Source organism: Companilactobacillus crustorum JCM 15951 (assembly GCF_001434585.1).
GTDB lineage: Bacteria > Bacillota > Bacilli > Lactobacillales > Lactobacillaceae > Companilactobacillus > Companilactobacillus crustorum.
The window spans coordinates 1-98,118 of the sequence record NZ_AZDB01000005.1; the positions used below are offsets into that span (position 1 = coordinate 1).

The 98,118-nt window shown below is 34.6% G+C and carries 92 protein-coding genes, 1 other RNA gene and 1 pseudogene; 69 read left to right on the forward strand and 25 right to left on the reverse strand.

Translation table 11 applies throughout. The features are described from left to right. Positions 1-52: 52 nt before the first annotated feature. Positions 53-232: a hypothetical protein gene (locus FD26_RS02340; protein ID WP_057866834.1), complete on the reverse strand. Its 180-nt coding sequence runs from the start codon at positions 230-232 to the stop codon at positions 53-55. Positions 233-388: 156 nt separating this feature from the next. On the opposite strand from FD26_RS02340, the gene FD26_RS11185 reads away from it, so the two are divergent. After that, positions 389-526: a hypothetical protein gene (locus FD26_RS11185; protein WP_186809287.1), complete on the forward strand. Its 138-nt coding sequence runs from the start codon at positions 389-391 to the stop codon at positions 524-526. A 54-nt stretch (positions 527-580) separates the two neighbouring features. Here FD26_RS11185 and FD26_RS02345 read toward each other — a convergent pair whose 3' ends face one another. Beyond that, the gene (locus FD26_RS02345) at positions 581-1,090 is read right to left on the reverse strand and encodes an aminoacyl-tRNA deacylase (protein ID WP_057866835.1); all 510 of its coding nucleotides are present in this window, start codon (positions 1,088-1,090) and stop codon (positions 581-583) included. 169 nt (positions 1,091-1,259) lie between these two features. Between FD26_RS02345 and FD26_RS11190 the strand changes: the two genes are divergently transcribed. The 9 genes from FD26_RS11190 to FD26_RS02385 all read left to right on the forward strand — a co-directional run bounded on the left by FD26_RS11190 (position 1,260) and on the right by FD26_RS02385 (position 7,908). Continuing rightward, positions 1,260-1,433 carry a hypothetical protein gene (locus tag FD26_RS11190; protein WP_186809288.1) on the forward strand — a complete coding sequence of 58 codons (174 nt, stop codon included), beginning with the start codon at positions 1,260-1,262 and terminating at the stop codon, positions 1,431-1,433. 104 nt (positions 1,434-1,537) lie between these two features. After that, positions 1,538-1,939: a hypothetical protein gene (locus tag FD26_RS02350; RefSeq protein ID WP_057866836.1), complete on the forward strand. Its 402-nt coding sequence runs from the start codon at positions 1,538-1,540 to the stop codon at positions 1,937-1,939. Between the two features lie 64 nt (positions 1,940-2,003). Further along, on the forward strand, positions 2,004-2,921 hold the full coding sequence (prmA, locus tag FD26_RS02355) for a 50S ribosomal protein L11 methyltransferase (protein WP_057866837.1): 918 nt from the start codon (positions 2,004-2,006) through the stop codon (positions 2,919-2,921). Further along, positions 2,902-3,651 (forward strand): RsmE family RNA methyltransferase, encoded by a 750-nt coding sequence (locus FD26_RS02360; RefSeq protein WP_057866838.1) that lies wholly within the window; start codon positions 2,902-2,904, stop codon positions 3,649-3,651. The genes prmA and FD26_RS02360 overlap by 20 nt, the downstream gene beginning before the upstream one ends. Positions 3,652-3,661: 10 nt before the next feature. Continuing rightward, the gene (locus FD26_RS02365) at positions 3,662-4,000 is read left to right on the forward strand and encodes a hypothetical protein (protein WP_057866839.1); all 339 of its coding nucleotides are present in this window, start codon (positions 3,662-3,664) and stop codon (positions 3,998-4,000) included. 92 nt (positions 4,001-4,092) lie between these two features. Then, entirely contained in the window at positions 4,093-6,324 is a 2,232-nt protein-coding gene (locus FD26_RS02370; protein WP_057866840.1) for a RelA/SpoT family protein, read from the forward strand. Next, the gene (gene dtd / locus FD26_RS02375) at positions 6,325-6,762 is read left to right on the forward strand and encodes a D-aminoacyl-tRNA deacylase (RefSeq protein ID WP_057866841.1); all 438 of its coding nucleotides are present in this window, start codon (positions 6,325-6,327) and stop codon (positions 6,760-6,762) included. A gap of 7 nt (positions 6,763-6,769) precedes the next feature. After that, positions 6,770-7,393: an HAD-IA family hydrolase gene (locus FD26_RS02380; RefSeq protein WP_057866842.1), complete on the forward strand. Its 624-nt coding sequence runs from the start codon at positions 6,770-6,772 to the stop codon at positions 7,391-7,393. A 107-nt stretch (positions 7,394-7,500) separates the two neighbouring features. Next, complete coding sequence (locus FD26_RS02385) at positions 7,501-7,908, forward strand: hypothetical protein (protein ID WP_057866843.1); 408 nt, start codon at positions 7,501-7,503, stop codon at positions 7,906-7,908. 4 nt (positions 7,909-7,912) lie between these two features. On the opposite strand, the gene FD26_RS10840 is transcribed toward FD26_RS02385, so the two are convergent. Continuing rightward, positions 7,913-8,443 carry a histidine phosphatase family protein gene (locus FD26_RS10840; RefSeq protein WP_075887654.1) on the reverse strand — a complete coding sequence of 177 codons (531 nt, stop codon included), beginning with the start codon at positions 8,441-8,443 and terminating at the stop codon, positions 7,913-7,915. 88 nt (positions 8,444-8,531) lie between these two features. Beyond that, positions 8,532-9,836, reverse strand: a complete 1,305-nt coding sequence (locus tag FD26_RS02395; RefSeq protein WP_057866844.1) for an N-acetylmuramoyl-L-alanine amidase family protein — start codon at positions 9,834-9,836, stop codon at positions 8,532-8,534. Positions 9,837-10,157: 321 nt separating this feature from the next. Between FD26_RS02395 and hisS the strand changes: the two genes are divergently transcribed. The 6 genes from hisS to FD26_RS02425 all read left to right on the forward strand — a co-directional run bounded on the left by hisS (position 10,158) and on the right by FD26_RS02425 (position 16,311). Then, complete coding sequence (gene hisS / locus FD26_RS02400) at positions 10,158-11,429, forward strand: histidine--tRNA ligase (protein WP_057866845.1); 1,272 nt, start codon at positions 10,158-10,160, stop codon at positions 11,427-11,429. A 2-nt stretch (positions 11,430-11,431) separates the two neighbouring features. Then, a complete protein-coding gene (aspS, locus tag FD26_RS02405; protein WP_057866846.1) occupies positions 11,432-13,201 on the forward strand; it encodes an aspartate--tRNA ligase in 1,770 nt (589 codons plus the stop codon). Positions 13,202-13,413: 212 nt separating this feature from the next. Next, positions 13,414-13,857 carry a peptide-methionine (R)-S-oxide reductase MsrB gene (gene msrB / locus FD26_RS02410; RefSeq protein ID WP_057866847.1) on the forward strand — a complete coding sequence of 148 codons (444 nt, stop codon included), beginning with the start codon at positions 13,414-13,416 and terminating at the stop codon, positions 13,855-13,857. Further along, positions 13,858-14,376, forward strand: a complete 519-nt coding sequence (msrA, locus tag FD26_RS02415) for a peptide-methionine (S)-S-oxide reductase MsrA (protein ID WP_057866848.1) — start codon at positions 13,858-13,860, stop codon at positions 14,374-14,376. 67 nt (positions 14,377-14,443) lie between these two features. Further along, positions 14,444-15,322 carry a YitT family protein gene (locus FD26_RS02420; RefSeq protein ID WP_057866849.1) on the forward strand — a complete coding sequence of 293 codons (879 nt, stop codon included), beginning with the start codon at positions 14,444-14,446 and terminating at the stop codon, positions 15,320-15,322. A 95-nt stretch (positions 15,323-15,417) separates the two neighbouring features. Further along, positions 15,418-16,311: a deoxyribonuclease IV gene (locus tag FD26_RS02425; RefSeq protein WP_057866850.1), complete on the forward strand. Its 894-nt coding sequence runs from the start codon at positions 15,418-15,420 to the stop codon at positions 16,309-16,311. Between the two features lie 50 nt (positions 16,312-16,361). Here FD26_RS02425 and FD26_RS02430 read toward each other — a convergent pair whose 3' ends face one another. Next, positions 16,362-17,183: a pyruvate, water dikinase regulatory protein gene (locus FD26_RS02430; RefSeq protein WP_057866851.1), complete on the reverse strand. Its 822-nt coding sequence runs from the start codon at positions 17,181-17,183 to the stop codon at positions 16,362-16,364. A gap of 122 nt (positions 17,184-17,305) precedes the next feature. On the opposite strand from FD26_RS02430, the gene rpsU reads away from it, so the two are divergent. The 16 genes from rpsU (at position 17,306) to pepT (ending at position 33,840) form a co-directional block, all read left to right on the forward strand. Continuing rightward, positions 17,306-17,488, forward strand: coding sequence for a 30S ribosomal protein S21 (gene rpsU / locus FD26_RS02435; RefSeq protein ID WP_010019742.1), 183 nt, complete (start codon positions 17,306-17,308; stop codon positions 17,486-17,488). Between the two features lie 103 nt (positions 17,489-17,591). Then, positions 17,592-18,569: a PhoH family protein gene (locus tag FD26_RS02440; RefSeq protein WP_057866852.1), complete on the forward strand. Its 978-nt coding sequence runs from the start codon at positions 17,592-17,594 to the stop codon at positions 18,567-18,569. Between the two features lie 15 nt (positions 18,570-18,584). Continuing rightward, entirely contained in the window at positions 18,585-19,055 is a 471-nt protein-coding gene (ybeY, locus tag FD26_RS02445; protein ID WP_057866853.1) for an rRNA maturation RNase YbeY, read from the forward strand. A 112-nt stretch (positions 19,056-19,167) separates the two neighbouring features. Then, positions 19,168-19,653, forward strand: a complete 486-nt coding sequence (locus FD26_RS02450) for a PH domain-containing protein (protein WP_057866854.1) — start codon at positions 19,168-19,170, stop codon at positions 19,651-19,653. After that, positions 19,643-21,067: a PH domain-containing protein gene (locus FD26_RS02455; RefSeq protein WP_057866855.1), complete on the forward strand. Its 1,425-nt coding sequence runs from the start codon at positions 19,643-19,645 to the stop codon at positions 21,065-21,067. Before FD26_RS02450 ends, FD26_RS02455 begins: the two co-directional genes overlap by 11 nt. Positions 21,068-21,286: 219 nt before the next feature. Next, positions 21,287-21,595 (forward strand): cytidine deaminase, encoded by a 309-nt coding sequence (locus FD26_RS10845; protein WP_338080436.1) that lies wholly within the window; start codon positions 21,287-21,289, stop codon positions 21,593-21,595. Between the two features lie 2 nt (positions 21,596-21,597). Continuing rightward, positions 21,598-22,512, forward strand: a complete 915-nt coding sequence (era, locus tag FD26_RS02460; protein ID WP_057866856.1) for a GTPase Era — start codon at positions 21,598-21,600, stop codon at positions 22,510-22,512. Next, positions 22,512-23,270, forward strand: a complete 759-nt coding sequence (gene recO, locus FD26_RS02465; protein WP_057866857.1) for a DNA repair protein RecO — start codon at positions 22,512-22,514, stop codon at positions 23,268-23,270. The genes era and recO overlap by 1 nt, the downstream gene beginning before the upstream one ends. 224 nt (positions 23,271-23,494) lie before the next feature. Further along, positions 23,495-24,403 carry a glycine--tRNA ligase subunit alpha gene (gene glyQ, locus FD26_RS02470; protein ID WP_057866858.1) on the forward strand — a complete coding sequence of 303 codons (909 nt, stop codon included), beginning with the start codon at positions 23,495-23,497 and terminating at the stop codon, positions 24,401-24,403. Beyond that, positions 24,396-26,456, forward strand: a complete 2,061-nt coding sequence (gene glyS, locus FD26_RS02475; protein ID WP_057866859.1) for a glycine--tRNA ligase subunit beta — start codon at positions 24,396-24,398, stop codon at positions 26,454-26,456. The genes glyQ and glyS overlap by 8 nt, the downstream gene beginning before the upstream one ends. Positions 26,457-26,746: 290 nt before the next feature. Further along, the gene (dnaG, locus tag FD26_RS02480) at positions 26,747-28,570 is read left to right on the forward strand and encodes a DNA primase (RefSeq protein ID WP_057866860.1); all 1,824 of its coding nucleotides are present in this window, start codon (positions 26,747-26,749) and stop codon (positions 28,568-28,570) included. Between the two features lie 23 nt (positions 28,571-28,593). Beyond that, positions 28,594-29,712: an RNA polymerase sigma factor RpoD gene (gene rpoD / locus FD26_RS02485; RefSeq protein ID WP_057866861.1), complete on the forward strand. Its 1,119-nt coding sequence runs from the start codon at positions 28,594-28,596 to the stop codon at positions 29,710-29,712. A 184-nt stretch (positions 29,713-29,896) separates the two neighbouring features. Further along, entirely contained in the window at positions 29,897-31,093 is a 1,197-nt protein-coding gene (locus tag FD26_RS02490) for an SAM-dependent methyltransferase (RefSeq protein ID WP_057866862.1), read from the forward strand. Positions 31,094-31,101: 8 nt separating this feature from the next. Further along, on the forward strand, positions 31,102-31,791 hold the full coding sequence (locus tag FD26_RS02495) for a tRNA (adenine(22)-N(1))-methyltransferase (protein WP_057866863.1): 690 nt from the start codon (positions 31,102-31,104) through the stop codon (positions 31,789-31,791). Next, positions 31,791-32,582: a Nif3-like dinuclear metal center hexameric protein gene (locus FD26_RS02500; RefSeq protein ID WP_057866864.1), complete on the forward strand. Its 792-nt coding sequence runs from the start codon at positions 31,791-31,793 to the stop codon at positions 32,580-32,582. The genes FD26_RS02495 and FD26_RS02500 overlap by 1 nt, the downstream gene beginning before the upstream one ends. Positions 32,583-32,595: 13 nt before the next feature. Continuing rightward, positions 32,596-33,840: a peptidase T gene (pepT, locus tag FD26_RS02505; RefSeq protein ID WP_057866865.1), complete on the forward strand. Its 1,245-nt coding sequence runs from the start codon at positions 32,596-32,598 to the stop codon at positions 33,838-33,840. A 179-nt stretch (positions 33,841-34,019) separates the two neighbouring features. Here the strand turns inward: pepT and FD26_RS02510 are convergent, their stop codons facing one another. Beyond that, the gene (locus FD26_RS02510) at positions 34,020-34,493 is read right to left on the reverse strand and encodes a hypothetical protein (RefSeq protein WP_057866866.1); all 474 of its coding nucleotides are present in this window, start codon (positions 34,491-34,493) and stop codon (positions 34,020-34,022) included. Between the two features lie 246 nt (positions 34,494-34,739). Here FD26_RS02510 and FD26_RS02515 point away from each other — a divergent pair, with 246 nt between their 5' ends. The 4 genes from FD26_RS02515 to FD26_RS02530 all read left to right on the forward strand — a co-directional run bounded on the left by FD26_RS02515 (position 34,740) and on the right by FD26_RS02530 (position 37,897). Beyond that, positions 34,740-35,387 (forward strand): recombinase family protein, encoded by a 648-nt coding sequence (locus tag FD26_RS02515; RefSeq protein ID WP_057866867.1) that lies wholly within the window; start codon positions 34,740-34,742, stop codon positions 35,385-35,387. A gap of 231 nt (positions 35,388-35,618) precedes the next feature. Further along, a complete protein-coding gene (locus FD26_RS02520; RefSeq protein ID WP_057866868.1) occupies positions 35,619-36,074 on the forward strand; it encodes a hypothetical protein in 456 nt (151 codons plus the stop codon). A gap of 229 nt (positions 36,075-36,303) precedes the next feature. Further along, positions 36,304-36,492 carry a 2-hydroxymuconate tautomerase gene (locus tag FD26_RS02525; protein ID WP_057866869.1) on the forward strand — a complete coding sequence of 63 codons (189 nt, stop codon included), beginning with the start codon at positions 36,304-36,306 and terminating at the stop codon, positions 36,490-36,492. Positions 36,493-36,697: 205 nt separating this feature from the next. Next, a complete protein-coding gene (locus FD26_RS02530) occupies positions 36,698-37,897 on the forward strand; it encodes a DUF2075 domain-containing protein (protein WP_057866870.1) in 1,200 nt (399 codons plus the stop codon). A 117-nt stretch (positions 37,898-38,014) separates the two neighbouring features. Here the strand turns inward: FD26_RS02530 and FD26_RS02535 are convergent, their stop codons facing one another. Both FD26_RS02535 and lepB read right to left on the reverse strand, forming a co-directional pair. Further along, complete coding sequence (locus tag FD26_RS02535; RefSeq protein ID WP_057866871.1) at positions 38,015-38,200, reverse strand: LBP_cg2779 family protein; 186 nt, start codon at positions 38,198-38,200, stop codon at positions 38,015-38,017. Between the two features lie 36 nt (positions 38,201-38,236). Beyond that, complete coding sequence (gene lepB / locus FD26_RS02540; protein WP_057866872.1) at positions 38,237-38,902, reverse strand: signal peptidase I; 666 nt, start codon at positions 38,900-38,902, stop codon at positions 38,237-38,239. 216 nt (positions 38,903-39,118) lie between these two features. Between lepB and FD26_RS02545 the strand changes: the two genes are divergently transcribed. From FD26_RS02545 to FD26_RS02555, 3 genes are all read left to right on the forward strand, one after another. Then, positions 39,119-39,880 carry a hypothetical protein gene (locus tag FD26_RS02545; RefSeq protein ID WP_057866873.1) on the forward strand — a complete coding sequence of 254 codons (762 nt, stop codon included), beginning with the start codon at positions 39,119-39,121 and terminating at the stop codon, positions 39,878-39,880. Positions 39,881-39,978: 98 nt separating this feature from the next. Further along, positions 39,979-40,953, forward strand: a complete 975-nt coding sequence (locus FD26_RS02550; RefSeq protein ID WP_057866874.1) for a hypothetical protein — start codon at positions 39,979-39,981, stop codon at positions 40,951-40,953. Positions 40,954-40,957: 4 nt separating this feature from the next. Continuing rightward, a complete protein-coding gene (locus tag FD26_RS02555; RefSeq protein WP_057866875.1) occupies positions 40,958-42,310 on the forward strand; it encodes an RsmB/NOP family class I SAM-dependent RNA methyltransferase in 1,353 nt (450 codons plus the stop codon). On the opposite strand, the gene fni is transcribed toward FD26_RS02555, so the two are convergent. Genes fni through mvk form a run of 4 tightly spaced genes read right to left on the reverse strand, consistent with a single transcriptional unit; the run spans position 42,307 to position 46,358 of the window. Then, positions 42,307-43,353 (reverse strand): type 2 isopentenyl-diphosphate Delta-isomerase, encoded by a 1,047-nt coding sequence (gene fni, locus FD26_RS02560; RefSeq protein ID WP_057866876.1) that lies wholly within the window; start codon positions 43,351-43,353, stop codon positions 42,307-42,309. The genes FD26_RS02555 and fni overlap by 4 nt on opposite strands. After that, positions 43,346-44,425 carry a phosphomevalonate kinase gene (locus FD26_RS02565; protein ID WP_075887671.1) on the reverse strand — a complete coding sequence of 360 codons (1,080 nt, stop codon included), beginning with the start codon at positions 44,423-44,425 and terminating at the stop codon, positions 43,346-43,348. Before FD26_RS02565 ends, fni begins: the two co-directional genes overlap by 8 nt. A 24-nt stretch (positions 44,426-44,449) precedes the next feature. Further along, positions 44,450-45,415, reverse strand: a complete 966-nt coding sequence (gene mvaD / locus FD26_RS02570; RefSeq protein WP_057866878.1) for a diphosphomevalonate decarboxylase — start codon at positions 45,413-45,415, stop codon at positions 44,450-44,452. Next, entirely contained in the window at positions 45,408-46,358 is a 951-nt protein-coding gene (gene mvk, locus FD26_RS02575) for a mevalonate kinase (RefSeq protein WP_103429308.1), read from the reverse strand. The genes mvaD and mvk overlap by 8 nt, the downstream gene beginning before the upstream one ends. Before the next feature lie 103 nt (positions 46,359-46,461). On the opposite strand from mvk, the gene FD26_RS02580 reads away from it, so the two are divergent. The 6 genes from FD26_RS02580 to FD26_RS02605 all read left to right on the forward strand — a co-directional run bounded on the left by FD26_RS02580 (position 46,462) and on the right by FD26_RS02605 (position 58,270). Next, on the forward strand, positions 46,462-49,965 hold the full coding sequence (locus FD26_RS02580; protein ID WP_057866879.1) for a PD-(D/E)XK nuclease family protein: 3,504 nt from the start codon (positions 46,462-46,464) through the stop codon (positions 49,963-49,965). Further along, entirely contained in the window at positions 49,958-53,578 is a 3,621-nt protein-coding gene (gene addA, locus FD26_RS02585) for a helicase-exonuclease AddAB subunit AddA (protein ID WP_057866880.1), read from the forward strand. The genes FD26_RS02580 and addA overlap by 8 nt, the downstream gene beginning before the upstream one ends. A 10-nt stretch (positions 53,579-53,588) precedes the next feature. Beyond that, positions 53,589-56,408: a helicase C-terminal domain-containing protein gene (locus tag FD26_RS02590; protein WP_235526711.1), complete on the forward strand. Its 2,820-nt coding sequence runs from the start codon at positions 53,589-53,591 to the stop codon at positions 56,406-56,408. 47 nt (positions 56,409-56,455) lie between these two features. Further along, a complete protein-coding gene (locus FD26_RS02595) occupies positions 56,456-56,935 on the forward strand; it encodes a hypothetical protein (protein WP_057866882.1) in 480 nt (159 codons plus the stop codon). Positions 56,936-56,999: 64 nt separating this feature from the next. Beyond that, complete coding sequence (locus tag FD26_RS02600) at positions 57,000-57,623, forward strand: DnaD domain protein (protein WP_057866883.1); 624 nt, start codon at positions 57,000-57,002, stop codon at positions 57,621-57,623. Next, a complete protein-coding gene (locus FD26_RS02605; protein ID WP_057866884.1) occupies positions 57,623-58,270 on the forward strand; it encodes an endonuclease III domain-containing protein in 648 nt (215 codons plus the stop codon). The genes FD26_RS02600 and FD26_RS02605 overlap by 1 nt, the downstream gene beginning before the upstream one ends. A 724-nt stretch (positions 58,271-58,994) precedes the next feature. On the opposite strand, the gene FD26_RS02610 is transcribed toward FD26_RS02605, so the two are convergent. Both FD26_RS02610 and recU read right to left on the reverse strand, forming a co-directional pair. Next, entirely contained in the window at positions 58,995-61,445 is a 2,451-nt protein-coding gene (locus FD26_RS02610; RefSeq protein ID WP_057866885.1) for a transglycosylase domain-containing protein, read from the reverse strand. Further along, a complete protein-coding gene (recU, locus tag FD26_RS02615) occupies positions 61,442-62,065 on the reverse strand; it encodes a Holliday junction resolvase RecU (RefSeq protein WP_057866886.1) in 624 nt (207 codons plus the stop codon). Before recU ends, FD26_RS02610 begins: the two co-directional genes overlap by 4 nt. Before the next feature lie 67 nt (positions 62,066-62,132). Here recU and FD26_RS02620 point away from each other — a divergent pair, with 67 nt between their 5' ends. The 4 genes and pseudogenes from FD26_RS02620 (at position 62,133) to FD26_RS02630 (ending at position 64,960) form a co-directional block, all read left to right on the forward strand. After that, the gene (locus FD26_RS02620; protein WP_057866887.1) at positions 62,133-62,684 is read left to right on the forward strand and encodes an SLOG family protein; all 552 of its coding nucleotides are present in this window, start codon (positions 62,133-62,135) and stop codon (positions 62,682-62,684) included. A 53-nt stretch (positions 62,685-62,737) separates the two neighbouring features. Further along, positions 62,738-63,148 (forward strand): annotated as a pseudogene (gpsB, locus tag FD26_RS11450) (cell division regulator GpsB); the annotation flags it as partial. Between the two features lie 264 nt (positions 63,149-63,412). Next, an RNA gene (rnpB, locus tag FD26_RS10855) (RNase P RNA component class B) lies at positions 63,413-63,774 on the forward strand. 70 nt (positions 63,775-63,844) lie between these two features. Then, positions 63,845-64,960, forward strand: coding sequence for a THUMP domain-containing class I SAM-dependent RNA methyltransferase (locus FD26_RS02630; RefSeq protein ID WP_057866888.1), 1,116 nt, complete (start codon positions 63,845-63,847; stop codon positions 64,958-64,960). Here the strand turns inward: FD26_RS02630 and FD26_RS02635 are convergent. The 3 genes from FD26_RS02635 to FD26_RS02645 form a co-directional block, all read right to left on the reverse strand. After that, the gene (locus FD26_RS02635; RefSeq protein WP_057866889.1) at positions 64,957-65,898 is read right to left on the reverse strand and encodes a magnesium transporter CorA family protein; all 942 of its coding nucleotides are present in this window, start codon (positions 65,896-65,898) and stop codon (positions 64,957-64,959) included. The two genes, FD26_RS02630 and FD26_RS02635, sit on opposite strands and share 4 nt — an antisense overlap. A gap of 91 nt (positions 65,899-65,989) precedes the next feature. Continuing rightward, positions 65,990-67,003, reverse strand: a complete 1,014-nt coding sequence (locus FD26_RS02640) for a lipoate--protein ligase (protein WP_057866890.1) — start codon at positions 67,001-67,003, stop codon at positions 65,990-65,992. 57 nt (positions 67,004-67,060) lie between these two features. Continuing rightward, positions 67,061-67,480 (reverse strand): reverse transcriptase-like protein, encoded by a 420-nt coding sequence (locus FD26_RS02645; protein ID WP_057866891.1) that lies wholly within the window; start codon positions 67,478-67,480, stop codon positions 67,061-67,063. 27 nt (positions 67,481-67,507) lie between these two features. On the opposite strand from FD26_RS02645, the gene FD26_RS02650 reads away from it, so the two are divergent. The 7 genes from FD26_RS02650 (at position 67,508) to FD26_RS02680 (ending at position 75,069) form a co-directional block, all read left to right on the forward strand. Beyond that, the gene (locus FD26_RS02650; RefSeq protein ID WP_057866892.1) at positions 67,508-67,906 is read left to right on the forward strand and encodes an EbsA family protein; all 399 of its coding nucleotides are present in this window, start codon (positions 67,508-67,510) and stop codon (positions 67,904-67,906) included. Further along, positions 67,890-69,575 carry a formate--tetrahydrofolate ligase gene (locus FD26_RS02655; RefSeq protein WP_057866893.1) on the forward strand — a complete coding sequence of 562 codons (1,686 nt, stop codon included), beginning with the start codon at positions 67,890-67,892 and terminating at the stop codon, positions 69,573-69,575. The genes FD26_RS02650 and FD26_RS02655 overlap by 17 nt, the downstream gene beginning before the upstream one ends. Continuing rightward, a complete protein-coding gene (gene lspA, locus FD26_RS02660) occupies positions 69,575-70,036 on the forward strand; it encodes a signal peptidase II (RefSeq protein ID WP_057866894.1) in 462 nt (153 codons plus the stop codon). Before FD26_RS02655 ends, lspA begins: the two co-directional genes overlap by 1 nt. Beyond that, on the forward strand, positions 70,032-70,934 hold the full coding sequence (locus FD26_RS02665; RefSeq protein WP_057866919.1) for an RluA family pseudouridine synthase: 903 nt from the start codon (positions 70,032-70,034) through the stop codon (positions 70,932-70,934). Before lspA ends, FD26_RS02665 begins: the two co-directional genes overlap by 5 nt. Before the next feature lie 102 nt (positions 70,935-71,036). Next, entirely contained in the window at positions 71,037-71,564 is a 528-nt protein-coding gene (gene pyrR, locus FD26_RS02670) for a bifunctional pyr operon transcriptional regulator/uracil phosphoribosyltransferase PyrR (RefSeq protein WP_057866895.1), read from the forward strand. Between the two features lie 23 nt (positions 71,565-71,587). Then, positions 71,588-72,676: a carbamoyl phosphate synthase small subunit gene (locus FD26_RS02675; protein ID WP_057866896.1), complete on the forward strand. Its 1,089-nt coding sequence runs from the start codon at positions 71,588-71,590 to the stop codon at positions 72,674-72,676. Further along, positions 72,667-75,069: an ATP-binding protein gene (locus tag FD26_RS02680; protein ID WP_057866897.1), complete on the forward strand. Its 2,403-nt coding sequence runs from the start codon at positions 72,667-72,669 to the stop codon at positions 75,067-75,069. The genes FD26_RS02675 and FD26_RS02680 overlap by 10 nt, the downstream gene beginning before the upstream one ends. Before the next feature lie 68 nt (positions 75,070-75,137). Here FD26_RS02680 and FD26_RS02685 read toward each other — a convergent pair whose 3' ends face one another. Continuing rightward, a complete protein-coding gene (locus FD26_RS02685; protein WP_057866898.1) occupies positions 75,138-76,802 on the reverse strand; it encodes an Rqc2 family fibronectin-binding protein in 1,665 nt (554 codons plus the stop codon). 136 nt (positions 76,803-76,938) lie between these two features. Here FD26_RS02685 and FD26_RS02690 point away from each other — a divergent pair, with 136 nt between their 5' ends. The 4 genes from FD26_RS02690 (at position 76,939) to FD26_RS02705 (ending at position 81,494) form a co-directional block, all read left to right on the forward strand. Beyond that, on the forward strand, positions 76,939-77,805 hold the full coding sequence (locus FD26_RS02690) for a DegV family protein (RefSeq protein ID WP_057866920.1): 867 nt from the start codon (positions 76,939-76,941) through the stop codon (positions 77,803-77,805). 132 nt (positions 77,806-77,937) lie between these two features. Further along, positions 77,938-79,182: a CAP domain-containing protein gene (locus tag FD26_RS02695; RefSeq protein WP_057866899.1), complete on the forward strand. Its 1,245-nt coding sequence runs from the start codon at positions 77,938-77,940 to the stop codon at positions 79,180-79,182. 381 nt (positions 79,183-79,563) lie between these two features. Continuing rightward, entirely contained in the window at positions 79,564-80,796 is a 1,233-nt protein-coding gene (locus tag FD26_RS02700; protein WP_057866900.1) for an oxalate decarboxylase family bicupin, read from the forward strand. Next, positions 80,796-81,494 (forward strand): FAD-dependent oxidoreductase, encoded by a 699-nt coding sequence (locus FD26_RS02705; protein ID WP_057866901.1) that lies wholly within the window; start codon positions 80,796-80,798, stop codon positions 81,492-81,494. The genes FD26_RS02700 and FD26_RS02705 overlap by 1 nt, the downstream gene beginning before the upstream one ends. Here FD26_RS02705 and FD26_RS11015 read toward each other — a convergent pair. Continuing rightward, positions 81,402-81,932 (reverse strand): hypothetical protein, encoded by a 531-nt coding sequence (locus FD26_RS11015; RefSeq protein ID WP_082623055.1) that lies wholly within the window; start codon positions 81,930-81,932, stop codon positions 81,402-81,404. The two genes, FD26_RS02705 and FD26_RS11015, sit on opposite strands and share 93 nt — an antisense overlap. 517 nt (positions 81,933-82,449) lie before the next feature. Here FD26_RS11015 and FD26_RS02715 point away from each other — a divergent pair. Then, positions 82,450-84,423, forward strand: a complete 1,974-nt coding sequence (locus FD26_RS02715; protein ID WP_057866903.1) for a BspA family leucine-rich repeat surface protein — start codon at positions 82,450-82,452, stop codon at positions 84,421-84,423. A gap of 392 nt (positions 84,424-84,815) precedes the next feature. Here the strand turns inward: FD26_RS02715 and FD26_RS02720 are convergent, their stop codons facing one another. From FD26_RS02720 to FD26_RS02745, 6 genes are all read right to left on the reverse strand, one after another. Continuing rightward, a complete protein-coding gene (locus FD26_RS02720; RefSeq protein WP_057866904.1) occupies positions 84,816-85,676 on the reverse strand; it encodes a metallophosphoesterase family protein in 861 nt (286 codons plus the stop codon). Between the two features lie 373 nt (positions 85,677-86,049). Continuing rightward, positions 86,050-87,840, reverse strand: coding sequence for a DNA helicase RecQ (recQ, locus tag FD26_RS02725; RefSeq protein WP_057866905.1), 1,791 nt, complete (start codon positions 87,838-87,840; stop codon positions 86,050-86,052). 58 nt (positions 87,841-87,898) lie between these two features. Next, positions 87,899-88,543, reverse strand: a complete 645-nt coding sequence (locus FD26_RS02730) for a TetR/AcrR family transcriptional regulator (protein WP_057866906.1) — start codon at positions 88,541-88,543, stop codon at positions 87,899-87,901. A 4-nt stretch (positions 88,544-88,547) separates the two neighbouring features. Beyond that, positions 88,548-89,642 carry an ABC transporter permease gene (locus FD26_RS02735; protein WP_057866907.1) on the reverse strand — a complete coding sequence of 365 codons (1,095 nt, stop codon included), beginning with the start codon at positions 89,640-89,642 and terminating at the stop codon, positions 88,548-88,550. Further along, positions 89,620-90,363 carry an ABC transporter ATP-binding protein gene (locus tag FD26_RS02740; RefSeq protein WP_057866908.1) on the reverse strand — a complete coding sequence of 248 codons (744 nt, stop codon included), beginning with the start codon at positions 90,361-90,363 and terminating at the stop codon, positions 89,620-89,622. The genes FD26_RS02735 and FD26_RS02740 overlap by 23 nt, the downstream gene beginning before the upstream one ends. Positions 90,364-90,460: 97 nt before the next feature. Further along, positions 90,461-90,958, reverse strand: coding sequence for a methylated-DNA--[protein]-cysteine S-methyltransferase (locus FD26_RS02745; RefSeq protein WP_057866909.1), 498 nt, complete (start codon positions 90,956-90,958; stop codon positions 90,461-90,463). Between the two features lie 116 nt (positions 90,959-91,074). On the opposite strand from FD26_RS02745, the gene FD26_RS02750 reads away from it, so the two are divergent. The 8 genes from FD26_RS02750 to FD26_RS02785 all read left to right on the forward strand — a co-directional run bounded on the left by FD26_RS02750 (position 91,075) and on the right by FD26_RS02785 (position 98,065). After that, complete coding sequence (locus FD26_RS02750) at positions 91,075-91,629, forward strand: bifunctional transcriptional activator/DNA repair enzyme AdaA (protein WP_057866910.1); 555 nt, start codon at positions 91,075-91,077, stop codon at positions 91,627-91,629. Between the two features lie 117 nt (positions 91,630-91,746). Further along, positions 91,747-92,784 carry a MupG family TIM beta-alpha barrel fold protein gene (locus FD26_RS02755; RefSeq protein WP_057866911.1) on the forward strand — a complete coding sequence of 346 codons (1,038 nt, stop codon included), beginning with the start codon at positions 91,747-91,749 and terminating at the stop codon, positions 92,782-92,784. A gap of 5 nt (positions 92,785-92,789) precedes the next feature. Next, positions 92,790-93,686, forward strand: coding sequence for an N-acetylmuramic acid 6-phosphate etherase (murQ, locus tag FD26_RS02760; protein WP_057866912.1), 897 nt, complete (start codon positions 92,790-92,792; stop codon positions 93,684-93,686). A 3-nt stretch (positions 93,687-93,689) separates the two neighbouring features. Continuing rightward, positions 93,690-95,162: a PTS transporter subunit EIIC gene (locus tag FD26_RS02765; protein WP_057866913.1), complete on the forward strand. Its 1,473-nt coding sequence runs from the start codon at positions 93,690-93,692 to the stop codon at positions 95,160-95,162. 4 nt (positions 95,163-95,166) lie between these two features. Beyond that, positions 95,167-96,024 carry a MurR/RpiR family transcriptional regulator gene (locus FD26_RS02770; protein WP_057866914.1) on the forward strand — a complete coding sequence of 286 codons (858 nt, stop codon included), beginning with the start codon at positions 95,167-95,169 and terminating at the stop codon, positions 96,022-96,024. A 1-nt stretch (position 96,025) separates the two neighbouring features. Continuing rightward, positions 96,026-96,505, forward strand: coding sequence for a PTS sugar transporter subunit IIA (locus FD26_RS02775; protein WP_057866915.1), 480 nt, complete (start codon positions 96,026-96,028; stop codon positions 96,503-96,505). A 93-nt stretch (positions 96,506-96,598) separates the two neighbouring features. After that, complete coding sequence (locus FD26_RS02780) at positions 96,599-97,426, forward strand: phage integrase N-terminal SAM-like domain-containing protein (RefSeq protein ID WP_057866916.1); 828 nt, start codon at positions 96,599-96,601, stop codon at positions 97,424-97,426. Positions 97,427-97,438: 12 nt separating this feature from the next. Further along, positions 97,439-98,065 (forward strand): LOG family protein, encoded by a 627-nt coding sequence (locus FD26_RS02785; RefSeq protein ID WP_057866917.1) that lies wholly within the window; start codon positions 97,439-97,441, stop codon positions 98,063-98,065. Positions 98,066-98,118: the final 53 nt, after the last annotated feature.

Below are 98,118 nucleotides of genomic sequence, written 5' to 3' on the forward strand. Positions count from 1 at the left end.
GCCATCAACTTGATTTGACGAACAGCCCATTGTTTTTGCTTTTTAATATACTTTAATTTACTTTTTTACGTCCCTCAGGAGTGAATTTGTTATTTTGATGTCTCCGATACAAATAATAAATTCCACCAACAATCGCAAGAATTACGATTAGTGGAAGTATTATATGAATGAAGATTGAGAATAATAGAAGGGCGATAAAGAAGCCCAAAACATATTTCCAAATATTGTTCATTTAGTTCTCCTTTTCTATGTGTGACTTAAATTCTATTCATAATCACGATAAAGTCAAGAGAAAGACACTTTGGTTGACTTTACTTGGCGAAGCTAATACTATAATCACAGTCGCTACCTCTCAGAGACACGGAACAATAAAGGAGGCGTGAATAATATGAAATATAGAATTCTTTTAGATCTTAACGATCAATTATTCACAGCAGTTGATGTTAATGATAGCAATAACTTTGGTAACGGTACAACCATCGAAAAAGCTATCAGCAACTTAAAGAACAACAATAAAGCTGCTTAATGTAAAGATATAATTTGCTTCAATGACAATTCAGTCATTGGAGCTTTTTTATATCTACTCAGGATTATCTACAGCAAAGTCCCCGAAGCTAGCATTAACGGCTTTAGCTAAATCGTGTGGTTCAACTAAAATTGATTGTCCAATTTTACCAGCAGAAACAATGATTTTTTCTGATTCGTCAGCTTCCTTGGCAAAATAAATCGGATAGTTATGAAGTGAATGAATTCCAACAGGACTGTTAGCTCCATGTTCGAAACCACTGGTTTTGACTAGATCCTTCAATGGAACCATACCGACTTTTTTGTTTCCAGAAAGCTTAGCCAACATTTTGTAGCTTAAATGTTTGTCTAAAGGTAGCATTCCCACCAATGGACCAGTTTTATTACCAGTTAAAACTAGTGTTTTATAAATCTTATAGCCGTTGCGAGTGCTCTTATCGGTTACTAATTCTTGCGTATCGCCATCAGTTTCAGTTTCGAAAGTCATAGGCTCATATGCAACTTTTTCTTTATCTAGTATTTTTTCAACTAGGGTCTTTTGAATCTTTTTCTTTTTTTTACTCATATATGTCACCAATCCCCAAAACTTTAAATCTTACTTAGTATATAATAACAAAGCTAATATTTTTTAAAAGCAAAGACTATGCGCAATAATTTATTTTTATTTTATAGGGTTATTATTCGGTAGTTGTTATATAATATTTAGCGATACAACAGGATAAGGAGCGATTACTATGAGTTTTTTCAAAAAATATCAAGAAGATCCTGCCAAGAATGATTTTAGTAAAATTTCTCAAGAAATTAAGAATAGTCCCGAAAAATTATCTGAGGCTCAAAAATTATTTAAGGACAATGAATCCCTAAGAAAAAAAGTGGTCGATAAAAAAGAACAACCTGAAAATAAATAGGTTGTTCTTTTTTTTATATTCGATATAAATTTAAACTAATGCTTTACAAATAAATTCATATGGTATAGTGTAAAAAAAAGGAATGAGAAATGAGGTGTATTGTTATGACAACAAAAACAAGTAAATATCGTATATTGGAAACTAACGTATTATTAGAGAGATTCGTAACATATAATGAGGTTTTTACGGAATATCTCAAAACGATTAAGTTAATTGAGCGAGGGGAAGCTCTTAGATATGAAACTTATTCACGTTGGATTGACAATTATTTGACAAATATCAAGAGCTTTATCAAACTTTGTAATTCGTATCTTTCCAAATATAATTTGGAGAATAGTACAATTGCTGAAAAATTAAATAACTATTTCATGGATTTGATTGATATGGTTAATTACATGGACGTAGATCATAATCTAGTTGATCATTCAAGTATTGAAAAAGCTCAATCAAAGATTAGAGCTCGCCAAGAGGAATTTTTACAAGCATTGAATATTTTAGTTAAATAAGACGGTAACGTCTTTTTTTTATGTGGTTTTTTTAGTAATCTTATTATAAATGGAGGAACGTTTAATGATTTGGAAAAAAATAACGGTCGCAATCCCAAATGATTTCGATCCTGAGATCATCTCTGATGCTTTTATGCGTGTAGGTGCTAATGGTACAGAAATGGTTGATGATGAAGATAACAGCGTCAAAACAAAGATTAATTCCTATTTTGATGAAAATAACTATAATGAAAAAATATTAACTGATTTAAAAACACAATTGAATAAGTTGCCCGAGTTTGGCTTTGATATGACAGGTGTTGAAGTTTCAGTCAGTGCATTAGATGACAGCAGTTGGGAAAATGAATGGAAACAATATTATCATCCAGTAAAAATCAGTCGCTATTTAACTGTCGTTCCCAATTGGGTCGATTATCAACCTAAGTATTCTGATGAGCATATCATTGTGATGGATCCAGGTAAATCTTTTGGCACTGGAACGCATCCAACGACATATTCATGTATGCAAGCTTTAGAATTAATTCTTGGCGATGCAAAATCATTATATGATGTAGGTACTGGTTCAGGAATTCTTTCAATTCAAGCTCGTCAATTGGGTGTGAAGGATATTCAAGCGTTTGATCTTGATCCTGAAGCAGTCAGAGCAGCTAAGGAAAATATTCAATTGAATCCAGGTTGTGAGGATATTGAAGTATTTGAAAATTCATTATTAGATGGAGTAGATGGTAAAGTTGACGTAATCGTTGCTAATATTTTGGCTGACGTGATTTTACAATTCATTCCTGATATTGATGCTCATTTAAATAAAGATGGTTTTGTTGTATTATCTGGTATTATTAATGAAAAAGAAGCACTGATTACGCAAAAAATGGCCGAGATTGGTTTTGTCGTTTTGGAAGCTTTCCACTTAAAAGGCTGGTCAACGTTAATTTGTAGAAGAAAAGAAGAATTTGAGGCAGAAGATGGAGCAATACTTCGTTAATAAAGTAATTGAAAAGAATAATTTTATAATTGATGATCCTGAAACTTATCGTCATGTTGCAAAAGTTTTGCGTCATAAAAAAGGTGATGTAATTTATTTAGTCGATGAAACTGAGACCCTTTTTGAAGCTACAATTGAAAAAATTGATGCAGATGAAAGGCAAATTTCAACCAATGTAAGCAAATCAACTTTTCCAAGCACTGAATTACCAGTTGCAGTGACGATTGCTTGCTCATTGTCTAAAAAAGATAAAATTGAATGGATTACCCAGAAATCAACAGAGTTGGGTGCTAAAACAATTATCTTTTTCGATTCAAAATATTCGATTATGAATTGGAAATCTAATGTAATTGAAAAGAAAGTTGCTCGTTTGCAGGAAATTGCCAAAAATGCAGCACAACAATCAAAAAGACGAATCATTCCTAAAGTTGTCTATGTCAATAAATTAAAAGATTTGGTCAATTATAAAGCCGAAACTAACTTGATAGCGTATGAAGAATCAGCTAAACAAGGCGAAATCAGTCTTTTAGCTCAAACATTGAATCAAGAACCTAAATCATTGCTCTGCGCTTTTGGACCAGAAGGTGGATTTTCACCCGATGAAGTAGATTATTTGAATCAAGCTGACTTTTTGTCAGTCGGTTTAGGACCAAGGATCATGCGGGCAGAAACAGCTCCCATGTACTTCCTATCAGTGATATCATATAAGTACGAACTAACTGTAAAATGAGGAATAGATCGTGAAAAATATTTGGAATAAAATTGAAAAATCAAAGACGACTTACATTGCCTTAATCTCCATAGTTTTGGTATTTATCATGCCAATCTTGTTTAATCTCTTTCATTTGGGACGAACAAATCGTATTATCTGGCTATTTTTTATTATTAATGTTTTCTTTGCCGGGTTTATCGGTTGGTTTTCAAGAAAATACAGTTTATCATTTTATAATTTAGTTATTTTTCCTGTAATATTTGTCATAAGCGTCTTCGTCAAATATGGTCGCTATGGGTACTTCCTAGCAGGGATTTACTTAGTTTTAAGTATTCTAATTTATTTCTTATTTGAAAAGGAAAAGTAATTGTAATTTGATGATAAAGCCATCATAATAATATGTAATTAAATAAAAAGCACTCGTTGAGTGCTTTTTATTGTAACGGGGTGAATATTTCTATGAAAAAAAATAAAGATTATACGCCAGAAGAAGTTTTAGATATCTGTCGAGGCTACATGAATGAGGAACACGTTGAGTTTGTCAATAAATCCTATAATTTTGCAGCTTATGTTCATAAAGAACAAAAACGTGCTACTGGTGAACCATATATTATTCATCCAACACAAGTAGCACAGATTCTCGCTTCGTTACGTATGGATCCCTACACAGTAGCAGCTGGCTATCTACATGATGTAGTAGAAGATACCAATGTTACTTTAGGGGATGTTAGAGAATTATTTGGAGATCAAGTAGCTACCATTGTTGATGGCGTTACTAAGATTAGTAAGTATAAATATCATTCTCATCAGGAGCTTTTAGCTGAAAATCACCGTAAAATGTTGTTGGCAACTGCTAAAGATTTGCGTGTCATTATGGTTAAATTGGCAGATCGTTTGCATAATATGAGAACTTTGAAAGCTTTACGCCCAGATAAACAAAGACGCATTGCTAATGAAACTTTAGAGATCTATGCTCCTTTGGCTGACCGTTTAGGTATTAGTAAGATCAAGTGGGAGCTTGAGGATCTATCATTGCATTACATTAATCCTCAACAATATTATCGAATTGTTCATTTGATGAATAGCAAGCGTGATCAGCGTGAAGCCTATATTGCTGAAGCAATTGACTATATTAAGACGAGTGTTGATGCATTGGGTATTAAATATGATATCTATGGTCGTCCTAAGCATATTTATTCTATCTATAAGAAAATGCGAGACAAACATAAGCAATTTTCAGAATTGTATGATTTGCTTGCTATTAGAATTGTTGTTAACTCCGTAAAGGATTGTTACGCCGTTTTGGGATCAATTCACTCCAAGTGGAAACCTATTCCGGGACGTTTTAAGGATTACATTGCTGTTCCTAAAGCTAATGGCTATCAATCACTTCATACGACAATTATAGGACCGGGTGGACAGCCTCTTGAAGTTCAGATTAGAACTTTTGAAATGCATCAAGTTGCTGAATATGGTGTTGCTGCTCACTGGGCTTATAAGGAAGGTAATTTTGAAGGAGTTCATTTAGACGATGATGAACAAAAAATTGATATTTTCCGAGAGATATTAGAATTGCAGGAAAATTCTGACAATGCTTCTGATTTTATGAAGTCGGTTAAAGGTGAGATTTTTAACGATCGAGTCTATGTCTTTACTCCTGAAGGTGAGGTTATTGAATTGCCTAAGGGTGCTGTCACTCTAGATTTTGCTTATCAAGTTCATACTGAGGTTGGTAACCATTCTATTGGTGCCAAGATAAATGGCAAAATGGTACCTTTGAATTATCAATTGAAGAATGGCGATATTGTAGAAATGTTGACCAACTCCAATTCCAAACCAAGTCGTGATTGGGTCAATGTTGTATATACGGCTAGAGCTCGTAATAAAATTAAGCGTTATTTTAGAACTAAGGATCGTGAAGAAAATATTGTTCTCGGCCGAGAGTCTATTGAAAATGAGTTGAAGAATCGCTCGCTTTCTAGCAAGAAATATTTGGATAAGAAGCATCTAGAGTTGGCAATGAAGATATTCAACTACACTGATCCGGATGAATTATTTAATGCAGTTGGTTATGGAGAGCTTTCGCCAATTAACGTGGTTCACAAATTAGTTAGTGAAGATCCTGATCGGAAGAAAGAAGCCGAGAAAAAAGAGCTCGAAGATCAAGTTATTTCTAATACAGATGAACAGCCAGCTCAGCCTCAATCTGAAAATGCCAAGCTCAAGAAGGAACGGAATAACGCTAATTCTAGTATTTCTGTTCAAGGAATCGATAATTTATTGATTCGTTTAGCTAAGTGTTGCAGTCCAATTCCTGGGGATGAGATTGTCGGCTATATTACTAAGGGACGTGGCTTAACGATTCATCGAGCTGATTGTCCTAATGTCCAAAGTGAAGAGGCTAAGAAACGTTTTATCGATGTCAGTTGGGATAATGTAACCAAAGAGAAACGTTACACGGCTGAATTGGATGTTTATGCTTTCAATCGTAATGGTTTAATCAATGAGGTTTTACAAGTTATCAATTCTAATACTAATACTTTGAATAATGTGATTGGTCGTCTGGATAAAGAGAAAATGGCGATTATTCATGTAAGTATTGGCGTGAATAACAAGGAACATTTGGACAGTATTATTTCAAAATTGAAGAATATCCCAAATATCTATGAAATTAAAAGGACGGTAGCATAGATGAAAGTTGTAATACAACGAGTATCTAATGCGAAGGTTGCTGTAGACGAAAAAATCCTTGGTCAAATTGATCAGGGATTTTGTTTATTGGTGGCCTTTGCAGATGAAGATACTGAAGAAACACTGGAATATATGGCTCGTAAAATTATCAATATGCGCATATTTTCTGATTCTGATGATAAAATGAATTTATCAATTAAGGATGTCAATGGTCAGATTTTATCAATTTCGCAATTTACATTGTATGCTGATACTAAACATGGCAATCGACCAAGTTTTACAGGAGCAGGTAATTACGAGGCTTCCAGCAAAAAATATGATCACTTCAATGATTTGTTACGGGGATATGGTTTGAACGTTGAGACTGGCGAATTTGGGGCTGATATGCAAGTATCTTTAACTAATGATGGACCAGTAACTATTTTAATGGAGAGATAAAATAAATATGAAAAGTATTGTTTGGGATTTTGATGATACTATTGCCAATAGTTATCCTGGGATTGTCTCCGCTACCCAAAAGTCATTACGGGAAAACTTTGACATTAGTCTATCGAAAGATACAATTTTTAAAGAAGCTAAGAAAACATCAGTTAGAAAATTTGTCACTGAATTACTAAAAGATCAAGATGATGTTAAGCAGGCAGTGAAGATTTTTTATACTACTTATTTCAGATATGAAAAAGAGTATCATGACAAAATAACTTTGATACCACATATAAAAAATGTGCTAGATTATTATGATAAGAATCATAGTATGCAGTTCATAGTGACGCATCGTGATCAGTCAATTTATAATTTGACAAAGTCATTAGGAATTGAACACTATTTTAAAGAAATCATTAGTGTTGCGGACGGATTTAAGAGAAAACCCAATCCTGAAATGCTTAATTATTTGATGGATAAATACGATCTTAAAAAAGAAGATCTATGGGTTATTGGCGATCGTCAAATTGATGTTGAGTTTGGTAAAAGCGTTGGGGCACATACAATTCTTTTGAATGATCAAAAGGTTGATTTTGCACGTGATTATCAAGTTAGCGATTTGTTAGAGATTGAAAAAATAATTTAAACAAAAAAGTTGATGATAGTATGATAAAAGTCATCAACTTTTTTAATTGATTGTCATGTCCTAGATTTTAGGATATTCTAGAAGAATCTTATTTAACGGAGAAGAGCATGGAAAATAAACTCGAAAAATTAACCTATGATCAAGTAGTTGCTATACACTTAGCAATTGAAGATAGCGAAGAAATAACCTTTAGTGAAAAAAGATTACAAAGCAATATAGAATTTCTTAATCAATTTGATCAAGTAAATATCTATTTAACACATTTATTCTGTACAATAATTTGTGATGATATCTTTGCTAAATATAACACCGAAACTGCTATTGCGGCGATGGATTTCTTTTTGCGTCGTAATGGTTATTGTTTGGATTTAGCCAATCAAGAAGAGCATGATACAATTATGGGATTAGTTCAGACAATTAAAGAGACTCGTGAATTGAAGAAGACTGAAATAAATTACATACAATCGCGTTTAGCCGATTGCATTCATCCATATGATGGAGCGGTCGAGGATTAAGTATCTATTTATAATTGAGTCGATAAATTCCACAATAAGGAATTTGAGTTTTCATATTAATATTCATCATTCGTCGAATGACTTGTCCGTGAGTAACACAGCCAATTGTGTCATAGCGGTCCTTGTATTTGTCTAAGACAGATTCAACGCGATGGATAACCTCATCGGCAGTTTCATAGTTAAGATCAGAATTATGAGTATTATGTAGATAATCTTCATAAGCAGCCTTAACCATAGGATAACCAGTCAATTTACGACCTGTTTTGTCAGGACGCCACTCATGTAAAAGCAGTTCTACTGTTACTGGTATTTGGGGATGATAACGAACAATTTCTAGAGCTGTTTCCATAGTTCTAGTGTAGGGAGAAACAAGGAGTAATTGCATATTATTAAATAAGGGATTTTTGGCTGCTTTATCAGCAATATCAATTCCTCTTGGCGTTAGACGAGTTAAGTCACGACCATAACCAACATAGCCGGCTTGATCAACTTGGGTAAAGTCTGGTTCTGAATGGCGAATTAGATAAACTTTCATATCAATTACCTCCATAAAATTAAATTAACTATACCAAAAAAAGCCTTTAATTAATTAATCTGTAACGATTAATAATTAAAAGCTTTATTTATTTGAAGTATTGTTTAAGACCGTTAGTAATATCTTTAGCAACTTGTTCTTTATAAGTATCGGAATTGATGTACTTGTAATCGGTCTTAGAATTGATATAGCCTAACTCGACTAGAACGGAAGGCTGACTGTTGTAGTGTAAGACGTAGAGATCTTTTTGTTCGGTTCCACGATTGCCAACGGACAAACTCTTCAGCTGACTATTAAGATCATCGGCAAGTTGCCCATCTTTGTTTTTATTGTAATAGTAAGTTGTTACACCAGAACCGGCATTAGCTTGAGCACTAGAATCAAAATGAAGACTGATAAAGGCGTCGGCTTGGATCTTACTTGATAATCTGGCACGATCGCCAAGTGATTTACTGTCATCGCCAGAACGTGTTAAGACTACTCGAGCTCCAGTTTGTTCAAGATCCTTCTTGATAGCTTTGGCGTAGGCAAGGGTAAAGTTCTTTTCATAGGTATTCTTTTTAGATTCAGCACCAGAGTCATCGCCACCATGTCCAGGGTCAATAACAATCGTAGCCTCTGAAATGTTAGTAGCTGCCGATTTAACAGCACTTTTGGTCCCGGAAATGGTTACGACCCAACTGGCAATATAACCAACCGAACCGTCAGAGTCCCGGACTTTATACCATTTTCCGTCTTTGCTCAAATAGTCAAATTGTTTACCAACCTTGGCGGTTTTGACTATTCGGCTGTCTTGATCAGGATCGATCCGTAACTTGGCGCTTGGCTGAGTTACAGTAACTTTCTTTATATCATCATCAGATGAAGTATTTGAAGTGCTGGTAGATCCAGAGGTCTCTTGAGTACCTTGAATGAAATTAGATTTAACCCAACCAGCAGTACCATTATAAAGAATCTGAGTCCAACCCTGATCCTGATACATGATAGTAACCTTTTGGGATTGCTCAATTGTACCAAGAACATTGCTGCTAGAATCAGCACTCTTGAAGACAGTTGTATTTGGTACTTTAACAATGCCTACTTTATTAGCAGTTGAACTGACATCGGTATTGTCAATCAACCAACTGGCAATCCAGCCAATTTTGTCTCCGGATAATCTTACTTGATACCATTTGTTTTTTTCAGCCAAGATGGCTAACTTGTCACCTTTTTTGACTTGACCCATATTAGCGTAAGCCAGGCCAGGTCCAACACGGACATTGACAGAATCAGATTGGACGATTACTGCATTTGCACTAGCTAAAGCAACCGTTGACCAACTTGATAGGCCAAGTAATAACAAAATGGCAAAAAGAATCCGGTTTTTAATAAAAAATTTAATGATGTTTTTCATTTAACTGATTCCTCATTTGTCTAATTACTGACATTCTATATGTATATATTACTTAATAAAGCGTAAACATGAAAGAATAGAATGCTATTTTCCTGAGAAAACTTGACTTTTTTGTTTATTTTGGATAGTTTATAAATATATTACAAATCAAATGAGGTTGTTTTACAGAGAATCTGGCTGCTGAGAACAGATAACAACAATTTGTGTGACGTTTCTTTTCGTTCGGCAGGCGTTAACTGCAGCAAAAAAACTAGGTGGTACCGTGCGGAATGCACCCTTGTCTTATTTAGACAAGGGTGTTTTTTATTTAAGGAGGATTTTATGCGTTATCAAAAACCAAAAGGGACAATGGATATTTTGCCCGGAGAATCAAAAAAGTGGCAATATGTTGAATCCATAGCCAAAGATACTTTTAATAAGTACCGTTTTTCTGAAATAAGAACACCAATCTTTGAATCATACGAGGTCTTTGAAAGATCTTCAGGTGATACATCTGATATTGTTTCAAAGGAAATGTATGATTTTCATGACAAAGGTGATCGTCATCTTGCATTAAGACCAGAAGGAACAGCTGGTGTTGTTCGAGCTTATGTTGAGAATAAACTTTATGGACCTGAGCATATCAAGCCATATAAGGTTTGGTACAAGGGACCAATGTTTAGATATGAACGTCCTCAATCAGGTCGTCAACGTCAATTCCATCAAATCGGAGTTGAAGCTTTTGGCTCTGATTCACCAGAATTAGATGCTGAAATTATTTCTGTTGGTTTGGAATTTTTGAATCGTTTGGGGATTAAGAACCTTAAGGTGGCTTTGAATACTTTAGGTGATCCAGAATCACGTGCTGCTTATCATAAAGCCTTGGTTGATTACTTTACACCGTTCAAAGATCAATTGAGCGATGATTCTAAAGTTCGTTTGGAAAAGAATCCTTTAAGAATTCTTGATAGTAAAGATAATGACGATAAAAAAATCGTTGCTAATGCACCTTCTATTTTGGATTATTTGAATGATTACTCCAGAGAACGTTTTGAATACTTAAAGCAATTGTTGGATGATCTTGATATCAATTATGAAGTTGATTCAACAATGGTTCGAGGTCTTGATTACTATAATCATACGATTTTTGAATTTATGGTAACTGATCCAGCTTTTGACAATAAAGAAATTACTGTCTTAGCCGGTGGTAGATACAATGGCTTAGTTGAAGAACTAGGTGGTCCAGAAACACCAGGTATTGGTTTTGGACTTGGTGTTGAGCGTTTGATGCTGCTATTAAAAGATGAAGATCTTCCAAATCAAGATGATCTTGATATTTATCTGGTAACAATTGGCGACAAGGCTGAACGTGCTTCAGTTAAAATTCTTTCTAGCTTGCGTAGAGCTGGTTTCACTGCAGATAAAGATTATCTACAAAGAAAAATTAAAGCTCAATTCAAGACAGCTAATAATTTAAATGCTAAATACACGGTAACTATTGGTGATACAGAGTTGGAAAATGATACAGCTAATGTAAAGAATATGGCAACTGGGGAACAAGTTAGCGTATCATTGGAAAACTTAGCCGAAGAATTGAAAAAAATCGAGGGGTAAACATGGAAGAAAGAACAGATTATTGTGGCAATATTACTGAAAAGTATGTTGGTAAAAAAGTTTCTTTAGATGGATGGGTTCAACGCCGTCGAGACTTAGGTGGATTAGTTTTCGTCGATCTAAGAGATTATAAAGGAATTATTCAATTAGTATTTAATACTGATCATCAAGATGTTTTAGATATCGCTGAAACATTGAGATCAGAATATGTTATCAATGTTATTGGTACAGTTAGATTACGTGGCGAAGGTGCTACAAATGATGAAATGACAACTGGTAAAGTAGAAGTTGTCGTTGAAAAAGTTGAAATTCTCAATAAATCATTGACACCACCATTTAAAATTAAAGATGATATTGATTCATCTGAAGAAACTAAATTAAAGTATCGCTATCTTGATTTACGTCGTCCTGAGATGCAAAAGGCCATCAGAACACGTGCTCAAATTAAACATTCAGTTAATGAATATTTGTATGAGAACGGCTTTATTGATATTGAAACACCAAACTTAACACCATCTACACCAGAAGGTGCTCGTGATTATCTTGTTCCTTCACGTGTTTATCCTGGTCGTTTCTTTGCTCTTCCACAATCACCACAATTGTTTAAGCAATTATTGATGGTTGGTGGATTTGATCGTTATTTCCAATTGGCACATTGTTTCCGTGATGAAGATCTTCGTGGAGATCGTCAACCAGAATTTACTCAAATTGATATTGAAACTTCATTCATGAACAAGAAAGAAATTCAAACTGTTACTGAAGGACTTATTGCCCGTGTTATGAAAGATGAAAAGGGAATCGAAGTTAAAACACCATTCCCAAGAATTGACTGGGATGAATCAATGGCTCGTTATGGTTCTGATAAACCAGATGTTCGTTTTGGCATGGAACTTCAAGACTTATCTGAAATCTTCAAAGATTCAGAATTCAAAGTTTTCAAGGGTGCTATTGATGATGGCGGTCAAGTTAAAGCTATCGTTGTTAAGGGCGGAGCCGATAAGTATTCACGTAAGAATATTGAGGCTTATCAAGAATACATCAAACGTTTCGGTGCTAAGGGTCTTGCTTGGACTAAGTTCAATGACAATGAATTAGCCGGTGGCGTTGCTAAATTTATCAAGTCACAAGAAGCTGCTTTGGTTGAAAAACTTGGTCTTGAAAATGATGACTTGTTGCTTTTTGTTGCTTCTAATAAGAAGATTGTAGCTGACTCATTGGGTTATTTGAGAAAAGCTATCGCTAAGGAACAACACTTGTATGATCCAAATGAATTTGCTTTCATCTGGGTTGTTAACTGGCCATTGTTCGAGTATGACGAAGGAATCCAACGCTGGACTGCTGCCCATCATCCATTCACAATGCCAAATGAAGAAGATGTTCATTATCTAAATGATGGTGAAGATCCTCATAAAGCCTACGCCCAAAGTTACGATATCGTTCTAAACGGTTACGAACTCGGTGGTGGTTCAATCCGTATTCATGATTACAAGATTCAAGAGAAGATGCTCAAGGCTTTGAACTTTACTAAAGAAAAAGCTTATGAACAATTTGGTTTCCTATTGGATGCTTTGCAATACGGTTGTCCTCCACATGGTGGTTTGGCAATTGGCTTGGATAGATTTGCTATGTTGCTTTCAGGCAAAGATAATATCCGTGACGTGATTGCATTCCCTAAGAATTCAAATGCTACGGAACCAATGACACATGCTCCACTTGAAGTTTCTGAACAACAATTGGACGATCTTGGAATTGAAGTAAGCAAAAAAGATTAATTTTATATAAGAAGGTCGATAACATGGACAAAGTGTCTTGTCTAAGTTATCGACTTTTTTGTATTTTAAATTAAAAAAAGATTAGAAAATAATTTAAATTGTGCAAAACTTAACATTCTAATTAATTGAGGCTCTAAGTTTGTGAGCAGAGTGGTAGAATTAATATTCAGAAAGTTTATACTAAAACATATAAATCGAGAAGGAGTGATTTTATGTCAAACGAGTATAAGAAGGATTTGGATGATTTGTCAGAAACACAATACGAAGTGACTCAACATGCTGCCACAGAGCGTCCTTTTAGTGGAAAGTACGATAATTTCTACAAAAAGGGTATTTATGTTGATATCGCAAGCGGTGAACCATTATTTTCTTCAGCTAAGAAATACGATGCCGGTTGTGGCTGGCCTTCATTTAGTGAACCAATTGCTAAACTGAAAGAAAAGCGTGATACACGTTTGTTGCAAGAACGAACTGAAGTTAGAAGTGGCGCAGCCGATTCGCACTTAGGACATGTCTTTACTGATGGTCCAGAAGAATTGGGCGGTTTAAGATATTGCATTAATTCTGCTGCACTTAAGTTCATTCCATATGAGGAAATGGATGAGAAGGGCTATTCGGATTACAAAAAATTTGTTGAAGATGGGGATGCTGAATAGATGAAAAAAGAAACTGCAATTTTTGCTGGTGGCTGTTTTTGGTGCATGGTTAAACCTTTTGACGAGCAACCTGGTATTATTTCAGTAGTATCAGGCTATTGTGGTGGGCATGTTGCTAATCCTACTTATGAGCAGGTCTGTACAGAGACAACAGGTCATGCTGAATCTGTTGAAATAACTTATGATGCCGACATTATTTCTTATAAAGATTTAGTAGAGATTTATTGGCAGATTGCTGACCCAACAGATGCTATGGGTCAATTTCAGGATCGTGGCGACAGCTATCGTCCTATTATTTTCTATACAAATGAGGAGCAAAAAGAAATCGCTGAAGCTTCTAAGAAAGCCTTGGCCGAATCTGGAATATTCGATCAACCAATCGTAACAAAGATTCAGCCTGCAACAACTTTTTATCCAGCTGAAGACTACCACCAAGATTTCTATAAAAAGAATCCTCTGCGCTTTGAAATGGAAGAAAGTGGCGGACGAGCCGAATTTATTAAAAAACATCGTAAATAACCTGAAAAAATTTCTAATTGTGATAATATTGTTTAGGTAACTTAAGACAATTAGGAGAAATTTTAATATGGGTGAATTAGATAAGCTGATCGAACGGCATCAGAACTTATCCAAAATTTCAATAGCGTTTCTATATTCAATTGCTGTGTCAATTGCGGTTAATATGTTCTGGACGCCAGGGGGCATTTATGGTTCCGGTGTAACTGGTGCAGCGCAATTGATTTCAACAATTTCACATCGTTGGATGCCATTTAATATTTCAACTGCCATTATGTACTTTGCATTAAACGCTCCGTTGTTTGTACTTTCGTGGCGAAAAATCGATCATAGATTCACCATTTTTACCGTTATTGCAGTTGCTTTAGCCAGTATGATGATGCATTTATTACCTCCAGTAAAAATTACTGCTGATCCGTTAGTTTGTGCCATTTTTGGTGCGGTAGCGAATGGTTTTGGTACCGGAATGGCGTTGAGAAATGGTATTTCCACTGGTGGTATTGATATTTTAGGGATTATCTTGCGGAAAAAGACTGGTAAAAGTGTCGGAACAATTAATATTATCTTTAATATTTTTATTGTTTCCTGTGCTGGTTTGTTATTCGGTTGGGTTCATGCTTTGTATAGTGCGGTCAGTATCTTTATCAATGGTCAGGTTATTGATATGATTTATAACAAGGATCAAAAGCTACAAGTTATGATCGTAACATCGAAGCCTAAGAATGTTATTACGCAGATTCAAAACGAAATGAGACGTGGAATTACTATTGTTCATGATGCCGAAGGAGCTTATAAACATGAAGAGAAGACAATTCTCTTTACTGTTATCTCTCGTTCTGAATTGAATGATTTGGAAACGGCGATGGCTTTGTCTGATCCACATGCTTTCGTGAGTGTTACGGATACGGTCAAAGTTATGGGACGATTTTATCAGGCTCATATTTATTAAAATTATCAGGCGAAACCACTTGGTTTCGCTTTTTTTATACATTAAATTTCTATGCTATAATTTTCAAAGCAGTTAATAGATACGGAGGGATTAAGATGATAATCGGTTCACATGTGGCTATGAAAGCACCAAATATGTTAGCTGGTTCGGCCAAGGAAGCACACAGCTATAATGCTAATGCGATGATGATTTTTACAGGCGCACCACAGAATACACGTCGTAAAGATGTTTCAGAAATGAATATTGAAGAGGGTCATAGACTATTAAAGCTATATGGCATTGACCATATAATTGGTCATGCCCCTTATATCGTTAATCTCGGCAATACCGTTAAGCCAGATAAGTTGCCTTTTGGTATTTCTTTCATGCACGATGAAATCAAACGTTCAGATGCTTTAGGTATTGAAGCACTAAGTTTTCATCCAGGAGCTCATTTGCGTCAAGGCTCAGAAGTTGCACTTAAACAAATCGGTCAAGCCCTAAATGAAGCAATTGATCCTGATCAAAAAGTATCTATCGCGATTGAAACTATGGCAGGCAAGGGAACTGAAGTTGGAATTACTTTTGAACAAATTGCTGAAATCTTTGATAACTGTCAACAAAATGATAAATTATCAGTTACGATGGATACGTGTCACATGAGCGACGCTGGCTATGATGTTAAAAATGATTTTGATGGTGTTTTGAATCAATTTGATCATATAGTCGGTTTAGATAAATTATCAGTGATTCATTTGAATGATTCTAAAAATGAGATGGGATCACATAAAGATCGTCATGAAAATATTGGCTTTGGCACAATTGGCTTTGAAGCTTTGAATTATGTAGCCAACCATCCACAGCTTGAAAATGTTCCTAAAATTATGGAGACGCCTTACGTTAAGAAAGATGAAAATGATAAAAAAGGTGTGGCACCTTACAAATTAGAAATTGAGATGTTACGTAGTCAAAAATTCGATCCAGAAATGAAAGAAAAATTGATTAAATAAAAAAATATAGGATCTAATGATTTTTATGTCATTAGGTCCTATATTTTTAATTAACCGCGTTGATAGCCGTTGAAATTAAGCTTTTCCATAATAATAGCGGCCGTTTCTTCAATTGAACGATCAGCAACATTGATAACTGGACAACCTAATTCACTGTATATTTGGTTAGAGTAATCAAGTTCCTTTTTAATTTCATCCTCATCAGAGTACGTTGTATTGGGATCAAGTCCGTAAGCAATCATTCTCTGACGACGAATTTTTAGTAAAACATTCATATCATTAGTAAGTCCAATGATTTTTTTCTTGTCAACGTCCCATAATTGCTCTGGGAGATTAGTTGTTGGACCTAATGGTAAATTAGCCACCTTGATATTTTTATTTGCTAGATAGAGCGACAGAGGTGTTTTTGAAGTTCTAGAAATACCGAGTAAGACCAAATCGGCTTCTAAGAGACCTTTAGGATTTTGACCATCGTCATTAGTGATGGTAAACTCCATAGCAGAAATCATATCGAAGTAATTTTTATCCAATTCATGAAGCAAGCCTTTTTTGCGTAAGGGAGTTTGATTAGTCATTTGTGAAAAAGTCCCAATGATGGGATTGAGAATATCATAATAGGTAATCCCGTTGTTTTGACAAAATTCATTGATGACCTGACATATTTCTTTTGAGACAATTGTGTGTAAAATGACTGCATTTTTGCTTTTTGCGAGTTCAAGAACACTTTTTAGCTGATTATCGTTTTTTATAAAAGGGTATTTTGTATAAGTGGTATTCATTTCTGGAAATTGTATGAATGCTGCTCTAGCAACTCTCAGAGCAGTTTCTCCAACACCATCTGATAGGACAAAGACGTTTAAATCTTGTTTCATATTAAATTCCTCCAAAAAAATGTAAAAAAATATTTGAACATTAGCTTCTTTTTGTTATAATAACATATGAACTGCAAGAGCAATAGACAGTTACGTTAGAAATCGGAAGGAGGGATTATCATATGGCAAAAACCGTCGTTCGTGAAAACGAGTCGCTTGATGATGCTCTTCGTCGATTCAAACGTTCCGTTTCAAAGAGTGGTACTCTTCAAGAATATAGAAAACGTGAGTTTTACGAAAAGCCAAGTGTCAAGAGAAAGTTGAAGTCTGAGGCTGCTCGTAAGCGCAATAAGAAACGTCGTTAATAGATAGTTTCTAAAGGTTAAAACATTTATGTTTTAACCTTTTTTTTGTCAAAAAAATCCCTCACTGTGCTATCATTCGTAGTAACAGGAGGTTTATTGTTTATTGACAGAAAAAGTTGAACCAATTAAGAAAAGCATTCAAATCAAAAATCCTCAAAATGCTGTTAGCCTTTTTGGTGTTAATGACAGTAATTTACAATTAATTGAAGAAGGACTTGATGTCCAAATTCATGCATTTGGTGATCGCTTAGATGTGACTGGGGTTGAAGATAACGTCAACCAAGCCATGACATTATTGAAAAAATTAATGGAATTAATTCAAACGGGAATCAGTTTAGGAGCCGCCGATATTGTCAGTGGCCTGAAAATGGTTGAAAAGGGTACCTTAGATTACTTTGGTGATTTATACAAAGATGAATTGATCAAAGATTTTAGTGGTAAACCTGTTCGGGTTAGAAACTTTGGACAAAGACAGTATATTAATGCTATCAACCACAATGATATTACTTTTGGAATCGGACCAGCTGGTACAGGTAAAACCTATTTAGCAGTAGTCATGGCTGTAGCAGCCTTAAAGCAAGGCAAGGTTCAAAGAATCGTTTTGACACGTCCTGCTGTTGAAGCGGGTGAAAGCTTAGGCTTCTTACCTGGCGATTTAAAGGAAAAGGTTGATCCATATATGCGTCCTATCTATGACGCTTTATACGCTATAATGGGTTCAGATCACACTAGTCGTTTATTGGAACGTGGCGTGATTGAAGTAGCTCCTTTAGCGTATATGAGAGGTAGAACGCTTGATGAAGCTTTTGTCATTCTTGATGAGGCACAAAATACAACTAGAGAACAAATGAAGATGTTTTTAACTCGTTTAGGCTTTGGTTCTAAAATGATTGTTAATGGTGATATTTCTCAAATTGATTTACCAGGGCATACTAGAAGTGGTTTGGTTCAGGCACAGTCAATTTTGACTAATTTGCCACATGTAGAATTTGTTAACTTTAGTTCAGCTGATGTCGTTAGACATCCAGTTGTTGCTGAAATTATCGATGCATATGAGGATTCAGATAAAAAAGAAAAATAATTACTGGGGATTATTATGGACTTAGAAATTTATAATGATGATAATTTAATTGATGACAAAAGGGAAAATTGGGTAAAAGATATTGTTCAATTTACTTTTAATAAGTTAGATTTGAAAGACAATACACAACTATCAATTCATTTTGTTACCAAAGATAAGATTCATGAGATTAATAAAGAGTATCGAGATACTGATCGAGCTACTGACGTAATCAGTTTTGCAATCAATGATGGTGAAGATTCATTGGATTACTTGGAAGCACAAATTCCTGATTTGCCAGTCGATCTCGGCGACTTATTTATCAGTGTTGAAATAGTTGATGAACATGCTAAGGATTACGAACATTCATTTGATCGTGAATTGGGTTATACAATTGTTCACGGTATTTTGCATTTAAATGGTTATGATCATATTAAGCCAGAAGATGAGAAAGTTATGATTGGTCTACAAGAGAAGATTCTCAGTGCTTATGGACTTGAAAAATAAAAGGATCCTCAATGACATTTTTAATGTCGTTGAGGATTTTTTTGTATCACTATGACCTATCTCTTTTTTTGTGAAGATGATAAGCTTAAAAAATTAAGAAGGGAAGAATGAAATGGATAAAGTGAAAAAGCTGCCAAAAGATATTGAAGTGATTTGGCGCTTGAATGCGTTGTTAGATTGTACAATTTTGTTGGCAATAACTTTGATAATATTTATTGGTAAAACATTTGTTTCAAAAGGAATGCAACCTTTTTTACTAATTGTAGGTTTGGTATTTCTGGGATTGACTATTTTGATTCCACTAATCGAAGTAATGTTAGTCAATTATCATTGGAACTATTGGACTTATTACATTGATGCTCAGCAAGTTGAACTACGTCATGGCTTCTTTTTTAGAAAGCAAATTATTATTCCGATTGCCCGAATTCAAAATGTTACCTTGAAACAAGGCCCTATATTAAGATTGAAAAATCTACAAAAGATTGTAATTGAAACGGCAGCTGGGGGTAATGATATTTCTGGAATCAAAAACGATGAGGCCGATAATCTTAAGGAACTTATTATGAAATTAGCACGGGAGGCCCAAAATGACCTCTAAACCAAAGCGATTGCATCCAATATCGTTGTTAATTTTTACTTATGAATCAATAAAGCAAATTATTTTCCCATTGATTATTTTTATATTAGGATTTAGCCGAATTTCTTCAATTGCTTGGTTGATAGTAATTGTTGTTGCATTAGTAATAATTAATTTAATTTGGGATATTATGGATTATTTTATGTTCACATATCAAATTTTAGAAAGTGAAGTCGTCATTAGGTCAGGAGTATTGGTTAAGAAAGTTAATCATGTCCCATTTGACCGAATCCAAAATATCACAACGAATCAGTGGTTCTTTTTAAAGCCTTTTGGTCTAGAAGAATTAGAAATTGAGACCGCGGGACAATCAAACAAAGCTGAAGTTGAGCTAAAAGCTGTTCCTGATACTCTAAAAAAAGAAATTGATTTGTTGAGATATAAAAAAGGTACAACGATAAATAACGCTCAGACTGAAGAAAATGTTTATACAATATCTTGGCCTGATCTTTGGAAATTTTCTCTTACGTCACCGGCATATTTTAGTGCATTATTAGCAGTTTTGGCATTATACGGAAAAGTAAAAGATGCTATCAAGCAGAATGTTTATCAGAATATAGCTGATAGAATGACACATCTAGGATTCTTAATACTGATAATTGTGAGTTTAATAGTGTTATTTGTCTTTTATCTAGGATCAGTCGCAATTCTAATTTTAAAATATTATCATTTTCAGCTACTTGAAAATGATGGTCGATTACAAATAACACGCGGTTTATTTCAAATTAGAAAAACTGTTATTTCGATAAAAAGAATTCAAACTGTTATCGTAAAACAACCACTGTTAAGAACCTTTTTAGGGATTAGTACGATACAGTTGGTGATAATTTCCAATTCTAAGGAGGGCGAAACTGAAAAAGATATTGTTATTATGCCAGTAATAGCTACTAAAAAAGTTGGAGAATTTTTGCAACAATTTTTACCACAAATACCAGTTAAAGAGATAGAACCTAAATTAAATAAGTGGACATACTATTATGAACTGCGTAATGCTACCCTTTGGGCAATACCGACTTTAGGTTGCTTGATATGGATTGGTTATTCCAATTTTTGGTTCATTATTATGATAATTATTTTAGGATTATTTTTGTTGTTTGTTCCAGCATTTTTATCGGCGAAACGTTCCAAAGTTCAGTATGTTAATAAAGAATTTTTAATGCTTCAGAATAATAAATTTATGATCAAACAAGTAATTTATATACCTAAATCTAGAATTCAATATATTGAGAAGCGTTCTAGTATTTGGTTAGAGCAAAAAAGTATTGCTAGTCTATTAATTTATATTCGTTCTGGAAATAGTAAACGAACCTTTAATGTTAATTATCAAGCTGAGGAAGATATTTCTGAAATTATAACCTGGTACAGCGAAAAGTAAGTATTTTGACCCTTTGTATCTAAATTAGAAATATATCTGGTTTTTTCTTTGTCTTTTGCTTTGATGATTAAGGAATCTCTTGTATTATAGATATTGATTAAGAAACAAAAAAGGAGACTAAACCTAGTGGAATTAAATGAGAAGCAATTGTTTGAAATAGCAGATGAGGCTATGAAAAATGCCTATGCTCCTTACTCAAACTATTGAGTTGGTGCTGCCATTGTTTGTGATAACGATAAAACGTATTCAGGTGTTAATATTGAAAATGCCTCATATGGTTTAACTAATTGTGCCGAAAGAACAGCTATTTTTAAAGCTGTTTCAGAAGGTGTCAAGCACGTTTCAAAGATTATTGTTACCAATGGTACAGATGAATTATCTAAGCCCTGTGGGGCTTGTCGTCAGGTAATGAGTGAGTTTATGGGACCAGATGATATTGTGTATTTAGCTAATCAACACAATGATTTCAAAGAATTTACTTTTAAAGAAATTTTGCCACTAGCATTTAGTGATAAGGACATGGATTAATTATGGATAATAAAGACTTTCGCTCAGGATTCGTAGCAATTATTGGACGTCCTAATGTTGGTAAATCAACATTTATGAATCGAATCGTTAAAGAACAAATTGCTATCACATCACCAAAAGCACAAACAACACGTAACAAAATTCAAGGTATTTATACTGATGACAATCGTCAGATTATTTTCTTGGATACACCAGGTATTCACAAACCTCATAATGATTTGGATCAATACATGGATAAGGCAGCTATTTCAGCTTTAAAAGAAGTTGATGCCGTTCTCTTTATGACTGAGGCTGGCGAGCAAGCTGGACCTGGAGACAAATTTATCATTGAAGAATTAAAGAAAGTAAAAGCTCCAGTTTTCTTAGTTCTAAATAAAATTGATTTGATCAATCCTGATGAAATGGCACCTCAGATTGATGAATATAAAGATTTAATGGACTTTGCGGAGATTATTCCTATTTCAGCAACAAATGGTAACAATATTGATGATCTGTTTGACACTTTGACTAAGCATTTACCAGTGGGTCCACAATATTATGATGCAGATCAAATTACAGATCATCCAGAGTACTTTATCGTTGGAGAATTGATTCGTGAGAAGATCTTGGAAGATACTCGTGATGAAATTCCTCATTCAGTTGCTGTAGTTGTTGAATCGATGAAAGAACGTAGTGCGGCTGGTAAATTACAGGTAGAAGCTTATATCTACGTTGAACGTGACAGTCAAAAACCAATTGTCATTGGTCGAGGTGGTTCAATGTTGAAGAATATCGGTATTGGTTCACGAATCAAGATTGAACATTTACTTGGCGAAAAGATCAATTTGAAGCTTTGGGTTCGTGTAAAGAAAAATTGGCGTGATGATCCAGCCTTTTTGGCTAGTGCTGGCTACTCAGTAAAGGATCTAAATAATTAATGGTTCAAGCACCAACTAATTTTTTTGGAATTGTCGTTAGACGTCAGCGTTATAAAGAACAGGATGCTTTGGTAACCATCTTGACCCGAGAATATGGTTTCAAAACCTTTTTAGTTCGGGGAACTCAGACAGCTAAATCAAAGATATCAGGCTCGGTTATTACTTTTTCTTATGGTGAATATGCCGGTGTAGTCAAAAACGACGGTCTATCATATTTAAATTCTGCTAGTAATATCAAACAATTTAATGAAATTGTGCAGGATATTGAATTGAACGCTTATGCAACATTTTTATTTGATTTGTATCATGAAGCTTTTGTTGATGATCCAGTACCAGATCAATGGTATCGAAAGTTGTTCAAGGCTTTGTTATATATTGAAAATGGCTACGATGCACAGATAATAGTTAATATTATGCAGATGCAATTGTTGAATGCTTTTGGGGTTGCTCCTAATATGGATGCTTGCGTAGTGGGTGGCGAGACTGAAGGAGTTTTTGACTTTTCAGTTTTATTAGGAGGGTTACTCTGTTCAAAGCATTTTGATAACGATATTCATCGGCTTCACATTCCAAAAAAGATTATTTATTTTCTTAGATTATTTAGTAAAATTGATTTGGACCAAGTTGGAAAAATTGAAGTTAAAGAGAGCAATAAGGATTTAATACAACATGCTATTGATGCTATTTATTTAGGAACCGTTGGTTATTATCCTAAAAGCAAAACTTTCATTGATAAGATGAAACGCTGGCGTCTTTAGTTGATTGACATTCGGTATAAAAATGGTTATATTGATAAATGTTGAAACAGCGACGAAGGACAGTGAAAGCTTCGATTAGATTTATGGCGTACAATTTATTTGAATATAAAAGAGCAGGACTTTGTCCTGAATTAGGGTGGAACCGCGAATACTCGTCCCTTGCAGAAAGTGCCTAAGTGTACACTGCAAGGGATTTTTTTGTGTTCGACCCGAAGGGAGAAAAAATGGTTAAGAAGTTAAATATCCAAAATATGATTCTTACACTTCAAAAGTTTTGGGGTGATAAAGGTTGTATGTTAATGCAAGCCTATGATACAGAGAAGGGTGCCGGAACAATGAGTCCTTATACGTTCTTGCGGGCGATTGGACCAGAGCCTTGGAATGCGGCATACGTTGAACCTTCAAGACGTCCAGCCGATGGTCGTTATGGAGAAAATCCTAATCGTTTGTATCAACATCATCAATTTCAAGTAGTTATGAAGCCAGCTCCAGAAAATATTCAAGAATATTATTTGGATTCATTGCGTGCTTTAGGTATTGAACCATTAGAACATGATATTCGTTTCGTTGAAGATAATTGGGAGAATCCTTCAATGGGTTGTGCCGGTGTTGGTTGGGAAGTTTGGCTAGATGGTATGGAAGTATCACAATTTACTTACTTCCAACAAGTCGGTGGACTTCAATGTCATCCAACAACTAGTGAAATTACTTATGGTGTGGAACGTTTAGCATCATATATTCAAGATGTAAACTCAGTTTATGATCTTGAATGGGGTGATGGCGTTCTTTATGGCGATATTTTCAAAGAACCAGAATATGAACATTCAAAATATTCATTCGAAGAAAGCAATCAAGATATGTTGTTTAAGTTTTTTGATGAGTATGAAGCTGAAGCTAATCGTTTGATGGACTTAGGACTAGTACATCCAGCCTATGATTATATTTTGAAATGTTCACATACATTTAACTTGCTTGATGCTCGTGGTGCCGTATCAGTTACTGAGCGTGCTGCATTCTTATCACGAATCAGAAAGATGGCTCATAAAGTTGCTAAAGCCTTCGTTGAAGAAAGAAAGAAACGTGGTTTCCCACTTTTAGCAAATAGCCAAGCAAAGGAGAAAGAAAATGACTAAAAATTATTTATTAGAAATTGGTTTGGAAGAAATGCCAGCCCATGTTGTAACGAAGAGTGTCAATCAATTCGCTCAAAAAGCTGAAAAGTTCCTTAAAGAAAATCGTATTTCTTTTGATTCAGTTGAAAAGTTTTCAACTCCTAGACGTTTAACTATTTTCGTTAAAGGTATTGCAGAAAAGCAAACTGATATTGATGTTAAGGCCAAAGGTCCATCTAAGAAAATTGCTCAAGATGCTGATGGCAATTGGACTAAAGCTGCTCAAGGTTTTGCCCGTGGACAAGGGATGACTCCCGATGATATCTTCTTTGAAGAATTAAAAGGTGTTGAATATGCTTATATTCAAAAACATGAAGATGGTCAAAAAGTTGAAGATGTTTTGAGCCATATGGATGAAGTTATTAAGTCAATCACATTCCCTACAAGAATGCGTTGGGGTTCATATGATTTTGAATATATCAGACCAATTCACTGGTTAGTTTCATTACTAGATAATGAAGAAGTGCCAGTGAAAATTCTTGATATTACTTCTGGCCGTATGACACGTGGTCATCGTTTCTTAGGTGAAGATATTGAGATTGATGATGCTAAAAATTATGTTGAAAAATTAAAGTCACAATTTGTGATTGTTGATGCTAAAGCACGTAAACAAATTATTGCTGACCAAATTGATAAGATTGCTCAAGATAATAATTGGGATATTGACGTTGATCCAGACTTACTAGAGGAAGTTAATAACTTGGTTGAATATCCAACAACATTTTATGGCTCATTTGATAAAAAGTACTTGGAAATTCCTGATGAAGTCTTGATTACTTCTATGAAAGATAATCAAAGATATTTCTATGTTCGTGATCAAGCTGGAAAACTTGCTCCATACTTTATTGGTGTAAGAAATGGTAATTCTGAGCATATTGAAAATGTAATCCGTGGTAATGAAAAAGTTCTTGTTGCTCGTTTGGAAGATGCTGATTTCTTCTTTAAGGAAGATCAAAAGAAGACAATTGCTGATTATGTTGAAAAACTAAAATCAGTTAACTTCCACGTTAAGATTGGTACTATGTATGAAAAAATGGCTCGAGTTCATCAAATTGCAGAACATTTAGCTGAATTGTTCCAATTAGATGCTACTGAGACCAAAGACTTACTTCGTGCCAGCGATATTTATAAGTTTGATCTAGTAACCAATATGGTAGATGAATTTTCTGAATTGCAAGGTGTTATGGGCGAGAAGTATGCTGAGATCATGGGTGAAACAGAAGCAGTTGCACATGCTATCCGTGAACATTACATGCCTATCTCCGCGGAAGGCGAATTGCCAGCAAGTAAAGTTGGAGCAGCTTTGGCCATTGCTGATAAATTGGATTCATTGATTACATTCTATGCAGTCGATTTGATTCCTAGTGGTTCAAATGATCCATATGCACTACGTCGTCAGGCATATGGTATTGTAAGAATTCTTGATCAATATCAATGGTCATTGAACTTGAATGATCTTCAAGACTATTTGAAGGCTAATTTAAAAGTTCCTGCTAAACTAGATTTAGCTAAGAATGAAAAAGCTGTAAATGATTTTATGATTGACCGTGTACGTCAATTGTTGAAACAAAAGAGTATTAGAAATGATATTATCGATGCTGTAGCTGCTGGATCAAATGTAGATCCAATTGCAATGATCGATGTTGCTGAAGTTCTTCAAAAGCATATTCAAGATGATGATTTCAAAGTTGTCATGGAAGCTCTTGGTCGTATTGCTAACTTATCTAAGAAAGCTAAATTCGGTTATTCAGATGATTTGACAGTTGATGAAACATTATTTGAAAACCCTTCAGAATCACAGTTGAAGAGCCAAGTTGAACAAATTAGTGATGCTAATGCTGAAGATCTCTTCAAACAATTATCTGCATTACGTCCTGTAATTGACTCATATTTCGATGAAAATATGATCATGGCTAAGGATGAAAAAGTTAAGAATAATCGTTTGACACAATTAGTTATTGCTAATAATTTGATTGCTAATTTGGGTGATCTTTCAAAAATTGTTACTAAATAAGCATCGTATTTAGGTTTTCAAAAAAGTACCTAATGGCTGGGAAAGTCATTAGGTACTTTTTGAATTATTAGGCTTTTTATTAATTGGAGATAATTATAGTTAAATAACGTGACTTTTATATAGGACCGTGTATAATAAGATATTGACAAGTGACCAGTGGTCCCAGTTTGCACTTTTTGTGGGAGCACTTTTTTATTTTAGGTCGCTGGTGGATTGATTCAGCATGTTTGTTTTCCAGAAATAGATGTGTTATATTTCTGTATCTATAAACATATGAGGAGGTGACAGCTATGGCAACGAGAATTCCTCAGGAATTCATAGATGAAGTTACCTCGAAGACCAATATTGTTGATGTAATTAGCAAGTATGTACAGCTAAAGAAGTCCGGTAAAAATCTGTTTGGACTTTGCCCGTTTCATGAAGAGCGAACCCCTTCGTTTTCTGTTGCAGAGGACAAGCAGATTTTTCACTGTTTTAGTTGTGGTCGTGGTGGAAATGTTTTTAAGTTTATTATGGAAATGGAAAGTAAGACTTTTCCAGAAGCTGTAATTGAAGTAGCTCAAATGGGCAACATTCCCGTTCCTGATCAATATGAAGCTAAAAACACACAATATCAAAATTCCGACAGTCAAACATTGTTAAAAATGTATTCAGATGCGGCTAAGCTTTACAGTCATATTTTGATGAAGACTGAGAATGGTACTCCAGCGTTAAAGTATCTCAAGAATCGTGATCTTTCAGATGACTTGATTCAAACTTTTGACATTGGTTATGCTCCAAACAATAACAATCTATTGTTACAGTTCTTCAAGGATCGAAATATCAGCGATGATATTTTAAGAAAGTCAGGATTGTTTGCTGAAAATCAAGAGGGTGAATTATTTGATCGTTTTCGTGATCGAGTGATGATTCCTATTACTGATGAATCAGGAAATATCATTGCTTTTTCTGGTCGAATTTTAGATAAAAATGCTTCAACAGCTAAATATTTAAATAGTCCAGAGACGGAGATTTTCAACAAAGGTAAAACTTTATTTAACCTTAATAATGCTAAAAAAGAAATTCGCGAAAAGGGCAATGTGATTCTTTTTGAAGGATTTATGGATGTTATTAGTGCCTATAAGGCCGGTGTTACTAATGGTGTAGCCTCCATGGGAACAAGTTTAACCGACCAGCAGCTATATGTTTTAAGTCGTTTAACTAATCAAATCAATGTCTGTTACGATGGCGATGATCCTGGTGTCGAAGCCACTTATCGAGCATTGACACAGTTAACTGATGAACGGTTTAGTTATGGGGTAATTAGTATTCCCGACAAAAAGGATCCTGATGAATACGTCAGAACTGAAGGGGCACAAAAGTTTCAAAGTTTGGCCAATAATGGCGTTCAAACGCCAATCTCCTTTATTCTGAATTATTTTAAACGTAACTACAACTTAAATAACGAGCATGATCAGTTAGAATTTTTGAATCAGTCATTACATGAAATAGTTAAGCTACAATCGCCAGTTGAAATTGATATGTACGTTGGCAAGGTTGCTGAAGAAATGAATGTTTCGAAAGAAGCAATCAACAAAGAATTAGACGCTTTACGACGTCAAATCGAAATTCAAAAACCAGCCAACAATTATAAAGATGTTCAACAAAAGGCTTTAGAAAAAGTTACTTCAAGTGTTAGGCCCAAATCTAATCGATTAGAGAAATCAGAGCGTTATTTATTATATTGGGCCATTAATTTTCCTGAAGTTAGAATAAACTTAAAAGGCGATGGTTTTAAATTTATTCATCAAGATTATCAACGGATTTTTGAAGCTCTGTTATCTTATATAGAAGAGGAAAAAATTGACGATGAAGTTAATATATCCGATTTTATGAATGTTTTGGAAGATAATGATAAAAATCTTTTGGCAGAATTAGAAATGATGAATATGCCTGAGGATTATAACGATCAAGAAATTGATGATTATATTACCAATATTAAGAATTCTAGTTTGGAATCTCAGCTTAATGAGATTAATGAACAATTAAAGAAAGCGGCGATGGTAGGTGACAATAAATTGCAGCTAGAGTTAACTAAGCAATTGATTGATGTTCGAAGAATCCTTAGCAATTAAGCATACTGGAGGAATAAATATATATGGCAACTACTAAAAAACCAGCAGTATCAAAAGAATTAAAAACTGCTACAAAGAAACTTATCAAAGATCTTAAAAAGACTGGTAAGATTACTGAAGATGATCTTCAAGAAAAGATTATCAAGCCTTATAAACTTAAAGGCGATGCTTTGACTAACTTTGTTAGTGAACTTGAAGATGTCGGTATCGGTGTTGTGGACGATAAGGGCAATCCAAGTAAATTAGCACTTCTTAAAGAAAAGAAAGAAGCAAAGAAGACTAAGAAGAACGATACAACTCCTCCAACTGATATCAAAGTTAATGATCCAGTTAGAATGTATCTGAAGGAAATTGGTCGTGTTCCTTTGCTTAATGCCCAACAAGAAGTTGATCTTGCTTTGAAGATTGAACAAGGTGATGAAGAAGCTAAGCAAAAATTAGCTGAAGCTAACTTGCGTTTGGTTGTTTCTATTGCTAAGAGATATGTTGGTCGTGGAATGCAATTCTTGGATCTTATTCAAGAAGGTAATATGGGACTAATGAAGGCGGTTGAAAAGTTTGATTATCGTCTAGGATTTAAGTTCTCTACTTATGCAACCTGGTGGATCAGACAGGCCATTACGCGTGCTATTGCCGATCAAGCCAGAACTATTCGTATCCCAGTACATATGGTTGAAACAATCAATAAGTTGATCAGAATTCAACGTCAATTGCTTCAAGATTTAGGTCGTGAACCACTTCCTGAAGAAATTGGTGCTGAAATGGATATGCCTACTGGCAAAGTTCGTGATATTTTGAAGATTGCTCAAGAGCCAGTTTCATTGGAAACACCTATTGGTGAAGAGGATGACTCGCATCTTGGTGATTTCATCGAAGATTCAGATGCTACAAGTCCTGAAGATCACGCTTCATATGAACTATTGAAGGAACAATTGGAAAATGTTTTGGACACTTTGACAGATCGAGAAGAAAACGTGCTTCGTCTTCGTTTCGGTTTGGATGATGGACGTACTAGAACACTTGAAGAAGTTGGTAAAGTCTTTGGCGTTACTCGTGAGAGAATCCGTCAGATTGAAGCCAAGGCTTTGAGAAAGCTACGTCACCCTTCAAGATCTAAACAATTAAAAGATTTTCTTGAATAGATGAAAATAAGGATTGCCATTTGGTGGTCCTTTTTATTTTGTTCTTGAATTTAAATATCATGCTAGATAAATTTTATGGAAACAAGACATTTTTATAAATATGTTTCTGAAAATTAAGGTTTTTAGTTTATATTTTTCTGTTTTTTGATTTACAATTAATATATCTATTTTTTTGGAGGATGTTATGTTAGATAAAAAGATTTACGACGAAATATTTTCACGTTCATTTACTATTCCGATCAAGGTTATCTTTTGGGATGGAAAAGAAAAGACTTATGGACCAGAAGGAAAGTCTGATATAACTATTAAGTTTAATGACAAAGTTCCTATTTCTGACGTTGTAAAACATGCTACGCTTACTTTAGGTGAAGCATATATGGATAAAAAAATTGAAATTGAAGGTTCAATTCAAAAATTAATTACTTCTGCTTATACACAATCAGACAGTTTCATGTCTAGTTTAAAATTAAAAAAATATATTCCTAAGTTCAATCATTCTGAAGAAGGAAATAAAAAGGAAATTCAAGAGCATTACGATATTGGTAATGATTTTTACAAGCTATGGCTTGATAAGACTATGACTTACTCATGTGCTTATTTCAGAACTCCAGAAGATACTTTGGAGCAAGCTCAAATGAATAAGGTTCATCATATTCTTAATAAATTAAATACTAAACCTGGCGAAACAATTCTTGATATTGGCTGTGGCTGGGGAACAATGATGTTCACTGCAGCTAAGGAGTATGGTCTTAAAGCTAAAGGTGTTACTCTTAGTCAAGAACAATATGACTATGTAAACCAAAAGATTCAAGATGAGAATTTAGGCGACCAAATGGAAGTTATGTTGGAAGATTATCGTGAAGTTAGCGAAAAATTCGATCATGTTGTTTCCGTTGGTATGTTCGAACACGTTGGTAAAGATAATTTACCAGGATATTTCAAGACTGTAAAAGATGTCTTGAAACCAGATGGCAATGCTTTGATTCATGGTATTACAGGACAACATTATGGTGTTGGTGTTGATGCTTGGCTAGTTAAATATATCTTCCCAGGTGGCTATATTCCTGATGTTAAGGAAAATGTTGGACATATTTTGGATGCTGGATTACAAATTGACGATCTTGAACCATTGCGTCGTCATTATCAAAAGACTGTTGAAATTTGGGATCGTAATTTTAACAAAGTTGAAGATAAGGTTAACGAAATGTATGGCGAAAGATTTGTTCGAATGTGGGATTTGTATCTTCAAGCCTGTGCTGCTTCATTTGAAAGTGGCAATATCGATGTTATCCAATTCTTATTGACTAATGGAGCTAGTGGTACAGCAATGCCAATGACACGTGAATACATGACAGACTTAGATAAAAAGACTGCAGAATAGAGGATAAAGTGACTTTACTTTCAAAGAGATTACAAGCTGTTTACCAAATGGTTGATACGAATACCAGAGTGGCTGATATTGGATCAGATCATGCCTATTTGCCAGTTGAATTAATTGAACAAGGTATAGCGTCTTATGCGATAGCTGGAGAAGTCGCACCAGGTCCTATGTCACGTTCTAAAAAAGACGTAGATAAATTTGGCCTTAGTGGCAAAATTGATGTCCGTTTGGGCGATGGCTTAGCCGTTATTAAAGAAAATGACCACATTCAAACAGTCGTAATAGCTGGAATGGGTGGTATTTTAATTCAAGATATTCTCACTCGTGCAACTGTGGAACAATTGTCGCATGTTCAGACACTAATCTTACAGCCTAATATTGGTGAACCCTTGGTGCGTCATTGGTTAGTTGAAAATAATTTTAAGATTGTTGACGAAGATATTGTGGCAGAAGATAATCATGTTTATGAAATTATTAAGGCTCAAAAGACTGATGCAGCAATTTCTTTAAGTGAACCAGAATTTTTAATGGGACCAATTTTAATACAGAAAAAAACACCAACTTTTGTCGCTAAATGGCAACATAAATTACAGGGCTACCATAAAGCTGTGACTAATATGAAACGTGCTAAACAAATTGATCAGGCAAAAATTGATGTAATGAACCAATATATTAAATATATTGAGGAGATACTCTAATGGTTAAAGTTCAAGATATTATTAATAGAATTGAAGAATTTGCTCCATTATCAATTAAGATGGATGGCGATCCAACAGGTTTTCAATTGGGAGATCGTCAACAGACTGTACAACGGGTTATGACAACTTTGGATGTACGTCCTAATGTTGTGGCTGAAGCAATCGATAAAAAAGTCGATTTGATCGTAGCGCATCATCCAGTGATGTTTCGTGCAGCTCATAATTTAGATTTATCTTCACCGCAAAATAAAATGTATCGTGATCTTTTGTCGCATAATATTTCGGTATATGCTAGTCATACTAATTTAGATAAAGCACATAATGGAATGAACGATTGGTTAATGGAAGAGCTTGGCTTGCAGAATGCTCGCTTCTTGGACGAAGACGACGATTATTCGATTGGTCGGATGGGCGAACTAGAAAAACCAATGGAATTGGTCGATTTTGCTAAGATGGTTCGAGATGCTTATCATGTTAAAAATTTACGCTTTGTTAAGTCCGATTTAGGACAAAAAGTTAAAAAGGTTGCCATTATTGGTGGCGATGCTGGTAAGTTTTATCCCGAAGTCTTAAAAGCTGGCGCTGATACCTTTATTACTGGGGATGTTTATTATCATACGGCTCATGATATGATGGCTAATGGTTTAAATGTAGTTGATCCAGGGCATCATATTGAAGCTGTTTTTATAGAAAGAATGGCAAGTATCTTAAATGATTGGAAAAAATCTAATAAACTGGAATTAGATATAGTACAATCAGAGGTAGATACAGAACCATATAACTTTTTATAGGGAGCGGATAAAAATGGCATTAAAATATGAAAAATTAATTCCTCGTTTTTTAGGGTATGTAAAACAAAATACTCGTTCAGATGAATATTCATACACAATTCCTTCAACTGAAAGACAAACAGTCTTTTTGAAGAAATTAGCTGATGAATTGAATGAAATTGGTTTGAAAGATGTTAAAATCCGAAAAGTTGATTCATATTTGACTGCAGAATTGCCCTCAAATCTTGATCATGATGTTCCAGTGTTAGGCTTGATTTCACATATTGATACGGCAGATTTTAATTCAGAAAATATTCAGCCTCAAATCGTAGAAAATTATGATGGCAAAAGTATTATTAAATTAGATGCTGCTGGTAAGTATGTTTTGGATCCAGTTGTTTTCCCATCACTAAAGAATTATGAAGGTCAAACATTAATTACAACGAATGGTGAGACACTTTTAGGTTCAGATGATAAATCTGGTGTATCCGAAATTATTACGACTATGGAATATTTGATCAGTCATCCAGAGATCAAGCACGGCAAGATTAAAATTGGTTTAGGACCTGATGAAGAAATTGGTACAGGTGCTAAGAATTTTGATGTTAAAGATTTTGGTTCTGATTTTGCTTATACCGTTGATGGTGGTCCAGTTGGACAGTTGGAGTATGAGACATTCAGTGCTGCTGGTTTAAAAGTTCATATTACAGGTAAAGATGTCCATCCTTCAGGTGCTAAGGGAATTATGGTCAACTCAATGTTGATTGCTAGTGAGTTTCAAAGCATGTTACCAGCTGACGAAGTACCTGAAAAAACTGAAGGACGAGAAGGATTCTTCTTGTTATGTGATGAGCAGGGAACAATCGATCATACTGATATGTCATATATTATCCGTGATTTCGAACGTGATGGTTTGGAAGCTCGTAAAAATAAAGTTACTGAAATCGTTAAGAAATTAAATGACAAGTATGGTGCAGATACAGTTAAGATTGATATGGGTGATCAGTATTACAACATGTATGAGATTATGAAGGATCATATGGAAGTAGTTCATATTGCTGAGAAAGCTATGAAAAACCTTGGTATTGAGCCTGATGAAGCTCCTGTTCGTGGTGGTACAGATGGTTCAACCATTTCATTTATGGGCTTGCCTACACCAAACTTATTTGCTGGTGGCGAGAATATGCATGGACGCTTTGAATATGTTTCTGAACAGGCCATGGAAAAAGCTGTTGATGTAATTCTTGAAATCATTAAATTAAATAGCGAAAATAAATAGGTTATTATTGAATAGTAAAAAAACAGTGTCGTGACCAGAAATGGCTGCCGCACTGTTTTTTTTGTGAAAAAAATTAAGTTATTCTATGTAATACATTTTAAACGATTCTTATTAAATTAATTGCTTTACGAAAACATAAATATCAAAACTAAAACTTCGACCAATTAACCCGAAGTTTTTTATAATTGAGAAATAATTTCACTAGCAATAGTTGCTGCTGATTTAGCAGAGTTATCATACTTAATTGTTGAAAGTAACTGATATTTTAAAAGATTCGCAATTGAGTTTTGAAACTCGTCGTCGTTTTTATTTTCATTAGTGAAATTCTGTAGGGAAGGAATGATAGATACCGGGGTTACTTTAACATCTTTTAAATCTAATCCTGCAAGAATTTCGTCAATGATCTTTTGTTGATCTAATTTCCAATAGAATATAATATTTTTTAATTCTGAATTCTTGATGAAGGAGTTTAGTAAGAATATAATATTATCCATTACCATTTTTTGACTATTATTATTGGTAAAGGGCAGGTTTGTTTGCCCACACCAGTCTCCATCGAGAATAACGGCGTTGTTTAATTGTTGCATTAATAATTTAGAAACAGTTACTTTATCGGATCTTTCAGTTCCACCAATCAAAATTAGGTTTTTCATTATTACCTCCAAAATATCATATGCATTTATTATAGTACGAAACGAAGGTCACTTTTTAATTGATTGTTTAATTCAGGGAAGAATGGTTTAATCTATGAATTAAATAACTTTTCAATATTCTTATTATTTTAAATAAATCTTCTTTTAAATTGATGATTTTATATTTTCTTACAATCTATGTACCATTTTGATTAGAAAATGATCATAATAGTCCATTGTATGTTTAATATTATAAGGAGTGTTTTTTTGGCAAATACAACAAAGAAAAAAAAGATCAATATCGGATATATTAGAGTATCTACTGCCGAAGATCGTCAAAAGCTGGGATATGAGGCGCAAAAAAGAATTCTGAATGATTATGCAATAGATTATTTATATGGGGAAAAGATTAGTGGTCGAAAGGATGATCGTCCAGAGTTCAATAAGGCGATTAAAAGAGCAAAATCATTAGCTAAAAAGGGATATACAGTAACATTTATTGTCGTTAAATTAGATCGTATTTCTAGAAAAATGTCTTCATTATTATTAATTTTAGAAGATTTAAAAAAATATAATATCTCTTTTAAATCAGTTAATGAAAATATTGCAACTGATACCGCTACAGGAATACTAATGATGCAATTATTAGCTATGTTCAGTGAATTTGAAGTTAACACTTTGCGTACTAGAACTCGAGAAGCTTTAAAACAAGCAAAAATTGATGGCAAAGTTTTGGGACGTCCTAAAATAAATGAAAATATTAGAGATAAAATAGCTCTTATGTACCGTAATCCTGATTTATCAGTGCATGATGTTGCAATTAAGTGTAATGTCTCGGAGAGAACAGTGTACCGCATTGCTAAAGAAGGCAATTTAACGCGACAATATTCAAAAGGTACTTCATTTTTGAATTAAACTGATGTTATACTATTTATATAAAAATAATGATAATTCATGCCAATAACGAACGTTTTTGGCGGTTAATATTAATAAGGAAATAATACATATAAAGTGTTGATATAATAGTTTTTTTCTATTATGTCGGCACTTTTTTTTGTTATGTCTTATTCGTTCGTTATTGTCATAGATATTGTTATGTAATCTAGAGGGATTTTTTAGAAAGTATTTATAGGGAAGACCGAAAAAATGACAAATTTGAAACAAACAAAACCACTTTTATTTGCAGAAATAAAGAAGGTCAACACTCAAAAGGCATTATTAGAAATTAATGAAGTGTTAATGCCCAAACAGCAAGAATGGTTTTCTAAGGCATATTCAGATTATTTAGCTTTAATTGCTGATTCGAAATCGCAAATGAATCTTTTTGAATCCCAAGAGCCCTTTGATACTGAGGTTTTAAGTAAATTGATAATCTTTGCTGATTCTATTGAAATACAGGGAAATCGGTACATCGATTTTTTGTTGAATTTAGCTTTATACAAGCGTGTATTTGAGCAAAATTTAATCCCTGAAACGGAACTGATCGGTTATTCTGAAGAGATCGAGGCTTATTATTTGAAGGCTGAGAATATTGAATTTTCTCGGAAGATGAAAAGCTTTTTGGCAGAGGCAAAGCAATTGAAAATCAAGGGCTTTTATTAATTTGAAACTTTAGATGTCTTTTGAAGGTTTGTTGAGAGAATTTTAAGAAAAAATTCTAAAAATAGTGATGGAATTAATCATGCAGCATCAATTATAGAAGGTGAAAAATTATATAGTAGGTATTTTGAGGTTTATGACAAAGATTTGGCTACGGTTTATCGAAATTAAGCACCTGGAAGATAATTTATTGATATAATAGGACTATCTTAATTATTGAGGAGAGTTAATTATGCCATTAGTACATATCGATTTAATTGCTGGACGTTCAGAAGAACAACTAAGAGGAATGGTTAAGGATGTAACGGAAGCCATTGTAAAGAACACTGGAGCACCTTCAGAACATGTTCATGTTGTTTTGAATGAAATGGAAAAAGAACATTATGCCGTTGGTGGTGTTTTAAAGAGCGACGAAAAATAAAAAAAGATACCTCAAAATAGAGGTATTTTTTTATGCATTAAAAACCATTGCACACAACTTGTATTAATTTTTGTTATGTAACCTTAATTAAATAAAAATATATGTTTTACGAAAACATAAAAATAAAAAAAACAAAACCATTGACCAAGAAACTCATTTCGTCCACACTAGATGATAGTTTATTTATAATTATCGAAGGTGAATTATGTTAGAATCAGTTTTTCCAAATAAGGCACTTACTAAAGAACAAGAACAAATATTTAACAAAATTCTATTTTTCAATAAACAGGGATTAGATGCTTCTAATAAGAATATTTTTCAGTTAAATGGGGATGCTGGCACGGGTAAAAGTGTTATCCTAACCAAATTGTTTTTAAAATTGGAACAAGCCGCTAAATCTAATCATACTGACAATTATTTTTTAGTTAATCATCCTGAATTACTAAAGGTTTATCAGGAAAATGCGGGTCAATTTTCTGAACTAAGAAAAAATCGTTTTTTACGTCCAACTAGTTTTATTAATCGTATGCATAAGCAACATAGAAATGCCGATACTGTGGTAATTGATGAGGCACATTTACTTTTAAGCGAGAGCGATAATTACAATAACTTTATACAGAATAATCAATTAGAAGAAATCGTAAAACTTAGCAAAGTGGTTATTTTAGTATTTGATGAACGTCAGGTGTTGAAGCTTAAAAGCTATTGGTCACAAAAACTTTTAGATACAATTGTTAGAAAATCAGATGCTAATTACCAACGAGCAACTTTGCATACGCAGATGCGAATGCAAGCACCAAAGCAAGTTCTTAAGTGGGATGATGATCTGACGGATCAATTAAAACTCGATAATTTATCAAGGGCTACTACTAATTTTTTATCGTTTCAGTCTGACTATGATTTTAGAATTTATTCGGATGCCGAAAAAATGTATCAAGATTTAAAATCCAAAAATGACCAAATAGGCGAGTCTAGAATAGTGGCTACAGCAGATTATCCGTCTACTTTAGATGGACAAAAACATTATGTTACTGAGGGGAAGTTTCATTTGCCTTGGGATCAATATAACTATTCTCAGACGACATGGGCTCAAAAACCTGAAACAATTAATGAAATTGGTTCAATTTATACGGTCCAAGGTTTTGATTTAAATTACGTAGCAGTAATAATTGGTCCTTCTATTTCATATAATGGTTCAGGAAAAATAAAGATAGATATTTCAAAATATGAAGATCGTGAAGCTTTTAAGAATCGACACGAAAAAGACATTCTAAACTTAAATGAGTCTAAACAAAAAATTATTTTGAATTCAATCAATGTTCTACTTAAAAGGGGAATTAAAGGGTGCTTTGTTTATTTTCATGATGAGAGAATATTTAATTATTTAAATAAAACTATCCAATGACAAAAAACGTACAAAATAGACCCTGATGACTATAAAAAGTTGTCAGAGTCTATTTTTTATTAAAAAAACGATAACCTACGAGGGTTATCGTCAATGGGGTAAACTACAAATACTGCTTTATTGATGCAATTTGATATATTCTTGAACTGTCTTAATTTCATCTGCTGTAGGTTCGTAATCACCTGATTTAAGATTGTGAACACGTTCAACTGAGAGATGACTCTCGAAAGCAAACTGTGTATCTGTCATATCTTTATTTTTTTCATACTGAATTATCATTTCAGCAATATTTGGTTTATCCATGAAAATACCTCCAATAAATTATCTAAAACACTAATTTTAAAAGACTGTCCATTTATTTAATGGCCAGTAACGCCACTTAACTTCACCGATAACGCTCTTCTTGTTAATAAAGCCAATAATACGGCTATCCTTTGAAACTGTTCGATGGTCTCCCATTACGAAGTATGTTTCAGCAGGGACCTTATTGGTCTTCTTAATTTTGTTTAGGTAAGAACTGCTATAACGTTGTTGCCATTCAGGCGAGTTCTTAGCTAGTGAACTTAAAGTAAAGTTATAAGTATAACTGTATGGTTTACCTGCATACAAGCTAGTATCAGGCTCCTTAACTTTGTTGCCAGCTTTAAGGAAGTCCTCTTTTAACATTTTACCATTAACATAGATTTTGTTATTCTTAGAAACAACTGTATCACCGGGTAATCCGATAATTCTCTTAATATAAAATGATCCTGGTTCATCAGGAGCTTTCAAAACGATTACATCGCCACGTGTAAGATTTGAATGTCTCGTAGCAATTACTTTATCTCCGTTTTCAAAGGTCGGCTGCATTGAAGGTCCAGAAACTTTGTCATTTGAGAGAATAAACTTAAACCCTAAGAAAAATACCGCATAGATGGCAATTGTCAGTGCAATAGTTTGCAACCAAAATTTCCAACCGCTTTCTTCTTCCTTTTGAGGCCGTTGTCTTCTATTATTTTCTGCCATAATTCACCTCGTACATGTACTAACTAGGATATTACACTTTTTCGTAATTATTGGAAATAATTGTGGTATTTTCATCATAAAAATTTAATTTAATATTAATAAAGGACAAACGTTACTGGCATTAAGTACTATGGCTTTATGTTTAACCAGATCTCTAGTAATATAATTGACGAATTGAATTTAATTTTATCGGTAAATTATGTCTGGGGGCAAAGAATGAATTATATAGATGGATTACGTCAAGATACGAGTGTTTTACCTAATGGAATGGTTTTTAATGCACGTATCAAATTTATGGAAAATATTGTTAAGGCACTAAATAACAATCAATTGCCAAAGTATCATTTTCCCCAATTGCAATTAAGTGAAAAAGAAATAACAACTTATATGGAGCACAATATCAACCTAGATGAAATTGAATTTCAAACTATGTCTGCTCGATTAGAAAAGTTTGATCATGATTTGGGAGAATTTCGAAGTTATTTACAGACACGATTTGGCTATTGGGCAACTATTACTGAAGACTTTGTAGAAGCGATAAAAAACAATTTCCCTAACCAAACTTTTTTAGAGTTAATGGCAGGAAATGGCTATCTTTCCAAAGGATTGCGTGATTTTGACATTAAAACCTACTGTACGGACGACTTGAGTTGGTCTAAGTACAATCAGACTGGAAAGATAAAAATTACTGATGTCGAATCTTTAGAGGCTATTTCGGCTTTAGAAAAGTATGGTTCACAAGTCGATAATGTTATTTTAGCTTGGGGTCCAGATAGGGAAGATATTGATTATCGCGTTTTACAAAAAATACGCCAATTAGATGTCAATTTCCTAGTGATTGGTGAAAAATATGGTGCAACGAATAGTCGTGAGTTTTGGGATAGTGCAAAATTGCAAGAGGATTCTAGAATTCAACGAATTAATCAATCTTATTCAAATTATGATTTAGTTAAAGATCAACTCTATTTAGTTAAGTAAAAGGACAAGGCTGAAACAAATAAAAATGTTTCAGCCTTGTCTTAGTCTTTAGTGTAAAATGATATATCAGTAAGACAAATTTAATAGGTGATTTCTTTATGAAAAAAATTATTTCGAGTATTGTTATCTTTTTGATAGTCCTCTTGACTGGGGTAGCAATCTCTAAAAGCGATTCGATTAAATATAATAATACTATGAACCGTTTAGGTATGAGTGAAGAAGCAGTTGTATTGCATACTCATTCTAAAAAGAATTTAGTTACGGCTGTTCAGGAATTAAATGCCAAAAAGAAAGTTGCTGGATATCAGTTGATATTCTTTGAAAAGAGCAATAGTGATATTGGCTATATCTATAGTCATGGAAAAACAAATAAACTCCCTATTACTTCAGGACGTTACTTCTCGAAGGATGACTTTATTTCGCAAATTCCTTTTGCGGTTCAGGGCAAAACTTCAAATATTGAAGCTTATAAACCCCAAAGTCAATCTTATATCAAAGTAGACAATCGTTATATCTCAGTGATTGGAAATGTTGGCTTTGATGGGGCAGATATTTTAAATTCGCAGACTTTAGTCTCATTGTCGCCTAATCAGCCTAAATCCAGGTATCACTTGAATCAAGTAACAACGGTGCTAGATGGTCATGCAGTTACTAATAAAGAGAGCTTAAGCAAGATCAAACACGTATTGCATGCTAGTTCAATGCACAAGTATGTCCCTCAAACAGATGATTTTACTAATGTTGAGACAACCAATAACGGTGAAATGTATCTTGTTGGAATTGTTCTGTTATTCTTCTTAATTATGGCCGTTGATTTTTATATTTTAATACCATTGAAATATGATTTATCACGTTCGCATTTGACTGGAGATTTAAAAAATAATTATCGTAATGGCTTAATGCTTCGCTATTTGATTTATACGTTAGTGCCATTCGCTATTGGTTTTGCCGCAGTCAATTGGAGAATTGTCATTATTAGTCATAGTACTTTTAATCTTTTTATGACAATTTCAGTTGTCATGACGATCCTTATTGGATTATCGCAAATATTCTTTGTTAAACGGAGTGAGTAATTTAATGAAAGTCGATTTAAGTCAAGACTTTAAAACAAAATATCGTAATTTAATGGGAGACCGAGCAGATAAATTATTTGCTGCTATTCAAGAGGATAGTCAGGAAGCTTTTCGTTTGAATCCCCTAAAGGCTAATTTTCAAAATGTTTCTTATTCTTTGGAACGACCAATCGAGTACAGTCCTATTGGCTATTATGGCGAGATTAATGGTAATTCAATAGATCACTTGTCGGGTTACGTTTATAGTCAAGAACCTAGTGCAATGTATGTCACAGAAATTTTAGATCCGCAAGAAAACGATAAAATCCTTGATTTGTGTGCTGCTCCTGGTAGTAAAACAACGTATATTGCTTCAAAAATGGCTTCACAGGGACTTTTGGTCAGTAATGAGATAAATGCTAAGCGTGCAAAGGTATTGTCTTCTAACATTGAAAGAATGGGTATCACTAATACAATAGTTACGAATAATTCACCTAAAGACTTCGAAAAGAAGTTGGGGCAGTACTTTGATAAAATTTTAGTCGATGCACCATGTTCTGGGGAAGGAATGTTTCGAAAAGATCCTGATTCAGTTCAATATTGGTCCTTAGATTACGTTGAGCAATGTGCCAATCGTCAGCGTCATATCCTGGATTCAGCGTATAAATTGTTGAATAATGGTGGAACGTTTGTCTATTCAACTTGCACCTTTTCACCAGAGGAAAATGAACAGAATATCGACTGGTTTTTAGATAAATATCCTGATATGCATTTGGTACTTGTTAAAAAATACGCTGGTATGGAAGATGGCCGTCCAGAATGGGGTAATAATAATTCTGAATTAACCAAAGCTTTGAGAATGTTTCCAGATCAGTTCAATGGCGAAGGTCATTTCATGTGCAAAATGGTAAAAGATGGTGAACCAGCTGCAATTAAGGAACGTCAAATTAATAATGGTATCAAAAAAGACGACACAAAATTTGTTCAAAAGTTTGCTAAAGCTAATCTGAAAACCTTATCTGAAAATAATTGGCTAAAAATCAATGACTTTTTATATCAAGCTGCTAGTTTAGATAGTCGCTTTAAGGGCTTGCATATTTTAAGAAATGGTCTCAAATTAGGCGAATTCAAAAAAAATAGGTTTGAACCCGATATCGCTTGGATATTGGCTATCAAACCTGATGAATTAAATACTGTTTTTGAACTAGATCAAACTCAATTTGAAAAATACTTACATGGTGAGTCTGTTATTTTAACGTCTAAACCGGACTTCGACAATAAATGGATAGGACTAGCATATCAAGACAAACTTTTCAGTTGGGGTCGTTATAGCAATCAGCAAATAAAAAACGTCTATCCCAAGGGATTAAGACGTTAGAGTTTTAAATTACGCTGTTTAATATAGTTTACCAAGCTTTCATCTAAAACGATGGGAGCTTTTTTGATGTCATTAATATTTTTAGCTCCAATAGCAGCCATAATTAGTTGCAATTGTTGAATAAATTTCTCGAAGAAAGTTTCGGTTTCACTCAAGGAGCTTTTTTGCAGATGATGAAGAACTAAGCCGGACATTCCGACAGAGCTTGCTCCTAAACGAAGGGCCTTGATCACATCCATTGGGGTTCTGATGCCACCAGAAGCCAAAATGGTCATTTTGTTTTGATAAGGGCGAGATTCTAGAAGCGATTCTACAGTCGAAAGTGACAACTGATCTAAATAAGATAAGTCTAAATCATGATTGCGAGCACTTTCAATTTGCGCAAAATTAGTTCCTCCAAAACCAGAAATATCAACATAACGTACTCCCGCTTGATATAATTGACGCAAATTGATCTGAGAAATACCGAAACCAACTTCTTTAACAATAACTGGAACTGAAACATTTTTGACGATATCTTTTATATTGTCCAACCACATAAATTCTTGATCGCCTTCAGGCATGGCCAATTCTTGAAGAGCATTTAGATGGATCTGCAAAGCATTAGCTTTTATAAGATTTACTGCTTGTTGAGATTGTTGAGCGTTAGCCTTGGCAGAAACATTTGCAATAACGAATCCCTTTGGATTATTGCTTCGTAAAGTAGTGAAGGAAGCCTTCGTTTCTTCTGGCAAACGGAAATAAACACCCATTGAACCACTAGAAACGGGAATATTTAGTTTCTGAGCCAATTGAGCCAATTCGGTGTTAAAACGATCGGACTGTCTAGAGCCACCAGTAATGGCATTAAAATAGATTGGCAAAGCAACTTTAGTTCCTAAAAAATCAGTAGTTAAATCAATGTCATTTAATCTTAATTCTGGTAGGGCATCATGAAGTAAACGAATTTTGTCAAAATTTGCAAATGATTCGTCAGTAAAAAACTTTTCTGCTAAAAAAAGATGTTCAACTTTGCGTTGAATTTGTGGATCTTGTTTAGGCATGGGCGATTGTTTCTCCAATTTTCAAAGTTAAAGGGGTAATCCCGACTTGTTGCCATTCTTTCTTTAATTCTGCAATATTAAGATTTTTATCGCTTAAAACAATACCGCAGTCGCCGCCACCAGCACCAGAAGTTTTGGCAGAGCCACCTAGTTTTTCAGCGATATCGCAAAGCTTAGTTAATAATTCTGTTTCAATATGAACATCGCTAAATTCAGCTAGATCTGAAAGTAGTTCTCGATATTCACTAAAGACTTTTTTTATAAGGACTGAATTATTATCTTTAAAACCAGTAATTAAATGTTCAACATTTTTACGACTGGCACGTAAGAAATTCTGATACTTTTCGACCTTTTGAGCCTTTGTCAAAGCAATTCGATCAACTAAAATTGATGTCGAGGCAGGAGAGCCTGTCCAACCAACCGTTAATTCTAAGTCTTTTGGCAACTGTAAACTTTGAATCTTTAATTCTGGCCAATTGAGTGCCAAAATTTCAGTGATACTATGATTTCTGATCATGTTAAAGATCCAGTTACGGTCAGGAGAATAGTAGGCGACAATACCACCAAACGCACTGGCAGCAATATCTCCTAAACTACCATTCCCTTGAACGGATAAATGAGAAATGGCTGATATTTTATAAATATCCATGGCAGATAAACCTAAGTGATAGAAATCGCCTAAAGTTTTAACAACAGCAACGGTTACGGCTGCTGAAGATCCTAAACCATATTTCTTGCCATCTTTTGAATCTAACTCACTAGTAACTAATAAATCGTAGTAATTTAATTTAACGTCTCGTTCTAGAGCGTACTTTTCTACGAATTGAATGGCTGCAAGAATATATTGTAATTGACTTTCAGAATCATCAAAGACTAATTCTGTTCCTTGACGATTCCAATGGATCAATTCCTTATTGAGATTTTTCGACTGAATTGTTCCACCATTTTGCGTCTTATTAATTGTGACCGTTACATATTTATTAACGGAAGTAAGAACAGCGGGAAAGCCAGTTTCAACAACAGCATATTCTCCAGCTAAATATAATTTTCCAGGTGCTTTTCCTGTAGACAAAATATCATACCTTTCAATTTATAATCAGATGTATTGGATGCCAGAGCCGATATTGGCAACGACGGTTGTTACATTTGATAATTGTTGTTTAATGCATGTTTGAACCTTTGGCAGTGATTCTTTCGTACATATTATTTTAACATTAGGACCGGCATCAATTGTAGCATACGCTAGAATACCCTTTTGACGCATTTCTTTGATCAATTGGATAATTTGAATTGTTTCTGGTTCAAAATATGTAAACGAAGGATCAGCCGAAAGAGTCAAAGCATGCATCGACATTGCGTTGTGTTCGGAAATTTCACCAATTTTTTGAACATCTTTTTGAGCAATTGCTTGCTTAATTTCTTCTATCTCTGAAGCTACTAGTGTAACCCAATTAGAATAAAAAGGGGAGCTTTTTACGCTATTTTCCATTCCAGTGGTGGAAGAAATCTTTTTAGTGCTTTTGTTTATTACGACCGACAATAACGATAAATCAATTTCTGGGTGTTCGTCAATGGGCACAGCAAAAGAGGATTCGTTATCAGTTCCAGCCTCCCATTCTACAAAGCCACCGTAGATGGAACGACTAGCTGATCCCGAACCGTTTCGAGCCAAAATTGATAATTCACGTCGGGTTAAATTTAATTGCTTAGTTTCATTGATAGCTGCAGCTAAAGCAGCAAAACCAGATGCTGAAGAAGCAAAACCGGCTGAAGTAGGAACGTGGTTGATGCTATTAATTTGAAAATGATCTTTAAATGAATAAAATTTTCGAACTGTATCTAGATAATTCAAAATTCGCTTATTCTGAGAATCATTAAGCAACTGCTCATTTAGATATACAACATCATGATCTTCATTAATAATAGTAGCTGTAGTATCCGTATAAAAACGATCCAGGGTCAATGACAAACTATTTGTATAAGGCAATTTAAGTTGTTTGTTTTTTTTACCCCAATATTTAATTAAAGCAATATTAGTATAAGCCCGTGCTGTTCTAGTCAAAATCTGAATCCTCCGAATAGATTGATAGTGGTTGAATCCATGTCTGTTGTGCTCCTGCTTTGGTTAAAGCCTTTTGAATCATTTGCGCATTTTTTAAATTACGAGCCAAACAGATAATACAGCCGCCACGACCTCCGCCAGTAATTTTACTGCCAAGAGAGCCAGCATGATTAGCGGCGTCTATTAGTTTATCAGTCTTAGGAATTGCAAGGTTTAATTTGGTCAAAACCTCATTAGCTAAAGTAAACACTAGCCCTAATTGTTTTAGATTTCCCTGAACTAAATAGTTGCTAGCTTTTGAAGCGTAATCGCCTAATTGTTTTAAGTAAGCACCAGTTTTAGCTTGGTCGCTTTCATACATTTTTCTAACATCAGCGACGGTTTCTTTTGTTTTACCTTTGACACCAGAATCGGCGATAACAATGAAGCCGTCTGAATTGAAAGTAAAGTGACTGGGAGCTTCATTGCTACCGAATTGAATAGGGTATTCTGAACTGACAGTTAAAGCGTCTAAGCCACTTGCTTTGCCATGAGTAATTGTTTCTGATTTATTAACGTAATTGATCAATGTCTGATGATCTAATTCGTGTTTAAAAAAATCAAAGAAGGCTCGAGTTATGGCAGCGGCAATGGCAGCTGATGAGCCCATGCCTCGTTCAATTGGCAGACCACTATCGATACTGATAGTATATTTCACATTTTGTAGATTCAATTCTTTATCTAATAGATCAATTAAATATTTCACGCCAGATAAAGCATCTGGGATTTGATCGATTTTTCCAGCATAGTACTTGGAAATTAAAGAATTTTCATGACTCTGTTTCATTTTGACAATCACGGGCGTACTAAGTAGGGGGATAGCAAAAGCTGGGTAGCCATAAACTACTGCATGTTCTCCCATAATAATAGTTTTTCCATGACTTTTTCCGATTCCTTTAAGCACAATGCTCACCTCAATTTCTCTAAGTCTTTATTTTATACATCTATTGAGATGATTTCCACTTTACGACAACTAACTATGATAAAATTTTTGCGGGTGAATAAAAATGACATTAAATTTTGTATTAGGAAAGAACCAATTTGATCATCATAAAAAGATGATGGAACTATTCCATGAGGACTTAAAGAAAGACCCCCAAGGACAATTTTTCTTTCTAGTACCAAACCATATTAAATTTGAATCAGAAGTAAATATTCTTAAATCATTTGAAAAAGATAATGACTCCTTGATCGCCACGAATAATGTACAAACTTTTTCCTTTTCACGATTAGCATGGTACTTTTTGCGTGACAGTAGCGATTATAATTTAGAAACCTTAACACAAACTAAATCAGCCATGTTATTGAAAGAAATTATTCAAAAAAACCAGTCTCATTTGAAGATCTTTTCAGGAATGATCAATAAACCTGGCTTCTTAGATCAAATGATTTCTCAGTTTGATGAATTTTTAAACGGTCAAGTCCAGCCTGATGATATTGAAGCAGTATTGAATACCAATGGCCAAGATGTTTTTGCCGATAAAATCAAAGAACTTAATTTAATTTATAGTGCCTATTTGGAACAAATTCAAAATTATAATACTAATGATTTTCAATTGAATTCTTTGGCAGATTTTCTCAATAAAAAAATCAAAACTAATCAATATCATTTTTATATTGAAGGTTTTTCATCATTTACGGCTACGGAATTAAATTTAGTTAAAGCAATGATCATGAATTGTTTTGATTTAAATGTTTCTTTAGTTCTGGAACAACCAGCTTTGAAGGCTAACGATGATACAGAATTCTTTTATCGTTCAACAGCTACTTATCAGCAACTGCATGATTTTGCTAAGAGTCAAAAAATTATTACTCGTAACTATTTTGCACAGGATTTACGAGTCAGTGAAGATTTAGTTAAATTAGAAGATTATTGGATTCAATCGAGTGGGGTTGAACCAATCACAAAAAGCATTCTAGATAATAATCGTACGATTCAAATTTGGAAATGTACGGATAAGCAAACTGAAGTATCGGCGGTTAGTTCCTACATTCGTCAGATGGTGGCGCGTCAAGGCTATCGTTATAAAGATTTTTTGATTCTGGCACGTAATCTTTCAGAATACAGTTCGTTTATCGAATCATTTATGGAAAATAATGAAGTTCCATACTTTATAGATTTGCAAAAGAAGATGGCCAATCATCCCTTCAAGCGTTTATTGGATTTATTATTTGATGTATATAACAAGGGAATGCAAGAGGATGATGTCATCAGTTTGCTACGGACTGAACTATTGATTCCTGATGATTTCAAAGATGATCTAGCTAGTTTTCGAGAGGCAGTTGATTTAACTGAAAATTATGTTTTGGCTAATGGGATTGGCAAGAAAAGTTGGCTGGGTAAAAAATTTCAGCCAACGGTTAAATTGGACGATAAAGTAGATCAGATCAAGATTCATGAATATCAGCAAATTAATATTATTAAGTCCTATGTAAAGAATTTATATGGACAGTTGGATAAATTTTTAAATGGCAGCCATAATTCTCTGGATAGTGCCAGTTTCTTATATGACTTTTTAACAAGAAATCATGTTTTTGAAATTCTTTTAACTTGGCAAAAACAAGCTACAGAACAAAAGAATTTAACTTTAGCTAACCAGCCGGAACAGATTGTCAGTTTGTTCAATCAAATTTTGGATGAATATATTACCGTTTTTGGAGAAAAAGAATTTGATGCGGCAGATTTTATTAGTATCCTAGATGCTGCTTTTGAAAATGCTACTTATTCTCAAATTCCTTCAACACTTGATGCAGTAAGTATTTCTGAAATTGGGATGATTCAGCCGAATAATCGAAAGATTACTCTTATTTTAGGGGCTACTACAGCAAATATGCCTGGAACGACTGTTTCTAATAATTTAGTTACTGATGATGAACGAGGTTTTTTAAATGAAAATTTAACTGATGGCAAATATTTAAAAGAGTCAGATGAAGTAGTTAATAATTCTGAGCCATTTTTGCATGATATTACTTTTACTTCTAGTACTGAACGATTAATTTTTACCTATCCTAATTTATCTGAAGATAATAAACCTCAAGATTTATCTAATTATGTTAAAAGAATCCAGGAACATTTTGGTTTAACGATTGAAGACAAACTTTTAAATCCCAATAGTGACGATCCAGACACTAATCACGTATTAAATTATATCGGCTCGAAAGCTTCAACTTTAAATTATTTGATCAGAGCATCTAGAGCGGCTTTAGATAAAAATGTTGGTCTTTCCAGTGCTTGGCAATATGTTCGTCAGCAATTAATAAATAAGCGACCAGAGAAAACTGATTTTGCTTTAAGTTCATTAGTTTATCAAAATAAGCCAATAGATTTGAAGCCAGAAACAGTTGATGCGTTGTATGGCAAAAATATTAATGTTTCAATTTCACAACTAGAAACCTTTTATATGAATGAATACGAGTATTTTCTAAAATACGGCTTACGCTTATATCCACGCCAATTGTTTGAAATAACGCCTGCACAGACCGGTTCGATTTTTCATGCGGTTTTAGATGGATTAGTGAAATACCTTAATAAGACAGGAAAAGAATTGACCAATTTTGAAGATACTGAAATCTCCCAGTTAATAGCTGATCTGTTTGAGGAACAAGCTAGTCTACCAGAAAATAAAATTTTTAAATCATCTGCAAGAATGCTTTATATTTCGGATAAGTTGAAGAGTACTTTAGTTCAATTAGTTAAAAATATGAAAATTCAATATAAACGTAATCGTTTTGTTCCTAAGCGTTCGGAAGTCACTTTTGGCAGAATCAATAATCAGCAAGATTTACCAGGATTATCATATCCGATTCCAGGGGATCATTTGATTAATGTTCGTGGGAAAATCGATCGAATTGATGAAATGAATTTAAGCGACGAAGATCTGGCATACCTAGCAATTATTGATTATAAATCTAGTGAACGGAGATTTAATTTTTCGCAATTCTTAGATGGAATTACTATGCAAATGCCGACTTATATCCAAAGTTTGAGTGATAATTTGGAAATGTTTAAACCAGCCGATAAAGAAGTAAAAATTGGTGGAGCTTTGTATGAACATATTGTTAATCCTTTTATTCGTTTAACAAAAAAGAATACGCCGGTAGAGCAGCAGATTCTTAGCAAATTTAAATTACAAGGGATTTTACTGGATGATGAGGATTTGCTGAATAATTTTGATACGGAAGCTAGAACAACTAAGCAAACGCGTGCTTCACGTTCGCCGGTGGTAAGTTTTGGTAAAAATGATGTGATTTCTGATGAGGATTTGTTTAAAATCCTGAATTATAATCGACATTTGATCACTCAAGCTGGTGAAAAAATTTATTCCGGAAAGTTAGCTTTAAATCCATATCTTTATCAAAAGATTACCGGATTGCAATATAGCGATTATCGTCCAATTTTTGAATTTGATGCTATGCTTCCAGAAAATGAATACCACGACATAATTAACTACAACAAAGAAGATGTCTTAGAAAAGATTGGTGAAATATTAGAGGAGGAAAATAATGACTAAGTGGACTGAAGATCAGGAAAAAGCCATCAACCATCGAGGACATGATATTTTAGTTTCTGCTGCTGCAGGTTCAGGTAAAACTACAATCTTAATTGAAAGAATTTTGCAGGAGTTAAAAAGCGATGAAGATATTGATAACTTATTAGTAGCCACCTTTACCGATGCAGCTGCTCAGGAAATGAAAGATCGCCTTTTGCTAGCTTTAAAAGAGGCAGTTAATACTGCTACTGTTCCTGAACAGAAGAAAAAATTGCAAAAACAGATTTTCAGAGTTCCCATGGCTAATATCAGTACTTTACATGCCTTTTGCCTAAGCGTTATTAAAAAATTCTATTATGTTATTGATTTAGATCCTAATTTTCGCTTGCTGAGCGATGATACAGAAAAGTCAATTATCCAAGAACAGGCTTATGATAACGTTCGTGACGGTTATTACAGTAAAGATGATCCCGATTTTATTAGACTGACCGATAACTTTACTAATGATCGATCTGATGATGGTCTTAAAGATATTATCTTTAAACTCTACGACTTCGCTATTACAAACGGCGATACTAAATTGTGGCTAGATAATTTGATTAAAGCTTATCAATTCACAGGCACTTTTTCAGACTCACAATTTTATCAAACAGAATTTTTGCCTCAAATTAAACGTCGTTTAGAGGAAATGACGGAAAATGTTCAGCAAGGAATGGATATAGCTTTGCAAGATGAATTAGCTAGTTCATATCTTGATGTGTTTAAAGAAATTTCTGAAAAATTGGCGAAAATGAATGACTCTTTAATTGGTCAAAATTATGATGATATCAGAAATCATTTGATGAATTTTAAGCTAGAAGCTAAAAAAGTCACTCTAAAAAAGGCTGATAAAGAAGGAAAAGATACTTCTTTCTTAGACGATGCCAGTGAAATACGTAAGACTTTCAAAGCACAGTTGGATAGCTTAATAGAAGATTATTTATTAAAACCTGAAACTGAAGTTGACGCCTCGCTGAAGGAAGCTCAAAAACTAATTGCTAAGCTAGTTGAGGTTGAATATAAGTTTATTGATAAATTTCAAAGTTTGAAAACTAATAGTCATGTGCTCGATTTCAATGATTTGGAACATCGAGCGGTAGATATCCTTGAAGGCGAAGTCGATGGTCGAAAAATTGCTCAAGAATATTATCAACATAAGTTTCATGAGTTAATGATTGACGAGTATCAAGATGTCAATGCTATGCAGGACAAAATCATTGACCTTTTATCGTGTGAAACGAATCATCGCTTCATGGTGGGAGATATTAAGCAGTCAATCTATGGCTTTAGGCAGGCTGCTCCACGGTTATTTACCGAAAAATACGAAGCTTTTCAAAAAGATGATAATCCTAATGAGCTGATTCAATTATCAAAAAATTTCCGTTCATCAAAAGATGTTGATGATTTTGTTAATCAGATTTTTACCAGAATTTTTGATAAACGGATCGGCGATATTGATTATGATGATAATTCTAAATTGATTACGGGAACTGATTTTCCTGATACCGTTGATACAACGAATGAATTTGATGTTTATATCGGCGACGATGAAGAAGAAATTTCTAAACGTCAAACATTGATTGGTGCAGCAGCGGAAAAAATTCAATCTTTGATGGACAATAATTTTCAAATTTATGACAGTAAGATCAAAACAAACGATAAGTCCAAAAAAATACGTCCGTTAAAATATTCGGATATTGCAATTTTGGCAAGAACGCGTGATAACAATACTGATATAATCTCTTATTTTTCTAAGGTCAATATTCCGGTTATGGTTACTGACGCTCAAAATTATTTTCAAACAACCGAATTGCAGATTATGATGTCGATGCTTAATATCGTCGATAATCCTTATCAAGATATTCCATTAGTTGCGGTTTTGAGGTCACCGATCGTGGGGATGAATGAGGAAGAATTAGCTGAGATTCGTTTGGTTGATAAGCGTAATACTTATTACACGGCATTAAATGAATATCTCAATTCTGAAAGTGCCAATGAACATATCAAAAATAAGCTCAAGTCATTTCTTTTACAGTTAGAAAGTTATCGAGATTTTGCTAATAAAAATAGCTTGGCTCGTTTAATTTGGAAAATTTATCAAGAAACTGGCATTTTGGAATATGTTTCAGGGATGCCTGGAGGAAAACAGCGAGCCGCTAATCTACATGCTCTTTATCAACGTGCCAGTGCTTATGAAGAGAATAATTACAAAGGCTTGCATCAATTTATTAGCTTTATTCAGCGAATGCAAGATCTTGACAAAGATCTTTCGCAACCTAATAGTATTGAAGCTAATGATGATACAGTCAAAGTTATGACAGTCCATGGTTCTAAGGGATTGGAATTTCCAATTGTAATTTATTTAGATATGGCAAAAGAATTTAATCTGATGGATGTTAATGCCAATACAGTTTTCGATGCTCAAAAGGGTATCGGGATTACGCTAGCTGACACTGACTCACGAGTAAAATATCGGACCATTCAACGAGGAATCATTAGTTATCAGAAGAAAATATCGACTGTTTCCGAAGAGATGCGTTTGTTGTATGTAGCTTTAACTAGAGCTCGTCAGAAACTTATTATGCTAGGTTTTACTAAAAAAGAAGCTGACATTTATAAAGCTTGGGGCAACATTGAAATGCATCATGGTTTAATCAACGAGTCATCGCGGATGAAAGCTAATAGTTTTCAAAATTTAGTAGGAATTAGTACTTTAGCTGAAACTGATCAACCTGAGGCTTTTAATGATGACTGTCAGTTGAAATTCCAAATGATTCCAGCAACAACGGATAATATAAATCAAACGCAAACTGAACAAAAGAGTTTAGAAGATGTGGAACCTAGCGATCTCTTCAAAAAATCAGTCAATGATATTTTGGATTTGAAGTATAAATATCAAGATTCAGTTGAAACTACGGCTTACCAATCTGTTTCGGAAATCAAAGGGTTATTTGCAGACCCAGACGATGAAAATATGGCAGAAGATTTAATTTCTGACAAGGCTCGCTATAATCTTGGTTCCTTTGCTAAGCCACAATTTTTAACCAAAACTAAAAAAATCACCAATGCTGAAATAGGTAGTGCCACTCATTTAGTTTTACAAAAGATTAAGATTGATCAGACTCCAAAGTTATCAGATTTTCAAGATCTCATTACACAAATGGTTAATGAGAAACTTTTAACGTCGGAATTAGCCGAAAAAATTGATTGTCAAAGTTTGGTTAATTTTTATCAGAGCAGTCTGGGTCAAATGATTGTCAATAATCATGAACAGGTAAGTCGGGAATTTCCTTGTTCTATCTTAATGCCAGCTCAAAAGTTATTTAAAACTTCCGCAAAAGACTATTCCACTACCGATAAAATATTAGTTCATGGTATTATTGATGGTGTGATTGAATTAGAACACGGAATAATTATTTTTGATTACAAAACTGATCATGCAACAAGTCAAAATTTAACTGAATTGATTGCAAAATATTCCGGACAAGTTAATTTATATGCAGAAGCTATTTCTGTAATTAAAAACAAACCCGTCGTGGGTAAATATCTTTATTTCTTGAAGATTAACCAAGCAGTTGATTTACAGGAAAATTAAAAGGTGAGAGGTGAATGATTTGAAAAACACTTACGCTGTTGTTGATTTGGAGACGACCAATTCTAATTGGCATGACAACGGGCGTATAATTCAATTCGGCTGTGCCCTTATCGAAAATGGTGAAATTACACATATCTATGATCAAAAGATCAATCCTAAAGTGCCGATTCCTGCAAGAATCACTGCATTAACTGGTCTAAGTGATGAAGATGTTAAAGATTCGCCTACATTTGAAGAAGTTGCACCTGATATCTTTAAACTTTTAAAAAATCGAGTTTTTATTGCACATAATGTGAATTTTGATTTGACCTTTTTAAATCGTGAACTTAAACGTATCGGAATGAATCAACTCAATGTCAAAGCTATCGATACTGTTGAATTATCGCAGATACTTTTTCCAACCATTAGTAGTTATAAATTACAAGATCTAACCCGTTATTTAAGCATTGAACACAAGAATCCGCATAGTGCTAACAGTGACGCACATGTTACTGCCGAGCTATTCTTGATTATTCTCAAACGAGTACAGCAGTTGCCATTGGAAACTTTACGTTCTTTAGCAAAGTTTGGTAAGAATACTCTTAGAGAAACTGATTTGGTTTTTAAAACAATTCTCGATGAACGTGAAACTAAGGCTCGTACGGAAGTTTTACCAGCTTATTTATATGAGCGAAATGGTTTGATTTTACGCAAGAAAGATTATCACGTCAGTGAGCAAATTGACCATTCGACTAAATATCCTTTAACGCGCGAAGCTAAAAAAGAACTGTTAGACGGCATCTTGGACTATCGCGTTAATCAATCTAATTTAATGGATAATATCTATAAAACTAGTCAGCATCGCGATAAAATCAAGAAATGGAATCTAATTGAAGCACCAACTGGAGCAGGTAAAACTTTGGGTTACCTATTGCCATTGTCCTATTTAGTTAATAGCGATCAGAAGTTAGTGATTGCGACAACGACGAAAGTTCTGCAACAACAAATTGTTGAACAGTCAATTCCACTTTTGAATCAGGTAACTAATAATAATTATCATGCTGAAATTGTTAAAAGCAGCTATAACTTTATTGATTTAGATCGTTTCTATGAAGCTTTGGATAATTATCGTCTGCACAGTCATACTGCTATTCTAAAAATGAAGATTTTGGTTTGGCTAACTATGACGACAACTGGAGATTTAAGTGAATTGCATTTAACGAACTACAATAGTCCGCTCTTTAGTATTATCAGACATCGTGGTGAATCTAAGGAAAATACTATTTTTAGCAGTGATGATTTTTGGTTATATCAACAAAACCGTTACTTAGAATCAAAAATTTTGGTAACCAATCAATCATTCTTATCAAGACATTTAGATAGTCCCTTCTGGGGTGGAAATTCATACTTGATCATTGATGAGGCCAATCATTTTGCAGGTAGTTTAAGGGATGCTAGTTCGCCAACAATTGACTTTTTACAGTTGAATGAATATGTCAAAAAAATCAGTGACATCCTTTATCAAAATCGTGTAACCTTGCGTTATGCGTTTACTGAAGTGACCACGCAACTGTGGAATTATCAAGATCTCCAGACTATGGAAACTCACTTCCAGGCCGTGGACGAGTTAATGGAACGTTTGGAATATAATATATTTGGTAATTATGTCCGTAATAAGGTTCGATTCAAAGATCGAGAAAATTTTGTTTCTATTTTAGACAGCAGCAATAAATTTGGTAAAGATAATGAAGCGTTAACAGAACTACTATCTGATTTAATTGTGGAGTTGTCATTGATATCTAATCGAGTTGAAACATTATTTGATCAATATAATTTTCAAAAGAATTTCATTTCTGTAGAATTATCGAAAGTTATTTCTAATTTGACGATTGAAAATTCTAAGTTAGAAACGGTTTTAAAAAACTTAGATGAATTATTGCAGGCATTGCAAACTTCTGATAAAAAATTTGGTATACAGCTTGAGATGCGTGATTATTACGATCCAAAAACATTGAAGATAAGTTGGCGTCAATATGATATCCAAAATCTAATTGAAGCCACGACTGAACGTTTTAGTCAGATATTTGCAATTGGAGCTGCGATTACTATTCAAAAGGATTTTTCACATTTTATTTTGGATACGCAGTTGAGTGAAAAGCAGATCAACCAGATGGTGATTTTGCCTGATGCCAATAGTATCTCGAAAAACAGTAAAATTTATTTGCCATCGAACCTGCCTGATATTCAAACGCTGAATAGTGAAGAGTATTTTGATATGGTAACTAAATATATCGTCGATATTTTAGATCATTTGGATCATCAGACAATGATTCTATTCAATTCCTTGAATACGTTAAGTAAAGTTTACGAGCGTTTAATGAATACAGATGTTAAGGAAAAATGGGAGATTCTTGCTCAAGGAGTAACTGGTTCAAATGAAAAGATCAAGAAACGCTTTGCAATTGGTCGGCGATCAGTTCTCCTAGGGGCCAATTCTTTTTGGGAGGGTGTTGATTTTCCCAAGAAGGTCTTGGAAATTCTGATTGTAACAAGAATTCCGTTCGAATCTCCAGAACAGCCTGATGTCAAAATTAAACAAGATATTTTGAAGCAACAAGATATGAATGTCTTTAAAGTTGATTCTTTGCCCAATGCTATTTTGCAATTGCGTCAAGGTTTAGGTCGACTGATCAGAACTCCTAATGATCGCGGAGTGATTTTATTATTGGATAATCGTATACTTACTAAGAGCTACGGTAAAACTATTTTGGAATCGTTGCCTAAGGGGTTACCGGTGATCAATGAAGACATGGATTTAATTAAAAAAGATATAAATGAGTTTTTGAATTGAGCAAATTATTGCTATACTATTTTTGTTAGTTAAAAAAAGGACATATTATGAATAGAAGTACAAAAATTTTATTGACCATTTCTCTAATCGCGTTAGCAATAGTTTCGGCGTTAACTTATTTGAATCTCTCTTTTGCACCATATTCAAGTGCCAAGTCGCAAGCTAATGATATTGCTAAGGATAAGGCTGGAATCGTTCAGCCAGATTATTTCGGCAATTACACACGTCAAAAGCAATATTATTCAGTGGGTGGCTTAACTAAAGGGCAAAAGTATCGTTATATTATTATTAATGCTAAAAGTGGTAAAACTGAGGTAATTAATAAAAACAACGCCCCAGTTCGTCAAACAGTTATCGATAATGTTGCTCAAAAGTACAATGCAAAAAAAATCTTGCATATCAATTTAGGTCTCTACAAGAACAAACCTACTTGGGAAGTTGCTTTTCAAAAGAAAAATGGCAGTATCGGTTATAATTTAATTGATTTTCGAACTGGCAAGAGCATTCAAATCATCAATAATATTTAAAAATTTTAAAAAAAGTCGAGACAATTAGTTTCTCGGGCTTTTTTTATTTATTGGAGCAAGTAATATGAACAATGAATTATTTAATACCTTTGTCGATAGTGGTAGTACTAGCATAAACAACCTAATTTTAAAGAACTATCATAAGTTAGGAATGACTGAAAAAGATTTGATTGTCTATTTGGCTTTGTCAATGTATGCTCAAAAGGGCAATACATTTCCAATGGCAAAAGATTTGGCTAATGATACAGGTATGGACGAAGCAAGTATTTATACAATTATTCAAGGCTTAATCAAATTGGGGATTATTGAGTTAAAAACGGTAATGGATCACCATCAACAGCGTGATATTTATTCGCTAACACCAATTTTTCATCGTATTAAAAATCTATTGACTCAAGAAAAACAGGCTAATACTAAGAATAAATTGATGTCTGATACAGAAGAGCTATTTAAAAAAATTGAAGTAGAATTCGGACGTCCATTGTCGCCAATTGAGCAAGAACAGATTCATCAATGGATCGAAGATGACCATTACAGTATTGAGTTAATAGATTTATCATTACGAGAGGCTGTATTGAATCAGGTTTATTCGTTAAAATACATGGATCGAATTTTAATTAGTTGGGAAAAGAGTAATATTAAGTCAGCGGAGCAACTCCAAGAACGTCGAAAGAAGTTGGGATATTAATGTTAAAGGATGAACAAATAGTTTGGGCCATTCATCAAATGGAAGATGACATGGGTCCCGTAGGGCCATCACTAGATTCAAGAACGCCATTTCAATATCTGATATCGGTTATTTTGAGCGCTCAGGCCACGGATGTGTCAGTTAATAAAGTTACACCTGTTTTATTTGCTAAGTATCCAGAGCCTAAAGATTTAATGAATGCGGATATTCAAGATGTGGAACAGATTATTAAAAGTGTAGGGTTATTTCACAATAAGGCTAAAAATATCATTAAAACAGCTCGTGTAGTTCATGAAGAATTAAATGACGTTGTACCTGAAACTCGTAAGGGAATTATGGCCTTGCCAGGTGCTGGACGAAAGACAGCCAATGTTGTATTGAGTGATGTCTTTGGAAAAAATACCTTTGCAGTTGATACTCATGTCTCGGCAATTTCTAAACGACTTCATTTTGTCGATTCTAAGGCCAACCCGCTTCAAGTTGAGAAAAAAATTGTCAGTGTACTTGATCCAAAAGAACTACATCAAGCTCATCATACTATGATCGAATATGGTCGTAAGTATTCTATGAAGTTAGATCCGGCTAAAGAAACAAATGCTTTAATTATTGAATGCGACCGATTAAATGCGGCTAATGATGATAAATAAAGGGGCAACAGTGAGTTATTTTTATGGTTCTTACTCGAGTTTGGGTATAGCATGAGTATTTTTAAATTCCCGTCCTCCGCAAAAATTGGGAATGCTGTTGGAACGCTATGGGCCGGTTTGAAACTAATTATTTTACACTTCGTGCAAAATAATTGATTTCCAAACTCGGCCTCATTGTAACCGGCAAAGCCGCTAACAATGATCTCATAGCTGAACGCATTCCCAATTTTTGCTCCGGACTGACTCCTACTTTATTCATTAATTATTATAAATTTTAAATAACAAATAAAAACGGCCATTATTAAGGAATCCAAGCATAATTGTATGTTTGGAATACCTAATTGTGGCCGTTTTTTTATTTACTATTTAATATTTTGCTCAATAATATTATAACCAAGGTCTTGATCGGTAGTAAAAAATCTGTGGGCCCTCAGTGGTGATATTGTACTTAGCTTGCGTAGCAAGGTTAGTACAAGACCGAGCTTAGAGATCCATAATTACGCACGGAGTGGGGGATTATTAGCTCTAAGTCGCGTCCACCACGTTCCAGTGGCCCATAGATTTTTTGCGGACGATGGCATACTTCAATCACATCAGTTAGTATACTCACCCTATAATCAAACTTGAGAAAGAACCATTTTTATTCTCGGTATATAAAAAAAGTTCCAAGCAAAGAGTTTAATCTTTACTTGGAACTAATTGTAGATTGATTTATCTAAAGTTATTAATTAGCACTTTCGGTGGAAGAAGAACCATTGGTTGTAGCACCACCGCCGGTTGAACCTTCAGAATTGCCAGTACCAGAGCTTGTTCCACTGTCAGAACCACTGCCACTGTTATCGGAAGTACCGCCATTAGAATTACCAGTATTTCCAGTATTAGTGCTGCCACCGTTATTGGTATTCGACGACGAATTACCAGTATTGCCTGTAGATCCACTATTGTTATTATTGGCAGTATTACTTGAACTATTGGAATTGCTATTAGTGTTTTGACTTGAATTGCTTCCTGTACCTGTTTCAGTATTGCCAGATGAGCTTGTACTATTGTTTTCGTCATCTGATTCTGAAGAGCTGCTAGAAGAATGTCGGTTCGTAGTTACTTGATTACTGCTTGAACCAGAAGCACTGCTTGAACTGTAATCAGAGCTCTTGTAAGGATTTGATGGGGCATACCCCTTAACAAATAATTCTCTGGTGTATGATGACGAACTAGCACTTGGTGAAGCTACTACTGGAGTTGTGGAACTAGAGTTACTAATCATCATAGCTACAACTGAACTAGGTTTCTTCCAGTTAGGATTACTATTGTTTTGACTAGCGAGATAACTCATTTCAGCCTTGTAGATCTTTCCGGCTACACTTTGATAGGTAGAAGAGACACCACTCTGATTTGTATCATAACCAGTCCAAACACTAATTGAATAGTTTTTTGTATAACCGTTATACCATGAATCTTTAGCCGTACCACTTAAAGCGGGATTACTTGCAATAGCCTCGCTGGCATAATTAGTAGTACCGGTCTTACCAGCCTGATGCAAGCCTGAAATATTAGCGTAAGTAGCGTAGCTTTGCGGAACACCTTTAAGTACATCAGTGATCATGTATGCAGTTGATTCTTTCATCACACGCTTGCCAGATTTATCATAGTTATGGGTGATACCATCAGCCGTTTCGATTTTAGAAACATAGTAAGGCTTGTAATAAGTTCCACCGTTTGAAAAGGCAGCGTATGCTGAAGCACCCTGCAATGAGGAAACTCCGCTACCAATACCAGCTTGTAAACCTTCATCTTCTTTAACATCGATACCTAGTTTTTTAGCAAAGCCTCGAGCTTTATCAAAACCAGTTGCCTGAAGCGCTTTGACGGCTGGAATATTACGTGAGTTTACAAGAGCTTTACGCAAACTCATTTGTCCCTCATATTGTTCGTCCCAATCTTTCAAGGCAATGTTAGTACCAGGATATGTGTAAGCCGAATCATCTAATTGATGATAGGTTGACCAATTTAGGTATTCAATAGCAGGTCCGTAATCAAGAATTGGTTTCATCGTGGAACCATTGCTACGTGAGGTTTGGACAGCTCGGTTTAAGCCAAACTGAACGTAGCCTAGGTTTCTACCGCCAATCATTGCAACAACTTTACCATTATTAGGATTAACGATCGTAGCTCCAACTTGCATTTTAGAATCTGGGAACTGTACATAATTAGAGGTATTGACGATGTTATATAGACGTTTTTGAGCATCATAATCCATATTGACTGTAATCTTTAGGTTGTCACGGTAAGGATCAAAGCCCCGTTTTTTAACTTCAGTAATAGCTTCCTTAATGTAAGGATCAGCAATAATACGTTTTGTATTACTGCTATTAGTTACTTTCTTATAAGGCTGCAAGCCAGTACTGATTGGCGTATTCATTGCTTCAGTAGCCTGAGCTTTAGTGATCTTATTATTGTCATACATCGCTTGAATAACTAAATCACGACGTTGTTTAGATTCGGTAGGGTGGGTATAAGGATCATAATTGCTAGGTGCATTAGGCAGACCGGCTAGCATTGCCATTTCGGGTAATGTTAATTGTTTTAAGGTCTTGCCATAATAATATTTGGCACCAGTTTCCATACCATAAATCCCATTATTTAAATAAACTTTATTGATATAAAATTCAAGAATCTGTTGTTTAGAAAACTTTTGGCTAACCCTCATTGCTAGCCAAGCTTCTTGCATTTTTCGTTTAAAAGTTTGATCTTTGGTCTCCGTAGAGAAAACTGTTAACTTAACTAATTGTTGGGTTAAGGTACTGCCACCTTGGAGAGTTCCGCGAGTAACATTATTAACCGCTGATTTAGCAATTCTTACAGGATCGATTCCTAAGGGTTCATTATAGAAATTTTTATCCTCAATTGAAACCACAGCATCTTCCATTTCCTGTGGTACTTTATCAATCGTAACGTAATTTCGTTTGTTATCCCCAAGTGAAGCAATTTGCTTTCCAGATGAGTCAACAATCGTTGATGAACCTCCGCTTTGTAAGTTCTCCTGGCTAATAGCCGGGGCACTAAAAGCGTAATATACGAAGATGAATAAAAATATTCCTATTAGGACGGCAAGAATTGCCATAAACCATTTAAAGATATTCTTAAAGGTAAGTATATTGGTATCTTTATTATTCATTTTTTCTCCTTCCCGCTTTCTATTAATTGTTGAACTGCATTAATATAAGGTAAGGTAGGGTCGTAATTAGCCTTAATTTCAATCGAACAAGTGATAATGTCATTTAGCTGAATCGACTTTGCTCCCTTTTCTTGTGCATCCCAATGCTTAAATAGATCGTCAGCAGGCATTATAAAATAGCGTTTTAAAGTTACGTATTTTATAATAACAAAACAGATGCCACCTTGCTTTTGACACATTCTCAGATGGTCAATCTGATGTTGATGAAAGTTCTTTAAGGGAAAGGTGTTTTTATTCTTTGTTTCCTTAGCTTCGAAATCAACATAATAACCATTATAAACGCCATTGTAATCTGTAGTTGAAGCTTGCCTAAAATAGGCTTCTTTAATCACAGCTCGACTTCTTTTAGGATAATCGACCTTTACAATTTGGATTGGCGTTGGTTTTTTGTAAATAACAGCAATTTCGTGACTACGATAATACTTATTGCTTTCATTTATTTCTTCCTCCAAAGTCATACCACGATCACCAAAAATAAGTTTCTTTTTAGCGCTTGAAGTAGAGAGTGAAGGCTTTGATGGACTATTGAAAATTCGGCCATCAGGGTAGTTTATTTTCAAAATATCAACTCCTACTGTGCAAATTATACCATGATGGGAAAGATATTAATTATTGAGGGGGTTCTTTATGATTAAAAATTTATGGGTCACAGGGTACCGCTCATATGAGCTAGGTATTTTTAAAGATAATGACCCAAAAGCTAAAGTAATTCAAGATTTTTTTACTCAAAGTATTACTAATTATGCTGAAGATGGTACTGAATGGATCATTACAGGAGCTCAAATGGGTACCGAACAAATTATTGGTAAAGCAGTACAAGAAGTTCAGAAAAAAGACTATAATATTAAACATGCAGTGATGTTGCCGTTTGCTGAGTTTGGTAATAAGTGGAATGAAAATAATCAAGCATTATTAAATGTTTTTTTAAGAAACGCTGACTATGTCAACAAAATTTCTAATTTGAGTTATCATAGTCCTAGGCAACTGCGAGTCTGGCAGGATTTCATGCTTGCACATACCGATGGGGCATTAGTTTTTTACGATCCTGAAAGCGGCGGCAAGCCTAAATATGATTATGAAGCTATCAAAAAGTATCAAGATAGTGGCAATGACTATCAGTTAGAGTTAATTGATTTTGATTCTATGCAGGATTTTGCTAATATGTTATATGATAGTTAAAGTTATAAGATAAATCGACAATAATTAACACTGGGGTGTTTAACATGAACGGAATGAATCAACAACAAAGTAATGGGAACGGTAATAACGATCTTTCTTTAAATTACCAACCTAATGATATCCTACAAAAGGAATTTAAAACTAAGATGCGTGGGTATGATCCTACAGAAGTTGATCAATTCTTAGATGGTATAATTAAGGATTACGAAACATTTAATAATGAAATCGGACAATTAAAGTCCGAAAATGAGCGTTTAATGCAAGCTCGTAACGCTGGTGCTGGCAATACTAGTCAAAATTTTCAACAACCAAGACAACAAAGTAATCGAATGAGACCTCAAGCAAAGACTTCAACAAGCGCTACAGCTGAGACTTCAACAAATTACGATATTTTAAGACGTATTTCTAATCTTGAAAAACGTGTCTTTGGTCATGACTTTGCAAATGGTTTACCTGAAAATAACGATTCTAAGCAATTTGCTTCAGCAGTTGTTCCTAATAATATGAGTAATAATCATGGCGGTGTTGAAAGCGGCCATACAGAAATCAATCCAGGTATGAATCAACAAAGACCAATGAATAATAATGGTTTTAACAATACTAATAACAATTTCCAACAAAATCGTCCTATGAATAATGGTGCTAACCAAAATCAAAATAATTTTAATGGAAATTTAAATAATAGTAACAATTATAATCAATTTTAGTGTATACTATTCAAGTCGGTAAATTACGAGTAATCGCGGTCTAGTTATCTAGGCTGAGGAAGGTCCACGCCCGCGCGAGCTGAGACGCTTGCAGTGTTTGTGCTTGGCCCAATAAGCCAAGGTACCATTTTATGGTAACGGCAGCGAAAATGCTAAGGTCCTATGACTATGTGTGAATAGCTTGAAAGTGCCACAGAGACGTATTATTGTGAGAAATTGCAATGGTGGAACGAGGTAAACCCCGCAAGCGGGCAACCCAAACTTTGGTAGGGGCGCTTCATAACGAGAAATGAATCTACTGTGAAGGCTTAATTGTAGATAGATGATTACTAACTGTGTTGAGATTGCCAGCTCAACACATGAACAGAACGTGGCCTATAGGAGTTTATCGAGGCAGAGGGACGACTTGTTCGTCCTTTTTTTATACAAAAAATTATAACTAAGAGGGGCAATATGAAATTAATTGCGACTATGTCAAGCGGCTTTGAATCTGTAACCGCAAAAGAACTACAAAATTTGGGATACGATACAAAGACCGAGAACGGTAAAGTCTATTTTGATGGTGAATATGAAGATATTGCTAAAGCCAATCTGTGGTTACGCAGTGCTGATCGTATAAAAATATTGATTGGTACATTTAAAGCAACCACTTTTGAGGAACTATTCGATAAAGTTTATGCTATCGATTGGGATAATTGGCTTCCATTGAACGCAGCTTTTCCAATTAAAGCTCGAACAGTTAAATCACAGCTTCATTCAGAACGTGATATTCAAGCAATCACCAAAAAAGCCATTGTTAATAAAATGGCTGATGTCTTTATGCGTCGTGGACGTTTACCTGAGACTGGAGCAAAATTTCAAATTGAAACTAGAATCCATAAGGATGTTGTAGAAGTTACGCTTGATACAACCGGAGAATCGCTTTATAAACGTGGATACCGTGTTGAACACGGTGCTGCTCCTTTGAAGGAAAATTTTGCTGCAGCAATGATTTTGTTGACTGTTTGGCATCCAGAGGAAGATCCTTTTATGGATCCTACGACAGGTTCAGGAACTATTGCTATTGAAGCAGCTCGCTTGGCAAAAAATATTGCTCCTGGTATCAAACGTCACTTCTTATTTGAAAATTTTGATTGGTTCGATGATAAGATCTTAGCTAATTTAAAAGAAGAGGCAGAGGCCGGCGTTAAGGATATCGATCTAGATATTTTTGCCAGCGATATTGATGGTTCTATGATCGATGTTGCAAAGCTAAATGCTCATGATGCTGGTGTTTTGCATGATATTCGTTTTAAGCAAGTTGCCGTTAAGGATCTCAAAATTGAAGGTCAATATGGAACTATCATAACTAATCCACCATACGGTCAACGAATGAGCGATATGGAAAATGTCCGTAAACTATATAAAGAAATGGGGGAAGTCTTTGCGACCGCTCCCACATGGAATAAATATATTTTAACTAGTGATACAGAGTTTGAAAAGTACTATGGTCAACTAGCAACTAAAAAACGTAAACTTTACAATGGTTCTTTAAGAACCGATCTTTATCAATATTGGGCTAAACACTAAAGGCTATGCCGGCGGTGCAAGTCCCATAGAATACCTAAAATAATAACAGCTGTGATGATTAATGAAAAAACCCAAGACCATTGTTGGTCAGCCACGGGGAGTTTCATATTCATCCCGTAAAATCCAGATACGATCGTGGGAATACTGAGAACAATAGTGTATATTGTCAGTACTTTCATGGTCGTATTTGTTCTGTTATTAAGAATATTATTGTAAGTATTGGAAATTCTGTCGATGATATCAGAACTCAAATCAGCTTGATTTTTAATTTGTTCAATTTCAATCAAAGAATCATGCAAGTGTTCGCGTGTTATTTTGGTAATATGCAAACTTTGATTGCCTGAAGCAACTAGTTCTAATTGTTTAACAACGGTAAAGTCGCCGTTAATGGCAGTATTCAAATAAGTTGTTAAATCTTCTAAATCGGCCAAGTCCAAGATTAAGCTTTCGGAAGAATGATGTTTTCTAATCAACTTTTGAATTTTGTTACGTTTAGAGTCTATTTCACTGACTTTATTGCTATAATCACTAGAGATTCGATCGAAGGCGTAAAAAATATACTCCCAAGCTTCATTTTTAGCCTCGTTGCTTAAATGGTTTTTAGCAGATAGAATATAATCTTTTACATAATTAGTGGCGTCATTTGTAAAGAGAAATAATTGTTTATCTTTAATAGCAAACGAAATAGGCAAGCCTCGTTGAGAAAGGTCATTTACCTGATCGTTTTCATTTTGGATGTTATAGACAATGAGATGAGTATTATTAATATCATCGTACTCAAAACGAGCCCGCTCATTTTCATCGTCAGCATAATCGAGAATTTCGTTAGTTAATTCGTATTTTTCAATTAAATCTTTTCTATCTGTATCGTTTAAATCTCTTGTTGAGTGAACGTCGATTAAACGGATATCGTGGTTTAATATTATTTCATTAATCATCTTTTATCTCCTCATTAAAGATAATGATACCAAAAATAAAAAATGGGTCGAGGATTTATTTTCCTCGGCCTATTTTTTGCGGAAATTAATTTTATGGAGTGAAAAGTTTACCTAAATCTTCTTTTGGAATACCTTTAAAGTAATCATCTAAATTAAATTGATTTAAGACTTTTAATATTTCGTCACGATCAAATTTAACATTTAATAATTTCTGTTTAATATCATTAACATCTTTCATACCAAAGAAATCACCGTATATTTCAACGTTTTCGACTTTGCCATTTTCAATGTTGTAACGAATATCGACTGTTCCCATATCAAAGTGTTTTCTTTGTTTTGCTGTGAAAGCAGGGGACTTGCCATAGACCCAATCCCAATTATAATAATATTGTTCTTTGATTTTATCGATTTCTTTTTGATCTGCGGCACTAACGATATATTCACGATCTTTAATTTCATCTAAAGTTTGGGCATGGAATAATTCCAATAATAATTTGTCTCGGAATTGTTCAGTTGTTAAATCTTGATATTCAGGGGCCAAGTATGGACGTAGATTCGTCACGCGACTTCTGATAGATTTGATACCCTTAGAAGCAATTTTATCTTTTTGAACGTGTAAAGCTTTGGTTAAAACATCTAGGTCAACATCTAATGACAAGGTTCCATGAGAGAATGTTTTGCCATTGCGTGAATACATAGCATTTCCGGAGAACTTCTTCCCATCAACTAGTAAATCATTACGTCCAGAGACTTCAGCTGTTGTAGCACCCATCTGATGCAGGGCATTAATGATAGGTTGCGTAAAGGATTTGAAATCGCCGAAGTTCTTATCATCTGAATCGACAACAAAACTAAAACATAAATTACCAAGATCTTGGTAAACGGCACCACCACCAGAAACTCGACGTGTGACTGTTATGTTGTGATCCTTGATATAGTCACTGTTGATCTCTTCAATTGTGTTTTGATTGCGACCAACGATGATACATGGTTTTTCAATATAAAAAAGTACCAATGGTTCATCAAATTTTACATTATTCATTAAATATTGTTCAGTAGCCAAATTGTCACGAATATCGCGATCTTTCATTACAACGTAATACATAAGGAAAGCCCCCTTGTTAGATTGAAAACGTGTTTATCGTAGCATATTTTAAACAATTCAGAAACTATTTATCATCATGTCGACATGTCGACGAATATTTAGCATTTTTTGATGTACTAAGGAATGTGCTTCACGATTATCCTTGTCAGCAATATGTTTAGCAAAGTAACTAGGAAAAGATGTTAGTTCTGTTAAAATATCATCTAATATCGGCTGGTAGTGCTTAGAGTATTGTTTGTCGATACTGTCGATGACAATTTGGCTATCAGAGTGGATTAAAATTATTTCATTATTCCAGTTTTCCTCTATAATTTTCTTTAAAGCTAATTTTAATGCAAGAAATTCTAGATAGTGGTTATCAGGATTATTATGGACAAGAGCTTCTTTATAAATATTGTCATTAATCCTTATTACATAAGCCACGACACCAAGATTTAAATTAGTATTTAACCCGGCATCGGTGTACAATTTAATCATATTATTTAGAACCTTTCAGGAGATATTATGTCAAAGAAACATTTCGTTCAACCAACTGGCGCATGGGGAATCATTATGTGGTCAATTGCTTTTAGCCTTATTTGTTTAGGCATTATTTTACAGCTGGAAATCATGGCGTTCAGTTTTATTCCGTTTTTGATTTGGATCATTGATGCAGTCTACGTCTTTTATATTATAACCAATTCTTGGGTTAGGATTACAGATGACCAGGTTATCATCAAGGAACCATACTATAAAACACGGACTTTTAAGCATTCCGAAGTGAATATAAAGGCAAATAATAAGTGGACGATGGAATTCGATTTTAATAATCGTGATTTCTTCCCATTTAAAGTCACTTCTACAAAGGGAATTTTAAATATAATAAAAAAAGAAGCAGGTGAAAGCAATGTCATTTCCAAGTGATATCGAAATTGCTCAAATAAATGAGCATGACAATATGAAAAATATTAACGAAATTGCTAATAAGATTGGTTTAACACCAGATGATATTGAACCATATGGACATTACAAAGCTAAATTTTCTGGTCGTAGTATTAATAAAACGATGGAAGAAAAGGATGATGGCAAGTTAATTCTTGTTACATCGATCAATCCAACTCCCGCAGGAGAAGGTAAGTCGACTGTTGCCATTGGACTAGCTGATTCTTTACAGTCATTAGGTAAGAAAACAGTTTTGGCCTTACGTGAGCCATCATTAGGTCCTGTTATGGGGATGAAAGGTGGTGCTACTGGCGGTGGATTTGCTCAAGTAGTGCCAATGGAAGATATTAATCTTCATTTCACGGGTGATATGCACGCTTTAACTAGTGCTGTAAATACTTTGGCAGCTTTAATTGACAACCACGTCCATCAAGGCAACGCTTTAAACATCGATCCTCGTCGTATCATGTGGAAGAGAGCTTTAGATATCAATGATCGAGCTTTAAGAAATATTGTTATTGGTTTAGGCGGTCCATTTAATTCTGTACCACGTGAAGATCATTTTGAAATCACAGTTGCCAGTGAACTAATGGCAGTTTTATGTTTAGCTCAAGATATTGACGATTTAAAAGAACGAATTTCAAATATTCTTATTGCCTATACCTATGATAAGAAACCTATTTTTGTACGTGATCTTCGAGTCGAAGGTGCTATTACAGTTCTTTTAAAGGATGCTTTGAAACCTAACCTTGTTCAAACTTTAGAGAATACGCCAGCAATTATTCATGGTGGTCCTTTTGCTAATATTGCTCACGGATGCAACAGCATTTTGGCTACTAAATTAGCAATGAAGCTAGGCGATTATGCTGTAACTGAAGCCGGTTTTGGTGCTGATTTAGGTGGAGAAAAATTCTTAGATATTGTGACTCCTAGATTGAATCACGCTCCTAATGCTATCGTAATTGTAGCTACAGTTCGTGCATTGAAATATAATGGTGGTCAAACTCTAGCCGATATTCAAAATGAAGATTTGAATGCTTTGAATTTAGGTTTTAAGAATTTGAAACGTCATATTCATAATATGCGTTACTATCATATTCCTGTAGTTGTTGCCATTAATAAATTTGCAACGGATACTGACAATGAAATAAAACTTTTAACAAGTCTTTGCGATGAAGTAGGCGTTGATGTCCAATTAGCTGAAATTCATCATAATGGTAGCAAAGGTGGTCAAGCTTTGGCTAAAGCTGTTATCAAGGCAACTGAAAAAGATGCTAACTACACACGTCTTTATGAAGATGAAGAGACAACTGAAGCTAAGATTGCTACTATTGCCTCCGAAATTTATGGTGCTAATAATGTTGAGTACAGCAGCAAGGCTCGTAAGCAATTGCAAGTTTTGAAAGACAATGCTTGGGATGATTTGCCAATTTGTATTGCTAAAACACAATATTCATTAAGTGACGATCCTAAACAATTAGGTTCACCACGTGACTTTACATTGCATGTAACTGACATCGTACCAAAATTAGGTGCTGGCTTTGTGGTTGTTTTAACTGGTAATGTAATGACAATGCCTGGTTTACCTAAGAAACCTGCTGCTTTAGGCATGGACGTGGATAATGACGGAACTATTGGAGGACTATTCTAGTGCAGTTGGTTTATTGGCTGCTATTTGCAGTTTTAGTTATTGGCGATCAAAGTCTAAAGTATTACGTTCTTAATAATATTGCTCCAATGAGCGTTCACGACTTTATTCCAGGAATTCTTTCAATAACTCATATTACTAATACGGGTGCCGCCTGGAGTATGTTAGAAGGAAAGATGCTTTTCTTCTATTTAGTAACAATTATTGCTGTAGTCGTGTTAATATATTTATTTATGAAAGCTGACAAAAAAGACTATTTTTATCGTTTCTCGCTGATTTTCTTATTAGCCGGAACGGTGGGTAATGCAATTGATCGTTTTACGAGACATTTCGTTGTGGACATGTTTAACTTAGACTTTATCAACTTTCCAATCTTTAATCTGGCTGATACTTATATCACAATTGGAGTGATATTAATTATCGGAACTATGATTATTCAATTAGCAGGTGAGAAAAATAATTAGTAAGTCTTTTAACTTAGAATACAATGAATCTAAAAGGGTTCGTTTAGATGCCTTTTTAAATGAACAACTTTCCGATCTGACAAGATCGCAACTACAAAAGATGATCAAAGAGCAAAATGTTTTGGTCAATGATTCTTCAGTTAGCAAAAGTGGCTATAAGTTGGCTAAGGGTGATAAAATTTTAGTCAATGTTCCTGAAGAAGAACCGATTGAGGCTGTTCCAGAAAACATTCCTATTGAAGTAGTTTATGAAGATGAGGATGTTTTGGTCGTTAATAAGCCGCAAGGTATGGTAGTTCATCCGGCAGCAGGACATCCAGACAAGACGCTTGTCAACGCCATTTTGTACCATTGTCAGATTAATGATGATGATGTGATTCGTCCAGGAATCGTTCATCGAATTGATAAGGACACTTCAGGGTTGTTGATGATTGCGAAGAATAATTTAGCTAAGCAATCTTTGATGAAACAATTGAAGGAAAAGAGCAATTTGCGCGAATATTTAGCAATTGTTCATGGAAATTTCAAAGAAAAAACCGGTACGATTACCGCACCGCTTGGACGTTCTAAAAATGATCGCAAAAAGCAAGCTGTCGTTGAAGATGGTCGTCATGCGGTAACACATTTTACCGTCTTGGAACAGTTTGAAAATTATTCACTTCTAAAATTAAAATTAGAAACTGGCCGAACTCATCAGATTAGAGTTCATATGCAATATATTGGACATCCCGTTGCGGGTGATCCACTCTACGGACCTAAGAATACTTTATCTGGCAATGGTCAATTTCTGCACGCAGAAACTTTAGGCTTTGTTCATCCACGGACTGATAAGTGGATGGAGTTCTCAATTGAACCGCCTAAAATATTTTTGGATACTTTGGCACAATTACGACGTTGACAGCCGTATGTTGATGCTATAATCTAAAAATAGAATTGTGTGCAATTATAAAAAAAATTAAGCACTCACTTTGTGAGTGCTTTTTTGAAAGTAGGGAAAATTATGGCTAAAGAAATTATTGACGGTCAAACAATGACGCGTGCCTTGACCCGTATCACTTATGAAATTATTGAAAGAAATAAAGGAATTGAAGACCTTGTTTTAATTGGTATCAAAACACGTGGCGTTTTCGTGGCTCATCGAATTGAATCTAGATTAAAACAATTGGAAAATATCAATATTCCCGTTGCTGAATTGGATATTACTCCATATCGCGACGATCAAACTCATGAGGAAAAGGATATTTCTAAGGTAAAAACTAATCCTTTAGACATTGATATAAACGATAAGCACGTTATTTTGACTGATGATGTTTTATATACTGGTCGTACTATTCGTGCAGCTATGGATGCTTTGATGAGCGCCGGACGTCCTAAAAAGATCTCTTTGGCAGTTTTAGTTGACCGCGGACATCGCGAGTTGCCTATTAGAGCTGATTTTGTTGGCAAGAATATTCCAACCTCTCAAAAAGAAAAGATTAAGGTATCCATGAAAGAGATCGATGGGGAAGATAAAATCGAAATCGAATAAGTATTATTTGAGGAGTTGCTATAATGAAACGTTATTTAATTTTAGAGGACGGAACTGTTTTTCCTGGTGAAGGTTTCGGATCTTCTATCATTACCACTGGACAGTTGGTAATATCAAATAATCGTACGGGAATTGAACAATCAGTTACAGATCCTAATACTGAGGGACAAATACTAGCCTTTACAATTCCTTCCGTTGGTAGCTCAGGAATCAATCGTGATTTTTATGAATCAATTAATTCTCAGTGCAAGGGAGTAGTTATTGGTTCATCTAGTTTATCAACTGTCGATAATTCAGTCTCATTTGAAGATTGGATTGCCGGATTAAAAATACCGGGAATTAAAAATGTCGACGTCAGGGCTTTATCGAAGCATATTGCCGAACACGGTGAAATGAAAGCTAGTATCATGGATACTCATGATGAGCATGCCATGGATCAAATCAAAGCGTTGGTTTTGCCACCTGACTTAGTCAAACGTGTCTCAACAAAGCAGTCTTATCCTAATCCTAATATGGGATTAAAAATTGTTATTGTTGATTTAGGTTTAAAGTATTCAACCTTAAGACAATTGTCATATCGTAATTGTAATTCAGTGATTGTTAATTATAATTCAACTGCCGATGAAATTGAGAATCTCCATCCTGATGGAATTATTTACTCGAATGGACCTGGAGATCCCAAAGATTTACCGAATACAATCAAGACTATTCAAATTCTTCAAAAAAAGTATCCTTTGTTGGGGATTGGTTTAGGCAATTTACTGATTGCTTTAGCTAATGATTGTCAAATTGAACGGTTAGCTCAACCGCATCATGAGTCTTCTTTGGCTGTAAAGGAAGTAGCCAGTGGCAAAATTGATTTTGTCAATCATAATCATTCTTATACATTGGATCAGAAGTACATTGGTTCTTCTGATTTTATCGTGACCAACGTCTGTGTAGCAGATGGCTCTATCGAGGGTATTCGACATGAATATCTACCGATTATGTGTGTATTATTTGAACCAGAGGCTGCTCCTGGACCTACTGATGGCTATTATGTCTTTGATGAATTTATTGATTTGATCGATTCAGTTAAGCAGCAAGAGGGGGCTAGAAGTCAATGGAATTAGAAGATGTACATACAATTTTAATTATTGGCCCTACAAGTAGCGATAAAAATGTTGATCTCTCTACAGTACTTTATGATACCGTTAGTATTTTGCATCAACTAGGATACAAGGTATCAATTATTGTAGAGGATCCTACTTCTTTACTCTCATCAGGTTCCTTTTATGATAAGACAATCGTAGAAAAAGTTAGTGGTGACAATGTTCTGAAATACGTTCAAAAACATCATCCCGATGCTATTTTGCCAACAGTTGGCGATCGAAATGCTTTGGGAATTATCTCCAGTTTAAATGGTAAAATTGGTGTTACCAAAGTGTTAGGACCTAATTTTGCAGCCTCATTAGCTACTTTTAAGCGTGAAATGTTTATAAAACGTTTAACAAAAGCTAATTTACCGGTTATTAAATTTATTTCATCTGATGATGAAAAAGAAATTTATAGTTTTATTCGTTCAATTGGCTTTCCAATTGTTGCTCGTAGAAGATATTCTAATCGTCATTCTAGTGGTTGGACTAATATTAATAACTTATTTGAATTAGATAATTTTATGGCTATGGAGGATATTTCAGATACAAAAATCGAAATTGAACGTAGCATTCGAGGTTTCAGTGAATATTCATTTACTATCTTGCGCGATCGTTTTGATAATTCTTCACTAGTAGGAACGATTGAAGATATTGAACCTATTGGTATTCATCATTTAGATTCAAATTTAATTTCACCAGCTATTTCGCTAAATGATTCGAAGCTTCAGCGTTTAAGAAACTTTTCTATCAAGTTAGCCCGAGCCTTTAATATTATTGGTATTTGTACAGTTCACTTTGCCTATAATCATGTTACAAATGAGTCCTATATAACTGAGTTTATTCCTCGATTAAGTGAGGAGACAAAGTTCTTAGAGTATGCCACAAGCTATCCAGTCGCCACAGCTGTAGCTGAGCTTTGTTTGGGCTATCGTCTTGATAAGTTGCAGCTTGATGCCGGAAGTCCCTTTAATGGAGCTACTGAGCCATTTGTGGACCATATTACCTCGCGTTTCCCTCAATGGAAGACACCGGGACAAAAATATTTGGGACCAAGTAAAACTTCGGATTCTAGTATTATAGTTAATGGCTTTAGTTTGGAAGAGGTTCTAAACAAGGGCGCTTTGAACGATAAGTTTAATAATAATTTTGATCGTTATAATGAATTGCGTAAATTAGATGATGATGAATTATTTGAAAAAATTATTCACCCTACTAATTGGATGCTCGATGTTTTGTTAGAGGCACTGCGTCGGAAATTTGAAAAACCAGTTCTATCAGAAATTACTGGAATTAATCTTCCGTATTTAACCGCTCTACAAAATATTATTGATAATAGTTTGATTATTCGTGAAGGCGAAGTTGATGGGAAAAATGTTGAACGAATGGTAGAAATGGGCGTTAAAGGTGTTGGACACAGCAAGTTGTTGCTAGACAGCTCCGATATCGTCACAAAAACCGTCGTGAAAAATAAGCAGTCAGTTTCTGTAGCCAACAATGAATTCATGAATCACAATTATTTCGTCACAAGTGGGATTAGTAATGAGCTGAAACTAAGCGACTGTAAGAAAATTATTGTCAGAACACCAATTATTACTTCTAAAACAGACGTGATGATTCGTCAATTCGTACTATTTCAGTTATCCAAATCCATTGACCAAAATGGGTTAGAGCCTATCATCATTGGACGTGAGCCATGGAATGCACCACTTGTCATGCGTCGCAAAGTAATTGAGATCGATGACCCACATATGGAAATAAAAGGTTTGGGTTTAATTGATAATGACAGCATCCTGAATATTATTGATCTTTCTAAAAATTTAGTAGATACCGATGATAAACGAGTCTTTCAATTTAGTTCCCAGAAGGTTAAAGATATAGAGCTAGAAGGAAACACTTTAGTTCGTGTAATGGTAGTTAGTGATGGCAAAAATTACTTAGCTCCAGCTGTTATTTATCGAGCTAAAAGGGATGACCATCTTTATGAAATTAGTTCCATTAATAATTTTATGACCCCAGAAGATCGAGCGGATATTGCTGAATTGATCAATCAGGAACTGGAAGAAAACGATCATGTTGATATTTATAGTTTTGAAATAATTAAAAATCATGATCATTGGCTGGTAACTAAGAAGTACCGGGGGATGACTAGTGATATTATCAGACATGAATTAGCTAGTTCAGTTCATGTCATTGATACTTTAGTCAAACTATTACTAGGTAATAAAATTGATGATAATTTATCATTAGAAAAAATCTTTGATAACTTTGATGAAAAATATCTATTAACAATTGATAGCAAACGTTATAAATTGCTTGATAAAGATGAAATTCAAGCTAAATTAAATGAACTACGTAAAAGTGAAAAATAAAAAAGCCCAGATAACTTAATATAAATAGTCATTTGGGCTTTATTTTGTCTAAAAAATTCAAATACTTTTTAGTCTTCTTTTAAATCTGCGACTAACTTACGATCGGGGTCGACTAAAATAGTCTTTTGTCCTTCAAAAATAACAAAACCAGGTTTAGCACCATTGGGTTTGCGAATATGTTTTACTTGAACATAGTCAACAGGGACCTTGCTAGAATCACGTGCTTTAGAATAATAAGCTGCAATAGTAGCTGCTTGAGTGATTGAATCTTCGTCAGGATCACTCGTTTTGAGAATAACATGAGAACCTGGTATGTCTTTAACGTGGAACCAATAATGATTCTTTTGAGCTATTTTCATAGTCAATTGATCATTTTCTAAGTTGTTCTTTCCTACGGTAATTTCGACGCCATTAGTAGTTTGGAAGTTTTCACCGATCTTTTTCTTCCGCTTCTTACGAGCATTCTTCCGCTTTTTCTTAATGTACCCTGAATCAATCAGTTCATCGACAATTCCATCAACATCTTCGATATCGACATATTCAAGGGAGGCTAGGACTGATTCCAAATAATTTACTTCGTTAGTCGTGATTTCTAGCTGTTCTTTGATATGAGGAATTGAATTCTGCAGTTTCCGGTAACGTTTATAATAACTTTGCGCATTAAGCGATGGGGAATACTCTGGATTAAGTTTGATGGTAACTTCTTCATTATTATAATAATTAGTCAGGGTAATTGAACTAGAACCATGTTTAATTTGAGACATGTAAGTCGTTAACAATTCACCGTATAAATTATATTTGTTCATAACGTCAGTTTGTTGCAACTGCTTGTTTAATTTTTTGATTTTAGATTTATCTTTTTTCAAGATAATATCTAAACGATGCGTAATACTCTTCGTTTGTTGTTCGATACGATCCAAACGAGCTTTATCAAGGTAATAATTATCAAGTAACTCGCCTAAAGAACTATAAGTATTGACTTCATCAGTCGTATTAGCAAATTCTATTGGGAAGAAGCCTAGTTTATGTTTGTTTTTAGAGTTAGCCGTGTTGGGATGAATATTATCTTGGTACATTGAAATAAAATCATCTAGTGAATGACCTTGGCCAATAAATTGTTCCATTTCGGCCGAAGTATCTAGGCCAATACCTTCATATTTTTGACGAATATCACTAGCAGTTAGGTTTTTAAGATTTTCATCTTTTGTTGAAAATGGATTGATTTTATTTTGAGCAGGAGGTAATTTATAATCATCTCCAGGTAAGAGACCACGAAAAGTATTATTTTCTGGTGAAACTCGTTTAATTAGATCAACGATCTTACCAGTTTCCTTACTTATTAAGAAGATATTGCTGTGACGAGCCATTATTTCAGTTATTAATGTGTAATCGTGGATATCGCCTAATTCATTCTTAGCTGATAAATCGATCATGACAATTCGATCATTATTGAGTTGTCGAAAATCTTGAACAATTGCACTAGTAATATACTTTCTTAAAGACATCACAAAGGTTGATGGCTTGGCTGGATTAGCAAAAGGTTGGTCAGTTATCTGAACACGAGCATATGAGGGATGTGCTGATAATAACAATTGTCGATTCTTACGGTTGCTTCTAATTGTAAGAATTAATTCGTTGGCAAATGGCTGTTGAATTTTGCTGATTCGACCGCCACGCAAATTCTGATTTAGTTCGTTTACCATTGCGTGGGTAAACATTCCGTCAAAAGACATTTTTTACTTCCTTTCTAATAAATACATGATAATTTCTGAAACTTTTATTCTGTAACAAATATAAAATGAATGAATATGATATAATCAAATGGTTATACAATCATTATACGTAACCAAACAAGGAATTGATAAATTTATGAAAATATCCATTGTAACAGATAGTACATCTTATTTGCCACAAGAAATCGTCGATAAATATAATATAACAGTTGTGCCAATAGAAGTAGTATTTAATACCAAAACATACCGTGAAGACATTGATATTACTACATCCGAATTCTATGATTTATTACAAAAATCACCAGAATTACCTTCAACGGCTCAACCTTCGATTGGCGAAATGATGAACGTATACGATAAACTGGCTAAAGAAGGCTATGATACCGTAATATCGATTCATTTAGCAAGCACAATCTCTGGATTTGTTAATAATCTCAAATCCGCTGTTCAAACAATCGACAATATTAATGTAGTTGTTTATGACTCACAGATTACTGTTCGTTTAATGGGGTATTTAGCCCAAGAAGCCGCTAAAATGGCTCAAGAGGATAAACCCTTAGACGAAATTATCGAACGATTAGATATTTTAAGAGCATCAATCGGCGAATCATTTGTTGTAGATGATTTAAAAAATCTTGTAAAAGGTGGAAGACTTTCTAATACTTCAGCAGTAATAGGTACCGTCTTAAATATTAAACCTTTGCTAGAATTTGACAATGATAGTCATAAAATTGTTGCCTATGACAAAGTTCGCTCTATGAAGAAGGCCAAGCTAAAGGCTGAGGAAAAATTAGCAACCGCAATGGAACAAGTGGATTATCCACTCAGATTATTAGTTCTGGACGCTGATGATCCTCAATCGGGCGATCGTTGGGCCGAAGAACTGCATGAGAAATATCCTGATAATACACTGGAACGTTCATACTTTGGACCTGTCATTGGAGCTCATCTAGGTAAAGGCGCTTTAGCCATTGCTTGGATTAGAGATTTTGACAAATCCTAACTACAAAAGCCTTAGGCTTTTTTATTTTACCAAAATAATATAAAATAATTATTAGAATTAATAGTTTATTAATACGCCTATTGAGTTAGAATGAATATAACCATTATTTTCACGATGAAAGGGGGAAGTATCATGTTTTCTAAAACTAAGAGAGCAGCTATTTTAGTAGCCGCTAGTGCACTTCTTGCAACAAGTCTAGGGGAGAATATTGTATATGCAGATACCACAAGCAGCGATGTTTCAACAACGGCTTCAGCAACAGGTACTAGCAATACTAATGTAGCCACTGCCACAAATGATAATAGTGACTCAAGCAACCAAGTTGTAAGTGCTAATTCCGCATCTACAACTACCAAATCGAACGATAGTAGCACTTCCAATACTGCTACCACACAATCATCTTTTAGTAGCATCGATGTTGCAGCTGTGAAAGCAGCTATGTTGTCAGAATTGAATCGTTTGCGTTCCCAAAATGGTTTATCAGCTTTGACTTCAGTAAACACTTTGAATGCCTATGCACAAACTAGAACTGATAGTTTTATCAATACTGGTGTTGACAATCATGTGGGCTGGAATTCTGCTAACATGTATCCATATAACTTAGATGCAGAAGAAAATATTGCCCAAATGCCTTATTCAATGTTAGGTACGACTGATCCTACAACAATCGCTCAAAAAATCACTCATGAATTTTACAGTGAAATGTATGATCCTGAACCTAACTACGGTCATAGAAAAAATATGTTGAACCCTTATATTAACTATGTAGGTATTGGTGTAAGTGTTTCTTCAACTGGAATGGTTTATTTCTCACAAGAAATGGGTAATGATCAAGCATCACATAGCAGATATGATGCTAGTGATATTTATGCCTATTATTTAACTAATGAAAATGATTATGCCAATGTTTCAAAATATGACATAGCTGATGCCGATAAAACTGGTGCTGATTATCAAGAACGTGATAATTATAAGACAGCTGACGTCAGAGGTGGCGTTACTACTAAGAATAAGGTAACCTCCGTTTACGATCGTTATGGAAACAAACGGACGGACTATGAGTTGTCTCCTAATTCATCATGGGTTTCCGATGTCATTGCAATAATTGATGGCAATTTTTATTATCATGTAAGTACTGATGGCTTCGTAGCAGCCGATGATGCATTGCCTTGGGCAACATTCTTAGCAGGGTCAACAGTTAAAGCAACCGCTAATGCGGCTGTCTATGATGATTCTGGTACCTTTACTGGTCAAACTGTTCCTAGTGGATCACAATGGATCGTTGACAGAAGAGCTGTTAATCCACAAACTAACTTAAAGATGTATCGTATCGGAACTAATGCTTGGATTCAACAAAATCAATTAACACAAAAATAAATGGATAAAGATCTAATGACTAATAAAAAGGTCATTGGGTCTTTATTTTATTTATGCAAGAAACTTATTTTACTGAAAGATTTGAAACAACATCCTCAAAATATGTTTGAACATATTTAAAAAATGCTATGCTAATTAAGCATTTAATTATTAATAAATATTAAATTAATTGTAACTGTAGAAAGACTAATCCTCTGAATCCCTTGACATTGTTAGCTCTTTTTCTGATTTAAGCATAGATGCTGCTATTGAAGCTTAAATTTTGCTATTTTTTATCTTCAAAAATCAGCAAATATTTTTGGGCTTTTAAGGGTTATCATTTGAATGGTGTAAGCGTTTGTTATACCATGGACTCATAAAAAAATAGGATGGTGAGTAGATTTGGGAGACAGAAAAGTAGAACCAGAACGTAAAGCTGATAATGCAGGATGGATTGATCGTGGACCAAGAAATTATCAACGTGATTTACAAAATCCAGATTTATTAGTCTCACCAATTACCGATCACGGTACAGTGTCAAATTTACGTTTTAGCTTTTCGGATGCACATATGAGAATTGAAGAGGGCGGATGGACCCGTGAAGTAACTAATCGTGAATTGCCAGCCTCACATGATATGGCCGGAGTCGATATGTGTTTGAAACCAGGAGCTTATCGTGAACTTCATTGGCATAAAGAAGCAGAATGGGCATTTATGATTGCTGGAAATGCTCGAGTAACTGCATTGGATGCTGAGGGACGTAGTTTTATTGATGACATCAATGCTGGTGACTTATGGAACTTTGAAGCCGGAATTCCTCATTCAATTCAAGCCTTAGATCAAGGTTGCGAATTTTTGTTGGTCTTCAGTGAACCTGATTTCTCGGAAAATAATACTTTCTTACTAACTGATTGGTTAGCTCATACTCCAAAGGATATTATTGCCGCTAACTTTAAAGTTGATGAAAGTGTCTTGGCCAACTTACCTGGTAAGGAAAAATATATCTTTAACGGGGAAGTTCCTGGTCCTATCTCTGAAGTAAAGAAAAATAATTCTAATGGCGATGTTCCTTCACCATTTACGTTCCACATGAGTGATTTGAAGCCACATGAATTCGAAGCTGGTAAAGTTTGGATTGTTGATTCTAAAGTCTTTCCAGTTGCACAGACTATTTCAGCTGCAATTGTTGAAATTCAACCAGGTGGTATGCGTGAACTTCACTGGCATCCTAAGTCAGAAGAGTGGGACTACTTTGTTCAAGGACATGCAAAGGTTGGTGTTTTCAATTCCGCTTCATTAGCAAGAACCTTTAATTTCCAGGCTGGTGATGTTGGGGTAATTCCAATTGTAGCAGGTCATTATATTAAGAATATTGGTGATGAACCATTGATCTTCCTAGAAGTTTTCAAGAACCCAATTTATTCAGATATTTCACTTAATAAGTGGTTAGCAACTTCACCAACTCAAATGGTTGCAGATCATTTAAACATTAGTCCTGAGACAATTAACCAATTTCCTAAAGAGGAAGCCGCAGTTGTTTGGTACGATCAAAGTCGTATTGATAAAACTGCTGGGAAACCAATTGACGATGAATCACAAGACCTACAGTTTAAGGCTGGACAAGTCTTTAAGTAATGACTCAACTAGTTAAGGATGTTGCACCACTCAGTTGGAGAGAAATGGCAATTCATAGTGCCAAAATAGTTTTAGCGGCAAATCAACGTTACGGAAGCAATTTGACTAAAGCAGGCGTAACTACTATTGAGGGACATGCAACTTTTGTGAATTCTCAAACAGTTATGGTTCATGGTCAAGAATATCATGCCGACAGAATAATTATAGCTAGTGGTGCTCGACCTAGAGAATTGAAGTTTCCTGGCAGTCAATACATGGAGCACAGTGCCAGTTTTCTAAAAAGTTCTAATTTACCTGAGAATATTACAATTATAGGTGCTGGTATTATTGCTTTTGCCATGGCAAGTATTGCTACTGAAGCGGGAGTCAAAGTAACCATCGTGCAGCATAATAAACGAGCTTTGGGGATTTTTGATCGTGAACTGGTCCAAATTTTAATCCAACGATTGAAGAATGCCGGTGTAGTATTCAAATTCGATAATACAATTCAAAAAATTTCTCAGCTGGCTACGGGTTCTTATCAAGTAACAACCAACCATAGTCAATTTGAGACTGAGGCCATTTATTGTGTAGCAGGTAGAATACCTAATACAGAAGATTTAAATTTATCTTACCTTATGGAGGACATCTTTATTAATCAACGCATTCATTCCATTATTCATTTTTTCGTCATCTTCTTGATTCAATTGGTTTGTTGACGTCGATCCTCTAAAACCTCCACCAATGGATTTGGCTTCAGGTATTCTTTTATATTCACCGTTAGAATTTCTAAAGAAAACACTTTTATATGCAAATGCGGGGGACCAAAATTTTCCGGGTATATTATTAGTTCCTGCAGGTAATTTAGAAAGAACCATAGCAAGTCTTTCTCCCGCTTTAGGTAATCGATTATTCTCTTCTTCAACAGTTACGATTTCTTCGGAATTACTATCATCGCTTGAATTACTTGGATAATTTGCAGCGGCCAGCATTTCTTTTCTAGTAATATTTCCACCTAAAAACATTACACGAATGGTTTTATTCAACTGTGATTTATCGCCATGTAAAACCTTATTAATTGTTACTGCAGCAATTGTATAAGGACGGTTCTTAAAAACGTAGCTTTCTAAACCTGTAATTTTGCCTTCAATCGTCAATTCTCCAGAATTTACTAGCCCCGAAAAAGTTGAAGGGTAGTTTACAAAGTCTATTGCATCAGATTGTTGTTCAATCTTATGACTATAAAATTTATTATTAATTCGTTCAATATCATTTTTACTAAGGACTTTCTTTATGCCTTTTAGTTATTGTTTTACGATTGTTAACGTCGGTTGTTTGATGAATGGCAAAACCGCCTAAGAGTATAACGATGGTGATACTGCTTAAAATTAATTTTAATTTCAAAATTTAATACCTCCTTTTTTTAGAAATTTTCTTTATGCCTTAATACTATAGGAAAAATTTAGAGTAAGACAGATTTTATGGCTAATTGATTCTAGAATAATTAACGTTAGAAATTTAGGATAAAAATACTTTTAAAAGATTATACAGATTAGTTGAAATATTGATCGATAAATATAGGATTGTTTCTCTTACTATGGTGATAATTATTTCACAATATAGTGATATAATTTTAGTTATAACTCGAAAAATAAAGTAGAGGGGAAATACATTATGAGATTTGAACAATTGAAGAGAGAATCAGGATCAGTAATTAGAAAGAAATTATATAAAAAGGGTAAAATGTGGATCGTTGCTTCAGCATTGAGCTTTGCTGGTGGAATAGTTTTGTTGGGAACTACAACAAATAATATTTTTGCTGATACAGTTAACTCACAAGATACTGTGGTTTCCAATATACAATCGGATTCGACTGCAACAGGAGAAACAAATACGGCGGATAGTACTAAAGAGATTACAACTACGGTCAATGTACAAACTAATTTAGGAACAATCACAATGAATGCTACAGGTAAAGCTGGTGAAACCATTCAGTTAAATGTTCCTGATAAAACTGGTTATACACCTGATAAGAATACGATTAATGTAGCAATTGATGCCGACGGAACAGCTACGACAACAGATATGATTACATATACTTTAAAAGATGCTAATGAAAATAATAACGTTGATCAAAATGGAGATGAAAATGATACTAAAGATTCTAATAGCCTTAGTACATTAAATTCTAGTCCTAATATTCAAAAAAGTACCGATGATAGTTTAAATTCTAGTAGTAGAACTGAGGGTGTAAATTCTGGTATTCAAGCAACTGCAGCAGATGATTCGACAAACTTAGCGGCTGGTTATAATGGAACCAGCCAGTGGTATATAAATGAAAATGGAGACCTTCATATTGGTGCCGGTACTTTCAATGATCCTTCTTCTCTTGACTCGGATTATTGGGTAGGCGTTTTTGCTGGTTCTGGATTTTCCCGAAATGACGCAGAATCTTTACAAACAAAAATAACTAAAATAATATTAGATGGAAATATAGTAGCGCCAATTAATTCTACAGAACTTTTTGGTGAATTTACAAATTTGACGGAAATTGAAAATTTGAACTCACTCGATACGTCAAAAGTTACTAATATGGGTATGATGTTCATGAATGATTCTTCATTAACTTCTCTAGATTTGAGTAAATTTGATATGTCTGAGGTTATCAAAACAGACGACGATTCCTCTGATCCCATCCCCTCTGGTACGGATCAGATGTTTGATGGTACTAAACTTTCAAGTATAACTTTAGGTGCTAAAAATAAATTTATGAATAACGTTAGCCTACCAAATGCCTTGAATGCCGATTGGGTAAATATTGGTACTGGAACTATTGATTTCCCACAAGGAAATTTGAACTTTACAGAGACAGCGCCAAGTCTTTCTACATTATATGATGGCAACGGAAAAACAGGAACTGAAACATTCGTACCTTATGATGCTTCAAAAGTTAAAGGATCTCTTACTATTCATAGTAATTTAGGAGATAAAGTTGTCGACAATATTACTGGTAAGATTGGTAATTCAATTGACGTGAATGTTCCTGCAGTCGAAGGCTATAAAGCCGATAAGACAATCGTAAAAGCAACTGTCAATGCAGATGGAACTATTACAACAACAGATTTTGTTACATATACGAAGATCACTAGTGGCGGATCAGGGTCGAACGAAGGCAGTTCATCAAATTTAAAGATCGTAGATAAGAGTCAATTGGTTTCTATATATCCCGATAAAAATGAAGTTACTTTGTATAAATTAGATGGTTCAAAGTATAAATTAGATGGTTCAAAGCTTACTCCTATTAAAAATCGTGCTTTAGCAGCTGGTACTGACTGGTATAGCGATAAAGTTGTTATTCTTGGCAGTGGTGATGACGCCGTTAAATATGTTCGTGTAGCAACTGATGAATGGATGAAATTGTCAGATGGATACAGATATGAGAATAAGAAGCTTGTTGTAACTACTAATAATGATAATATGACTCAATTATTGAAATCTGAAGCAGTTCCTGTTACAAATCGAGCATTAGGACCAAGGTCTAGTTGGTTAGTTGATCGAATTGGTTATTTAGATACCAGTGACAATCCAAAAGGATTTTATCGAGTTGCAACGAATGAATTTGTTGATCCGGATAATGTATCTATATAAATAATAAATGTAATTAATAGCCTCGAATCGGTTAATATGTGAATAAGAACATATATTTTATTAGTTATCGGGATATACACGGTTTATGAAATAAAAAGGCAGCAATTCATACGAAATTATGTATGAATTGCTGCCTTTTTATTTGTGAGATTTAAATCTTGTCAGCTACTTATTGGAATTGATTCTCAATAAGTAGCATTACCATATCAATATAAGTTTAACGCACATAAGATTTTTTTGAACAATGACAAAACACATACCAGTAATCTAACAAAAATTAGATTACAAGATTTAATTTAATAGGAACAGGTGGTGCAAGTAGAGAAAATGGCCTAAAAGAGAATATTATATATTTAAGGTTACATAATATGTATTATAGGAAGTTGAATATTTTATTCAAATCTAGACAATTTTTGTAGATATTTTAAAACATCAGATTTATAGTTATATTTTTGAATCTGATCATTAAGTTCAGCATCATTATGTGTAAATGCTTTGCCATCAGTAAAAATCTTTTCGTAGAGTTCAATGAATGGCAATTTAGCGGTTGTCGCTAAATTAAGCTCATCTTTAATTGGATATGTGACTTTTCTAAAATCAATTCCACCATAACCAGTATCATCAAAAGTTAGAATCGCATACTGAGCGCGTCTGTCAGCGCTAAATTTTTTCCAAGGCGTGTACGGTTGACCGATGGAACCAGGATTAATGATTAATTGACCGTTGCTGCTGGTTCTTAGTAGTTGATGGTGAGTATGTCCATAAATAGCTATGTCAGTTTGAGGATGTTCTTTAAATAATAAATTATCAAAATTTGATTGTTGTTCATAAGGTAACAGCTCATGACCGTAATTTTTAGTTGGAGTATTATGCGTCATGAGAATGTTCAGATCGCTTATTGAGGTTGTAGCTGCTATAGGCCAGTGATTCATTTGGTTGAGATACTGTGGTTTGAGGTGATTGAAAACATATTTTAACAGTTCGACAATATAGGTAGTCTGAGGTTCATTGATATATTGTTTGCTAATGGCAAGAATATCTTCAAAGAGAAAGTCGTCCCAATTGCCACGTATCTTATAGGTAGTATTAACACTATTTAGTAGGTCAAAAATAGTGTTAGTGCCAGGGCCGGGCATAAGCAGGTCACCAAGAAACCAAAATTCTGATGTCCCCTGCTTTTTTGCGTCTGCAATTGTGTATTTTAAAGCGGTGTAATTTCCATGAACATCTGAAATCAGTGCAATCTTTTTCATAGTTGCGCCCCCTTTTGTTTAATATCGAGTTATAATGACTTATTTTTGTGTTTTTTGTTATATGTTTTCGTAAAACATATAATTTTATATTTAATGATAATCAAAAAAAGTAAATTATTGGTCGATTTCATTCATATAAATGAACAGTTCATCATTATTCGATCATAAAACTCGCCTCTCAGCACGCTTATTGGCTTTATAAAAGGTATATTTAAACTTTTTTGACTATTTATCTTTTTGATCTGGACTTTACCTGCTCTAACCCCCGGTCTAATCATGTTTTTATTTTCTACTCTTTTTTGATGTTTTCATAAAGCATTTATCTATACTATCACAAAAAAAGCAGCCTACTTACCGACTACTTTAGTATAAACTATTCAGCTTTTTGATATTCCTTTATTTCATTAATAAAACTTTCACCATATTGTTCAAGCTTTACCTTTCCTACTCCACTAACAGCTAGGAACTCACGACTATTAGTAGGTATTCGTACACACATATCTTTTAATGTTTTATCGGAAAAGATCATAAATGGTGGTAATGCCTGTTTCCTAGCAAAACTTAAACGCAAGGCTCTTAGCTTTTCAAAGAGATCAACATCAAAGCTTCCGTCATCAACCATTGGCTTACGATCAGGAACTTGTTGCTCATCTTTCTTCTTGGCAACATTCAGTTGTCCCTTTAAAACTGCTAGTCCTTTCTTTGATAACAATAATGTTGGATACTCGCCACCACTACTGCGTAAAAGTCCATTTGCAAATAAAAATTCAATCAAACGGCTAGTTTCTTTAAGAGTTCGATCCTTAAAGATACCAAAAGTAGATAATTTTTCGAAGTGTCGCCAATCATCAGCAACGTCGTCTTTACCCACTAATACTCGGGCAATAAGCTTTTTACCATAGCGCTGATTCATTCTTACCACACAGCTTAAAACCTTCTGAGCATCAGCTGTAACATCTTCTACTTCACGGTTATCCAAACAGTTGGAACATCTTCCACAAATTTCCGAGTTTTTTTCTCCAAAATAATCTAGGATGAACTTCATTAAACAAACTTCAGTTTCGGCATAGCGACTCATTTCAAAAAGCTTATTTTTTAAACTGAGTTTATACTGATCATCACCCTGTGAATGATCGATAAAAAATTGATGTAATCGTAAATCAGCTGGTGCATATAGCAAGACAGCTTCAGCTGGTAATCCATCTCGTCCGGCACGCCCAACCTCTTGATAATAGCTTTCGATTGTTCCTGGAATTGTAAAATGTACGACATATCTGACATTGGTTTTATTGATCCCCATACCAAAAGCATTCGTTGCTACAATCACATTGATTCGATCGAACAAAAAGTCTTCTTGCTGCTGATGTCGTTCCTGGTCGCTTAAACCTGCATGATAACGTCCAACTAGTACATCATTAGCCCTTAAAAATTCATAAATATTGTCGACATCTTCACGTCTACCAGCATATATAATTCCTGATTCATCTATATGAGCTTTTACGTAGTTCAGAACATATTCAGACTTATCTACGCCACGTTCGATTTTAAGAGCAATATTATCACGGTCAAAGCCTGTTTTTACGATATTATCAGCTGGAATTTTTAAAATTTGGGCCAAATCATCTTGAACCTGCTCCGTTGCTGTAGCAGTCAAAGCTAACCAAGCTGGTTTCCCCGGCAATTGTTGCAGTGGTTCAACCATCTTCAGATAGCTGTTTCTAAAATCATGTCCCCACGATGACAAAACATGGGCTTCATCAATTGCAATTAATGAAATATCTAAAGCCGATAACCAACTATAGAATTCATCATCGACTATTTTTTCTGGTGCCACAAACAATAATTTTACAGCTCCGCTTTCAATGTAGCGCATCCGCTCTTCACGATCATGCCACTCAACTGTACTATTCAAAAAAGTTGCTGGTATACCGACTTCATTCAGACTGTCAACTTGATCTTTCATCAAAGAAATTAATGGTGAAACGACCAAAGTTAATCCTGAAAGAATTGTTGCTGGCAATTGGTAGCAAATTGATTTTCCACCGCCTGTAGGCATAATTCCCATAGCCTTTTGCCCAGCCATAACTTTCTCAATTAACTCTCTTTGACCAGGTCGAAAAGTATCGTAACCAAATTCCTCTTTCAAGGTTGCTTCTAATTTCAATTACGTGCTCCTTGTCAAAAATAATATAGATAAATCATAGCACATTTTAATTAAAAGTTTATTTATTGATTGCTCTCAGAACGGTTGTCTCTATCTGATCTAAGTCTGATTCAATCTGTTGTGCAGTTCTTTCAGGGGTAATTCTTTGATTCTGTAAAAAGTAAAATAGCAACTGACCAATCATCAAGCGTAGAAATTGAGTGACATCTAAGTCAGATCTAAGTTCTTTCGTATCATTAAGTGCTTGCCACACGTTATTGAGAAAGATAGCTTTAATAGAAGTAATTTTTTTCAAAAACATCCCCTTAATTTGATCATTAACTAAAATCTGAGTAGTTAAAATCATAACTGCATCTTTATTTTGAACCAAAAATTGATAGCGATTATGAACAATAAAATGTATTAGCTCTTTTAAATCATGTTCATTTGATTGAATCTGCTTGGCAAATGTTTTCCCGTATACTGGTAAAATATGCTCAATTATTGGCTCAATAATAAATAACAAAAGATCATCTTTTGATTTAAAATACTTAAAAATTGTTGCTTGACTCATACCTGAAGTTTCAGCAATTTGAGCCGTTGAAGTACCATCATATCCTTGCTTAGAAAATAACTCCAAAGCTGCCTTTAATACTTTTTTCTTTCCATTAGGCATCTGCGCTGTTTTTAGCCAATTATCCAAATCCTGAAATGCTTGTTCCATTTTATTAGACCTTTCTATATTTTCTTAAGCCCACTATATTTAATCCCGTTAAAACAATCAAAAATACTAATAGCACACCAATTTCAGGCACTATTTTTATAAATCCTGCTCCAGACATGACAATGTTAGTTAAGGCATCACCCGCATATTTTAAAGGTAGAATGTAGGAAATGACTTTGACGCCGTTCGCCATTGAATCTAAAGGAATGATTCCTGAGAAAAAAATCTGTGGCACTATTACTAAAGGAATAAATTGCATCATCTGAAATTCCGACTTAGCAAAAGTCGACATCAAAATACCGAAAGCTAAAGCCACTAGTGCTAAGACGAAGTTAATTAAAATTACGTAAAGAATATTTCCGACCACTTCAACATTCAAAGCCCAGATAGTAAACACAACAATTATTAATGTCTGTACAATAGCTAACCCGCCATAACTGAGCATGTAGCCAAAGACAATCTCTGAACGCTTCACTGGAGTGGCTAAAAGTCGATTCAATGTACCAGAAGTACGTTCTTTCAAAAGTGCCATCCCTGAAATCAAAAAGACAAAGAAGAAAACAAAGAATCCCATTAAGATAGGAACTATTTTATCAAAGAAATTAGTCTGGCTATCTCCATATTTATAGTAATTATGAATTTTACTTTGTTTGTTTTCCTCTTTAGGAGCATTAGGCATACGAGCCTGAATCTTTTGCAAAGTGCTTTGTAGCTTCTTAATCGTTGTGAGCATCAGTGACATTTTCAAGGCTGCCTTTGTTGCATTGGTTTTACTTGCATCTGTATTAGCGTAGGTGACATAAAAATCAGAATTATGATAATTGATCACTGCATCGATTTTTTGATCATCTAATGCTTGTTGAGCCTTTTTATCAGACGAATATGTTTTAGTTTCAATATGACTAATTTTGTCTAAATTTTTAATAAGGCTGCTCTTAACGTTGACTGTAGCTATATTCACATCAGTTGTCGAATTGACTGAAAAAACTAGCTTCATCAAAAATAAAATCAAGATTGGGGCTAAAAACATTAACATTAAGGTTCTCTTGTCACGTAGTAATTCTTTAGCAACCCTTTTAGCGATAGATATTGTTCTCATTTTGTTGCGCCTCAGCTTTCAAAAAGACATCTTCAATCGAATTAACTTGATATTGCTGTTTCAAACTATACGGATCATTATAGGCAATAATCTGTCCACCCAATAAGAGGGCTACGTCATCCGTCAGTTCTGCTTCATCCATCACATGAGTTGTTACTAAAATCGTCATGCCTTGATTACGTAAATTTTGTAATTCCCACCAGATTTTTCTTCTCAAAGCTGGATCAACTCCAACCGTTGGCTCATCTAAAATTAAGATCTGATTGAATCCTAATAAAGCAATCGCTAAAGATAGACGTCGCTTCATCCCGCCTGAATAACCACTAACCCGTTTACCCAGATTATTGGTTAGATCAACTACTTGGGCAACATTCTTAATCTGTACTTGAGCTTGGTCCTTTTTTATTCCTTTCATGTCAGCGTAAAATTGTAAATTTTCTTGTCCTGTCAATTGCTCATATAAAGCATCCGATTGAGCCATATAGCCAATCTTACCTAGTAATTTACGATTAGGCATAATTTGGTTGAAAATTCTAGTCTGACCACTATCAGGGGTTTCCATCCCTAGGATTATTTTAATAATAGTTGATTTACCTGCTCCTGATGGACCAATCAAACCAATTATTCGACCACTGGGAACTTGAAAATTTACATCCCGCAAGACAGTTTGTTTTCCAAATTTTTTAACAATTTGATTTAAAGATATAACTGTATTAAACATATTAACATCTCCATTTTAAGTGAGTGAGTATTTACTCACCGAATTGATTAAAGCGAGTATAACTCATTTATCAAAAAAAGCAAAACATTCTCTTATTTTATTGAGAATGTTTTGCCTCTATTTTTAATAAGTCTTTTTTCATAATCGTACCTCCCCGATAACCACCTAGCTTGCCAGACTTTGTTAACACTCGATGACAAGGAACAATTATCAAAAGTGGATTTTTGCCTATCGCACTTCCTACAGCTCTCACTGCTTGAGGTCGACCAATCGACTGGGCAATCTGAGAATAGTTAGTAGTTTGACCATATGGTATTTGTCTTAAACTATGCCAAACCTGTTTTTGAAACTCTGTTCCAGAAATATCAATTGCTACTTTAAAAGTCTTCCTAGTTCCTTCCAGATATTCTTTTAATTGTATATAGTAATTTCTAAGCGGCGCTTCTTGATCTATCAACTCTGCTTCAGGATAAAAGCTCTGTAGCTCACTTAAACCTTTATCCCACGACCCCACAAAAGCTAAGCCACGGTTTGTTGCTCCTAATAAGTAAGTATGCTCGGCTATTAAAAAATCATGATAATAAATCTTCTGCATAATGTCTTCTCCCTTTATCTATATGACGTATTATAAGTTAAATTCAATTTAAATATCTTGCTGACTAATTCTAATAGCATAATAAATTTATCAAGTACTTTGGAGGTGTCTAATCAATGCTCGCTTTAAATAAAACTCGTTGGCAAGCCATCATAAAGAATGATAAGTCTATGGACAATATATTCTTTTACGGTGTGACGACTACTAAAATATTTTGCAAACCTTCCTGCCATTCTAAAGCTCCTAAATTTACCAATACAGTGATTTTTCAAAACCAAACTGAAGCATTAAAGAGTGGCTTTCGTCCTTGTAAAAGATGTCAGCCAACCGGTCAAAGAGTTTCCAATGAAATTTGGGTCGAACAAATCAAAACCTACATCCAGAATAATTACTCTCAAAAATTAACTTTAACTATCATCGCTGAAACCTGCCACGGCAGCGCCTCTAATCTTCAGCGAATTTTTACCAAATATACCCAACAAAGTCCAACTGTCTATTTAAATAACTTACGTTTGCAAAAAGCTCAGCAGCTTTTACGTCAAACTAATGATGCGCTCCCAAAAATTGCACAAAAATGTGGTTTTAATAGTTCTAGTTACTTCAACACGAAATTTAAACAAAAGTTTAATATGACTCCCCTTCAATACAAAGAATCCTTTCTTCATAAATAGATTCTTTGTATTTTTATTTCATTTTAATAGTTAATTTTCGAAACATATTGTAATTTTATTACAAAGGTTATATTATATTTTATATAAGTTAAGCGTTTTCATAAAAGGAGGCCCATATTGTTAGGTTTTTCATATTATCTAGATCATACCTTTAACGAGGACGATCAAAATTATCTTCAGAGCATGAAACAACACCATTTTACGGAAATATTTACTTCATTACACATTCCTGAAGATAATCAAACAGCTTATGCCGATCGTCTTAAAGATTTATTAGATCATACAACGTCCTTAGAATTATCCGTCTTTGTCGATATCGATAAAAAATCGCTCCAGAATCTTCCTCAAGAACTTACTGGTTTTCATTTACGACTTGATGACGGCTTTACTAATCAAGATATAGCTCAAATGTCTCAAAAAAGTTCTCTGGCTTTAAATGCCAGTACTCTCTCTGAGTCCGATATTGCAGAGCTACATTCTTATCAAGCTAACTTCCATAACCTAGAGGCTTGGCACAACTTTTATCCTCGACCAGAAACAGGTTTGGACCTTAACTGGTTCTTACAAAAGAATCAATGGTTCAAAAGTTTAGGAATCACTACTCAGGCCTTCATCCCTGGGGATCAAGCACTTCGTGGCCCCATCTTTTCAGGATTGCCTACCTTAGAAAGCCAACGTCATCAAGATCTTTTAGCTGCAGCAATTCAATTGCAAAAAAATGACGTCGACAAAATTTTCATTGGTGATCCTCGGTTAAGCCTTAAATATCAAAATAAATTCTATGATTATTTTGACAAGGGTGTTTTAGATCTAACTCTCAAAACTAATTCTCAATTTCCGAGTTATTTAACTAACCGGATTCTTCATAACCGACCAGACCCTGCAGCTGATGTTATTCGAGTGGTTGAAAGTCGTGGAATGAATGCTTTAAATACCGAAACGGTCTTACCTCTACAAAGTACCCCTCGTAATGCTGGCTCTATTACGATTGATAATCAGAACTATGGCCGCTATATGGGAGAAGTTCAATTAATCAAGCATGACTTGCCACTAGACGAGCGTGTCAACGTTTTAGGTCGAATAGATCAGGCTTCAATTCAACTATTGCCATATATTGGTGCTAATGCCGCTTTTAAAATCAATACTAAGGAGTAAAAATAATGGATTTGACAAAATTAAGTACAGAAACACGTAATTCTAAAAGTATGCTGCTAGATACAATGTCAGTTGCAGAAATTCTAAAGCTTATGAATTCTGAAGATCAAACGGTACCTCAAGCAATTAATAAGCAATTGCCCCAAGTTGAAGCTGCCGTTAATAAAATTATTCAACAATTTAAAAAGAACGGTCGCTTGATTTATCTAGGTGCAGGTACTAGTGGTCGATTAGGAGTTCTCGATGCTGCTGAATGTGTCCCTACTTTTGGAACTGATCCCAGCATGGTTCAAGGACTTATCGCCGGCGGACAAAGTGCTATGACAGTAGCTGTTGAAGGTGCCGAAGACTCTTTAAGTCTAGCTGAAGAAGATTTAAAGAAATTAAAACTCAATGCTAATGATGCCGTAGTAGGATTAGCTGCCAGTGGTCGTACTCCCTATGTAATTGGCGCACTTAAATATGCTCATCAAGTGGGAGCAGTTACTGTCAGCATCGCTTGCAATCAAAATGCTGAAATCTCTAAATACGTCGACTACCCTATTGAAGTAGTTACTGGACCGGAAGTATTGACAGGGTCAACTCGATTAAAAGCTGGAACAGCCCAAAAATTGATTCTAAATATGATCTCCACTACATCAATGATCAAGCTAGGCAAAGCCTATCAAAATCTAATGATCGATGTAAAACCTACCAACGACAAGCTAGTAGAACGTTCAAAACGAATTATTATGCAAGCAACTGACTGTGATTATCAAACAGCCGAGAAAAACTTTATAGCTGCTGATGAAGATGTCAAAGTTGCTATCATTATGACTTTAACTGGTGTCGATAAAACAGAAGCAATCAAAAATCTACAAAAGAATAATGGCTTTGTTAGAAAAGCTATGAAGGAGGATTAAATTATGGCTGAAAAGAAAGAAGAACGCCTAGCTCGCGAAATTTATAGTGCTGTTGGCGGACCTCAAAATGTTCAAAAATTAATTCATTGTATGACTAGAGTTCGAATGACTATCAGAGACTATGACAAAGTCGATATGGCCAAATTAAAGGCCATTGATGGAGTCTTGGGTGTTGTTCAAGAGGATACACTTCAAGTTGTTGTGGGTCCCGGATTAGTTAACAAAGTGGCTCAAGTAATGATCGATCAGGTTGGAGTCAAATTAGGTCAGGACTTTCCTGACGATTTAGAATCAAAATCTGAAGAACATCTGAGTGATCATCAAAAAGCTAAAGCCGAGGTTACTGAAAAAGCAGCTGAGTTTAAGGCTGAACAAAAGAAAAAAATTAAACCATCAAAAACTAAAGCAGTTTTAAAATCAATTTCTAATATCTTTGTACCATTAATTCCCGTCTTCGTTGGTGCTGGTTTAATTGGTGGTATTGCTGCGGTCCTTTCCAATATGATGGTTGCTGGCGATATCGGTAAAAATTGGAATGAATTTATTACTGTTCTAAATGTTATTAAAAATGGTGTCTTTGCTTATTTAGCTATTTATGTTGGTATCAATTCTGCCGAAGAATTCGGTGCTACTCCTGGACTTGGTGGTGTGATCGGTGCTGTAACTTTATTAGCCGGTGTTGATCCTAAAACGCCTTTACAAAACATTTTTAATGGTCAGGCACTCTCTGCTGGCCAAGGTGGTATCATCGGTGTCATTTTCTCAGTTTGGATCTTAGCCATGATCGAAAAGAGATTGCACAAAGTCATCCCTGATTCAATCGATATTATCGTTACTCCTACTATTACCTTATTAGCTGTTGGTATCTTTACTATTTTTATCGTTATGCCAATTGCCGGAGTTGTCTCTGATTCACTAGTAGGTTCAATCATGTGGGTCTTAAAAGTTGGTGGTGCCTTCTCTGGCTTCATTCTAGGTCTATTCTTCTTGCCTATGGTTATGCTTGGACTTCACCAAGTCCTAACTCCTATCCATATTGAAATGATCGACAAAACTGGTTCAACTTTGCTCTTGCCTATCTTAGCTATGGCTGGTGCTGGACAAGTCGGTGCTGCTTTGGCACTCTGGGCTCGTTGTCGAAAGAACAAAAAATTAACCAATATGATTAAAGGTGCTTTACCAGTCGGCTTCTTGGGAATTGGTGAACCATTGATCTACGGTGTTACTTTACCATTAGGTCGTCCTTTCATTACTGCTTGTATCGGTGGCGGTATTGGTGGTGCTGTCGTAGGTGCCTTTGGTAACGTCGGAGCTATTGCCATTGGTCCTTCAGGTCTAGCTTTGATTCCTTTGATCACTAATGGTCATGTACTTGGTTATATCTTTGGACTCTTAGCAGCTTATGTTGGTGGTTTCATAGCTACTTACTTCTTTGGCGTTCCAGCAGATGCTAAAAAAGCTACTGAACTGGATTAACTAGATGGAAAGTCTAATTTTTTCAATCAAACAGTCAATTCCCCAATTAACTAAGACTGAACAAAAGATTGCTGAATTCATTATTCAGAATCCCACAAAAGTAACTACTATGAGTGTTCAAGACTTAGCAGCTGAAATTCCAACCAGTTCTGCTTCAATCGTTCGTTTCAGTAAATTATTTTGTGCCGATGGTGGTTTCTCAGAGCTTAAATTAAAATTATCCGCTGAAAGCGATCAAGATAATGAGATTTATGATGAAATTGCTCCTCAAGATTCAATCGATGATCTCAAAAAAAAGCTCTCCTTTCGAGTAAACCAAACAATTTTAAGAACTAACACTAGTCTAGATAATCAGGACTTAAATACGGCAATTAAAATTTTACATGACAAAGAACTAATCGTTAGTTTTGGAATTGGAGCTTCGCACATTGCTGCTGAAGACTTTCAACAAAAGTTCTTTCGAATCGGTAAAACTGTTATCACTAACAATGATCATCATGTCATCAGTACGATTCTTTTAGCTAAAAAAGAAGAAGCTGCTATTTTAATTATTTCTAACTCCGGTGAAACCAAAGAAGCAATTGAACTAGCACGTCTTGCAAAACAAAATAAAATACCTATAATTGTATTAACGCATAAAAATGTAAGCGCATTAGCAAAACTAGCTACCGTGATCTTGGTTCATGACGACAGTACAGAAAACACTTCTTTAAGAAGTGCTGCAACAACTTCCTTAATTGCCCAATTCTATGCAATTGATCTGTTGTATTATAGTTACTTCAAACTAGACTTTTCCGAACATGTCAAGGAAATCATTTCATCACAGAAGTACATTGCTAAGAATTTCAAGGAGGAAGATTAAAATGGGGCTATTCTCTAGAAAAAAAGTTGATGAATTTGTATCGCCTGCTAATGGTGAATTGATTCATTTAGACAAAGTCAGTGATCCGGTTTTCTCACAAAAATTAATGGGCGATGGTTTCGCTGTAACTCCTAGCGATAATGAAATTGTTGCTCCAATCGGTGGCATCGTTGGGACTGTTTTTCCAACTAAACATGCTTTAATGATTACTTCAAACCATGGATTAGAAATTATGTTGCATCTTGGAATTGATACAGTCGAATTAGATGGCAAACCTTTTGAAATGTTCGTGCAAGAAAACGATACTGTAAAAGCGGGTCAAAAATTGGCTACTATGGATCTTCAACAAGTTAAAGATGCTAAGAAAGATACTTCTATTATGACCATTATTACTAATTCAGATGCTGTTAAAGAAATGGGTTCCTTTGAAGAAAAAGATATTGCATCTGGCGCTGCTGCCTTATCCGTAACTGTAAAATAAAAATATCTTTTTAAGACAAAGTCCTCAAATATGGGCTTTGTCTTTTTTTGTCATTCTTAAAAAATGTATAATATACATAAAGGAGGTCTTCTTATGGTTAAAATCCCTTACTTAAACGGTTTTGATGCTTACTTGAAAACAAGACACATTTCTTCAAAAGCTCATACTGAATATATGAATTCCCTAACTGATTTCTTTAATTACACCATTCAACATAATTCTGACTACAAAATTTCTGAAGATATCAAAGATGTTCATGAAATGGACGTACGTCTCTTTAAGAATTTCATGCTCGAAAATCTTAAATTAAGCGCTAGTACGATCAATAAAGTCATCAGTAATTTAAATGTTTACTTCAAATATCTCTTCAGTGTTAAAAAAACACCCGAGATACCAACTTTAAACATTAATAGCGTAACTGTACCTAAACAGTCAGATTTTCCTGTAGAAGTCTTTTTAAAGCTATCAGACTATCTAAAAATGGATCTAAGCATATACACTCGTTTACTGATTCTGATCATTGCTAAAGGATTCAACTATAAAGAAGCCTTGGCACCTGATTTTTATTTAAAATTTAATCAACTAACCTTCAATGATGACGAACAACGATTTTTAAATCTCTACAAGTCTTATATTGAACCTTACCGTTCTTATTGGAATAATGAGAATCTTTTCTTGAGCCGTAATCGAGGAGCCAATACTCCCCTATTAAGTGTTCCAGCAATTCACCGTGACTTAAAACAGGATAGTGAGACAACCAGCTTAGATTTAGCTCCTAAAAAGCTCTATACAACTTTTATTCTCCTGGCCTTAAGTACCCGTGAACTATCAGATAATCAACAAAGAGCTTTGGACGCTCTAGATACGCCTTCTTTAATGTATTATCGCCGTTTAAAACGAGAAACAAATTTTGATATATAAGAGAGTGAAAAAATGAAAAATATTGCTGTTTACTGTGGTGCTTCCACAGGTAATGATGAAATTTATACTTTAGGTGCTCAAAAACTCGGTCAATGGATTGTTCGTAATAATTATGGTCTTACCTATGGTGGTGGACGTTATGGATTAATGGGCGTAGTTGCCAACAGTGTACTAAGTGCCAACGGCTTTGTTCACGGAATAATTACTCAGGAATTAGCTGGACGTGAATTATCGCATGCCAAACTTTCCAAATTGGATATTGTTTCGGATATGTCTGCTCGTAAACAAGCCATGCTGACAGATTCTGTGGCAAATATTGCTTTGCCCGGTGGACCAGGGACCTTAGAAGAAATCTCTGAAGCCTTTTCTTGGACGATTATTGGCGACAGTAAAAATCCATGTGTTTTTTATAATATCAATCACTATTATGACGATTTGGAAAGTTTCTTCGACGCCATGACTAAACATGGATTTATGGAAAAAGAAACTAGAAAAACCTTATTATTTAGCGACTCTTTAACAGAAATCGGTCAATTTATTAAATCTTATACTCCCCCAAAATTACGCAATTATAATAAATACCCTCCCAATTTTATTTACTCAATAGTAAGCCAATTAATTATAAACTCTCTGATATAGATAAGAAAAACACGTTGGAATTAATTGGCTGTACGATAAATAGAGTTGATAGG

Bases quoted from the DNA above. Each gene is read 5' to 3' on its own strand.
- FD26_RS02340 (WP_057866834.1), bottom strand. From the start codon at position 232: ATGAACAATATTTGGAAATATGTTTTGGGCTTCTTTATCGCCCTTCTA.
- FD26_RS11185 (WP_186809287.1), top strand. From the start codon at position 389: ATGAAATATAGAATTCTTTTAGATCTTAACGATCAATTATTCACAGCA.
- FD26_RS02345 (WP_057866835.1), bottom strand. From the start codon at position 1,090: ATGAGTAAAAAAAAGAAAAAGATTCAAAAGACCCTAGTTGAAAAAATA.
- FD26_RS11190 (WP_186809288.1), top strand. From the start codon at position 1,260: ATGAGTTTTTTCAAAAAATATCAAGAAGATCCTGCCAAGAATGATTTT.
- FD26_RS02350 (WP_057866836.1), top strand. From the start codon at position 1,538: ATGACAACAAAAACAAGTAAATATCGTATATTGGAAACTAACGTATTA.
- prmA (WP_057866837.1), top strand. From the start codon at position 2,004: ATGATTTGGAAAAAAATAACGGTCGCAATCCCAAATGATTTCGATCCT.
- FD26_RS02360 (WP_057866838.1), top strand. From the start codon at position 2,902: ATGGAGCAATACTTCGTTAATAAAGTAATTGAAAAGAATAATTTTATA.
- FD26_RS02370 (WP_057866840.1), top strand. From the start codon at position 4,093: ATGAAAAAAAATAAAGATTATACGCCAGAAGAAGTTTTAGATATCTGT.
- dtd (WP_057866841.1), top strand. From the start codon at position 6,325: ATGAAAGTTGTAATACAACGAGTATCTAATGCGAAGGTTGCTGTAGAC.
- FD26_RS02380 (WP_057866842.1), top strand. From the start codon at position 6,770: ATGAAAAGTATTGTTTGGGATTTTGATGATACTATTGCCAATAGTTAT.
- FD26_RS02385 (WP_057866843.1), top strand. From the start codon at position 7,501: ATGGAAAATAAACTCGAAAAATTAACCTATGATCAAGTAGTTGCTATA.
- FD26_RS10840 (WP_075887654.1), bottom strand. From the start codon at position 8,443: ATGAAAGTTTATCTAATTCGCCATTCAGAACCAGACTTTACCCAAGTT.
- FD26_RS02395 (WP_057866844.1), bottom strand. From the start codon at position 9,836: ATGAAAAACATCATTAAATTTTTTATTAAAAACCGGATTCTTTTTGCC.
- hisS (WP_057866845.1), top strand. From the start codon at position 10,158: ATGCGTTATCAAAAACCAAAAGGGACAATGGATATTTTGCCCGGAGAA.
- aspS (WP_057866846.1), top strand. From the start codon at position 11,432: ATGGAAGAAAGAACAGATTATTGTGGCAATATTACTGAAAAGTATGTT.
- msrB (WP_057866847.1), top strand. From the start codon at position 13,414: ATGTCAAACGAGTATAAGAAGGATTTGGATGATTTGTCAGAAACACAA.
- msrA (WP_057866848.1), top strand. From the start codon at position 13,858: ATGAAAAAAGAAACTGCAATTTTTGCTGGTGGCTGTTTTTGGTGCATG.
- FD26_RS02420 (WP_057866849.1), top strand. From the start codon at position 14,444: ATGGGTGAATTAGATAAGCTGATCGAACGGCATCAGAACTTATCCAAA.
- FD26_RS02425 (WP_057866850.1), top strand. From the start codon at position 15,418: ATGATAATCGGTTCACATGTGGCTATGAAAGCACCAAATATGTTAGCT.
- FD26_RS02430 (WP_057866851.1), bottom strand. From the start codon at position 17,183: ATGAAACAAGATTTAAACGTCTTTGTCCTATCAGATGGTGTTGGAGAA.
- rpsU (WP_010019742.1), top strand. From the start codon at position 17,306: ATGGCAAAAACCGTCGTTCGTGAAAACGAGTCGCTTGATGATGCTCTT.
- ybeY (WP_057866853.1), top strand. From the start codon at position 18,585: ATGGACTTAGAAATTTATAATGATGATAATTTAATTGATGACAAAAGG.
- FD26_RS02450 (WP_057866854.1), top strand. From the start codon at position 19,168: ATGGATAAAGTGAAAAAGCTGCCAAAAGATATTGAAGTGATTTGGCGC.
- FD26_RS02455 (WP_057866855.1), top strand. From the start codon at position 19,643: ATGACCTCTAAACCAAAGCGATTGCATCCAATATCGTTGTTAATTTTT.
- era (WP_057866856.1), top strand. From the start codon at position 21,598: ATGGATAATAAAGACTTTCGCTCAGGATTCGTAGCAATTATTGGACGT.
- recO (WP_057866857.1), top strand. From the start codon at position 22,512: ATGGTTCAAGCACCAACTAATTTTTTTGGAATTGTCGTTAGACGTCAG.
- glyQ (WP_057866858.1), top strand. From the start codon at position 23,495: ATGGTTAAGAAGTTAAATATCCAAAATATGATTCTTACACTTCAAAAG.
- glyS (WP_057866859.1), top strand. From the start codon at position 24,396: ATGACTAAAAATTATTTATTAGAAATTGGTTTGGAAGAAATGCCAGCC.
- dnaG (WP_057866860.1), top strand. From the start codon at position 26,747: ATGGCAACGAGAATTCCTCAGGAATTCATAGATGAAGTTACCTCGAAG.
- rpoD (WP_057866861.1), top strand. From the start codon at position 28,594: ATGGCAACTACTAAAAAACCAGCAGTATCAAAAGAATTAAAAACTGCT.
- FD26_RS02490 (WP_057866862.1), top strand. From the start codon at position 29,897: ATGTTAGATAAAAAGATTTACGACGAAATATTTTCACGTTCATTTACT.
- FD26_RS02500 (WP_057866864.1), top strand. From the start codon at position 31,791: ATGGTTAAAGTTCAAGATATTATTAATAGAATTGAAGAATTTGCTCCA.
- pepT (WP_057866865.1), top strand. From the start codon at position 32,596: ATGGCATTAAAATATGAAAAATTAATTCCTCGTTTTTTAGGGTATGTA.
- FD26_RS02510 (WP_057866866.1), bottom strand. From the start codon at position 34,493: ATGAAAAACCTAATTTTGATTGGTGGAACTGAAAGATCCGATAAAGTA.
- FD26_RS02520 (WP_057866868.1), top strand. From the start codon at position 35,619: ATGACAAATTTGAAACAAACAAAACCACTTTTATTTGCAGAAATAAAG.
- FD26_RS02525 (WP_057866869.1), top strand. From the start codon at position 36,304: ATGCCATTAGTACATATCGATTTAATTGCTGGACGTTCAGAAGAACAA.
- FD26_RS02530 (WP_057866870.1), top strand. From the start codon at position 36,698: ATGTTAGAATCAGTTTTTCCAAATAAGGCACTTACTAAAGAACAAGAA.
- FD26_RS02535 (WP_057866871.1), bottom strand. From the start codon at position 38,200: ATGGATAAACCAAATATTGCTGAAATGATAATTCAGTATGAAAAAAAT.
- lepB (WP_057866872.1), bottom strand. From the start codon at position 38,902: ATGGCAGAAAATAATAGAAGACAACGGCCTCAAAAGGAAGAAGAAAGC.
- FD26_RS02545 (WP_057866873.1), top strand. From the start codon at position 39,119: ATGAATTATATAGATGGATTACGTCAAGATACGAGTGTTTTACCTAAT.
- FD26_RS02550 (WP_057866874.1), top strand. From the start codon at position 39,979: ATGAAAAAAATTATTTCGAGTATTGTTATCTTTTTGATAGTCCTCTTG.
- FD26_RS02555 (WP_057866875.1), top strand. From the start codon at position 40,958: ATGAAAGTCGATTTAAGTCAAGACTTTAAAACAAAATATCGTAATTTA.
- fni (WP_057866876.1), bottom strand. From the start codon at position 43,353: ATGCCTAAACAAGATCCACAAATTCAACGCAAAGTTGAACATCTTTTT.
- FD26_RS02580 (WP_057866879.1), top strand. From the start codon at position 46,462: ATGACATTAAATTTTGTATTAGGAAAGAACCAATTTGATCATCATAAA.
- addA (WP_057866880.1), top strand. From the start codon at position 49,958: ATGACTAAGTGGACTGAAGATCAGGAAAAAGCCATCAACCATCGAGGA.
- FD26_RS02595 (WP_057866882.1), top strand. From the start codon at position 56,456: ATGAATAGAAGTACAAAAATTTTATTGACCATTTCTCTAATCGCGTTA.
- FD26_RS02600 (WP_057866883.1), top strand. From the start codon at position 57,000: ATGAACAATGAATTATTTAATACCTTTGTCGATAGTGGTAGTACTAGC.
- FD26_RS02605 (WP_057866884.1), top strand. From the start codon at position 57,623: ATGTTAAAGGATGAACAAATAGTTTGGGCCATTCATCAAATGGAAGAT.
- FD26_RS02610 (WP_057866885.1), bottom strand. From the start codon at position 61,445: ATGAATAATAAAGATACCAATATACTTACCTTTAAGAATATCTTTAAA.
- FD26_RS02620 (WP_057866887.1), top strand. From the start codon at position 62,133: ATGATTAAAAATTTATGGGTCACAGGGTACCGCTCATATGAGCTAGGT.
- FD26_RS02630 (WP_057866888.1), top strand. From the start codon at position 63,845: ATGAAATTAATTGCGACTATGTCAAGCGGCTTTGAATCTGTAACCGCA.
- FD26_RS02635 (WP_057866889.1), bottom strand. From the start codon at position 65,898: ATGATTAATGAAATAATATTAAACCACGATATCCGTTTAATCGACGTT.
- FD26_RS02640 (WP_057866890.1), bottom strand. From the start codon at position 67,003: ATGTATTACGTTGTAATGAAAGATCGCGATATTCGTGACAATTTGGCT.
- FD26_RS02645 (WP_057866891.1), bottom strand. From the start codon at position 67,480: ATGATTAAATTGTACACCGATGCCGGGTTAAATACTAATTTAAATCTT.
- FD26_RS02650 (WP_057866892.1), top strand. From the start codon at position 67,508: ATGTCAAAGAAACATTTCGTTCAACCAACTGGCGCATGGGGAATCATT.
- FD26_RS02655 (WP_057866893.1), top strand. From the start codon at position 67,890: ATGTCATTTCCAAGTGATATCGAAATTGCTCAAATAAATGAGCATGAC.
- pyrR (WP_057866895.1), top strand. From the start codon at position 71,037: ATGGCTAAAGAAATTATTGACGGTCAAACAATGACGCGTGCCTTGACC.
- FD26_RS02675 (WP_057866896.1), top strand. From the start codon at position 71,588: ATGAAACGTTATTTAATTTTAGAGGACGGAACTGTTTTTCCTGGTGAA.
- FD26_RS02680 (WP_057866897.1), top strand. From the start codon at position 72,667: ATGGAATTAGAAGATGTACATACAATTTTAATTATTGGCCCTACAAGT.
- FD26_RS02685 (WP_057866898.1), bottom strand. From the start codon at position 76,802: ATGTCTTTTGACGGAATGTTTACCCACGCAATGGTAAACGAACTAAAT.
- FD26_RS02690 (WP_057866920.1), top strand. From the start codon at position 76,939: ATGAAAATATCCATTGTAACAGATAGTACATCTTATTTGCCACAAGAA.
- FD26_RS02695 (WP_057866899.1), top strand. From the start codon at position 77,938: ATGTTTTCTAAAACTAAGAGAGCAGCTATTTTAGTAGCCGCTAGTGCA.
- FD26_RS02705 (WP_057866901.1), top strand. From the start codon at position 80,796: ATGACTCAACTAGTTAAGGATGTTGCACCACTCAGTTGGAGAGAAATG.
- FD26_RS02715 (WP_057866903.1), top strand. From the start codon at position 82,450: ATGAGATTTGAACAATTGAAGAGAGAATCAGGATCAGTAATTAGAAAG.
- FD26_RS02720 (WP_057866904.1), bottom strand. From the start codon at position 85,676: ATGAAAAAGATTGCACTGATTTCAGATGTTCATGGAAATTACACCGCT.
- FD26_RS02730 (WP_057866906.1), bottom strand. From the start codon at position 88,543: ATGGAACAAGCATTTCAGGATTTGGATAATTGGCTAAAAACAGCGCAG.
- FD26_RS02735 (WP_057866907.1), bottom strand. From the start codon at position 89,642: ATGAGAACAATATCTATCGCTAAAAGGGTTGCTAAAGAATTACTACGT.
- FD26_RS02740 (WP_057866908.1), bottom strand. From the start codon at position 90,363: ATGTTTAATACAGTTATATCTTTAAATCAAATTGTTAAAAAATTTGGA.
- FD26_RS02745 (WP_057866909.1), bottom strand. From the start codon at position 90,958: ATGCAGAAGATTTATTATCATGATTTTTTAATAGCCGAGCATACTTAC.
- FD26_RS02750 (WP_057866910.1), top strand. From the start codon at position 91,075: ATGCTCGCTTTAAATAAAACTCGTTGGCAAGCCATCATAAAGAATGAT.
- murQ (WP_057866912.1), top strand. From the start codon at position 92,790: ATGGATTTGACAAAATTAAGTACAGAAACACGTAATTCTAAAAGTATG.
- FD26_RS02765 (WP_057866913.1), top strand. From the start codon at position 93,690: ATGGCTGAAAAGAAAGAAGAACGCCTAGCTCGCGAAATTTATAGTGCT.
- FD26_RS02770 (WP_057866914.1), top strand. From the start codon at position 95,167: ATGGAAAGTCTAATTTTTTCAATCAAACAGTCAATTCCCCAATTAACT.
- FD26_RS02775 (WP_057866915.1), top strand. From the start codon at position 96,026: ATGGGGCTATTCTCTAGAAAAAAAGTTGATGAATTTGTATCGCCTGCT.
- FD26_RS02780 (WP_057866916.1), top strand. From the start codon at position 96,599: ATGGTTAAAATCCCTTACTTAAACGGTTTTGATGCTTACTTGAAAACA.
- FD26_RS02785 (WP_057866917.1), top strand. From the start codon at position 97,439: ATGAAAAATATTGCTGTTTACTGTGGTGCTTCCACAGGTAATGATGAA.